The organism is Pseudomonas sp. VMV1, assembly GCF_056790235.1.
In genome coordinates this window covers 675,136-788,707 of the sequence record NZ_JBXGSE010000003.1, presented here as the reverse complement: position 1 = coordinate 788,707, position 113,572 = coordinate 675,136, and the positions used below count along the sequence as shown (strand labels likewise).

The following is a 113,572-nucleotide window of genomic DNA, read 5'->3' as shown; positions in this document are numbered from 1 at the left end:
CCTGCAGCGCGGTCAGGGCCGGCGTCAGGTCAGGCGCCTCGAAGGTGACTGGTCGCTCGGCCAGCTCCTGAAGACGCAGCTTGACTGCAAGGCTGTCAGGATTCTGGTTGTTGAAATGGGCGGCGAGGACGTCTTGCGCCTGCTCGATGGACAGCCGATAGACCTCCTGATTGCCGTTGAGCACGGCCCATTGCGCCTGCTCCAGCGCCAGACTCATGGCCAGGCGTACCTGGGCCAGGGATTCCTCGGCCAGCAGCGGTCGGATCGGCTGGTCGGCGGAGAAATCGATGCGGAAATAGCTGGAAATGCGCTGGCGGAAGTCCTGCCACCATTGCTGCAAGGCATTGCTCGGCGGTATCGCGGCCTTCTCGACGCCGGGCTGATCGGCCACGGTGGCGGAGAAGCGCGGCGGCAATGGCTCCAGGCTCTGTACCTGGTTGCGCAGCGAGGCCAGCTGGACGAACTGCCCGGTCCGGTCCAGATCGGGCAGCTGTCGCAGCGTCTGCTGGGCATTGGCCACCTGCTGGCGTGCGTTGAAGGCCGCCGGATCGTTCTGCGCCTTGAGGATGTCATCGACACCCTGCAGGAGATTCTGGGCGCTGGGCACGTCCTGCAGGGCAGTCATGCGCAGGGTCGCCATGCGCAGCAGATGCTCGGCCTCGGTCAGGCGCCAGGCCTGGCGACTCTGGCCGACCACCTCCTTGAACTGTTCGGCGAGGTGCTGTTGATCACCTTGCAGGGCACCGAGCTGACGACGGCGTTCTTCCAGCTCGTTGGCCGACGGCAGGCGTGCCAGATCGGCGCTCAGCGCCTGGTTGCGTACCTCCAGCTGCCGCAACTGGCTGCGCAGGTCCTCGGCCTGGGCCGTCTGAGCCTGTTCGTTCTGGTGTACCTGCTGCAGTTGCCAGACACTCCAGCCGCCCACTCCCAGGCCACCAGCGGCTACCAGCAGGGCCAGCAGCGCGAGACCGGACGCCTTGCCGGAGCCCTTGCGGCGCGCACCTACCGGAGGCGGTGCCGGTGGTGGCGAGGCGGGAGTCACGACAGGATCGGGAGAGACGTCATCGGCGCGGGAGGCTTGAGTTTCGCTCACGGGAATTCCTTGTAGGGTCAATCCGGATGGTGATGGGCTAGCGTGGCGATCAGGGCGCCGGCGCTGGCGCCCTGGCACTCGATCACGCGGGGGCAGCCACTGGCGCGAGCCAGTTCGGCCACTCGGGCGCTGGGTACCAGCAGGGGATAACGGCGCACCACGGGCCAATCCGCACCCGCACAGGCCTGCAGATGCGCGAAACCCTGCCCACTGCTGACCATGATGGCATTCAGGCGTTCCGCTGCCAGGGTCTCTAGGACCTGCCCTGCAGGGTACTGCGGACACTGGCGGCGATAGAGTTCGAGCACCTCGACACGGGCACCACGGGCGCTGAGGGTCTCGACCAGCAGATCGCGCCCCCCTTCGCCACGCAAGAGCAGCACCTGGGGCTCAGGACGCTGCAAGGCGTCGGCCAGGGCCGGCAGGGCCAGCAGCCCTTCGCTGTCCTCACGTGGGGGATAGTGCACGTGCAGACCATAGTCTTCGAGCACCGCCGCGGTGGCCGCGCCCACGGCGAACCAGGCCTGCAGCGGTGGTTGTGGCCAGTAGCGGTCCAGGGCGGCGAGCCCCAGGCGAGCGGCCGGCTTGCTCACCACCAACACGGCGGCATAGCGGTCCAGATCGAGCCAGAGGGTGCGCTGTTCGGGGGTTTCCGCCAGCGGCTGGAGTTCCAGCAGCGGCAGACTGGCACTGGCGATGTCCGCTGCGGCCAGGGCAGTGGCCAGCGGTGGATTCTCCTCCGCCGGCCGGGTCAGGAGCAGGCGCCAGCCGCTCATGATTCGCCGGAAATCCCGTAGACGGCGTCAAGGATGCCCTGGGCGCCCTGCGCTAGCAGGTCTTCGGCCACGGCCACGCCAAGACCGGCCGGATCATTGACGGGACCTCGGGCTTCGGCGCGCAGCAACAGAGCGCCATCAGGCTGTCCGACCAGACCGCGCAGCCAGAGCAATTCGCCCTCCTGTACCGCGTAGCAGGCGATGGGCACCTGGCAGCCACCGTTGAGGCGACGATTCAGGGCGCGTTCCGCAGCGACCCGGCGCTCGGTGTCGAAATGATGCAGGGGTTTGAGCAGGGCGTGGACCTCGGCATCGTCGGTCCGGCATTCGATGCCCACGGCGCCCTGGCCACCGGCAGGCAGGCTGTTTTCGACGGTCAGGGATTCGCGGATGCGCTCGGCGAAGCCCAGGCGGATCAGGCCGGCGGCGGCCAGGATGATGGCGTCGTAGTCGCCGGCGTCGAGCTTGGCCAGGCGCGTATTGACGTTACCGCGCAGGAAGCGGATCTCCAGGTCCGGTCGCAGGGCCAGCAACTGGGCCTGGCGTCTCAGGCTGGAGGTGCCAACCACGCTGCCCTGGGGCAGATCGGCGAGGCGCGCATAACGATTGGAGACGAAGGCGTCGCGCGGGTCTTCCCGCTCGCAGATGGCGTATAGCCCGAGGCCCGCGGGAAATTCCATGGGCACGTCCTTCATCGAATGCACGGCGATGTCGGCGCTGCCGTCGAGCAGGGCGTTTTCCAGCTCCTTGACGAACAGACCCTTGCCGCCAATCTTGGCCAGCGGTGCGTCGAGCAGCTTGTCACCGCGGCTGGTCATGGGCAGCAGGCTCACCCGCAATCCCGGATGCGCCGCTTCGAGGCGGGCTTTCACATAGTCGGCTTGCCACAGTGCCAGGGCACTCTGGCGCGTGGCGATACGAATTTCGCGGAGCATGGACATTACCGGCACGTCAGATTGCCGGCCATGATAGCAGGTCGACCAGCGCCCCTCCCCCGCTGCGCGCCGGTCACCGACCCGGAAGCGACGTCAGATGCTGTGCATCAGGCGACGCACACCGGCCACATGGCGGCGGCTGACGGTCAGCGCATCGCCATTCATGCCCTTGAGGAACAGCTGGAAGTGACCCAGAGGGGTACGCTGCAGGCGCTCGATGCGCTCGCGGGACACCAGGGCATTGCGATGGATACGTACGAAGCGCTCGCCGAATTCGTCTTCCAGGGCCTTGAGCGGTTCGTCCAGCAGGACCTCGCCACCCGAGTGTCTCAGGGTCACGTATTTGTGGTCGGCGATGAAGTAGACCACGTCGTCCAGCGGAATCAGCTCGATACCCTTGCGGGTCCGGGCGCTGATATGGCTGCGCGGCCCCGGACCACCGCTGGCCGGCGGCTTGGTCAGGGCGGCAAGCTGCATCCGGTTCGGACGCTGGGCCTTGCCCAAGGCGGCCGCCAGGTCTTCCTGGCGTACCGGCTTGACCAGATAGCCAACGGCACTCACCTGGAAGGCGTCGAGCGCGTATTCGTCGTGAGCGGTCACGAAGATCACCGCGGGCGGCGATTCGCGCTCGCAGAGTCGCGCGGCCACCTGCAAGCCGTCCAGACCCGGCATGCGGATGTCGAGCAGGACGATGTCAGGCTTGAGGTTTTCGACCAAAGCGAGGGCTTCCTCACCGTTGGTGGCTGTTGGCTCCAGGGCGGTGTAACCGTCCAGTTGCCCCACCAGACGGGCCAGACGCTCGCGCGCCAAGGGTTCGTCATCGACGATCAGGACATTCATAAGCTCAGGCTTCCCGCATGAGTCGCTCGCATGGATAGCGAAGAGACGTTGTATGCCGCTGGTCGCGGCGTTCGATTTTGAGACTCGCAGCTGGTCCGAAAAGTGCCGTTAATCGCGCCTCGATATTGCTCAAAGCTTGACGAGTACCCTTTGGCGGGCGTGGCTGCTGCTCCACCTCGGGGTCGTAGGGGTTACTGATCACCAGTTCGAACACCCCGTCTCGGTAGGTGGCGAAGATGGTCACCAAACCGCCTTCGATACGCGGCGCGACGCCGTAGATCAGGGCGTTTTCCAGCAGCGGCTGCAGGGTCAGCTGGGGAATCGGCAGATCCGCCGGCACCCCGTCCACGTCCCATTGCAGCTGCAGGCGATCACCCAGGCGCAGGCGCTCGATCTCCAGGTAGCGGCGTGACAGCTCCAGCTCCTGGGACCAGCGCACCTTGGTACCGGGCTGGGCCAGACTGGCACGGAACAGGGCCGAGAGGTCCAGCACCGCGCGCTCGGCCTTGTCCGCATCCAGGGCGATGAGACTGGCGATGCTGTTCAGGCTGTTGAACAGGAAGTGCGGACGGATGCGCGCTTGCAGGGACTCGATACGCGCGTGCAGCTCGGCCTGCTGCTGGCGGCGCCACTGGCTCTGCAGCCAGAAGTAGCGCAGCAGCAGCATGGACATGATCAGGGCGATCAGTGCATGGCGCATGTAGAGCCGCACCTCGCCGGTCCGCTGCAGCGGACCGGCCAGTTGCAGCCAGTCGGCTACCAGGGTGCAGAGCAGCGTCAGCGCCACCACGATGGCGCAACAGAAACCGCCGGCCACCACCGGTCGATGACGTGCGAGCCAGGGCCGCAGGCGACAGAGCAGCGCCGCCGACAGCAGCACGATCCATTGCACGAACAGCGACACCAGCGCCAGCCGGATCCAGTTGAACTGCAGGGTGAAGGGCTCCGCCAGGACGAGGACCAGCACCAGCAGCTCGGCCAGCACCACCAGCACGAGCAGGGCTTCCGGTTCGCAGAGCGCCGGGACGAAGAAGTCGTCGACCTTGACCGGTCGAGGGGTTTTGCGGCGTTCGAGTATCATGGAGCCAGTGTGGGTCAGATACCACTCGTCGGCAAGTCGGCTCCGTTGAATCAGGCCGGAACCCGCTCAGGACTGCTATCATCGGCCCCCTCTCACTTCCACCGACAAGCCCAGCAGCAGGCCGATTCATGAGCAGCGAAAAAACCAACCAGTCCTGGGGCGGACGCTTCAGCGAACCCGTCGACGCCTTCGTCGCCCGCTTCACCGCTTCGGTGGACTTCGACAAGCGCCTCTACCGCCACGACATCCTCGGCAGCCAGGCCCATGCGCGCATGCTGACCCAGGCCGGGGTGCTCAGCGAAGCCGAGCGCGACGCCATCGTCGCGGGGCTGGACGAGATCCGCCGCGAGATCGAGGCCGGCACCTTCGAGTGGCGGGTCGACCTGGAAGACGTGCACATGAACATCGAGGCACGCCTGACCGAGCGTCTGGGCGTGGTCGGCAAGAAGCTGCACACCGGCCGCAGCCGCAATGACCAGGTGGCCACCGACATCCGCCTCTGGCTGCGCGACGAGATCGACGCCATCCTCGCCGAGCTGAACCGCCTGCAACAGGGCCTGCTGCAACTGGCGGAGGCCGAGGCCGACACCATCATGCCCGGCTTCACCCACCTGCAGACCGCCCAGCCGGTGACCTTCGGTCATCACCTGCTGGCCTGGTTCGAGATGCTCTCCCGCGACCACGAGCGCCTGGTCGACTGCCGCAAGCGCGTCAATCGCATGCCCCTGGGCAGTGCGGCCCTGGCCGGCACCACCTACCCCATCCAGCGCCAGGTCACCTGCGAGTTGCTGGGCTTCGAAGCCATCGGCGGCAACTCCCTGGATGGCGTCTCGGATCGCGACTTCGCCATCGAATTCTGTGCCGCCGCCTCCCTGGCGATGATGCACCTGTCGCGCTTCTCCGAGGAGCTGGTGCTCTGGACCAGCGCCCAGTTCCAGTTCATCGACCTGCCCGACCGCTTCTGCACCGGTTCCTCGATCATGCCGCAAAAGAAGAATCCCGACGTTCCCGAACTGGTACGCGGCAAGACCGGCCGGGTGTTCGGCGCCCTGACCGGCCTGCTGACCCTGATGAAGGGCCAGCCGCTGGCCTACAACAAGGACAACCAGGAAGACAAGGAGCCCCTGTTCGACGCCGCCGATACCCTGCGTGACTCCCTGCGTGCCTTCGCCGACATGGTGCCGGCCATCAAGCCCCGGCGCGAGATCATGCGCGAGGCAGCGCGTCGCGGCTTCTCCACCGCCACCGACCTTGCCGACTACCTGGTGCGCAAGGGCCTGCCGTTCCGCGATTGCCACGAGATCGTCGGCCATGCGGTGAAGTATGGCGTGGATAGCGGCAAGGACCTGGCCGAGATGAGCCTGGACGAACTGCGTCGCTTCAGCGATCAGATCGAGCAGGACGTCTTCGCCGTCCTGACCCTGGAAGGCTCGGTCAATGCCCGTGACCACATCGGCGGCACCGCCCCGGCCCAGGTCCGCGCCGCCGTGAAGCGTGGTCTCGAGCTGCTGGCCAAGCGCTGAGGTCTGTCTTGCGCTCCCTCACCGCCTCTCAGTGGCGGCTGCCGGGGGCCGGCAGAGCCGTCCATCGGACGGCTCTGCCTGACGGAGAGCCAGGCCGTATGGCCTTGATGGCACTGTGCTCACCTGCAATCCGTCTACGACAGGGCTCTCTGGCTGAAGGCCCTGGCAGGTCGCTGAGCGGCCGCCGACCAGCCGTCGATAGGGGCGACCACCGGCACTCAGGACCGTGGCCAGGCGGCCGATACTGAAGACTTGACCAGCCGTTCGAGTCAAGTCTCATGCGCCTTTCAGCCTGCTCCATCCTGCTTTGTGGAATGTTCGCCGCTGCGTCCAGCCAGGCCGCCCTGCCCCCGCCGCTGCCCCAGACACTCACCTGGCATGTCCAGCTGAACGGCGTGTTGCAAAAGCCCAATCGCACCCTCTACGACATCGATCTCTATGACACCAGCAAGGCGGTGATCGCCAACCTGAAAGGCAATGGGAAGACGGTGATCTGCTATTTCAGCGCCGGTACCTGGGAAGACTGGCGACCCGATGCCGCCCTCTACCCCAAGGCGGCCCTGGGCAAGGCGCTGGACGCCTGGCCGGGCGAGCGCTGGCTGGACATCCGGCGCGCCGACGTCCGCGTGTTGCTGGCCAAGCGTCTGGACCTGGCCGTGCAGAAGGGCTGCCAGGGCGTGGACCCGGACAACGTCGACGGCTTCAGCAACCCCAATGGCCTCAAGCTGACCAAGGCCCAGCAGCTGGACTTCCTCAACTGGCTGGCCGACGAGGCGCACAAGCGCAGTCTGCTGGTGGGTCTGAAGAACGCCGTTGATCTGGTGCCGAGCCTCTACACCAAGTTCGACTTCGCGCTCAACGAGAGCTGCTACGACTACGCCGAGTGCAACGCCTACAGCTACTTCCGCACCCAGAAGAAGCCGGTGATGATCATCGACTACGGCCTCTACAGCACCAAGCGCTGCAGCCAGGCCAAGACCTCGGGCTACAACCTGCAGTTCTACCCGCTGTCGCTGGCGGCGCTGGGCACCGCCTGCAAGTAGGCAGGCGCTCAGTCGAGCCCGGCCTTCTTGTGCGACCTCTGTCCCAGCGCGATCCAGTCCAGATCGCCCTCGCCCTGGGCGACGGCCTCCAGCAGGTTGTCCCTCAGGACGCTGGCAAAGGGTAGCGGCACCGCCTTTTCCTGCCCGGCCGCCAGGGCCAGGCCGACGTCCTTGAGCCCCAAGCTGAGTTTGAAGGCCGCAGGCGAGAACTTTCGCTCGGTCAGCAGGCGACCGTAGTTCTGGTACACCGGGGCGGCGAACAGGGTGCTGGTGAGGATTTCCAGCAACGCCGCCGGTTCCACGCCATAGCTGCGCGCCAGGGCGGTACTCTCGCCCATGGTTTCGATGGCGCTGGCGATCATGAAGTTGCCAGCGATCTTCACTACGTTGGCCTGGCGCGGCTCCGCGCCCACCGGCCAGGTCTTGCGCCCCAGGACGTCGAGCAGCGGCTGAACGCGCTCGATCGCCGCCTGAGCACCCGCCACCACAATGTTGAGCTGGCCACTGGCAGCCACGTCGGTGCGACCGAACACCGGCGCCGCCACATAGCCCACGCCCGCTTCCGCATGACGCGCGACCAGTTCATCGACCAGGGCCACCGACAGGGTGGCCATGCTGACGTGGATCAGTCCGGCCCGCGCCTGCTGCAGGGCGCCGCTGTCGAGGACCACCTCGCGGGTGGCGGCGTCATTGGCCAGGATGCTGAAGACCACCTCCACGTCGAAAGCCTCCGCCGGCGTCGCCGCCGCACGGGCGCCCTGCTCGACCAACACCTGGACCGGCTCCTGGGAGCGATTCCAGACCACCACCTCATGACCCGCCTTGAGCAGATTGGCGGCCATGCCCTGGCCCATGCCACCCAGGCCTATGAATCCGATATGCATTGGTATGCCTCCTCGTAGTGAAAGGGATGATGCCGGAACAGGCCTCTAGAGCCAGCGGCGAAACTTGAACCAGGCATAGGGAATCAATGCCGAAACCACCATGGCGCCCAGCGCCAGTGGATAGCCGTAGTGCCAGTCCAGCTCCGGCATGACCTTGAAGTTCATGCCATAGACGGTGCCCACCAGCGTTGGCGGCAGGAACAGCACCGAGGCGATGGTGAACACCTTGACGATGTTGTTCTGCTCCACGCTGATCAACCCCAGGGTGGCGTCGAGCAGAAAGCCGATCTCGCCATTCATCTTGGTCTGGTAGTCGCTCAGCGAACGCACGTCGCGCTCCAGCGTCTTGAACCAGGTCTTGGCCGTACCGGAGATCCAGGTGGCGCCTGCCCGGCGCAGATAGGAGACGATGCGGTTGATGCCCAACAGGCTTTCGCTGAGCTGGGCCAGCAGCTGGTTGCTGCGCCCCAGCTGCTTGACGATGGATTGCAGGTCGGTCTTCGGCTGCTTGGCCTGTTGCGGATCCAGAGGTTCGCGAAACACCGCCTTGGCCAGGCGATTGAGATGCGCCTGCACCGATTCGAGGATGTCGGCCACCCGATCCACCAGGCTATCCAGCAGCGAGGCGAAGATGACATCGCTGCGACAGTGCTGGCTCGCCTGCTGCTGGGCCTTGCCGAGAAAGGTCTTGAAAGCGGCCAGTTCGGCGTAACGCACCGTTACCAGCCACTCGGGCGTCAGCACGAAATTGACCACCGAGGCCTGCGGCTGATGCTCGCTGAAGCCGCTGACCACGGTGGTGGTCAGGTGCAGGGCCTGGTCGGTCTGATAGAGTCGTGAGGATTCCTCGATCTCGGCGATTTCTTCCCGGGTGGGGATGTCCATCGCCAGTGCCTGCTCCAGATAGCGCTCTTCCGCCTCACTGGGATCGAGCAGATCGACCCAGAGCAAATCGTCCGGCAGAGCGTCTCCCGGCGACAGCGGCTGGGCCACCAGCTCGTTGGCGGACAGGCGATAGCAGGTGATCATCTAGAAGACTCCAGGCCAGAATCAGGGGTCGCACTGTAACAAAAGGTATCCAGACATGATTGACCACGCCGATGACGAAGAATCCTTCGTGTCCTCCCATCTGATCGAAGCGGTGGAGAACCAGCTCGCCGCCGGCGAGCCGGATTATGTCCAGGCCGTGCTCAACAAGCTGACCCTGGTCGGCTACGAGCGCGAGGAAGCGGTGCTGCTGATGGCCCAGGCGCTGTCCTTCGAGATCGAAGCCATGCTCGACACCGATCGCCCCTTCGATGGCGCCCACTACGAGCGCCTGCTAAGGGCCCTGCCGGACCTGCCCGAGGTCGCGGACGACTAGGCCTCGACCGGCTCCAGCGCCAACAACTCCACCTGCTGCTCCTTGCCGCCGGGCACCGGCCAGCTCAGGCGCTCGCCAGGCGTCGCCCCGAGCAGTGCGCTGCCGGCCGGCGCCAGCACCGACACCCGCCCTTCCACGCCGGCATCCTCGGGATAGACCAGCACTACCTGGTACTCCTTGCCGGTATCGGTCTCGCGGCAACGGACGCGGGAATTCATGGTGACCACGGCACCGACCTCGCCAGGCGCCACCACCCGGGCCTGGGCCAGCTCCTCGTCCAGAGCCTCGGCCACGGGGCCGAATTCAGACAGGTCATCGAGCAGCCGTTCGAGACGGGGCATATCGGCGGCGGAAACGGTGATGGGCGATGCATGGCGCATGGCGGACTCCTGGAGGACAAGACGACGCGGCCCCTGCCGCGAACAGCGGCGGACCAACGGGATGACGGGCAACAGACGCCCAGTGGGAAGCCGCGACACGGGCGGCAAAAGAAAACGGCGCTCGAAAGGCGCCGTCAGGTCACGCTAGCACAGGGCTCAAGGCTCGGGTCAAGCCGCACCGACCGCAGGTCGTCATAGCCCGGGTAGAGCCACGCTCTCGCCGGTCTGTTCCAGCGTCACCCGTACCAGCAGGGCGCCGAGGGTCTCGGACGAGGTGTCGCAGATCCAGCTCTGGCCATCCCAGTCGAAGTGATAGCCACCCGACCGCGCCGCCACCCAGAGCTGCACCAGTGGGGGCTGGCGGCTGAGAATGACCTGGCTGCCGTTGTCGAACTTGATCGTCAGCACGCCGCCCGCATTTTCCAGATCGAGGTCCAGCCCGCTGTCGTCATAGGCGTCTTCGACCTGGCGCTGGGTCTGGTCGACGAGGTGATGGAATTGCGCTTCGCTGAGCCGGCTCATGACGATCCTCGAAAGAAGGGAAACAATCGCCGCACGGTAGCGGGCTGCCCGGATGGCGTCCAGTCGAGGCGTTCGCCAGCGCATGCGCTTCAGCCATCCGGGCGTGTCAAAGAGTCGCTCAACCCCGTTATACTCCGGGCAATATTCGCCTGAATAAAGGTTTAGCGTCATGAAGCGCCTGTCTCTCCTCTTCATCGCCTGCGCCTGCCTGCTGGCCGGCTGCGGTCAGAAAGGCCCGCTGTACCTGCCCGACGACCAGAAAGCCGCCAAAGAACACCGCCACGACGTGTTCTAAGGAGCCCCCATGGAAGTCTTCGCTGTCCGTGCAGGTGAACTGCATGCGGAAGGGGTAGCCCTGAGCGCCGTGGCGCAGCAGTTCGGCACCCCCGCCTATGTCTACTCGCGAGCGCATATCGAGAATCAGTACCGCGCCTATACCGATGCGCTGGCCGGTCTGCCGCACCTGGTCTGCTTTGCCGTCAAGGCCAACTCCAACCTCGGCGTGCTCAACGTCCTGGCCCGCCTCGGCGCCGGCTTCGACATCGTCTCCCGGGGCGAGCTGGAGCGGGTGCTGGCCGCCGGTGGCGATCCGCACCGGGTGGTGTTCTCCGGGGTCGGCAAGACCCGCGACGATATGCGCCGGGCGCTGGAAGTGGGCGTGCACTGCTTCAACGTCGAATCCACCGACGAACTGGAGCGGCTGCAACAGGTGGCCGCCGAGCTGGGCGTGGTCGCGCCGATCTCGCTACGGGTCAATCCCGACGTCGACGCCGGCACCCACCCCTACATTTCCACCGGTCTCAAGGAAAACAAGTTCGGCATCGACATCGCCGACGCCGAGGCGGTCTATGCCCGCGCCGCCGAGCTGCCGAACCTGGAAATCCTCGGTGTGGACTGCCACATCGGCTCCCAGCTCACTACGCTGCCGCCCTTCCTCGATGCCCTCGACCGCCTCCTGGCGCTGATCGACCGCCTCGCCGAGCGCGGCATCCTGATTCGCCACCTGGACCTGGGTGGCGGCCTGGGCGTGCGCTATCGCGACGAGCAACCGCCGCTGGCCGGCGACTACATCCAGGCCATCCGCGAGCGCATCGCTGGTCGCAGCCTGACCCTGGTGTTCGAGCCGGGCCGCTTCATCGTGGCCAACGCGGGCGTCCTGCTGACCCGCGTGGAATACCTCAAGCACACCCCCCACAAGGATTTCGCCATCGTCGACGCGGCGATGAACGACCTCATCCGCCCGGCCCTCTACCAGGCCTGGATGGCGGTGGAGCCGGTGGTTGCACGCCAGGGCGAAGCCCGCCGCTACGACCTGGTCGGCCCCATCTGCGAGACGGGCGACTTCCTCGCCAAGGATCGCGAGCTGGTACTGGCCGAGGGCGATCTGCTGACCATCCGCTCCGCCGGAGCCTATGGCTTCACCATGAGTTCCAACTACAACACCCGCGGCCGTGCGGCGGAGGTGATGGTGGATGGCGACCAGGCCCACCTGGTACGCCGGCGCGAGACGGTGGACGAACTCTTCGCAGGCGAAAGCCGGCTGCCGGCCTGAGGGGAGTTCCATGCAACTGCGCTTCACCAAGATGCACGGCCTGGGCAACGACTTCATGGTCCTCGACCTGATCAGCCAGCACGCGCACATCCAACCCAAGCATGTCCGTCAGTGGGGGGATAGAAACACCGGCGTCGGCTTCGACCAGCTGCTGATCGTCGAGACCCCGACCAAGCCGGACGTGGACTTTCGCTATCGCATCTTCAATGCCGATGGCTCCGAGGTCGAACAGTGCGGTAATGGTGCCCGCTGCTTCGCCCGCTTCGTCTTTGACAAGCGCCTCACCGTCAAGAAGCAGATCCGCGTCGAAACCAAGGGCGGCATCATCGAATTGCATCTCAAGGGCGACGGCCAGGTCCGCGTCGACATGGGCGCCCCGCGCCTGCAGGCGACCGAGATCCCCTTCATCGCCGACGCGGAGGCCTTGAGCCACGCCGTGCAGGTGGAAGGCGAAACCGTCGAGCTGGCCGTGGTTTCCATGGGCAACCCCCATGGCGTGCTGCGGGTCACCGACGTCGATCAGGCGCCGGTTCTCACCCTCGGACCCAAGCTGGAGTGCCATCCGCGCTTTCCGCAAAAAGCCAACATTGGCTTCCTGCAGATCATCGACGCCCAGCGTGCCCGCCTGCGGGTCTGGGAACGCGGCGTCGGCGAGACCCGCGCCTGCGGCACCGGCGCCTGCGCCGCCGCGGTGGCCGGGATTCGCCAGGGCTGGCTGACATCTCCGGTCAGCATCGAATTGCCGGGCGGTCTGCTCAACATCGAGTGGGACGGCGTCGGCCAACCGGTGCTCATGACCGGTCCGGCCACCCGTGTCTATGAAGGCCAGGTAAGAGTATGAGCGAGACCCCCGAACTGAATCCGGATCTGGTCGCCGACTGGCTGCTGGATCACCCGCACTTCTTCGCCGACCGCGAAGAGCTGCTGGCGGAAATGCGCGTCCCCCACCAGCGGGGTACCGCCATTTCCCTGGTCGAGCGTCAGCTCGGCCTGCTGCGCGATCGCAACGGCGAGATGCGTCAGCGCCTGGCCCACCTCATGGACGTGGCGCGGGACAACGACCGGCTGTTCGACAAGACCCGCCGGTTGATCATCGGCCTGCTTGATGCCAACAGCCTCGAAGAGGTGATCAGCACGGTCGAAGACAGCCTGCGCCATGAATTCAAGGTGCCCTACGTCGGCCTCATCCTGTTCCACGAGCATCCCCTGCCGGTCGGCCGCAGCGTCACGCCGGGCGAGGCGCAAAAGGTCATCGGCGGCCTGCTGGGTGGCGAGAAAACCACCAGCGGCGTGTTGCGCGCCCATGAGCTGGCCTTTCTCTTCGGCGACTCCGCCAAGGAAGAGGTCGGCTCCGCCGCCGTTGCCGCGCTGTCCCACCAGGGCCTGCATGGCGTCCTGGCGATCGGCAGCCCGGATCCCCAGCACTATCGCAGCAGCCTGGGCACGCTGTTCCTGAGCCACGTGGCGGAAGTCCTGGCGCGGGTACTCCCACGCTTTCCCGTCCCCTTGCGTACGGTGCGCTGAGCCCGGGAGCGGAGCATGCAGGTCCAGCTCGACGCCTATCTCGATCATCTGCGCCTGGAACGCCAGGTTTCGCCCCATACCCTCGATGGCTACCGTCGCGACCTGCGCAAGCTGCTGGCCTTCGCCGAGGCGGAAGGCCTGGCGGACTGGGGCGGCCTAGACAGCCGCCGACTGCGGGCCCTGATCGCCCAGCTGCACCGGGCCGGTGCTTCCAGTCGCAGCCTGGCACGGCTGCTTTCCGCCTGTCGCGGCTTCTATCTCTACCTGATCCGCGAAGGCTTCTGCAGTCAGGATCCTGCCCATGGGCTATCGCCGCCCAAGGCGCAGAAGGCCCTGCCCAAGGTGCTCGACGTCGACCGCTCCATGCAACTGCTCGACGGCGCCGTGGAGGACGACTTCCTCGCCCTGCGCGATCAGGCCCTGCTGGAGCTCTTCTACAGTTCCGGGCTGCGCCTGTCCGAACTGGTGGGCCTGGACCTGAACGACCTGGATCTGGCCCAGGGGCTGGTTCAGGTCCGCGGCAAGGGCAACAAGGAGCGGGTGCTACCCATCGGCAGCAAGGCCCGCGACGCCCTGGAGACCTGGCTCAAGGTACGCCCCCAGGCCGCGCCGCGTGACGATGCCCTGTTCATTGGCCAGCGCGGCCTGCGTCTGACACCGCGAGCGGTACAGCTGCGCGTGCGCGAGGCGGGTGTCCGCGAGCTGGGCCAGCATCTGCATCCGCACATGCTCAGGCACAGCTTCGCCAGCCACATGCTCAGTGCCTCCGGTGACCTGCGCGCGGTGCAGGAGCTGCTTGGCCATGCCGACATCGCCACCACCCAGATCTACACCCACCTGGACTTCGGTCAGCTCGCCGAGGTCTATGACAAGGCGCATCCCCGCGCCAAGCGTAAGGCCAGCCGATGACGATTCGCCTCGTAACCTTCGACCTCGACGACACCCTCTGGGAAATCGCGCCCGTCATTCATTCCGCCGAAGCCCTGCTGCGCGACTGGTTCGCCACCTCCGCGCCGCGGCTGGGCAGCGTTCCGGTCGAGCACCTCTGGGCGATTCGCGATCACCTGCTGCAGCAGGATGCCGGCTTGAAGCATCGCGTCAGTGAACTGCGGCGTCGCGTCATCCACCAGGCGCTGCTCGATGCCGGCTACGTCGAACCCGAGGCCGGCCAATTGGGCGAGGCCGGGTTTGCGGTCTATCTTGCGGCGCGCCAGCAGGTCACCCTGTTCGAAGACGTCCACCCCACCCTGGAGCAGCTCGCCGACCGCTATACCCTCGGCGTGCTGACCAACGGCAATGCAGATGTGCAGACCATCGGTCTGGCCGATTACTTCCGCTTCGCCGTGAATGCCGAGCAGCTGGGTATCGGCAAACCCGACCCGGCCCCCTTCCGTGAAGCCCTGCGCCTCACCGGCATTCCGGCAGCCGCCACCGTGCACGTGGGCGACAACCCGGTGGACGACGTCGAAGGCGCGCAGCGCGCCGGCATTCGCGCCGTCTGGTTCAATCCCCTGCAAAAGCCCTGGCAAGGCCCCGGCAAACCGGATGCGGAAATCCGCACCTTGAGCGAGCTACCGGCCGTACTGGCGACCTGGTCGGCGGACATTCAGGATTAAGTCGGACCTTAGCCGCGAAGGGTGACCGTTCATACCCTTCCAGCCGTCTGCTTGATTCGGCGATTTCGTTAACCAATCGCCAAATTATTCGTCACACTTATTGCCAACAGGGGCCGGCGCTTTGCGATGCCCTTCACCAAATAAGGCTTGGCCTCGCGAAATTTTGCCAAGCACGCCTCATTTGCCTCTCGATTAGCTCAAGACAAAGGCTGCGATCACCGTCTCGCTGATCAATTTCCTTCACCGGCCCTCGCGTTGACAGTCCAAACCCTTTTGACAATCATTGCTCCTGGCTCGAAGTAGCGCTGGGATTGCGCGCTGAGCCTGATGCCGTAAAGGTCAGGGAAGACAGCATTACCTCCCCTCCTCTGCGCCTCGCCGATGGCTGCTCAAGTTCCTGTTTTCTGCGTTGTCAGGCCTTGATATCGGTAAACAAGCCCTCTGTTCATCCCGTCCAGGTGCAAACCCGTGCGGTAGCCATGTCAAAAAAGGACCGGCTGCCAATGAATACACGGCAACCTGTGCGGTAGCCATGCCCAGGCGATGAACAAAGGACGATGGCCGTGCAAGCAATTACCCGCAGGAATACATGGATGTCATCCGAACGCGTTTCAAACCCCTCAGTAACGCAACTTCAGCCGCACCCGAAACAGGCTGACGGGCACTTGCCTGCGCTTTTTCCGGGTCTCGGTAAAACCTTTGATCAGTTGCGGACAATAACTATAGCCGGTACCGACCGACGTTCATCAGACGGTCACTCAACCAATAAAGGTTGAAACTACCGCTTGCATCTTTTGATTACTGCCGGGCACTGCAAGATCCAGCGTTAACTACTTCAACCGCGCCCTGGTCGCGCACACAGAGGAAAGCCCGATGGCAAGGAATGATCTATCGGAATCGACATTAGGATGTCTAATTGGTGGCGCAGGTCCGGCTGGTCTTGGATTCCTGTTCAACGCCATCAAGCGCGGCGCGATAGAGCAGCTCGCCCGGGCAGGCACCATCATCGTCGATGCCGGAACCGAACTGGGTGCCGGCAAGCTAGGTGACTACCAGATCATCGCCAACTCGGTGAGCGACGTCTTTCTCGACTGTCTGCGCGATCCCCTGCTGGCCCCCATCCTGGCGCCGCTGCAGGCCTCACCGACCTTTCGCCATCTCAAGCTGAATGCCCAGGAAGCGCCTGCGCTGCCCATCGTCGGCCAGCTCTTCCAGCAGGCTGCCGGCCTGGTCCTGCCATGGCTCGAACGCCAATACGGCATTCCCACCTGGCGCCAGACCCGCATCACCGAAGTCACCTGCGAAGAATCGGGCTATGTGGTCTGGCTCGAGCAGGCGGGTGCCATCCGTCGCGTTCGCACCTCCAGCCTGGTGCTGAACCTGGGCGGCGAACAGACGCGGCGCAGCTTCGAAGAAAGCACCCAGGCCCTGGGCCTGCAACTGCCCCAGAGTGCCTCGATCGACAGCTCCGACAGCCTGCTGCGTCTGCAACCCGAGGCCCTGCGTCAGCGTTACCGCGCGCGTCTCAAGGACGGCGGCCCCATCTGCGTGGTCGGCGGCTCCCACAGTGCCTTTTCCGCCCTGGACAATCTCGCCAGTGCCCTGCACCACGACGGCCTGCGCGAATTGACCCTGATCCATCGTTCGCCGATCCGGCTGTTCTACGAGACTGCCGCCGAAGCGGTGGCCGCAGGCTACGACTTCGATCCGGTGCAGGACATCTGCCCCGTTTCCCAGCGAGTCAACCGCTCGGGTGGATTGCGCTACCGGGCCCACGAGATCGGCCGCCAGGTGCTTGCCGGACAGTCCATCGGCGGTACGCCGGTCAAGGTCAGGGCCCTGCAGCTCGATGGCAGCGCCAAACGCCTGGCCAGCGCCCAGTCGCTGTTCGACAGCGCCGCCCTGCTGGTACAGGGCATGGGCTATCAACCCATAGTGCCCGAGCTGCGTAGCCAGGACGGACGTCCCCTGACCCTGCGCACCCTGCGCGGTGGCCTGGATTCCGATGCGGCCGGCTGCCCGCTGGACCAGCACGGCCAGCGACTCAAGGGATTGCACCTCTTCGGTCTGGGCTCAGGTCTGGCGGTTGATCCCCGACTGGGTAGCGAGGCGTCCTTTTCCGGGCGCATCTACGGTGTCTGGCAGTTCCACAACGATGCCAGTCGCGAGGCGCTCGACTCGGTACTCAATCGTCTGGACAGGCCTGGCCTCTCGCGCCGGCAACCGGCCGACGCAGTCGCCGAACACGCTTGACCGAACCGACACGTATCAAGGACTCGATAAGCAGGTACCGGATCATGATCAATGTGACCAAGCCCTATCTGGGCGACAAGGAACGCTTCAAGGCGTATATCGACAAGATCTACGCCAACAACTGGATAACCAATCAAGGCCCTCTGCACGCCCAGCTCGAAGAGCGCCTGCGCGATTATCTAGGGGTCAGAAACATTATCCTGGTCAACAACGGTACCCTGGCCCTGCAGGTCGCCTACCGCGCCCTGGGCCTGTCCGGCAGCGCCATCACCACGCCCTTCAGCTTCGTCGCCACCACCAGTACCCTGCACTGGGAGGGGATCCGGCCGGTCTTCGCCGACATCCACCCGGAGACCTGGAACCTGGATCCGGCCAACGTCGAAGCGGCCATCGAGTCCGATACCTCGGCCATCGTCGCCACCCACGTGTTCGGCAACCCCTGCGATGTCCGTGGGCTGCAACAGGTCGCCAATCGCCACGGCCTGAAGGTCATCTATGACGGTGCCCATGCCTTTGGCACCCTCTACGAAGGTCGCTCCGTGCTGGAGTGGGGCGACATCTCCACCGTCAGCTTCCACGCCACCAAGCTGTTCCACACCATCGAAGGCGGGGCGATCATCACCGAAAACGACGAGCTCGCCGAGCGCGTCCGGCGCATGATCAACTTCGGCATCGTCGATGCCGAGCGCATCGAGGGCGTGGGTATCAACGCCAAGCTCAACGAGGTGTCCGCGGCCATGGGGCTGTGCATCCTGGACGAGCTGGAAGACATCCTGGCCCGGCGTGCCGTCATCGGCCAGCACTATGAGCGCCGCCTGCAAGGCGCGTTCGACCTGCAGCGCCCCACCTACGGCAGCCAGCTGAACTACAGCTACTTCCCGGTGGCCCTGCGCGACGAGCCGAGCCTGCTGGACACCAAGAAAGCCCTGAACGCCGTCGGCATCAATCCCCGGCGCTATTTCTATCCGTCCCTGGAAACCCTGGATTATCTGCAGCCCCAGGCGATCAAGCCGGTCTCGCGCAAGCTGAGCCAGCGCATCCTCTGCGTGCCCATCTATCCGGACCTGCCCCAGACGACTCAGGACCTGCTGCTCGAGACCCTGCTGTCGGCACAGCAGAAAAAGACCAGCCTGGAATCGCTGCGGGCACTCATTACACCGGCACAGCTGCTGCCGAGCTGGGATTTTCCCGGCGACTCCTCCCCTGTTCTAACTTGATCCTGGCCCGCTATCTCTCATGACCAGTCCCGCGAAAGTGTCGGTGTTGCGTAACACCCTGATCAACTATGCCGGCCAAGCCTATGCGCTGCTGATCGGCATCTTGATCCAGCCGATGTATCTCGGTCATCTGGGTGCCGAAACCTACGGTCTGATCGGCTTCTTCGCCGTGCTGCAGACCTGGCTACAATTGCTCGACGTTGGCATTTCCGCCTCGCTGGTCCGCGACGTCGCCCACGGCCGTGGCCAGACGGGCGCGGCGGGTACCCGCGGCCAGCTGCTGCGCTCGCTGGAATTCGTCTTCATTCCTCTGGCGACCCTGGCCTTCGTCGCCATCGAGCTGAATTCCAACTGGATGGCGGCCCATTGGCTCAATGTCCAGGGCCTGCCCACGGAAACCGTGGCCCACTGCATTGGCCTGATGGGGCTGATGATCGCCTTTCGCCTGCTGTCGACGCTGTACAAGAGCGGCGTCCAGGGTGTCGAGCTGCACGGCTGGCTGAATCTGGTCAACGTGCTGATCGCCACGGTGCGCTACTTCGGCGGCCTGATCCTGGTGATGTGGATTTCCCAGGAGCCCCTGGACTTCTTTGTGTTCCAGGCCTTCGTCGCCGTCTTTGAGATGCTGGTCTATGCGCTCAAAGCCTATCGCCTGCTGCCCAACCCCACCTGGTGGAGCGGTTTCGACTGGCAACGCGTGAAGCCCATCGTGCCCTTCGCGCTGAGCATGTCCTTCACCTCTATTCTGTGGATCGCCCTGACCCAGCTCGACAAGCTGGTGCTGTCCAAGGCCCTGCCGCTGTCCGAATACGGCTACTTCAGCCTGGTGGCGCTGATCTCCACCGGCATCGTCACCCTGACCAACCCGTTGGTGCAGGCGCTGCTGCCACGCATGACGGTACTGGTATCCCAGGAGAAACCGCTCGAACTGGAAAGGCTCTATCGCAACGCGGCACGCTTTGCCTTCGGCATCCTGCTGCCCCTGGCGGCCATGGTGGCCTTCCACGGCGAGGCGCTGGTCTTTGCCTGGACCGGTGACAAGGTCTCCGCCCACTGGAGCGAGCCGATCCTGTTCTGGTACGCCTTGGGCTCCGCCCTGCTCGCCCTCAGTCAGTTCCAGTTCTACCTGCAGTACGCCTACGGCAAGTTGCGCCTGCACGTCTGGTACAGCCTGGTCTCCGCGGCCATCTCCGTGCCCATCGTGATTCTGGTGGTCCTGCATTACGGCGCCTATGGCGCGGCGCTGGCCTGGTTCTTCATGCGCCTGATCCCCTTCGTGATCTGGCCGATGATCGTGCACGGTCGCTTCGCGCCGAATCTGCAGCGCTACTGGAACCAGGATCTGCTGGTAGCCGTGGTGGTGACCGCCATCGGCGTGGGCCTGAGCAAGCTGCTGTACCAACAGATTCAACCGCAGGAGCGGTTTTCCATCCTGGCCACCCTTGCCCTGGGCGGCGGACTGACCCTGGTGCTGATGGCGCTGAGCTACGTGCTCTGTTCCCCGAAACAGACCCGTACGCGCCTGTTTTCCCAACTCTACAAAGCAGGTATCTGACATGGACGCTCGGACCGAAGCAGAGATCATGAAGAACTGGCCTACCGACTCCAGTCGGCCAGTCGTCAGCGTCGTCTGCCTGACCTTCAACCATCGTGACTACATCGCCCAGGCCATCGATGGCTTCCTGCGGCAACAGACCAATTTCCCCTTCGAGATCATCATCAACGATGACGCCTCGACCGATGGTACCCGGGACGTTCTCAAGGACTACGAGAGCCGTTACCCCAAACTGATCCGCCTGATCCTGCAACAGGAAAACCAGTACAGCCTGGGCAAGCCCTACGGCATGCCGGTCTTCCAGCACGCCCGCGGCGACTACATCGCCTACTGCGAAGGCGACGACTACTGGAACGACCCGCGCAAGCTGCAGCTGCAGGTGGATTTCCTGGAAAACAATCGGGACTACGCCCTGACCTTCCATGCCTCCTATGCCTTCAACAGCAAGGGCATCGTCAATCCGCAGCGCTTCGATGGCCAGGATCACTACGACCGTAGCGAGACCGAGCTGAAGCAGGCCCTGCCGCTGTCCACCCTGACCGCCTGCTTCCGCAATGTCCTGCGGGGACTGCCGCCGGAACTGGAAACCGCCGCGCTCATGGACATCGTCTGGTGGTCGCTGCTGGGCGCCCATGGCAAGGGCAAGTTCATGGACGAGATCCGTCCGGCCGCCTACCGCGTGCACGAGGGTGGCATCTTCTCCATGCGCGCCAGCCAGAAGCGCCTGCAGATGGATCTCCACACCCAGTACTGCCTCGCCAACTACTACTACCGCCTCGGCGACAGAGACCTGCACATCTTCTTCCTGCGCCAGGTTCTGAGTCTTTCACTGTCCTCGATTCCGCCGACCCAGAAGGTCAAGGCGCTGCTTCGAGCGGTGTGCAACATCACTGTGAACATCGGGCGACGCTTCGCCCCCAAACGCGTCACCTACTGAACTTACCCATAGCAGTTTTCCGGCTGCGACGTATCCAGCTAAGAGGAAGGGATCCCCCATGACCGCCATGCAGCGCTCTTCGTTCGAACAACACGAAGAACAACATCTGGACCTCAAGACGATGGCCCTCACGCTTCTCGATCACAAGAAGCTGATCGCGGGCATCACCGCGGGCTTTCTGGCCGTGGGCATCACCTATGCCGTGCTGTCGACCCCGCAGTACATCGCCGGGGCGATGATCCAGATCGAACCCAAGAAGAATGCGCTCACGGCGGTTGCCGAGACCGTGGTGCGCCCCAACTCGGCCTCGCCGGCGGTAGCCGAGATCGAGCTGCTGAAGTCGCGCGCGGTGCTGACCAAGACCGTGGAGAACCTGCGCCTGGATATCGAAGCCAAGCCGCGCTTCTTCCCACTGATCGGCCACTACCTGTGGCGGACCTACGAAGCCGACAAGCCGGGTCAACTGGCGGACAGCTGGTCGCCGCTGCGCGGTTTCGCCTGGGGCGGCGAGCAGATCGACGTCTTTCAGTTCGACGTTCCGGACGACATGTACGGCGAGACCCTGACGGTCGTGGCCGGCAACAACGGTCGCTATCGCCTGCTGGACAAGGACAAGCAGCCGCTGCTGGATGGCCAGGTCGGCCAGATGGCCAGCGGTAACGGCTATCGCATGCAGATCAAGACGCTGACCGCGCGTCCTGGCACCGAATTCAAGGTGACCCGCAACCGCGTCATCACCACCGCCCAGCTCTATCAGAACCGCATCAAGACCAGCGAAGCGGGCAAGGAATCGGGCATCATCTACCTGTCCCTGGCGGACGAGAATCCCGAACTGGCCAAGAGCGTCCTGTCCGAGATCAGCCGCCTGTACGTGCTGCAAAACGTCGAGCGCAGCTCGGCGGAAGCGGCGCAGCGCCTGGACTTCCTGCGCGGCCAGCTGCCGGCGGTACGCAAGGACCTGGAAAGTGCCGAAGCGGCGCTGAACAGCTATCAGACCAACAGCCGCTCCGTGGACATCAGCCTGGAAACCAAGGCGGTCCTGGACAAGATCGTCACCCTCGACAGCTCCATCTCCCAGCTCAAGCTCAAGCAGGCTGAATACGATCGCCTCTATACCCGCGATCACCCCAGCTACAAGACCCTGCTGAACCAGCTCGCCCAGCTGGAAGTGGAAAAACGCAGCCTGCAGCGCAAGGTGGAAGCCCTGCCCAGCACCCAGCAGGAACTGCTGCGCCTGAACCGCGACATGAAGGTCACCAACCAGACCTATCAGCTGCTGCTCAACCAGGCTCAGGAACAGGACATCATCCGCGCCGGCACCATCGGCAACGTGCGCCTGGTCGACAACGCCGACGTCAACCTCGACGAACCGGCCACCAACCGCAAGATCGCGCTGATCCTGTCGCTGCTGCTGGGCCTGGTGACGTCCGTCGTGGTGGTCTTCGTGCGCCAGGCCTTCCAGAAGGGCATCGAGAATCCCGACACCGTCGAGCAGATCGGCCTGCCGGTCTACTCTACCCTGCCCTTCACCAAGGACCAGGAGCGCCTGAACCGTCGCCTGAAGAAGAAGACCCGCACCGGCGAGCCCAATCTGCTGAGCGTGGTGCAACCGGCCAACCTGGCGGTGGAATCCCTGCGCAGCCTGCGTTCGAGCCTGCACTTCGCCATGCTGGAAGCCAAGAACCGGGTGATCATGATTTCCAGCCCGACCCCGGGCGTCGGCAAATCCTTCGTCTCCAGCAACCTCGCCGTGGTAGTCGCCCAGTCGGGTCAGCGCGTACTGCTGATCGACGCCGACATGCGCAAGGGCTACCTGCACCGCGTGTTCGGCCTGCAGCCCCAGGCCGGCCTGTCCGAACTGCTGACCGGCCGCAGCAAGCTGCGCGAAACCATCGTGCCGAGCGGTGTCGCCCAGCTGGATGTCATCGGCTGCGGTCAGGCCGCGCCGAATCCCTCGGAGCTGCTGATGCATGCCAACTTCTCCCGCCTGCTGGACGAAGTGGGCAGCCTCTATGACCTGGTGATCGTCGATACCCCGCCGATCCTGGCGGTGACCGATGCCGCCCTGGTGGGTCGTCTGGCCGGTACCACGCTGCTGGTCACCCGTTTCGGCCAGAGCACCCTCAAGGCCGTGGAGAACTCCCGTCGTCGCTTCGCCCAGAACGGCATCACCATCAAGGGCGCCATCCTCAACGGGGTTCAGCGCAAGGCGTCGATGGCCATCGAGGACGATGGCGCCTATGGCTACTACGAATACGGCCCCCGTACCTGATCCGCCGCTCCGCCGCTCCGCCGCGACTGACTGCTTCCCAGAGAAGGAACTCACCCCATGACGCTCGCCCATCCCACCGGTCACTGGTATCTGGTGCAGACCAAGCCCAACCAGGAAGCCCGGGCTGAAGAAAACCTGAGCAGACAGGGCTATGTCTGCTTCAGGCCCCAGCGCGAGCGCAAGGCGTCGGGCAGAAGTCGCGCGGCAGGCAGCGAGTCGCTGTTCCCGGGTTATCTGTTCATTCAGCTCAACGATGTGAACGACAACTGGTATCCCATCCGCTCGACGCGCGGCGTCAATCGGATCGTCAGCTTCGGCACTCAGCCGACGGCCGTGAGCGAAGGCATCATCGACGACATCCGCCAGCGGCTCGCCACGCTGGCGGAGCCTGCTCCTACCCACCAGCCCGGCGAGACCGTGCGGGTGCAGTACAGCCAGGCGCTGGAAATGGACGCGGTTTTCCTGAGCGCCGACGGTAACGAGCGGGCAATCATCCTGCTCCGCATCCTGCAGCGCGAACAACGGGTCAGCGTTTCTCTTGATCAATTGTCGGCAGCGACTCCCGTCAACCAACGGTTGCGCGCCTGACCAAGAACTGTAAGACCCTTTGGAGGAGTCTCTTCATGCAATGCAAAACCACGGTCGTTACCGTCACCTACGGCAATCGCCTCGGCTATCTGGAGCAGCTGGTCACCCGCGCCCTGGCCGAACGCACCATTCACCAGGTCGTGGTGGTGAGCAACGCGGCGACGGTATCCCTGGATAGCCTCGAAGCCCGCTGGCCCGGCCAGGTCAAGGTGATCGCCCTGAGCGAAAACACCGGGTCCGCCAACGGTTACGCCGTGGCCCTGGAAGCCGCCCTGGCCACCGACACCACCCATATCTGGATGATGGACGACGACAACGCACCCCTGGGCGATGCCCTCGAGGTGCTGCATCGCCGTCTCGACGAACTCGGGGCCGTCCATGGCCGCGACAAGGTCGCCGTGCTCGGCTACCGGCCGACCCAGCAGGCCGACATCGCCCAGTGCATTCCCACCCGGATGATCACCCAGCCGCGTTCGAGCTACTTCGGCTTCCACGTGGCCCGCATCCCCTACAAGATCTGGCGCCGCCTGCCCTGGGGTCGTCCGCGCGGCGGCAAGCCGGAAGCCCTGGTCGAGCTGCCCTTCGCGCCCTATGGCGGCATGCTGGCCCACCGCAGCCTCTATGAGCGCATCGGCCTGCCGCTGCGCGAGCTGGTGCTCTACTCCGACGACACCGAGTACACCTACCGCATCACCCAGGCCGGCGGAAAGCTGTTCATGGTCACCGAGGCGGAGCTCGAAGAGCTGGAGCACTCGTGGAACATCAAGGAAGGCACCAGCAACGTCTACCAGAACTACCTGCAGGCCGGCTCGGACTTCCGCGCCTACTACGCCGCCCGTAACCAGGCCTGGTTCGACAAGAACGTCTGGGCCAGCTCCCGGCCGATGTACAGCCTCAACCGCTACGTCTTCCACACGCTGCTCAAGTGGTTCGCACGCGACGACAAGAGCCGCCAGCGTCTGGCCTTGATCCGGCAGGCGGTCCAGGACGGCGAAACCGGGGCCCTGGGTATAAACCGCAGCTATCCACTATGAAACTGCTCTTTCTCAACAGCTTCTATCCGCCCCATGTGGGCGGAGGCGCAGAGCTCATCCTGCAACGCAGCGTGGAAGGCTTCCAGCAGCGCGGCCACGAGGTCGCCGTGCTGGTGACCGGCCCCGAGCAGGGTGTGCACCAGGAGACGGTGAACGACGTTCGCGTCTATCGCGCCGGGCTGAAGAATTTCTACTGGCCCCTGACCCAGCAGCGCCCCGGTCCGCTGGCGCGCTTCGGCTGGCACTTTCGCGACCAGTACAACAGCGCGATGCGCGCGCCCCTGCGCGAGGTGCTGCAACGGGAAAAACCGGATCTGGTGGTGTGCCACAACCTGTCCGGCTGGTCGGTAGCGGCCTGGGACGAGATTCGCGACAGCGGTACCCCCATCGTCCAGGTGCTGCACGACATGTATCTGCTGTGCCCGAAGAACACCCTGTTCAAGAAGGGCCAGAGCTGCCAGAACCTCTGTGGCAGCTGTGCCGCCCTGCGCCGGCCCCACGCCGAGCATTCCGCCAAGGTGGATGCCGTCGTCGGTGTCAGCCGCTACCTGCTGGACACCATCCTGAACAAGGGGTACTTCCGCGGCGTGCCGAGCCAGGTCATCCACAACAGCAGCCTGATCGCCGGCAGCACCGCGGAGATCCCGGCAGCCAGGTCCGACGGCGCCGTCCGCTTCGGCTACATGGGCACGCTGTCGGAAAACAAGGGCGTGGGTTGGCTGATCGAGCAGTTCCAGCGCCTGTCGCTCAACGCGACCCTGACCATCGCCGGCAAGGGCCAACTGGATTACGAAGCCCAGCTCAAAGCCATGGCCGATCCCCAGAAGGTCAGCTTCGTCGGCTATCAGAAGCCCGCGGACTTCTATCGAGAGATCGACGTCTTCGTGGCGCCTTCGCTATGGGCCGAGCCCTTCGGCATGGTCGCCGTCGAGGCCTGCGCCTTCCAGAAGCCGGTCATCGCCAGCCGCATGGGCGGCCTGCCGGAGATCGTCAGGGATGGCGTGAACGGCCTGCTCTGCAATGCCGAGGACCGCGATTCCCTAGGACGTGCCCTGCAACGCCTGCATGACGATGCCGAGCTACGGCAGCGACTGAGTCTGCTGAGCCGGACCGCGGTGGCTGACCTGCTCAGCATGGACACCATGCTCGACAGTTACCAGAGCCTCTTCGAGCGCGTCCTGGGCGAGGCGCAGAATGGCTCGACCGCGGCGCGTCATGTTCCTCATACACAGCTTTCCAACTGATCCACCCAGGTCACGGCAACGGGCAGAATCATGATCATCGTCAATTCCCGCTTCATCACCCAGGATCTTCGCGGCGTTCAGCGCTTCGCGGAATGCATATCGCTGGAGCTGGCGAAGCTGCGATCCGACCTGCGCTTCGTGGCGCCGCCCGGCGTCGTCAGGCCCGACGTGGCCAAGCGACTGAACATCGAAATCATTGGCACTCGCCAGGGCCAGCGCTGGGAGCAATGGGACTTGCCGAACTGGTTGAAAAGCCAGGGCAGCCCCCTGCTGCTGTCGCTGTGCAGCACGGCGCCGCTGCTCTACACCAACCAGATCGCCACGCACCACGACATCAACTATGTGCGCTTTCCCGAAAGCTATTCGTGGAAATTTCGCACCTCGTATCGCTGCCTGATCCCCATGCTGCTCAAGCGGGCGAACTCCCTGATCACCGTCAGCGAATTCTCCCGGGACGAGATCTCGCGCTTCTATCGCTATCCGAGCAGCTCGATCACGGTCGTGCCCAACGCCGTGGCCGACGCCTTCACCCTGGCAGATCGGGTCGCTGGCGCAGAACGCCCCTATTTGCTGGCGGTGTCCTCGCCCAGCTACCACAAGAATTTCTCGCGGATGCTGGAAGCCTTCGCCGCGCTGCCTCGGGATCTGAACGTCGAATTGCGCATCGTGGGTGACAGCCACGCCGTGTTCGGCCAGAGCGATCTGGTGACCCTGGCCGCCCAGGATCCTCGGGTGAAGCTGCTCGGCCGCATCGACGACGCGGAACTGGCTCGCCAGTATCGCCAGGCCACCGCCTTCGTCTTCCCGTCGCTCTACGAGGGGTTCGGCATCCCGCCCCTCGAAGCCCAGGCGTGCGGCTGCCCGGTGATCTCCGCCAACACCGCCTCCATGCCGGAGGTGCTGCAGGACAGCGTGCTCTACTTCGATCCCCACGAGACCTCCAGCATCACCACGGCGATCTGGACCATCCTGCAGGACGAGCAACTCAGGAACACGCTGCGCACCAAGGGCCTGGCCAATATCCAGCGCTTCAACTGGCAGACCTCCGCGAGCAAGGTCTCCGCGCTGCTGGACAAGGCCCTGGCAACAGCACCCAAGACCACCGCCAAAGCCGCCTGAAAAGCACACCACGACACTAGATCAGTGACCAAGAGAACTCATGGAAGAGACATGCAAAGCCACGGAAGGCCAGAGTTGTTCCTCTGCCCCCCTGACTCTCGAGAACGCCTCATGCGAGTCCGGACACGTCGTGCAGGCCGCTGATCGCCACGTCCTGGAAGGTGGCTCGAACAACACTGCGGTCGCGGCCGCGGAGCACCTGGAAAACGCCTACTTTTTCGAAAAGTCTGCAACCGACGCCGTCTTTGCGAAAAGCCCAAACATCAAGTTGCACGAACTCGAAAGCGCCGTGGAAGGCATCGAGATTACTCGGCTGCCCTGGGGATATGCAGTGACCAGAAAAACCAGCACTCCATGAATCAGCACCAGCACTTGATTTCATTTCACGCTTAAGGAAGACGACATGAAAATCGCCATCGTTCACGACTGGTTGGTAACCTTTGCTGGCGCCGAACGCGTGCTTGCTGAACTGCTCGATATCTGGCCGGAGGCCGACCTGTTCAGCGTGATCGACTTTCTGTCGGACGAGGATCGGGCGCTCCTGCAAGGCAAGCAGGCGACCACGACCTTCATCCAGCGTCTGCCCCAGGCCAAGAAGCGCTATCAGACCTATCTGCCGCTCATGCCGCACGCCATCGAGCAACTCGACCTGTCCGGCTATGACCTGATCATTTCCAGCAGCCATGCAGTGGCCAAGGGCGTCCTGACCGGCCCGGACCAGCTGCACATCAGCTACGTCCACTCGCCCATCCGCTACGCCTGGGACCTGCAGCACCAGTACCTCAAGGAAGCCGGTCTGGACCGCGGCCTCAAGGGCAAGCTGGCGCGCGTCATCCTGCATTACATCCGCATCTGGGATCAGCGCACCGCCGCTGGCGTGGACGCCTTCGTGGCCAACTCCCACTTCATCGCCCGTCGCATCAGCAAGGCCTATCGCCGTGAAGCCAAGGTCATTTACCCGCCGGTCGACATCAGCCGCTTCACCCCGGCTGGCGACAAGGACGACTTCTACCTGACGGCCTCGCGCATGGTGCCCTACAAGCGCATGCCGATGATCGTCGAAGCCTTCAGCCAGATGCCCGACAAGAAGCTGGTGGTGATCGGCGCCGGCCCCGAGTTCGAAAAGGCCAAGGAAGTCGCCGGCCCCAACGTCACGCTGCTGGGTTACCAGGACTTCGACTGTCTGCTCGATCACATGCGCCGAGCACGGGCCTTCGTCTTCGCCGCCGAGGAAGACTTCGGCATCACCCCCATCGAAGCCCAGGCCTGCGGTACGCCCGTCATCGCCTATGGCCGGGGTGGCGTACTGGAAACCGTGCGGGGACTGGAAACTCAGCATCCCACCGGCGTCTTCTATCCGGAGCAGAGCGTAGCCTCACTCTGTGCCGCCGTGCGCCAGTTCGAAGCCCTGGAAACGCCGATCAGCCAGCAGGCGTGCCGACAGAACGCCGAACGCTTCGCGACCAAGCGTTTCCGTCAGGAAATGCGTGCCTTCGTCGAAGCCCGGGTTGCCGCGCTGCATCTGCCAACCGACCTGGATCTGGATATCGTGACGCCCTTTCCCAGCAAGGGCCTGCAGCCGAGTTCGCTGAACACGGCCTGATCGTTACTCCTTCACGTCCATGAATTCCCGCGCCCAGACTCGATATTCCTGCAATGTCGAGTACTTGGTGGACAGCTCGGAAGCGGACAGATCGGACGCCGTGATGTCGCGCTGCTCTCGCAGGCAATCGTAGGTCGCCTTGATCGCGGCGAAGTAGGCGGCATGACCATTCACCACCACCCGTACCCCGGCCTTGGCCAAGCGTGCGTTGTCGCGCAACTGGGGATTGCCGTAGGTCACCAGCATCACCGGGACGGTCAGGTGCTGGGTAATCTCTTCCAGATGATCGAAGTCGCGAATGCCGACCATGCAGATGCCGTCCGCGCCCGCCGCCTCGTAGGCCTTGGTGCGGGAGATGACTTCCGCGGTGCTCAGTTCGGTGGCATTGGTGCGGGCGAAGATGCTCAGGGCTTCGTCGATACGGGCTTCCAAGGCACCCTTGATCTTGCCGATGCCCTCTTCGACGCTCACCAGGTCGGTGGATTTGCGGCCATAGCCAGCCGGCAGCACGGTGTCCTCGATGGTCAGGGCCGCCACCCCGGCCCGTTCGAGTTCGGTGATGGTACGCATGACGTTCAGGGCATTGCCGTAGCCGTGATCGGCGTCGGCGATGATGGGCAGGCGTGCGACCCGGCCAATGCGCGTGGCCTGTTCGACGAACTCGCTCAGGGTGATCAAGGCGAAGTCCGGTGCCGCCAGGACCTGCAGGGAAGCCACCGACCCGCCGAGAATGCCCATTTCGAAACCGAGGTCGTTGGCGATGCGCGCCGACATGGGATCGAAGACGGACGCCGTGTGGTAGCAGCTGTCCGATTTCAGCAGGGCTCTGAACGCTAAACGCAGCTTGTGCGGGGAGGTTGGCTTCATAGGATTTTCCTTCTGGGAGTTACCGAACAGACAATGTTAGCGCGACAAGTAGTGGTCACACGACCAGATGTCTGGCTTTGAGATAAATCGATTCATCAATCTGACTCATGGTCGACACTCAGCCTCGCGTCCGCGATCGCCAGCAGCTAAGGACCCTCGCCGTATCCAGGACCAGGCCGATGGCCGCTCCTGTACCGGCGCCGAGAGCCGGAAATTTCGATACCCAAGGCGCCCGGGCGACGTGACAATAGCGGCCAGGTCCTGTCTCTCCTGCCCATTCTGTCATTGCCTACTGCCATCATGCTCGCCGATGCCTTTCTAGAACGCTTCACCGCCCTGGATCTCTTTCTGACCCGGCATCAGCATCTCTGGCGACCCAGACCCTTCGTCGAACGGGCGCTGGACTGGGAGGCGGGCTACCCGGAGCTGGCCAGCTGGTTGCGGGCCCGCAGTCTAGAAGAGGCCGAAGAGGCCCATAATACGCCGCAACTGCTGAAGGCGCCTGAACCCTTCCGCGGCCTGGCAGCGACGTCGTTGGCCCTCACCCAGGTCAGCGAACACCCAGACAGCCTGGGCGGCGACCTGCCTGGCAGGCAGGACGTCGACGTGCCGGGGCGCAAATGGCTGCAGATCGAAGCCTTCACCCGCAAGCTGGATTTCCAGCAGCCCGTGCAGCGCTGGGTCGACTGGTGCGCCGGCAAGGGACACCTGGCCAGGCACCTGACCCATCGAGGGGCACCGGCCATCTGCCTGGAGGTCGATACGGCGCTGGTCGCGGAGGGAGAAAGGCTCAGCCATCGGGCTCATGCGCCCGTGCACCATTATCAGGCCGATGTGCTCCAACCGCTGGCAACGGCTCAACTCGGCACCCGCGACACGCCCGTCGCCTTGCACGCCTGTGGCGACCTGCACGCACAGCTGCTCAAGGTAACGGCGGAACGCGGGTGTCAGCAGCTGGCCCTGGCGCCCTGCTGCTATGACCGGATCACCGCCGAGGTCTATTGCCCGCTGTCCACGGCAGCCAGGGAGTCGTCGCTTCGCCTGGACCGTGAAGCCCTGCGACTGGCCCTGTGTGAAACCGTCACCGGCGGACAGCGAGTGCGGCGTGACCGGGATCTGTCCATGGCCCGGCGGCTGGGATTCGATCTCTTGCAGCGCGAGCTCAGCGGATGCGATGTCTATCTCAACACCCCACCGCTGCCCAGCCATTGGCTACGCCAACCGTTCTCGGCCTTTGGCGCAGAGCTGGCACGGCGCAAGGCGCTGACCCTTCCCGCCGGTATCGACTGGTCGCTCTGGGAACGCCGGGGCTTCCAGCGACTGGCAGAAGTTCGTAATCTCGAACTGTTGCGTGGCCTGTTCCGCCGTCCGCTGGAGCTCTGGCTGGTACTGGATCAGGCGCTGTTCCTACAGGAACAAGGTTACAGCGTGAAGTTGGCAACCTTCTGTCCGGCCAGCCTGACACCGCGAAATCTGCTGCTGACCGCGGAAAAGCCTGTCTTGGCCTAGGCCACAGCCGCTCTATCCTGCACGTTTGTCGGAATCTGAGCAGGGAAATGTAAAAAATAGCTTTTGGTGATGGACTTCTCACAAAGTCTGCACAATAGTTAGATTGCAATCTCGCAAAAAGCAGGAATAACAAAAATGCGCTACTACCTGCCCGTTTGGACCGGCGTCGCCGGTTGCCTCGTCTTCGCCCAAGCCCAGCTGCCCTGGCTTGCGGTGGCCTCGCTCCTCGTCAGCTGGTCTTTCCTGTTGTTCTCTCCGGATAACTCCAGAAGCTCGGCCTGGCACTCCAAGATTTCCACCCTCCCCGTCAATTCCCCCTTGAGCTTTCAGTCCCACCATCGCCATTGAGGCGTTCCGCAGGCCAGGGACTGGCCTACATCCGATCTGAGCATTCAGCCTGTCTCAATGTTTAGTGAACAGGATCACAAATCCTACATCCCGCGCTCAAGTCCGACGGAACGTTTTCCCCTCTCGTGCTGCCCAGATAAACCACTCATCGCGCCTTGATGCGATAGAAGTGTGCCACCCGTCCGCCCGCACTGTGACGCACTCCCCCCTTCTTCACATCCCCTCTCCCGCCGCACCTCGTCTGGCGTGCTATTTGCCCTGATTTGGGCTAGCTCGACAGCGCCTCCCTGCCTTTCTACCGTGTGAACCTCTTAATCAGTGCCGAGTCCTAACGTCGCTACAGCCATCATGGCATTTAGCGATCGGTGGTCAGTCATCGGTCCTAGAGCGCCATAGTGAACATTTCATACGCTGGTAGCTGCCCCGCCCAGTTGAAAGTTCGTGCACGGTATACGCACAAGGATGGAACCATGAATTTGAAAGAACGCGGCATTTTGCATACGAATTCCTCGGCAATCTCGCTCGCACACCGCCTGCTCGACCTCGCCGTGATCACGCTGAGCGCCTATGTGGCAGGTACCTGGGCGTCGGAAACCGGCATGCGTCCCGAGCATTGGGTCGTCATCTTCCTGTCCTTGCTGATCTTCCATTTCCTCACCGAGCTGAACCATGTCTATGGTTCCTGGCGTGGTGAGCGCATCACCGATGAACTGCTCAAGATCGCCACCTACTGGGTGCTGACCTTTGCGACCGTATTCATGGTCGACTACTTCTTCTTCGACCAGTCCTACCTCTCGCCCGGCGTGATGCAGGGCTGGCTGGGCCTGACGCTGGGTACGCTCTGCGGCTATCGCGTGCTGTTGCGCTCGATCATGCACTCGCTGCGCAAGGCCGGCATCAATACCCGCCACGTCGCCATCGCCGGCAACGGCATGGTCGCGCAGCGTCTGGCGCACACCATCAGCACGGCGCCCTGGATGGGCCTGCGCATCGCCGGCTTCTATAGCGACAACCAGGACACCGGCGAAGAAGGCGTGCCCAGCCCCGCCCTGAACGGCGGCCTGGACCAGCTCATGCAGGACGTCCGCTCCGGCCAGGTCGACAAGGTCTACATCACCCTGGGCATGGCCGACCAGAGCAAGATCAACTGGCTGGTCCAGGAGCTGAGCGACACCACGGCGTCCGTCTACATCATTCCGGACATCTTCATGTTCCACCTGCTGCACGCCCGCAGCGAGAGCCTGGATGGCCTGCCCAGCATCAGCATCTTCGATACGCCGATGGATGGCGCCAGCCACATCGTCAAGCGTATCGAGGACATCGTGCTGTCCTCCATCATTCTGGCCATGATCTCCCTGCCCATGCTGGCCATCGCCATCGGCATCAAGATCACCTCGCCCGGCCCGATCTTCTTCAAGCAGAAGCGCTACGGCATGGACGGCAAGCCGATCGAGGTGTGGAAATTCCGCAGCATGAAGGTCATGGAAAACGGCGCCAAGGTTACACAGGCGACCAAGAATGACACCCGGATCACCCCGTTTGGTGCATTTTTAAGACGTACTTCTCTCGATGAATTGCCTCAATTCATTAATGTACTCCGCGGCGAGATGTCCATCGTCGGCCCGCGCCCCCACGCGGTCGCTCACAACGAGCAATACCGCAAGCTGGTGCAGGGCTACATGCTCCGCCACAAGATGAAGCCCGGCATTACCGGTTGGGCCCAAGTCAATGGCTGGCGCGGCGAAACCGACACCCTGGACAAGATGCAGAAACGGGTCGAGTTCGATCTGGACTATATCCACCACTGGTCTTTCTGGTGGGACGTCAAGATCATCTTCCTCACCCTGTTCAAAGGCTTCATCAATAAGAACGCATACTGAGATACGGCCGGGGCCACGGGCCCCGCTACTCAGCACGACGATCTGGAGCCTGGACTCCTGACTCTAATTACATCGGCAGCGAGCAACGCCTGAAGACAGGCCATTGCTGGGCTATCTGCCGTCGATACCTGTTGTCCGGACAACAGGAAGGTTTTGAAGAATGATCAAGTCAATATTGGTTGTATGCGAAGGGAACATCTGCCGCAGCCCGGTCGCAGAAGCACTACTGACCAAGGCACTGGAAGGCCGTGACGTCCAGGTCAGCTCTGCTGGTATCAGGGCGCTGGTTGGTCATGGCATTGAGAAGACTGCACAGGAGGTACTCCGGGAAAACGGTATCGATTCCACTACCCACAAAGCTCGCCAAGCGGATGCGGAAATGCTGCGCAAGGCGGATTTGATTTTGACCATGGAAGAGTTTCACTCACGCTCCGTCGAAAGTATTGCTCCTGAAGTCAGGGGTAAGGTTTTTCTGATCGGGAAATGGTTGAGCAATCAAGAAGTACCAGACCCTTATCGCCTTTCTAAAGAGATGTTTCAAAATGTGCACATACTTTTGACGCGCTGTGTAGACAGTTGGCTTCCATACATCAAATAGGGAAGAAGGAATTTCATGACTACGATGCCTCGCTTTACTCCCGAAGTTAAGAACGAGTCGGATATTAACTTTTCCGCACTCTTTGGTATGTTGATCGATTACAAATGGCAACTCCTGTCGGTAATCGGTATTTTCGCCGCGCTCGGTATTGGCTACGCCATATTGGCCACCCCGATGTATTCGTCCAACGCCATGATCCAGATCGAACTGGAAAAGAAGGGCGTTACCCGACTGACCGATACGTCCACCGGCATGCCGCCGCCCATGCCCGAGGCGGTGACCGAGATCGAGCTGCTCAAGTCGCGCTCGGTGATCGGCAAGGCGATCGAGAACCTCAAGCTGGATATCGAGGTCAAGCCGCGTTATTTCCCGATGATCGGCAACTTCGTCGCCCGTCGCTTCGAGCCGCAAAATGACACCGACGTCGCCTCCCCCCTGCTCGGCCTGAACAGCTTCGCCTGGGGCGGCGAGAAACTGGTCATCGATCAGCTGGAAGTACCTGACAGCAATCTCGACAAGCCGATGAAGCTCAAGGTAGAGGACAATCAGAACTTCACCGTCTTCAACGCCGATGACGAAGTGGTGCTGCACGGTGGCGTTGGTCAGCCCGTGAACAACGCCGGCTACCAGATCAAGGTCGCTACCCTGCAAGCGCGTCCGGGTACCGAGTTCACCATTACCAAGAAGCGCTTCTCCAAGACCATCCAGGAATACCAGGGCCGTATCGTGGCCGGTGAACGCGGCAAGATGTCGGGCATCATCGGTGTCGGCCTGCAGGATCCGGATCCGCTGAAGGCCCAGGCCATCGTCCAGGAAGTGGCGGACATCTATGTTCAGCAGAACATCGATCGCAACGCTGCCGAATCGACCCAGAGCCTTGAGTTCCTGCGCGCCCAGATCCCGGTGGTGAAATCCGACCTGGAAAAGGCCCAGTCCGCGCTGAACTACTACCAGACCAACAAGAAGTCGGTCGACATCGACAGCGAGACCAAGGGCGTCCTGGAACAGACCGTTTCCCTGGATAACCAGATCTCCGAGCTGAACCTCAAGCGTACCGAGATGGACCGCAAGTTCACTCGCCAGCACCCGGCCTACCAGGCGCTGATGAGCCAGTTGGGTCAGCTGCAAGCTGAGCGTGCCAAGCTGCAGAAGCGCGTCGAAGTGCTGCCGGAAACCCAGCAGGAACTGCTGCGCCTGAACCGCGACATCGAGGTGACTGGTCAGACCTACGCCTTGATGCTGAACAAGGCCCAGGAGCTGGAAGTCATTCGCGCCGGTACCGTGGGTAGCGTCCGCATCATCGACAATGCCAACGCCAACGTCGACGATCCTTCGGCCCCCAACAAGCCGCTGATCATCGCCGTCGCCATCATCCTGGGCGGCATCGTCGGCCTGGCCATCGTCTACACCCGCCACACCCTGCGTCGCGGTGTCGAGACCCCGGAAGCCATCGAACAGATCGGCCTGCCGGTATACGCCTCGATTCCCTACAGCAAGAACCAGGCGGATACCACCAAGGTACTGGGCACCAAGAAGCCGGGCGAATCCTCGCTGACCGCCCTTACCCATCCGACCGATCTGAGCACCGAGGCGCTGCGTAGCCTGCGTACCAGCCTGCACTTCGCCATGATCGAGGCCAAGAACAACATCCTGATGATCTCCGGTCCTAGCCCGGGCGTCGGTAAGTCCTTCGTGTCCTCGAACCTGGCTGCGGTAATCGCCGAGTCCGGCCAACGCGTGCTGCTGATCGACGGCGACATGCGCAAGGGCTACCTGCACAAGCTGATGAACACCAAGCAGCAGGACGGCCTGTCCGATCTGCTCAGTGGCCGTATCGCCCTGAACGATGCCATCAAGAAGACCGAAGTCGGCAGCCTGGATTTCGTCTCTTGCGGCCAGTTCCCGCCGAACCCGTCGGAACTGCTGATGAGCCTGAGATTCACCACCGTGCTGAAGAAATTCAGCGAGCTGTACGACATCGTGATCATCGACACCCCGCCGATCCTGGCAGTGACCGAGGCGGGCATCATCGGCAGCCACGCCGGTACCAGCCTGATCGTCGCACGTTTCGGCGTGAACAGTGTCAAGGAGCTGGAGGCGACCAAGCGCCGCTTCGACCTCAACGGCATTCCGCTCAAGGGTGTGATCTTCAACGCCGTGGAGCGCAAGGCCAGCAACTATGGCTCCTACGGCAACTACCACTACTCCTATGAGCAGGGTAGCCAGAGCTGATGCAGTACCCCGGCTGGGCGGCCTGACCGCCGTCCAGCCAATCCCTTCAGGGATCGCGGCAGTATTCGTACAGGCGCATCGAACGACAAGAAACTACCTAACACAGCGAATTCGAAGGGTTCGATCTGGAACCCGGCCACGCTTGGCAGCCTTGGATCTCGACGCTGTACCGGATTGATGATTCTGAAGAACAGGAACACGCCAATGAACGTAGTCATGGTGCTTAACTACAAGGCTCCCAACGAAACCATCAGTTGCGTGGAGAGCATCCTCAAGCACTGTCCGTCCATCGATCATGTGGTGGTAGTGGACAATGATTCCCAGGACGTCTCCATCGACGTCCTGCAGCGCTGGCAGGCCGACCATGGCTTGAGCCAGGTCACCGTGCTCGCCAGTCCGCGCAACGACGGCTACGCCGGCGGCAACAACTACGGCATGCGCTGGGCGCTGGACAACCTGCCGGTCAAGCACTTCTGGGTCGTCAACAACGACGCCTACGTCAAGGACGATGCCTTCGCTCCGCTGCTGGCCGAGCTGCAACGCGCACCCAGGACGATCGTCGGCTCGGTGATCCTGAGCTCCCAGACCGGTCGCCTGGAATGCTATGGCGGCGGCATCCTCTATCCGCTGCTGGGCAAGTCCAAGCTGCTGGGCAAGGACATCGCCGTCAGCGACATCTCCACGCTGGACCGTGAACCCGACTACATCATGGGGTGCAGCATGGCCTTCTGCGCCAGCCTGCTGACCGAGATCGGGTTCATGGACGAGGCGTACTTCATGTACTCCGAAGAAGTGGACTGGCAGCACCAGGCCAAGCGCAAGGGCGTCGTGCTCAAGGTTTCGCGCACGAGCCATCTTTTCCACTACGGCTCCATGAGCTCGGGCGGACGCAGCGCCTTCTATCACTATTTCCGCAATCGCGCGGCGACCCGGTTCAATCGCAAATTCCACGGCACCTCCTATGCACTGGTGTCCGCGGTGCTGCTGTCCGGCATCACCGTGCTCAAGGAATTCAAGCATCCGAAACTGGCCTGGTCCGGAGTCAAGGGCGCCTTCAAGGGAGCGACGATGCATGTCTAGCCTAAGCACCCAAGCGTTCGGTATCGAGTTCTTCACCGGTACCAAAGACGAGTTGATGAACGCCATCGACCAGGACATCCACCGGCCCTACAGCTACATCGTCACGCCGAACATCGACCATGTCGTGCAGCTGCAGAGCAATGCGGACATGCGCGAGTCCTATCAGCGGGCCGGCAAGCGCATCTGCGACAGCCGCATCCTGATGCCCATTCTCAAGTCGCTGGGCGTCGCCGTGCCCGAGGTCATCACCGGCAGTGACCTCACCCTGAGCATCCTGCGCAAGGCCAACGACGAGCACCTGTCGGTGGTGCTGATCGGTTCCAGCGAGAGTGACGTGGGCAAGCTGCGGCGGATGTATCCGCATATACAGCTGGCGCACTACAACCCGCCGATGGGTTTCATCAACGATCCGCTGGAAACGCAGAAATGCGTCGACTTCGTGATGCGCAACCCCTCCGAGTTCATCCTCTATGCCGTGGGTGCCCCGCGTCAGGAAAAGCTGGCCCGCCAGATCGACAGTAGCAAGCGCACCGGTGTCGGCCTGTGCATCGGGGCCTCCATCCTGTTCGCCGTCGGCACCGTCAAACGGGCGCCGCGCTGGATGCAGAAGGCCAGGCTGGAGTGGCTGCATCGGCTGTGTTCGGAGCCCAAGCGTCTGGCCAAGCGTTACGTGCACGATGCCCTGAGCATCCTGCCCATCTATCTCAAGGAACGCAGCAGTCGACGCACCTGAGAGGCTGCTCCGCAGTTTCTTGGCCGCAAGGAAGATGACCACCGGACCAACTGTCCGGTGGTCCCGTCTGGATGGGTAGGTCTATGAGCATTCTCCGTAAAAGTACCGTTTCCTTCGTTCTCCTGATCCCGTTGCTGATCCTGCATCTGGACGTGTTCGGCGAAAGCCCGCACAACCCGGTCGGCATTCTCTATCTGAACGAGCTGTATCTGGCCATCTGCATGGCCTTCACCTTCTTCTACCTGCTGACCAGCATTGGCACCCAGCAGCGTGAATTCAAGATCCTGATGACCTACGCCGTCTATTCGTCGGTGGTCTTCATCGGGCTGCCGGCGATCTTTTCCTTCCTGTTCTATGGCCAGCCATTGTTCTACGGCCTGATCGAAGAACGGCGGATCCTGTTCAGCTTCGGCTTCGCCACCCTGATGTTCCTGGGGCGCAACATGAGCGCCTCGCAATTCGAGAAGGCCCTGCTGATCACGGCACTGCTGGCCGCCGTCATGGCCTGGATGTTCAAGTTCGGAGTCCTGCCCGACCTGCGTGACAAGCAGTCGTCCTTCGACCGTCCGGATCGCTCTTCCATCGGGGCACCCGCCCTGTGCCTGGCCTATTTCTATTGCATCCAGACCTGGAACAAGGGCATCTCGCCGATCGATGGCTCGCCGCGCAGCAAGACCATCCACATCGTGCTGGCCATGGTCTTCCTGCTGACCCTGGTGTTCGGTACCCAGACCCGGCAGCTGATCGTGCTGGCGCTGTGCTTCACGGTGTTCTGCCTGAAGAGCAAGTCGATCGTCTGGATCTGTGTGTCGGCGTTGCTGCTGTCGCCCTTCTTCATCTTCCCCGACCTGATGAAGGTGCTGGGGCTGAATCTGGACTTCTATGCCCAGTCGGTAGAAGACGGCCCCACCGACGGCGTGCGCGAGCAGACCATCGGCTACATCTTCTCCCACCTCAGCCAGAATCACTGGCTGCCCAGCGGCTCGCTGTCGCTGATGTGGAACAACGGCTTCATCCCCTACTTCGGCGAGTACTTCTTCCTGTCCGACGTGGGCGTGTTCGGTACCCTGTTCCGCTTCGGCTTCCTGGCCTTCATCATCGTCCCGGTCTCGCTGTTCCTCTACTATCGCTGGGCGAAGATGCTGCACCCCGATACCGGCTTCGTGGTGACCGCCACCCTGGCCCAGCTGGTGATCTGGCCGCTGGCCGGCTTCTTCGAGTACCTGCAGGCCACCATCTGCTACCTGATGGTGATCCAGGCCCTGCGCGCGCTGCACCACTACAGCTCCGCTCCCGTCCAGGAGACCTACGTCAGTAGCCCCTACCCGCGCCCGAGCAGCCAGCTGGCCCGCCCGGTCTGATCCCTCGTGCCGCCCGGCGTCTGCCGGGCGGCCCCAAGGAGTTTTCACCCCCACGATGTCGATGATCAAAAACAGCACCTGGAACATCCTGGGTGTCATCATCCCCAGTGCCATCGCGCTGCCCACCATGGGCGTGCTGTCGCGCCTGCTGGGCGTCGAGCAGTTCGGTCTCTTCACCCTGGCCTTCGCCATCGTCGGCTATGCGACGCTGTTCGATGCCGGTCTGTCGCGCGCGGTGATTCGTGCCATCGCCATGCACCATGGCGACAAGCCGCTCAACCGGCTGGTCATGGGCACGGCTACCGGCGCCGTCATCGGCCTGAGTCTGCTGGCGACCCTGCTGCTGTGGTTCGGCGCGGGCAAGGTGGTGAGTCTGCTGCACGTCTCGCCCGAGCATTTCGACAACGCCGTCGCCGGCTTTCGCTGGCTGAGCCTGTGCGTGCCGCCCTTCCTACTGGCCACGGTCTGGTTCGCCTACCTGGAGGGCAACGAGCGCTTCGGCGAATTCAATATCCTGCGGACCTTCTCCAACAGCCTGCTGGCGATCGCGCCGCTGATCGCCGTGCTGATCGAGCCGAGCTTTTCCGCCACGGTGATCGGCCTGGTGCTGGCGCGGGTGGTGTCCATGGCGCTGGCCTACTGGCCGCTGCACAAGGATTTCCCCGAAGGCATCCGCACCTTCAAGGTCGAGGTATTCAAGGAACTGCTGAGATTCGGCAGCTGGATGACGGTGAGCAACATCATCAGTCCGCTGATGGTCTACTTCGATCGCTTCGTACTCTCGCACATGGTCGGTGCCAGCCGGGTGTCCTTCTACACCGCCCCGGCCGAGGCGGTCTCGCGGATGCTGATCATCCCCAACGCCGTGGCCCGGGTGGTGTTCCCGCTGCTGAGCAAGAGTGGTAGCGATGCCGCCCGCCAGGCCAACAAGGCCTTCTGGGGCCTGCTGCTAATCAGCCTGGCGATGGTGCTGCCGATCCTGCTTCTCGCGCCCTGGATCATGACCGTCTGGATGGGTCCCGAGTATGGCGGCGATGCGGCGCAGATCCTGCGCATCCTCGCGGTGGGCTTCATCTTCAACGCCCTGGCGCAGATTCCCTTCGCCAAGATCCAGGCCCGGGGTCATTCGCGCACCACGGCGATGATCCACCTGGCCGAACTGCTGCCCTATCTGGGCCTGCTGGTGGTCTGCATCCAGCACTTCTCCATCATGGGCGCCGCCATCGCCTGGACGGTGCGGGTGACCGTGGACTACCTGGCCCTGGAATATTTCGCCCGTCGCACCGCGCCCCTGGTGCAGACGCCGGTTTATCAACAGACCCCTTGAATGGATATAGAGGTGCTGTCCGTGTCACGAGTGAAACGTCGTATCGGTGGTGGCCTGCTGGCCACCGCATTACTGTCCGCGGCGCTTTATGGCAAGGCTCAGGCAGAGCCAGCGACAGCCAAGGTGGATCTCATCGGCATCAACATGTCGGCCGCCGGCTTCGCCGGTCAGGTTCTACCTGGCGTGGAAGGTACCAACTACTTCTATCCCACCGAGGATTACTTCCGCCGCTACAGCGCCAAGGGGATCCGCTTCATCCGCTTCCCCTTCCTCTGGGAGCGGGTGCAGCCCCAGCTCGGTGGCGAACTGGATCAGGCACAGGTCGCCCTGCTCAAGCGCACCCTGGATTTCGCCGACAAGTACGGCATCCGGGTGATCCTGGACATGCACAACTATGCGCGCTATCGCGGCCAGCTGATCGGTTCGCCGCAGGTGCCCTATAGCAGCTATGCCGACGCCTGGAAGCGCCTGGCCCAGACCTTCCAGAAGCATCCGGCGCTGTACGGCTACGACGTCATGAACGAGCCCCATGATACCCAGGGGCTCTGGCCACGGGCCGCGCAGACGGCGGTGGACAGCATTCGCAGCCTCGACATGCAGACCCCGATCTTCATCGCCGGCGACAGCTGGTCCAGCGCCCAGCGCTGGCCCCAGGTAAACGGCGACCTGCTGATCAAGGATCCGGCGGACAACCTCATCTATGAGGCCCATATCTATTTCGATGAAGATTCCAGCGGCAACTATGCCTCTGGTACCAAGGGCGTCCATCCCATGATCGGGGTGGAAAGGACCCGACCCTTCATCGAGTGGCTGAAACAGCACAATTTGCGCGGTTTCATTGGCGAATATGGGATACCTGCACACCCACAATGGCTCGAAGCCATGGACAATCTGCTGAGCTATCTGGGCGAACAATGCGTACCCAGTGCCTATTGGGCGGCCGGTCCGGGCTGGGGCGATTACCCCCTGGCCATTGAGCCCAAGAACGGTACGGAAAAGCCGCAGACCGCGCTGCTGGAAAAGCACCTGCACAAACATGACTGCCAAGTCATCGGACCTCGGTAGCGGAGAAGCGACAGATTTCGAATTGCGTCACCTTTTTCCGCCTCTGACGCGCTGAACTCGATGGCTAAAGGCCAGTCTCAGACCAGCAGACTCAGGTGCTCGTACAACTACAAGCTGGGACCCGAGCTCACTCGCACACTGGATAGGCCAGCCGCATGGAACCCGGTCCACTGTCGAAGACCGCCAAGTCTCGCGAAGGAACACCATGAATAACCGGCTCGTTGCTTCTACCTTCCGTTTTATTCCTCTTGCTCACACTCAATCAGCAATCAAGGACGAATGACATGAAAACCAAATTTACCGCTCTGGCCTTGCTGTCCGGCATCGTCCTGCAGGGTTGTGCCTACTCCCCGGGTCAGTACCTGGATCAGGATGACCTCAAGAGCGATCCGAGCATCCAGGGCACCAAGGTCCAGCTGATCCCGATCACCAGCTCCCTGCTGGTAAGCCAGGATTCCGCGGCCCTGTCCAAGGCTCCCGACCTCAAGCCCCTGCTGGACTACAAGCCGCAGGCTTACCGTGTCGGTGCGAGCGACCTGCTCTACATCACCGTCTGGGATCACCCCGAACTGACCGCTCCGTCCGGCGCCCAGCAGCAGCTGGAAGCCAACGGTCGTCTGGTCCGTCCGGACGGCACCCTGTTCTACCCCTACGTCGGCACCGTGCGCGCCGCCGGCAAGACCCTGGAAGAGATCCGTACCGACATCTCCCGTCGTCTGGCCACCTTCATCGACAATCCCCAGGTCGACGTCAGCGTGCTGAAGTTCGGCAGCCAGAAAGTCACCATCTCCGGTGCCGTGAACAAGGGCGACGCCATTCCGCTGACCACCAAGCCGATCACCCTGGTAGAAGCCCTGGGTCAGGCTGGCGTGGCCAACACCGGTGGTGCCGACCTGACCGGCGTGACCCTGGTCCGTGACGGCAAGGAATACCGCCTGGATACCGACAGCCTGAACCGCAAGGATTCCAAGCTGTACGGCATCTACCTGAAGGACGGCGACAGCCTCCACCTGCCCTACAACGACGCCCGCAAGGTCTACGTGGTCGGTGAAGTCCGCACGCCGTCTGCGGTCAGCTACAAGATCACCAACCTGAACCTGATGGAAGCCCTGAGCCAGGCCGGTGGCATCCAGCAGGAAACCGCCAACGCCGATGCCGTCTACGTCATCCGTGGCCCGGAAGACCTGAAGGCTCCGGGCGCCACTGCCCAGGTCTTCCACCTGGCGGCCAAGAACCCCACCGCCTACGTGCTGGCGCAGAATTTCCATCTGCAGCCGCAGGACGTGGTCTTCGTCGGCCCGGCCGGTATCACCCGTTGGAACCGCTTCGTCAGCCAACTGCTGGGTTCCACCAACGTCCTCTCCTCCAGCGCCAGCCTGAACAGCAGCTTCAAGTAATAGCGCTCGCTTGCCGTCATGCCGGTTACCGCCGCGCATGACGGCAATTTCTCTGACTTTTCGCTCCACCCCTCTCCTATCCCCGCCTCATACCCTCTTTATTCTTCCCGCCTGAAAACCTCTAGCTAGACGATTTTCCAGGCAAGGCATTACTTATCTCGATATCTATTTATCCCGGTTTTACTGCCACTCAGCTTGGCAGCGACAGTTTTTCGTCACGCTTTTGCGTAATGTAGCTACCCTGATAGCGAAGTCGGCTCGTGTAAGGACTGGGTGTGGCGTCAGGCAAGGCAACAAGGGCGGTGCCCCGCTTCGGTAGGTGGCGCAAGCTGACAATGTGGCTGTTGGGCTATCTGTCCTTCATGGGCACGGCCCTGGCTGCGCCAGCCAGCGTGGCTTTCTGGTACGCGGAAAAACCACCGATCTCCGAACTGGCCCAGTTCGACTGGGTAGTCCTGGAACCCGGGCACGCCGGCGCTGACGATGTCCGCACCCTGCGGGAAGCCGGCGCCCAGCCATTCGCCTACCTGTCCATCGGTGAGTTCGCCGGAGACGCCGCCGCGCTGCAAAAGGCTGGCCTCAGTGCCGGCGCCAGTCCGGTGGCCAACAAGGCCTGGGGGAGCCAGGTGATGGATCTGGCCTCTCCGGTCTGGCGGAATCATCTGCTCGGGCGGGCCGCCGAGCTGGCCAAGGCCGGCTATACCGGACTCTTTCTGGATACCCTCGACAGCTTTCAGCTGGTCGCGGAAGACCAGCGGGACGCTCAGCGGCTGGCGCTGAAAAGCCTGCTCGCCGAGCTGCATCGCCGCCAGCCCGCACTCAAGCTGTTCTTCAATCGCGGCTTCGAGGTGCAACCGGAACTGCCAGGCGTTGCCGCGGCCATGGCGGTGGAGTCCATCTATGCAGGCTGGGATGCGGGCAAGAAGGTCTATCGCCCGGTCAGCGCCCAGGATCGCGAGTGGCTCAAGCCGCGAATCGAGGCGGCCCGCAGCGCTGGCATTCCGGTCATCGCCATCGAGTACTTGCCACCGGAGCAGCGCGACGAGGCTCGGCAGCTGGCCAAACGGCTGCGCGACGAAGGGTACGTGCCCTACATCACCACCCCCGATCTCAATACCCTGGGTATCAGCTCGGTCGCCCTGCAGCCGCGGCGCCTGGCGCTGTTCTACGACGGTCGCGAAGGCGCCCTGCGGCAGTCGGCGGTGCACCGCTTCCTGGGCAGCGCTCTGGAATATCAGGGCTATCGACTGGACTATTTCGACGCCTCCAAGCCGCTACCGGCCACCTGGCCCAGTGCCATCTACGCTGGCGTGGTGGTCTGGATGACCAGTGGCCCGCCGCCCAACTCGCGGGCCTTTAGCGACTGGATCAGCCAGCGCCTGGACGAAAAGACGCCGCTGCTGATTCTTGGCGGGTTGCCGCTGGACAACGACGCCCTGCTCAAGCGGCTGGGCCTGGGTGTCAGTCGCAAGCCCCTGCCCGATAACCTGACGCTGAAGGTGGCGGACCCTGCCCTCGCCGGCAACTTCGAGGCGCCGGTCAAGTTGCGGACCCGTGGCCTGCCCGCCGTGCAGACGCTGCCGGGCGGACCGACCCCGGTCGTCACCCTCGCCGGCCAGGGTGAGAGCTTCGTGCCCATGGGGGTGGCCAGCTGGGGCGGTTTCGCCTTCACTCCCTACGTGATGGAAGATGGCCCCGAAGCCAGTCGCTGGATCATCGACCCCTTCGTCTTCACCGCCAAGGCGCTGCAGCTCCCCCCCCTGCCGGTGCCCGACCCGACCACGGAAAACGGCCGCCGGATCGCCACGGTGCATATCGACGGTGACGCCTTCCCGTCCAAGGCCGAAGTACCCGGCGCGCCCTATGCCGGTCAGATCGTGCTGGAGCGGTTCATCCAGCCGCATCCCTTTTTGACCTCGGCGTCAATCATCGAGGGCGAGGTCGGCCCCAAGGGCCGCTACCCGGAACTGACCGCACAGCTGGAGCCCATCGCCCGTCGACTGTTCGCCGATCCCAAGGTGGAGGTGGCCACCCATACCTTCAGCCACCCGTTCTTCTGGCAACCGGCGGTCTCCGAGCAAAGCGAGAACTTCGAAGCCCAGTACGGCTACATGATGCAGATCCCCGGCTACGACAAGATCGATTTCACCCGGGAGATCGTCGGTTCGACGCGCTACATCAACGAACGGCTGACTACGCCACAGAAGCCGGTGAAGATGGTGTTCTGGTCCGGTGATGCCCAGCCGGACGCCGCCACCCTCAAGCTCGCCTACGACAATGGCCTGCTCAACGTGAACGGCGGCAACTCGCACATCACCCGCGCCCAGCCTTCGGTGAGTGGACTCTATCCCTTCATCCGCCCCACACCGGGCGGCTTGCAGTTCTATGCGCCCATCATCAACGAGAACGTCTACACCAACCTCTGGCGCGGCCCCTATTACGGCTTTCGCGATCTGCTCTATACCTTCGAACGTACCGAACACCCGCGGCGGCTGCGCGGCCTGAACCTCTACTATCACTTCTACTCGGGTACCAAGCAGGCGTCGCTCAAGGTCATGGAAGAGATCTACCAGGGCATGGCCGCCGAGCGACCGCTGTCCCTGTGGATGAGCGACTACCTGAGCCGGCTGCATGGCTTCTATACCGCCAGTCTGGCCCGGGAGGTCGACGGCAGCTGGTCGATCAAGGCCCTCGACGGTCTGCGCACCCTGCGCCTGGATCCGCGCCTGGGCTGGCCGGATCTGCAGCGCTCCCAGGGCATCGCCGGCGTACGCGACCTGCCGCAGGGGCGCTATGTCCATCTGAGCGGCGATCAGGCGCGACTGGTGTTGCGCGACAGTCGCGACCCCACCCCCGCCCTCGAAGAGGCCAACATCCCGCTGCAGCGCTGGGACTACCTGTCGCCGACCCGGATCCGCTTCGCCTTCGCCGGGCAGTTCCCGCTGGAGCTGACGCTACGGGCAGCGTCGGCCTGCGAGGTCCGCGTCGGTCGCGAGCGCTACAAGGGCCAGCCGGGACAGGCCGGCCTCTGGACGTTCAAACTTCCGCTAACACGAGTGAGTGACGGTGAGATCGTCTGCGGCTAAGAAAACCCGACTCCTGAGTGGTTGGACACTGCTGGGGCTCGCGCTCATCACCGCGGTGGTGCTGGTGCTGACCTTTCATGGCAAGCAGGTGTTCCTGCCCGGCGAAGAACCGGCGGACCAGGTGTCCATCAGCTACGCCCAGGTGCTGCTCAAGGCGACCCCGGAGGACACCGGGCTGCGCATGAAACTGATCGACCAGCTGATCGCCCTGGGTCGCATCGACGAGGCGCGTCGCCAGCTGCAGCTGTTGCCGCAGCCCCTGGCCTCGACGCCCTTCTATGCGCTGGAACTGGACATTCTCCAGGCGGAATCCCAGCCGCAGGGTCTGGGCGAAGCCGATCGCGAGCGCCTGGCGCAACGGCTGAGCGCTCTGGATGTGGCGACCTTGAGCATGCCTCAGCTGCAACGGGTGGCCGAACGCGCCCTGCAGCTGGCCGACCCGGCTACGGCGGCGCAGCGTTACGTCGAACTGGCTCGCCGCGATCCGCCACGCCGCCAGCAGTGGCTGGAGCAGGCAGCGCGCTGGAGTCTGGCCGGTGGCCGTCAACAGGAAGCCGCACGGCTCTATCTGCGCCTGGCCGACCTGGCCACGTCGGCCGAGCAGCGCCAGGGCTATCGGCACCAGGCATTCGATGCCTGGCTCGCCGCCGGCCAGGGCGCCGAAGCCGCCGCCCTGCTGGAGCAGGAACTGCCGCGGCTGCAACCCGACGCCAGTGGCCTGGCCTGGCTGCAAGCCGGGGTCGCCGCCGCCCAGGGCAGCGGCCGCCTGGACCTGGCCCAGCGGCTCATCGACCGCTGGCGCGAGTGGCAACCGGACGATCCCGCCGCGCTGGAGGCCGCCTATCGACTGGCTCTGGCGCGCGGCGAAACCGAGCGCGCCTGGGAAGAGGGCCAGCAGCTGCTGGCCCTGCGTCCCGACGACGAAGAACTGCTCGCTCAGCTGGCCCAGCTGGGCGAATGGACCGGTCACGTGGACGAAGCCCTCGATCTCTGGTTGCGCCTGCTCGCTCGCCAGGACGACCCGGCCCGGCGCGACCATGCCTGGAAGCTGGCCGCCCGAGCCTTTCGTTTCGATGCCGTGGTCAAGCTGCTGGACGTAGCCTCCCAGGAGCGCCAGCTGGACAAGACCGAACTGGATGCCCTGATCTTCGCCTACGAATCCCTGGGCGATCCCGCGGCCGAGGAACACTGGCTGCGCGGCTACCTCAAGCGTCAGCCGAAACAGCGCCTGGCCTGGGAGCGGCTGCAGCAGTTGCTGGCCCGTACCGAACAGGGCGAGGCCGAGGTGGCGGCCTGGGCCGCCTTCGGCAAGCGCTTCCCGCTGACCAATGCGGAGTATCTCGCCTGGGCCGGCACCCTCTGGAAGTTGTTCAAGCCGGAGGAGGCCTGGACCGTCCTCGAACGCCTGCCGGCCAAGCAGCGGCAGGGCGACGACTACTGGCGCCTGCGGGCGGAGCTGGCCTGGGAACTGGAGCGCGATAGCGAAGCCCAGCTGGCCTTCGAGCGCCTGGCTGCGAGCAGCAAGGGACTTGCAGCGACCGACGAGGATCGGCTGCTGGAGATCTACCAGCGTACGGCACCGCGCAAGGCACTGGCGCTGCTGGAAAAGAGTTGGGAGAAGCACAGGAATCAGGAGCGCCTGACCCAGGCGCTGCAATGGGCCGAGCAACTCAAGGACACCGCGGCGCTGGAGCGCCTGTTGGCCAGTGCGGCGCGCGAGCCGGCTTCCGCCAACAATCCCGCGGTCTGGCTGGCGCGGTCGGGTCTCGACTTCCAGCGCGGCCGGATCAGTCAGGCCGAAGAAGGTTATCGGCAGGCGCTGCAACGTTTCCCGGACGACGACCGATTCCGCGAACGCCTGCTGTGGCTGCTCATCGACCAGAATCGCCAGACCGAGCTGGCGACGCTGCTGCGCGACTGGAAGGGCCGGGCCCGCGGCAGCGACGTGCTCTGGCTGCCCTTCGGCAGCGGCCTCGTGCTGCTGGGCCAGGCGGAAGAGGCGCTCGGCTGGTATCGCCGCTACCTGGACGCCCATCCCCAGGACTGGCTGGTCCAGGCGGCCTATGCCGACGCCCTGGACGCCGCCGGCCACCAGGATGCGGCGTTGCGTCTGCGCAAGGCGGTGACGCCGCACCTCGCCAACGACGAGGTGCCGGCCACTCCCGAGCGCTATGCCACCTACCTGCGGCTGCTGTCCAGCCTGCGTGGCCCCCAGGCGGCCCTGGCCCAGGCGCGCGCCTGGCAGGACGGCTCGCCGAGCATGCTGCAGCTGTGGTTCGACCAATGGCTCGACGCCCTCAGCCAGAACAACGACGACGGCCTCAAGGGCGAATGGCTGGCCTGGGCCAAGAGCCGTGGCCTGAAGGTCCGTCAGTACGAGCAGCTGCAAGAGGTGCTGCGCCGGCAGAATCGTGGCGAGCTGGAAAAATTGCTGGCGGCGGGTGATCTGGATCCGGCGCAACGCGTCGAGGTGCTGCAGCGTCTCGGCCACGCTGGCGATGCCCAGGCAGCGGCACTGACGGCCGCCGGCGACGAGCCGCCTGAGGTCATCCAGCGGCAGCTGCTGCGCCAGGCCACCGAACAGGCCGAGCGCACCCCCAATGGGGTCCAGGCCGGCTGGGAACGGCGCGACTATGGCGGCCTCGTCGAACAGGGCGCCGAGGTACGCGCGGCCCGCCGCCTCGCCGATGACGTCTATGCCGATGTCCAGCTCAAGCAGAATCGCCTGGAGGGCAATGGCCTCAAGTCCGACGCCCTGGGCAACGAGCACCAGATGCTGCTCAAGGTGCTGAAAGACCTGTCCGATGGCGGCCTGGAGACCACCGTGGACGCCAGCCAGCGTGCCGACAGCAATCGCCTGGGCGTGGGCGTCGCCCGCACCTGGCGTATCGATGGCAACACCGAGATCGAGGCGGCGCTGGACTGGCACCGGCAACCCGACGAGAGCGGCTATCTGCGCGCCCTGGGCCGGCGCGACAGCGTCAGCCTGGCCGGCCGCCACAACCTCACGCCGCGGGACCAGCTGAGCTGGCGGGCGGCGCACAACCGCTATTCCAGTCGCGACGGCGATGCCCTGGGCAGTGGCTTCGCCTTCAACCTGGAGCTGAGCCATATGATCTTCTTCGAAGGCCCGACCTGGCAGGTGCGCAGCGGCATCACCTACCAGCAAAACAAGGCGCGCAGCACCCTGCCCGACAGCGTCACCCGCTACCTGCAGCCCCTGGCCGGCAGCGGCGAGAACGGCGAGATCACCGTGGCCGACCTGGAGGCGCTGGGCGGCACCCAGCTGCTGCAGGATCGCTATGGTCAGCTCTATGTCGGCAGCAGCTGGCGGCGCGGTATTCCCGGTTCGCTCAACCGCACCCATCCCCAGTACACCTGGCTGGTGGATACCCTGGTCGGCTGGCAGTGGACCGAGCGCGAATTCAACTACGGTTTGAATGTCGGCCTGGGCATGGCAGTGCTCGGCGACGACGAACTGGCGTTCACCGCCGGCTACCAGTCCGCGCCCCAGGGCAGTGGCGGTCAGGCCGGCAGCACCCTGGGCATTCAATACAGCAATCGAATCGGCCGCTAGGTCGTTTCAAGGGAGAGACCTCATGAACATCACGCGTCTGCTCGCCGCCAGTGTCGCCACCGTGCTACTGGCCGGCTGCTCGAGCTTTACCCGCCCCAGTGGCGAGGCCCTGCCCAAGGATGCGCGCTGGGGCCTGGTGCCGCTGGCCAACTACGCCCAGGCGCCCATGGCCGGCGATCGCGCGGCACAGATCCTGGTCAGCGTGCTCGGCGAGCGTGGCATCCGCCCGCAGGTCTACGACGACAGTCAGGGTGGCAATCCCACCGATGACGAGAAGGCGCGCCAGCGCGCAGCCCTGGACTGGGCGCGCCAGCAGAATCTGCAATACGTGCTTACTGGCAGCGTGGACGAGTGGCAGTACAAGAACGGCCTGGACGGCGAACCGGCAGTGGGCGTGACCCTCCAGGTGGTCGAGCCGGCCAGCGGCCGGGTGGTCTGGAGCAACAGCGGCGCGCGCTCCGGCTGGTCGCGCGAGAGCCTGGCGGCCACCGCGCAGAAGGTCCTGCGCGGCACCGCGCAAGAGCTGCAGCTGCGCTGATGGCCCTGCAATCCGTCCACAAGGACTACACCCTGGCGCCTCGCGCCAGTGGCCGCCTGTCCTGGCTGGAAACCCTGCTGGTCACGGCGGCCGCCCTGGGCCTGGGCTTCTGGCTGGTGCCGGAAGACCCCTTGATGATCGGCCTGGCCTTTCCCTGGGTGGTGTTCGCGCCCATCCTCATGGGGGTGCGCTACGGCTTCATGCGCGGCCTGGTAAGCGCCGCGCTGCTGGTGGTGGCGCTGCTCTACCTGCACCGCCAGGGCTATCCGGCCTACGAAGAGATTCCACCGTCCTTTATCGTCGGCGTGCTGCTCAGTGCCATGCTGGTAGGCGAATTCCGCGATCTCTGGGACCGTCGCCTGGAGCGGCTGGACCTGGCCAACGACTATCGCCAGCTGCGCCTGGACGAATTCACCCGCGCCCACCACCTCTTGCGCATCTCCCATGATCGCCTGGAGCAACGCGTCGCCGGCAACGACCTCAGCCTGCGCAGTTCCCTGCTGGACCTGCGCCGCCAGCTGCGCGAGGTGCCGCGCGAGCAGGATGCGCTGCAGGCCCTGGCCGAGCCCATCGTCGGCCTGCTGGCCCAGTACGGTTCGTTGCGGGTAGCCGGGCTCTATCGGGTCGACGGCAACGGCCGAGTGGATCGCCGCGCCCTCGCCAGCCAGGGCGAGATGCCCGGCATCGATCCCGACGACCTGCTGGTGCGCCTGACCCTGGAGCGCGGCGAGACCCTGAGCATCCGCCAGGCGCTGCTGGAACGCGGCGAGACCCAGCATTCGGCGCTGCAGGCCTGCGTGCCGCTGCTGGATACCGAGGAGCGCTTGCTGGCGGTGCTGGCCATCGAGCAGATGCCGTTCTTTTCCTTCAACGAGCGCACCCTCAACCTACTGACCATCCTCGCCGGCCACATCGCCGACCTGCTGGGCAGCGATCCCCAGGCGCTGGCCCTGGCCGACGATGACGCCCAGCAATTCTCCCAGCACCTCAAGCGCTCGCTGCGCGATGCCCAGCAGCACGCCCTGCCCGCCTGCCTGTTCTGCTTCGAGATGACCGAGGCCGACGGTGGCGAGCGTGCCCTGGCGCTGCTGGAAGGCAGCCGCCGCGGCCTCGACCTGCAGCTGCGCCTGACCAACCAGGCTGGCCACCCCTGCCTGCTGGTGCTCCTGCCGCTGACCTCCTCCGATGGCCTGGAAGGCTATCGCCGCCGCCTGCGCCAGCTGCTGGCCGAGCGCCATGGTCAGGACAGCACCCTGGAAAGCCTGGGCGTGCGCAGCCATGAACACGAGCTGCTGCCCAAGACACGCGCCCAGGAGTTGCGCGTCTTCCTGTTCAACGAGTGTGGTCTGCATGAACAGCAAGTGGCTGTTTAGCGGCGCCTTCGCCTTCGAGGCCAGCAGCTGGGCGCTGCTGTTCGCCAACCTGCCGGTGGCGGCGGCCGCCCTGGCCTTCGCCACCGCCCATGCCGCCGGCAGCGCCCTGCTGGCAGGCGGCGCCTGGCTGCTGCTGCCCAAGCGCTACCAGCGACCGCTGCCCTGGAGTCCGCTGTTTCTCTTCGCCCTGGCCTTCTTCATTCCGCTGCTGGGCGCGGCCGGGGTGATCGCCGCGGTCTTCCCGGCGCTCTATCTGCCGCGCAAGCATCGCGAGATCGCCTGGGAGGCGCGTAGCGTGCCCAATCTGCCGTTCCGCCCGCTGGAGCGACGCGAGGAGATGCTGTTCAGCGACGGCGGTCTGCAGGACGTCCTGCGTCATGCGCCCAGTACCAACAAACGCCTGACCGCCCTCTTCGCCACCCGCCGCATGCCCGGACGCGATGCCATCCCCATCCTCAAGCTGGCCCTGCGCGATCCAGCCGACGACGTGCGGCTGCTCGCCTATTCGATGCTCGACCAGCAGGAAAGCCAGATCAACCAGCGCATCGAGACCCAACTCGGCGAACTGGCCACGACCCCGGCCGAGCGTCAGCCCGCCTTGCATGGCACCCTCGCCCGGGGCTACTGGGAGCTGGCCTATCTGGGCCTGGCCCAGGGCAGCGTCCTGCGCCACGTGCTGGGTCAGGCGCGCGAGCACATCGAGCTGGCCCTGGCCGGTGAAGAAAACGAAGAACTGCGCATCCTGGCCGGCCGCATCGCCCTGGAACAGGGCGAGCCCGAGCGTGCCCTGGAATTCTTCCAGGCGGCCGAGGCGGCCGGGGTACCGACCGCCCAGCTGGCGCCCTTCCGCGCCGAAATCGCCTTTTTGCGCCGCGATTACGCGGTCATCCCGGCGCTGCTCGACAGCCTGCCGGCAGATCTGAAGAAGCGGCCGCCGTTCGCCGCGCTGGTGAAGTACTGGTTATGAAAGACGCCCCCGCCGCGACCGTCACGCCCGATGTCTGCCTGCTGCTGGAGGGCACCTGGCCCTATGTCCGCGGCGGGGTGTCGAGCTGGGTCAACCAGTTGATCCTTGGCCTGCCGGAGCTGACCTTCTCGGTGTTCTTCATCGGCGGCCAGCGCGAGAACTACGAGAAGCGCCACTACGCCATTCCGCCCAACGTGGTGCATATCGAGGAGCACTTCCTGGCCGGCTCCTGGGTGCCCAAGGGCGCGCCCATAAGCCCGCGGCGCCAGGCGCCGGTGCAGCTGCTGCGCGATCTGCACGCCTTCCTGCACCACCCCGACGAGCCCAGCGCCGCCCAGGGCGATGCCCTGGTGGACGCCTTCGCCCAGGGCAGCGTGACTCTGGACGACTTCATGTACAGCCGCGCCAGCTGGGAAGCCATCACCGAGGGCTACGAGCGCTATTGCACCGACCCCTCCTTCGTCGACTACCTCTGGACCCTGCGCGCCATGCAGGCGCCCCTGCTGATGCTGGCCGAAGCCGCCCGCCGCTTGCCCCGGCCACGAATGATCCACTCCATTTCCACCGGTTATGCCGGCATGCTCGGCGCCATCCTCCAGCGCCGCTGGGGCTGCAACTTCCTGCTCAGCGAGCACGGCATCTACACCAAGGAACGCAAGATCGACCTGGCCCAGGCCAAGTGGATCGCCGAAGGGCCGGACGAAGCCCTGCGCACCGGGCTGGACGTGGATGTCAGCTACATCCGCCGACTGTGGATCCGCTTCTTCGAGCGTATCGGCCTGCTCACCTACAAGGCGGCCGATCCGATCATCTCGCTCTACGACGGCAACCGCCGCCGGCAGATCCAGGACGGCGCCGATCCCACGCGCTGCCGGGTGATTCCCAACGGTATCAGCCTCACCCAATGGCAAGACGCCCTGGAGCGGCGCCCCGAGGGCGTACCGCCGGTGGTCGGGCTGCTGGGCCGGGTGGTGCCGATCAAGGACGTCAAGACCTTCATCCGCGCCATGCGCGGGGTGATCAGTGCCATGCCCGAGGCCGAGGCCTGGGTGGTCGGCCCGGAAGACGAAGACGAGGAATACGCCGCCGAATGCCACAGCCTGGTCACCAGCCTGGGCCTGGAGGGCAAGGTGAAATTCCTCGGCTTCCAGAAGATCGGCGACATCCTGCCCAAGCTCGGCCTCATGGTGCTGACCTCCATCAGCGAGGCCCAGCCACTGGTGATCCTCGAAGGCTGGGCGGCTGGCGTGCCGGTGGTGAGCAGCGACGTGGGTTCCTGCCGCGAGCTGATCGAAGGCTCGATTCCCGAGGACCGGGCCCTGGGCACCGGTGGCAGCGTGGTCGCCATCGCCGATCCCCAGGCCACCGCCCGTGCCATCCTCGCCCTGCTGCGCAACCCCGGTCGCTGGCAGGCCGCGCAGCGCACGGGCCTAGCCCGGGTCAATCGCTACTACACCGAGCCGCTGATGCTGGAACGCTATCGCGAGCTCTACCAGGACGCCATCGGGAGGAGCCTCTGACATGGCCGGCATCGGCTTCGAACTGCGCAAGATCCTCGCGCGCGACTCCTACACCGCCACTCTGCGCGCCTATGTCTATGCCGGCCTGATCAGTTCCGGCCCCTGGGTGCTCTCGATCATCAGCGTCATGCTGATCGGCGTGCTGGCCACCGGCATCGTCACCCCCAGCGTGCTGATCCGCCAGTTCCTGGTCACCGTGACCTACCTCATGGCCAGCTCGCTGATCCTGACGGGCGGCCTGCAGCTGTATTTCACCCGCTTCGTCTCAGACCGGCTGTTCGAGGAGAAGCAGACCAGCATCCTGCCCAACCTGGTGGGCATCCTGCTGCTGGTGACCCTGGTCGCTGGCGGCCTGGGCTTCGTGCTGCTGGCCACCCTGTTCGACCAGCCCTTCGCCTACCGGCTGCTGGTGCTGGCCAACTTCGTCACCCTCTGCGACCTCTGGCTGGTGATCATCTTCCTGTCCGGGATGAAGGCCTACAACCGCATCCTGGTGGTGATGACCCTGGGTTACGCCATCATGATCGCCGCCGCCTTCGTGCTGCGCTTCCTGGGCATGGACGGCCTCTTGATGGCGCTGCTGCTGGGCCACGCCGCCCTGCTGTTCATGTTTCTCTACGACATCATCCGCGAGTACCCGGCCGATCGCCTGGTGGCCTTCGACTTCCTCGACCGCAAGCAGATCTTCCTCAGCCTGCTGGCGACCGGGCTGTTCTACAACCTGGGCATCTGGGTCGACAAATTCATCTTCTGGTTCAATCCGCTGACCTCCGATGCCGTCATCGGCCCCCTGCGCGCCTCCATCCTCTACGACCTGCCGATCTTTCTCGCCTACCTCGCCATCATCCCCGGCATGGCGGTGTTCCTGGTACGCATCGAGACCGATTTCGCCGAATGGTACGAGCGGGTATTCAACGCGGTGCGCGGCGGCGAGACCCTGCAGCACATCAGCCAGCTCAAGGAGCAGATGATCCTGGCCATCCGCCAGGGCCTGCTGGAGATCTGCAAGGTCCAGGGCCTGACCCTGGTCCTGGTGTTCCTGCTGGCGCCGCAGCTGCTGGCCTGGCTCGGCATGTCGCACTACTACCTGCCGCTGTTCTACATCGACGTGGTGGGCGTGAGCATCCAGGTGGTGTTCATGGCGCTGCTCAACGTCTTCTTCTACCTGGACCGGCGCGATACCGTGCTGATGCTCTGCACCCTCTTCCTGGGTCTCAACCTGGCGCTGACCCTGCTCAGCATCGAACTGGGTCCGAGCTTCTTCGGCTACGGTTTCACCGTCTCCCTGGCCTGCTGCGTGCTGCTCGGCCTGCACCGGCTGGATCGGGTACTGGACGACCTGGAATACGACACCTTCATGCTGCGGCATTGATGGCCGCTGGCACCGGACGAACGGTGTGACCCGCTAACCCTGGAGGCGTCCAACACAGCTCACCCCTGCAGGACCCTGCCATGAATACCGCCGCCTTGCGCCTCGTGATCCAGACCACCCAGGTGCGTGCTCGGGACAGTGGCGAGGCCAGCCGCACCTTCGCCGACCAGGCGGCGCGCACGGCCAGCGCCGATGCCACCCGCGGCGCGGCCCTGGAGCGCTTCGCCAGTGCCTATGTCGACAAGGTGCCCGACGCCCTCGAAGCCCTGCTGCTGCAGGCGCGGGCAGTGGCCTTCGAAGCACCGCTGGCCGGGGTCCTCGAACGTGCCCTGGCCGGTTTCGCCCCGGCCGCCCTGGCCCAGGCGCCCTCGGCCAGCCTGGCGCTGCTGGCCGCGGCCTACCGCGTCCATCGCCTGCTCGAAGGCATCCAGGAGCGCTTCGCCGCCTGGTGGGGCGCTGCCCGCGCGCCGGCCGCCCCCAGCCTGGGCAATCTCATCGCCCACCAGGTGCTGGGGCAGCTCACCGTCGCAGCCCTGGAAGATGCCGTCGATGGCTGGCTCGATGACCTGGACGCGACCGTCGAATCGCCGCTCACTCGCCAGTGCTTCCAGCCGCGGCAGCGCCGTGTCGCCCTGGCGACCGCCCGCCCAGCCTTGACCTTGAGTCGTCAGCGGCAGCGCAGCGTTCGATAAAACGCACGTTTCGACGCTCCAGCCGGCCAACTGTCAAATATATTGATAACCCTTCCGGGCCGGTTTAGGGTGGCTGCTCACCGCCATTAGCGAGGAGTCACCCATGAGCTTGCCCAGCCGCGCCGAGTGGGAGCAGCGCTTCCAAGGTCTCACCCTGGAAGGTCGCGCCTTCATCGACGGCGCCTATGTCGACGCCGCCTCCGGCGCCACCTTCGATTGCCTGAGCCCGGTGGATGGGCGCTTCCTCGCCAAGGTCGCCAGTTGCGACGCCGCCGACGCCGACCTGGCCGTGGCCGCCGCCCGCGCCGCCTTCCAGAAAGGCACCTGGGCGCACCTGGCGCCCGCCCAGCGCAAGCGTGTGCTGATCCGCTTCGCCGACCTGCTGCTGGCCAATGCCGAAGAGCTGGCGCTGCTGGAAACCCTGGACATGGGCAAGCCCATCGCCGACTCCCTGAAGATCGATGTGCCCGCCTCGGCCAACGCCATTCGCTGGAGCGCCGAGGCCATCGACAAGCTCTACGACGAGGTCGCTCCCACCCCCCACGATCAGCTCGGTCTGGTCACCCGCGAAGCCGTGGGCGTGGTCGCCGCCGTGGTGCCTTGGAACTTCCCGCTGATGATGGCCTGCTGGAAGCTCGGCCCGGCGCTGGCTACCGGCAACTCGGTGGTGCTCAAGCCCTCGGAGAAATCGCCGCTGACCGCCATCCGCGTCGCCCAGCTGGCGCAGCAGGCCGGCATCCCGGCCGGAGTGTTCAACGTGTTGCCGGGCTACGGCCATCAGGTCGGCAAGGCCCTGGGCCTGCACGCGGACGTCGACACCATCGTCTTCACCGGCTCCACCCGGGTCGCCAAGCAACTGCTGGCCTATTCCGGCGAATCCAACATGAAGCGGGTCTGGCTGGAGGCCGGTGGCAAGAGCCCCAACATCGTCTTCGCCGATGCCCCCGACCTCAAGGACGCCGCCGCGGCCGCCGCCAGCGGCATCGCCTTCAACCAGGGTGAGGTCTGCACCGCCGGCTCGCGCCTGCTGGTGGAGCGCTCCATCAAGGAAGAATTCCTGCCGCTGGTGATCGAGGCCCTCAAGGGCTGGAAGCCCGGCCACGCCCTGGATCCGGACACCAACGTCGGCGCCCTGGTGGACACCACCCAGCTGGAAACCGTGCTGCGCTACATCGAAGCCGGCCATGCCGAAGGCGCCACCCTGGTGGCCGGTGGCAAGCGCACCCTGGAAGAGACCGGTGGGGTCTATGTCGAGCCGACCATCTTCGACGGCGTGAGCAACGCCATGAAGATCGCCCGGGAAGAGATCTTCGGCCCGGTACTTTCGGTGATCACCTTCGACACCGCCGAGGAAGCCGTGCAGATCGCCAACGACACCCAATACGGCCTGGCCGCCGCGGTCTGGACCCGTGACATCTCCAAGGCGCACAAGACCGCCCGCGCCCTGCGCGCCGGCAGCGTCTGGGTCAACCAGTACGACGGCGGCGACATGACCGCGCCCTTCGGCGGCTTCAAGCAGTCCGGCAACGGCCGCGATAAATCCCTGCACGCCTTCGACAAGTACACCGAGCTCAAGGCGACCTGGATCAAGCTCTGATCGCAAACCGACCGGGTCGCAACGACCCGGTCGGTACCCAGCCTCCGCCTAGCGGTAGACGTGGTAGGTGGCGTAACGGCTGACCTCCAAGTTGCCGCTCCAATTGCCGATCACCCGCTTGGAATCCCACTCGTACCAGTGACGGCCTGCCGGTTGGCCTACGCCTACCGAACAGCTGCCATTCTGTACCCAGGCACCGCGGAACTGGCCACTCTTCCAACGGCGCTCGATCACCTGAATTGGCTGCACGCGATAACCCGGTTGCACCCTGACACTCCAGGTAAAGGAGGTGCTCATCGAGCGATCCTGTTTGTAGCTGCCATCGACGCCCAGAATGGTGAGGTATTTGCCGACGAAGGGCAGCTTGTCCGGGTTGATCTTGACCCCTACCGACCAGCCATAACTGGATGTCTTGGTCTCGCCCCAGGCGTAGGTACAGTCGACGGTGCCTCTGCTCGAACACACGAAAAGCGGCCCGCGCCAGATCCAGTCTTCCCACTTGTTGCGTGCCTGCTGGGTAGCGAAGGCGCGAGAGCCATCGCCTAGCATCGCCGGTTCCGTGTGATCGGTGAAGCATTCGCCAGCCTGGACCAGCCCGGTCGAAAGCACGAAGCCGAGCGCACCGCCCAGAGTCGATTTCACGATGGTGTTCATGGCTTCCACTCCCTAGATACCAAAGACATTTTCGATGGTGTTTTCCGTTTCCTGCTTCTTGTTGCTGGCGACTTTGCTTTCGGACAGCGCATCGGACTGCCGCGGACGATCGACGGGGGTCATCAGCAGCCCCGTCGCATCCTTGGGCTTGTGCACCATCAGGGCGTCCGCCTCAACGCTCATGCCGAGTGCCTTGGCCGCGTTCTCGGTGGCGACCTGCTGTCCAGGCTGGTTGTCAAAAAGTACCCGCTTACCTTGATCGAGAGCGTTGTTGATCTCCTTCTTGATGTTCTCATCGACAACCACGCCAGGGCCAACCACCAGGCAGTCATATTCACTGCCCGAGACGATCTTGGTATCTGCCACCCTCAATCTTTTCAGCACGAAGCCTTCATTACCCAACACCTTCAATCGCAAGTAAGGATCGCTATTCCCAGACTCCGTGGCCTGAACCGTGGACCCCAGCGCGGCGGACAACAGTAGAGCTGCCATAACTTTCAACTTCATGTCGAAATCTCCCTTTATTGCATTAGCGTGAGAACAGCACTTCTTTGGCACGGATGACGAACTGACCCGCTAAGCACGCGATTTAGAAGCCTTGATGGAAATCACGGGCAAGTGAATCCCTTATCACAAGGCTGCCCCCGCGAACCCTGTTCACGCTTCAAAACATCGCATGTCATTCGACCAGACGCTGGCAATATCGAAATGCCTTCATTCATGAAAGCAGTTTCGATGCAGTGCCACTAACAAGGCTAGCTGCACTTTTTTAAAACAAGTAGAAAAGATTATGACGGGTTAATCGCCATAGTTACGCCGAACTAACTACCTTCACGCAACAGCGCTTTATAAAGCTATATAAAACCCTGGGAAATACTTTATAGGCAGCGAAGCTAATCCACTAACGACGGAAAAGCTGCATATAAAATAAGATGAATCAATTGGATGCCAAAAAATCGACATGCGCCGATCAGGGTCCAAATCGCCGGACACAGATGTAACAAAATATCTCTAGACCCTTTGCAAAGGGTCCTGCAGACACAGGCGGGGTAACGGGAAACAAGGCGACCCGCGTTGATGGCGCGGGTCGAGGGACGGGCATCAGCCCAGCAGATCCACCAGCAGGTCGTCGTGGCGGCGCTGTTGGCGATCCAGGCGCAGCTGGCGGGTGCGGAAGATCGACTTGAGATCCTCCAGGGCGCTGGCGAAGTCGTCGTTGATGATCAGGTAGTCGTACTCGACATAGTGACTCATCTCGCTCACCGCCTCGCGCATACGGCGTTCGATGACCTCGGCGCTGTCCTGGCCACGATTGTCCAGGCGCTGGCGCAAGGCGGCCTGGCTGGGCGGCAGGATAAAGATCGACTGGGCGTGGGGCAGCTTGCGACGTACCTGCTCGGCGCCCTGCCAATCGATTTCCAGGATCAGGTCGTGGCCTTCGGCGAGGTCACGCTCCAGCGCGGCCTGGGAAGTGCCGTAATAGTTGCCGAACACCTCGGCGTGTTCGAGGAAATCGCCGTGTTCGAGCAGGTTGGTAAAGGTCGCGCAGTCAACGAAGTGATAGTTCACGCCGTCCGCCTCACCCGGGCGCATGGCGCGGGTGGTGTGGGAGACCGACAAGCGAATGTCGGGCAGGGCGTCCAGCAGGGCCTTGACCAGGCTGGTCTTGCCAGCACCGGAGGGCGCGGAAACGATGTAGAGGGTGCCGGGAAGGGCTGTCATGGAGGTCCGCCTATTCGATGTTCTGCACTTGCTCACGCATCTGTTCGATGAGCACCTTGAGATTGATGGCTGCCTGGGAGGCACGGGCGTCGATGGCCTTGGAGCCCAGGGTGTTGGCCTCGCGATTGAGTTCCTGCATGAGGAAGTCCAGGCGCCGCCCGGTCGCGCCGCTGCCGGCCAGGACCCGCCGCACCTCGGCCACATGGGTCTCCAGGCGGTCCAGCTCCTCGGCCACGTCGCTCTTTTGCGCCAGCAGCACCAGTTCCTGCTCCAGTCGCGCCGGCTCGAACTCGACGCCCGCCTCGGCGCAGCGCTCGAGGATACGCCGCCGTTGCAGGGCCAGCAGCTCGGGCAGCAGCGCCCTGAGTGTCGCTACCTCCGCGAGCAGCTGAACCAGTCGTTCTTCGATCAGCCGGCCCAGTTCATGGCCCTCGCGGAGCCGACCTTCGAGCAATTCGTCCAGCGCCGTCTCGAACAGCGCCAGGGTCTGGGCCTTGAGCTCGGCGCCATCCACCTCGGCACCCGCCAGCACGCCCGGCCAGGCCAGCACGGCCAGGGGATCGAGCTTGGCGGGGCGGGCGATCAGCGCCGCGACGTCCTCGGCGGCCGCCACCAGTTGCGCCGCCCGGCGGGCATCGACACGCAGGGCCGCGCTCTCGTCGCGCGCCTCGCGCAGCACGCATTCCACCTTGCCCCGCGACAGACGGCGCCGCAGCGCCTCGCGCACCCCGGATTCGAGGTCGCGAAAGGTCTCGGGCAGCCGCAGGTGCGGCTCCAGGTAACGGTGATTGACCGAGCGCAGCTCCCAACTCAGGGTGCCCTGGGGCCCCGGCTGCTCGACCCGGGCGAACGCCGTCATGCTGTGCACCATGGCAGGATCCTCGTCTGGCGATGCGCGGGATCCGGAGCGATCCGGACCTCCCACGCACGTAAAACGCACGATTCTAGCGCACCTGATCGGAGCGACCCAACGCATCCGTGTCGCATGAGCCGGACGCTCCCTATACTATGGACCTGATACCCATGCCTTACAGGAAGCCCGCAATGAAGCGTCCCAGTGGCCGCGCCGCCGATCAGCTGCGCCCCATCCGCATCACCCGTCAATACACCAAGCACGCCGAGGGTTCGGTCCTGGTGGAATTCGGCGACACCAAGGTGATCTGCACCGCCAGCGTCGAAGCCGGGGTGCCGCGCTTTCTCAAGGGCAAGGGCCAGGGCTGGCTCACCGCCGAATACGGCATGCTGCCCCGCGCCACCGGCGAGCGGAACCAGCGTGAAGCCGCCAAGGGCAAGCAGGGTGGTCGCACCCTGGAAATCCAGCGTCTGATCGGCCGTTCGCTGCGCGCCGCCGTGGACCTGTCCAAGCTGGGCGAGAACACCATCTACATCGACTGCGACGTGATCCAGGCCGATGGCGGTACCCGCACCGCCTCGGTGACCGGTGCCTGCGTCGCCCTGGTCGATGCCCTGGGCGCGCTCAAGCGCCGCGGCAACCTCAAGGGCAATCCGCTCAAGCAGATGGTGGCCGCCATCTCCGTGGGCATCTACCAGGGCACCCCGGTACTCGACCTGGACTACCTGGAAGACTCCGCCGCCGAGACCGATCTCAACGTGATCATGACCGATGCCGGTGGCTTCATCGAAGTCCAGGGCACCGCCGAAGGCGCGCCCTTCCAGCCAGCCGAACTCAACGCCATGCTCGAACTGGCCCAGGGTGGCCTGCGCGATCTGTTCGAGCTCCAGCAAGCCGCCCTGCGCGGCGAGTAAGGAAGTCCTCATGCACGATCTCGTCCCCGCCCCCAGCGCCGAAGCCCGGCGCTGGGCCATGCTCTGTCACTACGCCGCCTTCCTGGGCTTCGTCGTGCCCTTCATCGGCAACGTCATAGGCCCGCTGGTGGTCTGGCAGTTCAAGCGCGAGGACGACCCCTTCATCGACCGCCAGGGCAAGGAGGCGCTGAACTTCCAGCTCACCGTCACCCTGCTGCACATGATCTGCTGGCTGCTGGTGTGGGTGCTGATCGGCTTTCCGCTGATGCTGCTGGTGGCCTGCGTGGCCTTCGTGCTGACAGTGATCGCCGGCATCAAGGCCAATCAGGGCCGTGACTACCGCTATCCGCTGACCTGGCGGATGGTCAAATAGCGGGCTTTTTGTGGCCTGCTTCTGATATCCGCGTTGAGGATTTCCGGTCGGCCCGGCGCCGTTTGACAGGCGCTGCAAGCCCTCCGCTATCATCCCTTCGGCTTACGTCTCGCGCTGCTGCCGTGCCCGTTCTCGACGGTCGCTGGCGGTAGCGTGCCCGCCTTTGCACCTTTGCTTCTGCAGTCCGTCGGTAACGCCAAGGTGGCGTGCCCTGGCGGGCCTCGCTTTTACGTCAGGACTGGTGGCCCATTACGCCATCGGCATCAAGACAGGGATGATCATCATGTCGGTTGCAACCGCCACCCCCTCCCCCTTCCAGCGCGTGCTCGAATGGCGCTATTCCACCCTCATGGTGTGGACTGCCATCAGCCTGCTGGTCGTCGAGACCTTTTCCGGCTTTCTGCGCTATGCCCTGGACATGGTCGGCGCCTCGGCGCTGGTCTATCTGCCCAAGATCGCCTGTCTGGCGCTGTTCGCCCTGCAAGTGGCGACGGTCAAGCTGCCTAGGGTGATCTGGGTGGGCTTGTTCGCCGGCCTGGCCTACGCCGCCCTCGCCATGTTGCATGGCGGGACCCTCAACAACGTGCTGTTCTCGCTGTTCGTCTACAGCCCGCTGCTGTTCGGTCTGGTCTGCGGCCGCGAACTGCTCAAGCAGCGCAAGCTGCTGGGCCGGGCCATGTTCGTGCTGCTGATCGCCTGCCTGATCGGTATCGCCCTGGACAAGTTCACCTCGGTACCCTGGAAAGGCTACAGCTACAACCTGGGCGGCAACGACATCGCGGGCAATACCCAGTGGGTCGCCGGCGAAGAGGACCGCATCGCCGGCTTCGCCCGGGTATCCAACGTGCTGGCCGCGCTGATCGCGGTCTATTGCTTGTTCCTGGCGCAATTCGCCCGCTCCAAGACGCTCTGGCTGGTCGTCGCCCTGATCGGCTTCTTCGGCATCCTGCTCACCACCAGCAAGGCGCCGGCGGCGGCCTTCGCCTTCACCCTGGCGCTGATGATGACCCGCCGCTTCCAGTGGCCGACCTACATCCTGATCCTGCTCGCCGTGCTTGGCGGCATGCTGCTGCCGGTGCTGAGCCTGGTGCGCGACTTCGATCCGCTGGTGGTGATGAGCGACAGCGGTCTGGCGTCCTTCTATGATCGCCTGGTCAACACCTGGCCCAATGTGGTGGCGGAGATGACGCGCCATGGCTGGACCCTGGAGGGCGCCGGCTTCGGCCTGTTCGGCAGCTCCATGGCCGCCTTTCCGATTCCGGGGATCGATCTGTTCGTCACCAGTGACAGCAGCGTGGTCTATCTCTGGTGCGTGTTCGGTGTCGTCGGCATCCTCGGTTATGCCATGCAGTTGCCGGTATTCATCCGCCTGCACACCAACCCTGACCGCCTGAGCCACACCCTGCTGGCCATTGCCTTCTGCCTCTGCCTGATCGGCTGGACCACCGACCTGTTCGATATCGGCGTCGGCAACCTTTTCGTCGGCATCATCCTTGGCTACGTGCTGATGCGCGATCCGGAAGACGACGGCCAGCAGCACCTGCGGCCAGTCAGCGGTCGAGCCCTGGGCGACTAGGGGCGCCGCGACGATCACGTCGCCGCTACCGAACCGACGTGAAGTCACCGCATAAAAAAAGGCCGATCCCAAGGGGATCGGCCTTTTTTATTGCCGCACCTATCAGGTCACCGGGGCCGGATTGAACAGCGCCAGGTCGTTATGCAGGCGATGGCGCTCGGCCCAGGTCTGGCGGCGACCGCTGGCCACGTCCAGGTAGCACTGGAAGATCTCCCAGCCCATCTCCTCCAGCGACAACCGCCCACTCACCACCCGCCCGGCATCGATGTCGATCAGGTCCGGCCAGCGCTCGGCCAGCTGGGTGCGGGTCGAGACCTTGATCACCGGCACCATGGACAGGCCATAGGGGGTGCCGCGACCGGTGGTGAAGATGTGCAGGTTCATTCCGGCCGCCAATTGCAGGGTGCCGCAGATGAAGTCGCTGGCCGGAGTGGCGGCGAAGTACAGGCCCTTACCTCTGATCTTCTCCCCGGGCGCGATGACCCCGGCGATGGGGCTGGTGCCCGACTTGGCGATCGACCCCATGGCCTTTTCGACAATGTTGTTCAGCCCGCCCTTCTTGTTGCCAGGGGTGGTATTGGCACTACGATCAGCCATGCCCCGCTCCAGGTAGCGGTCGTACCAGTCCATCTCGCGGATCAGGGCGTCGGCCACCTCGGGGGTGGCGGCGCGCGGAGTCAGCAGGTGGATGCCGTCGCGCACTTCGGTGTTCTCGGAAAACATTACGGTGGCACCGGCCCGCACCAGCAGGTCGGCCGCCACGCCCAGGGCCGGGTTGGCCGTGATGCCGGAGAAGGCGTCGCTGCCACCGCACTGCATGCCTACCACCAGCTCGGACGCCGGCACCGTCTCGCGGCGACGTTGGTCGAGCACCTCCAGGCGCGCCTCGATCAGACCCATGATCTGCTCGACCATGCCGGTGAAGCCATTGGCCGAATCCTGCAGGCGGAACAGCCACTCCTCTTCGTTCTGCCCGGCGGTGAGATCATCACCGGGCATCAGCTGGCTGGCCTGCAGCTTTTCGCAGCCCAGGCCGATGACCAGCGCCTGGCCACCGAAGTTGGGATTGCGGCTGATGTTGTGCAGGGTGCGGATCGGGATCACCGCATCGGGTGCGTTGATGGCCACGCCGCAGCCATAGCTGTGGGACAGGGGCACCACGTCGTCGACGTTGGGATAGCGCGGCAGGAGCTCCTTGCGTACCCGCTCGACACAGTGGTCCAGCACCCCCACCACGCACTGCACGGTGGTGGTCACCGCCAGGATGTTGCGGGTGCCGACGCTGCCGTCCGGATTACGGAAGCCCTCGAAGGTATAGCCCTCCAGGGGTTCGCCGACCTGGCCGGGCGCCGTGGCCTTGGGCAGGTTGTCCAGCGCAGGCGGCTCCGGCATGCGCAGCAGCGCCTCGGTGATCCAGCTGCCGGCCGGAATGTCCTGCAGGGCATAGCCGATGACCTCGCCGTAGCGCACCACCTCGGCGCCTTCGACCAGGTCCACCAGGGAGACCTTGTGGCTCTGGGGGATGGCTTCGACGGTGGTCAGGCCATCGCCGAAGGCGGTGCCGGCGGCCACGCCCGGTTCGTTGACCACCACCCCGACATTGTCCTGGGGATGGAGCTTGATGTAGCGCGGCGAATCACGGTGATCGATCAGTTGCATCTTCTTATCCTCCGCTCGGGATCAGGCCCGGGCCGGGTCAGGCTGGGTCGTGCCCAGGATCTCGCCGTCGGCGGTACGCAGCTCGACGCGCTGGATACGGCCGACGATGAACAGGTAGCTGAACACGGCCACCAGGGCATTGGCGCCGACATAGACCAGCGCCCACTTGAAGGAGCCGGTGGCGGCGATGATGTAGCCGATGACGATGGGCGTGGTGATGGAGGCCAGGTTGCCGAAGGTGTTGAACAGGCCGCCGGACAGCCCGGCGATCTGCTTGGGCGAGGTGTCCGCGACCACTGCCCAGCCCAGGGCGCCGATACCCTTGCCGAAGAAGGCCAGGGTCATGAAGCCGACCACCATCCAGTCCGCATCGACGTAGTTGCAGAAGATCATGGTGGTGGAGAGCAGCAGGCCGCAGACGATGGGCAGCTTGCGGGCGAAGGTCAGGGAATGGCCGCGGCGCAGCAGGTAGTCGGAGATCACCCCGCCCAGCACCCCACCGATGAAGCCGCAGATCGCCGGCAGCGAGGCGATGAAGCCGGCCTTGAGGATGGTCATGCCGCGCTCCTGCACCAGGTACACCGGGAACCAGGTCAGGAAGAAATAGGTGATGGCATTGATGCAGTACTGGCCCAGGTAGACGCCCAGCATCATGCGGTTGGTCAGCAGTTGGGCGATGTAGTGCCACTTGGGCCCGCCATCCCGCTGGCGCGCGCTGTTGTCCATGTCCACCAGCCCGCCGTTGTCACGGATGTGCGCCAGCTCCGCGGCATTGATGCGCGGATGCTCCTTGGGATTGTGGATGTATTTCAGCCACGCCAGGGAGAACAGGATGCCCAGGGCACCCATGATGACGAAGACATGCTCCCAGCCGAAGTGGAAGACGATGCCGCCCATGATCGGCGCGAACAGGGCGGTGGCGAAGTACTGCGCCGAGTTGAAGATCGCCGAGGCGGTACCGCGTTCGGCGGTGGGGAACCAGGCGGCGACGATGCGCGCATTGCCCGGGAAGGACGGCGCCTCGGCCAGGCCGACCAGGAATCTCAGCAGGAACAGGGTGGTCACCGCCCAGGCCACCGGCAGGCCGCCGACCAGGCCCTGCAGCAGGGTGAAGAAGGACCAGAAGAAGATGCTGCCGGCATAGACCTTCTTCGAACCGAAGCGATCCAGCAGCCAGCCGCCGGGAATCTGCCCGGCCACATAGGCCCAGCCGAAGGCGGAGAAGATGTAGCCCAGGGTCACGGCGCTGATGCCGAGGTCTTTCTGCAGGCTGGAGCCGGCGATGGCGATGGTGGCGCGATCGGCGTAGTTGATGGTGGTCACCACGAACAGCATCAACAGGATCAGGTACCGCACTCGGGTCGGTCTTGTGGCATCCATGGGGATCCCTCTTGCGTGATTGTTTTTATTGAAGACGCGGCCGGAGAAATGATTGCGCAATCATAGAAAGATGCGACAAGGTGTCTCAGGCCTTACGGTAGGCCAAGACTAAGCCATGATTGCGCAACCATACAAGTATGACGTCTAACGACGTGAATGCCGGCGGTCAGGTCGTCGCGCGGTCGATGATGTGAAAACCGGTGTCGATCCGCACGGCCTCGCGAGGGCAGCCACCCTCGCTGAACCGCTGCAGCAGAGCCTCCGCCGCCAGGGTGCCCATGCGGTCACCCTCGACGCTCACCGACGACAGCGCCGGATGCATCTGGGCCGCGCTGGAAAGATTGCCGAAACCCAGCACCGCCAGGTCTTCGGGCAGGCGCAGACCGCGACTCGCGGCTTCCGCCATTACGCCCTGGGCGACGGTATCCGAGCTGCACACCACCACGTCGAAGGTTTCTCCACGGGCGAGCAGCTGCCGTAATCCGGCCCGGCCGGACTCCACCAGGGCAGGGGCCGGCAGGATTTCCACCGGCGGTGTTGGCAACCCCAGCTCGGCCAGGCGCGCCACCAGACTGCGACAGCGGCGCAGCGCGCGCGGATCGTCCACCGACACCACGGCGAAGCGGCGATAGCCACGCGCCTGCAGGTGCTCGGCCTGGGCACGGCCCACCGCCTCGTGGGAAAAGCCCACCTGCATGTCCAGCGGCGCTTCACCCAGGTCCCAGGACTCCACCACCGGAATGCCAGCCGTGGCCAGGCGCTGGCGACTGGCCACGGTATGCAGGGTACCGGTGAGCACGATGCCATCGGGCTTGCGCCCCAGCACCGCGGCCAGCAGCTGTTCTTCCTGCTCGGCACTGTAGCCGGTCAGGCCCAGCAGGGTCTGGTAGCCGGCCTGGGACAGGCGCGCCATCAGTGCCTGCACGGTCTCGGCGAAGATGGAGTGGACGATGGTCGGCACGAACAGCGCCACCAGGCGACTGCGGTTCGAAGCCAGGCCGCCGGCCAGCAGATTGGGCACATAGCCGGTGGCCTGCACCGCCGCCAGCACCTTGGTGCGCGCCGCTTCGCTGACGATCTCCGGGCGATTCAGCGCCCGGGACACGGTGATCGGCGACACCCCGGCGACCCGGGCCACGTCGATGAGCGTGGGGGCGCCGGGATTGACCGCGGCAGTGAGGGTTTTACCGGACTTCTTGGCCATGGATCGCCAGGGATGGTGAAGAGAGAGGCCATGGTAACGGCTGACGGGGATGGCGTCCCCGGTGAACACCGTAGCGTGGAAAACCGCGCAGCGTTTTCCACATGGGAATGGGTACCGATGGATGAGAGAAGCGAATCCCGTAGGAGCGGCCCATGGCCGCGATACACCCTATGCCAGGTGTGATCGCGGCCATAGCGGTCCGCCGATGCCGCCGCCCCTACGAGCTGCCGTAGGTTGGGTTGAGCGCAGCGAAGCCCAATAGTGCCCCGGGAGCCGACAATGTTGGGCTTCGACGATAGAGCCGTCTCAACCCAACCTACGATCTATCGCCACTCTGGCTACGATACGCCCTAACCCCCCATCGCCAGGCGGATGTCCGCGGCCAGTTCCAGTACCCGCGCCTCTTCGGTGTCCCAGGAGCACATGAAGCGGGCGCCGCCGCTGCCGATGAAGGTGTAGAAGCGCCAGCCGCGGCTGCGCAGGAATTCCAGTGCCGGCTCGGACAGTTGCAGGAACACCGAGTTGGCTTCCACCGGGAACATGAAGTCCACCCCGGGCACCCGGCGCACCCGCTCGGCCAGCAATTGGGCCATGGCGTTGGCATGGCGGGCGTGGCGCAGCCAGGTGTCGTTCTCCAGAACGCCAAGCCAGGGCGCGGAGAGGAATCTCATCTTGGAGGCCAGCTGGCCAGCCTGTTTGCAGCGGTACTCGAAGTCTTCGGCCAGGTCGCGGTTGAAGAAAAGGATCGCCTCCCCCACCGCCATGCCGCTCTTGGTACCGCCAAAGCAGAGCACGTCGACGCCGGCCTTCCAGGTCACCTCGGCCGGCGTGCAGCCCAGGCCAGCCACGGCGTTGGCAAAGCGTGAGCCATCCATGTGCAGGTGCAGGCCGAGATCGCGGCAGGTGGCGCTGATCGCCTGCAGTTCGTTGAGGCCGTAGAGGGTGCCTACCTCGGTGGCCTGGGTGACGGTCACAGCGCGTGGCTTGGGAAAGTGGATGTCGGCGCGCTTGGTGGCGATCTGCTGGATGGCGCCTGGCGTCAGCTTGCCCTGGTACGCCGGTGCCAGCAGCAGCTTGGAGCCGTTGGAAAAGAACTCGGGCGCGCCGCATTCGTCGGTCTCGACGTGGGCGGTGTCGGAGCAGATCACGCTGTGGTAGCTCTGGCACAGCGCCGCCAGGGCCAGAGAGTTGGCCGCGGTGCCGTTGAAGGCAAAGAACACCTCGCAGTCGGTCTCGAACAGCTGGCGAAAGCGATCGGCGGCGCGCGCCGTCCAGGTGTCGTTGCCATAGGCGGTCTCGTGACCGACGTTGGCCGCCGCCATGGCCGCCCAGGCTTCCGGGCAGATGCCGGAATAGTTGTCACTGGCGAATTGCTGGGCGTTGCTGCTCATGCGGCAGTCCTCGCGACGGGTTCGGTACGCGCCAGCAGCCAGTCGCGGGCGGCGCCCTCTACCAGCGGCAGCACGCGGCGGCGGACCTCGGCGTGATAGCTGTCCAGCCAGTCCAGCTCGTCGGCACGCAGCAGGGCGAGATCCAGGCAGCGGGTATCCAGCGGGCAGAGGGTCAGGGTCTCGAAGGCCAGGAAGTCGCCGAATTCGGTACTTTCCGCCCGGGTGCACAGCAGCAGGTTCTCCAGCCGCACGCCCCACTGGCCGGGGCGATAGATGCCCGGTTCGTTGGAGGTGATCATGCCCTCGCGCAAGACGTGATGCGGGGTGACCGTGGCATAGAAGGAAATGGTCTGGGGACCTTCGTGCACATTCAGGAAGTAGCCCACGCCATGGCCGGTACCATGGCCGTAGTCGATGCCGGCGGCCCAGATCGGCTCGCGCGCCAGGGCATCGAGCATGGGCGCGGCGACACCGGCCGGAAAGCGCACCCGCGACAGTGCCAGCATGCCCTTGAGCACCAGGGTGAAATCTCGGCGCTGGGCAGCGCTGGGCGTACCGATGGGCACTACCCGGGTGATGTCGGTGGTGCCACCCAGGTATTGGCCGCCGCTGTCGATCAGCAGCAGGCCGTCGCCCTGGAGTTCGGCATGGGCCTCTTCGGTCGCCCGGTAATGCGGCAGGGCCCCGCCGGCATTGAAGCCGGCGATGGTGGCGAAGCTCAGGGAGACGAAGTTGGGTCGCGCCGCGCGTGCCTCGATCAGCCACTCGTCCACGGTCAGCTCGGTGAGCCGCTCGCCACGGGCCAGGGCTGCTTCGAAGCGGGCGAAGAAGACGCACAGGGCCGCACCATCCTCTTCCATGGCCGTGCGCACCTGGGCCGCCTCCTCGGCGGTCTTGCACGCCTTGAGCAGGGTCGAAGGATTGATCTGCTCGCGCCGCTCGACGCCCTGGGGCGCGGCCTCGACCAGCCCCAGGGTGACCCGCGCGGGGTCCACCAGCAGGCGGCTACCGACCGGCAGCCGGGCCAGTTCGGCGGCGGCCTGGCGGTAGTCGGTCAGGGCCACGCCATCCGCCACCAGGGCCGCGCGGATCTCGGCCGGCACCTTGGCCGGGTCGATGAACAGCTGGCAGCTGTCCTGACCCAGCAGCAGATGAGCGAGGAACACCGGGTTGTAGGGCACGTCCGCGCCACGCAGGTTGAGCAGCCAGGCGATGTCGTCCAGGGAGGAGATGAAATGCCAGGCGGTGCCAGCGTCGGCCATGGCCTGGCGCACCTGGGCAAGCTTGGCGCTGCGCGGCTGGGGCGCATGGGGTGCGGCGTGGGCATAGATTGGCGCCACCGGCAGCACGGGGCGCTCGCTCCAGATCGTTGCCAACGGATCGCGGTCGGTGCGCAGCTGGATGCCCTTGGGCTCCAGGGCCCGGCGCAAGGCGGCGGCGGAACCGAGGGACAGCACCTGGCCGTCCACCAGCACCGTGCCACCCTCGGGCACCTGGTCGGCCAGCCACTGCAGGTGGGCCTGGGGCTGGCTGGCGACCTGCTTCATCAGGTCGATGCCGCTGCCCGCCAGCTCCTGGGTGGCCTGCTCCCAGTAGCGGCTGTCGGTCCAGACGCCAGCGGCATGCCGGGTCACCAGCAGCAGGCCGGCCGAGCCGGTGAAGCCGGACAGCCAGGCACGGCCCTGCCAGTGTTCGGGCAGGTATTCGGACAGGTGGGGATCGGCGCTGGGGATCAGGCAGGCATCGGCGCCCTGTTCGGCCAGGAAGGCACGCAGGCGGGCAAGTCGTTGAGCGGGAGTGGCGGTCATGAGCACCTCGACAAGGTCAGAGACTCAGTGTGCCGCAGATATAAAAAAGCCGCACCCAGAGGGTGCGGCTGAGAAAGACCAAAGGAGCAAAGAGGGGTGGTCTTTCGAAAACGGAGCGGCTCAGCGACGCAGGTTGGCGGCCGGAGCGGCCTGATCGCCGTAGTGCTGCATGGCGGCGTGGTTCTGGTCGATCAGCTTGTATCTCAGGCTGGGATTGTCATCGGCAGCGGCGAACTGGGCGGAGGTCAGGGCGGCAAGGGTCAGCAACAGGGCGGACAGAGGGCGTTTCATGGCGAACTCCTCAAAGGAATGTGTTCATTGGGGTACAGGACCATTCTAGGCAATGAACGCAGCCTAATAAATAGTATGCTAACTAAATCACTGTTACAGAACCTGCAACAAGCTTTGGGTTAGTCCTTGGCCCAGTACCGCTGATCTTCCAGCACCAGGTTCTCCACCTGCAGGCGCTCGGGCAGTTCTTCCTTGAGGAAGTCGATCCAGGTCTTGATCTTGGCGTCGAGAAAGCGCCGCGAGGGGTAGAGCGCATGGATATTGCGCTCGCGCAGGCGGAAGTTGGGCAGCAGCCGCACCAGGCTGCCGTCGCGCAGGTAGTTGACCGCGATATAGCTGGGCAGCAGGCAGATGCCCATGCCCTGCCGCGCCACGCTGGCCAGTGCCTCGGCCACATTGACCTGGAAGACATAGCGCGGCGCCACCTGCAGTTCGCCTTCGGGACCGGCGAAGACCCAGCGCTCGGAAAAATTCGGATCCATCAGGCGCAGGCAGTCGTGCTCGGCGAGCTCGGCCGGCACCTTGGGCGCCGGGCGTTGCGCCAGGTAGCTGGGCGCCGCGCAGACGACGCTGTAGACCCCACCCAGGCGCTGGGCGACGAAATCCGAATCGGCCAGTTCGGTGTCCAGGGTGATGGCGATGTCATGCCCATCCTCCAGCAGCGCCGGATGGTTCTGCGAGAGCGTCATGACGATCTCCACGTGCGGATAGCGGGCGCAGAAGCGTGACACCAGCGGTGCCAGCAACTGGGTACCCAGGCCGGTCATGGAGTGCAGGCGCAGATGGCCATGGGGTTTGAGATGCGCCCCGCTGGCTTCGGCTTCGGCCTCGCCGACATCCTGCAGGATGCGCCGGCAGCGCTCGAGGTAGCGCTCACCGGCCTCGGTCAGCGCCAGCCGCCGGGTGGTGCGGTGCAGCAGGCGCGTCTGCAGATGGCTTTCCAGTTCCGCCAACAGGCGCGACACCTGGGCCGTGGACAGGTCGAGGGTATGGGCGGCGGCCGTGAGGCTACCCAGATCCACGACCCGGACGAAGATGCGCATGCCTTGGAAGATATCCATTATTGCCTTTTTCGCAATGGAGTTTCGTCAAGCCGTCACTTTATTGAAAAAGTCACACGCACGATAGTGGTGCGGCGAGCTGCTGTGGATTCGACATTCTGTCCGCGCGAATCCTTCCCTCCGGCAGCGGCTCCTTGGATAGCTCCTTGCGGCCTTGTGGCAGATGTCTTCCGTAGAGACCTCCGCCAGAAGGCCGTTTTTTTTGCCTCCCGATCAGCCCTGACGCTCTGGCTCGCGAATGCGATAGCTGGCGATGTACAGCGCCGGCAGGAACAGCAGGGTGAGCAGCGTCGCCGCGACGATACCGCCGATCATGGCATAGGCCATAGGCCCCCAGAAGACCTCGCGGGCGATGGGAATCATGCCCAGGCTGGCGGCCGCCGCGGTCAGCAGAATGGGACGCCGCCGGTGCCGGGTGGCTTCCACCACGGCATCCCAGGGCGAGCGCCCGGCCTGCTCGAAGGCATCGATCTGCGTCACCAGGATTACCGAGTTGCGGATGATGATGCCGATCAGCGCCAGTACCCCGAGGATGGCGACGAAACCCAGCGGCTGGCCGAAGGGGATCAGCCCCAGCACCACGCCGATGAGGCCGAGGGGGGCCACGCTCGCCACCAGGAACAGCTTGCGGATGCTGTGCAGCTGGATCATCAGGAAGGTGGCCATGAGAAACAGCATCAGCGGCACCACCTCGGCGATGGGACCCTGGGCCTTGCTGCTCTCCTCCACCGTGCCGCCCACGGCCACGTCATAGCGTGGCGGCAGCTTGGCGATGAAGGCATCGACGTCCGGCTGCAGCTGCTTGACCAGGTCGGGCGCCTGGGTGTCGCTGAGAATCGAGGCCTTGAGGGTAATGGTGGGCAGGCGATCACGCCGCCACACGAGCGGCTGCTCCAGGGCGTAGTCGATGCGCGCGAAGGCCTTGAGCGGCACCGCGACACCCTGGGGGGTCATGATCTGCAGATTTTCCAGGGTCTCCACCGAGCGCCGCTCGGCTTCGCTGGCGCGGGCCACGACGTTGACCAGATAGATGTCGTCGCGCACCTGGGTCACCGGGGTGCCGGTCACCACGCCGTTGAGGATCTGCGCCACGTCCTGGGAGGAGAAGCCCAGCTGCCGCGCCTTGTCCTGGTTGACCTCGACCTTGAGCATCCGCGCCGGCTCGTTCCAGTCGTAGAGGAAGTCGCCCAGCTGGGGGCTCTTGCCCAGCACGCTGGCCAGGGCCAGGGCCTGGCGACGTACCTCGGCGACCTCAGGGCCACTGATGCGGTACTGGATCGGCCGCCCCACCGGCGGGCCCATTTCCAGCGGCTGGACGTAGCCGGACAGGCCGACGAAGTCCTGGCGCAGCCGCTGCTTGAGCTTGGGCAGGAGCCGGTTGCGCGCCTCCAGGTCCTTGGCCACCAGGATGACCTGACCATAGAAGGGGTTCTCCAGCTGCTGGTCCAGCGGCAGATAGAAGCGCACCGCGCCCTGGCCGACATAGGAACTCCAGTGGGCGACATCCGGATCGTCGGCGAGGGTCTTCTCGAATCTGTCCATCTGCGCCCGCGTGGCGTCGAGGGAGGCATTCTGCGGCAGATTGAAGTCGATCAGCAGCTCGGGACGATCCGAGGACGGGAAGAACTGGTTCTGCACGAACTTCATGGCGAACAGCGCCGCGGCGAACAGCAGCACCGTCAGGATGATGGTCAGCCAGCGATGGCGCATGGCGCCCAGCAGCAGGCCGTCGGACCAGCGCGCCAGGCGCCCGGGTTGGTCGTGATCCTTCTGCTTCACCTTTTTCGGCAGGATGTGCACGCCGATCACTGGCGAAAAGAACACCGCTACGATCCAGGACAGCAGCAGCGCCACGGCGATCACCGCGAACAGGGTGAAGGTGTATTGGCCGGCACTGCTGGAGTTGAGGCCGATGGGCACGAAGCCGGCCACCGTCACGAGGGTGCCGGTGAGCATGGGGAAGGCGGTCGACTCGTAGGCGAAGGTCGCCGAGCGGTGCAGCGACTCGCCCTCCTCCCGCTTGGTCACCATCATCTCCACGGTGATCATGGCGTCGTCTACCAGCAGGCCCAGGGCGATGATCAGCGCGCCGAGGGAAATCCGCTGCATGGTGATGCCGCTGTATTCCATGAAGACGAACACCAGCGCCAGGGTCAGGGGGATCGACAGCGCCACCACTAGGCCGGCGCGCACGCCGAGGCTGATGAAGCTCACCACCAGCACGATGATGACCGCCTCGAACAGCGCCTGGGTAAAGCCGCCCACGGCCTTTTCCACTACCTGCGCCTGATTGGAGACCACGTGCACACCGATGCCCACCGGCAGCTCGCCGGTCAGCTCACGCATCTTCTCGGTCAGGGCCGCGCCAAAGGTCTGGATGTTGCCGCCGCTGCTCATGGCGATGGCCAGGCCAATGGCCGGCTGGCCGTTGTAGCGAAACAGCGAACTGGGCGGATCGGCGTAGCCGCTGCGGATGTCGGCCAGGTCGGTGAGGCGATAGAAGCGGTCGTCGATGCGCAGATTGACCGCGGCGAGATCGGCGGTGGAACGGAATTCGCCACTGGTGCGCACGCTGATGCGCTCGGCCCCGGACTCGATGGTTCCCGAGGGCGTCACCGCGTTCTGCTGCTGCAGACTCTGCATCACCTGGCGCTGGTCCAGCCCCAGGGCGGCCAGTTTGCGGGTGGAGAAGTCCAGGTAGATGACCTCGTTTTCCGCGCCGATCAGCTGCACCTTGCCGATGCCCGGCACGCTGCGGATCTCGCGGCGCACCTGCTCCACCTGGTCGCGCAGCTGGCGCATGCTGAAGCCGTCGCCGGTGAAGGCATAGATGCTGCCGAAGACATCGCCGAATTCATCGTTGAAGGCCGGCCCCTGGATGCCCTGGGGAAAGTCGCCCTGGATGTCCGAGACCTTCTTGCGTACCTGGTACCAGATGTCGGGAATCGCCTTGGCCGGCGTGGTGTCGCGCAGATAGACGAACACGGTCGACTGGCCCGGCCGGGTGAAGCTCTTGGTGTAGTCGAGGGAGTCCAGCTCTTCGAGCTTCTTCTCCACCCGCTCGGTGACCTGGCGCAGGGTCTCCTCGGTGGTCGCCCCCGGCCAGCGGGTCTGGATGACCATGGTCTTGATGGCGAAGGACGGGTCTTCCTCCCGGCCCAGCTTCATATAGGAGAAGACGCCCATCAGCAGGGCGACGAACATCAGGTACCAGACGAAGGATTGGTGGCGTAGCGCCCAGTCCGACAGGTTGAAGCCTTTCATGGCCGTGCGTCCTCTTGATCCTTCACCCGCTGCCCCTCCTCGAGACTGTTGACGCCCGCGATCACTACCCGCTCACCGGCGCTCAGCCCCTTGCCGATCCAGGCCAGGCCCTCGGCCTCGCGTACGACCTCAACCGGACGCTGACGCACCCGCGCCTGCTCGCCTTTGCCCTCCACCACCCAGACCAGGGTCTGACCGTCCTGGCGGCGTAGCGCCTTCGCCGGCAGCGGTAGGCCGGCGATCGGCGGCGCTTCCAGCTCACCCTGTACCAGGCTGCCGATGCGCAGCGCGGCGGGTGGATTATCCAGGGTCAGGCGTACCCGCCGGGTGCGGGTGGTGGCATCGGCCTGGGGCTCGATCTCGCGGACCCGCCCCGTCACCGCGACGTCCGGGTCCAGCGCCATGCGCACCGTCAGCGGCTGCTCGGGCCTGAGGTGGTCGATGGCCGGCGCTGGGAGATCCAGCACCGCCTCGCGAATGTCCGGGCGGGCGACGCGTACCACCGGCTGACCGGCGGACACCACCTGACCAACCTCGGCCTGCCAGGCGGTGATCACACCGTCGAAATCGCTGTAGAGCTCGGCATAGTTGCGCTGGTCGCGAGCCTGGCGCTCGGCGCTCCGGGCCTGTTCGCGCGCGGCCTCCAGGGTATGCAGCCGGGTCAGTGCCTGGTCCAGCTGGGAGCGCGAGCCGACGCCCTGGTCGAACAACTGTTGCTGACGCCTGGCATCGTTGCGGGCATCGCGCCACTGGGCGTCGGCGTCGGCCGTCTGGCCCTGGCGACTGCGCAGGGCATTGTCCTGGTCGGTGGGGTCCAGCGCCGCCAGCAGCTGGCCGCGCCGAACCGACTGGCCCACGTCCAGCAGGCGCCGGGTCATGCGGCCGCCGACGCGAAAGCCCAGCACGCTCTCGTAGCGTGCCTGGATACTGCCGGCGAAAACCTCACGCTGGGGCGGCGGTGCGCTCAGGGTCAGGGTCGCTACCGGCCTGATCGGCGGTGGCGGGGCCTCGTCGTCGGAACAGCCGGCCAGGACCAGCAGCAGGCAGAGCGGCAGCCAAGGCTTCATGGCCGCACCTCGTTGAAGGTGGACCGCTCGGCGACCTCGACCTTCTGGCCAGGGCTCAGCGCCTGGCCACCGGCGACCACGATGCGGTCGCCGGCCTTGAGGCCGTCGCTGACGATGATGCTGTCGCGGGTATAACGCTCGATGCGCAGCGGTTGCAGGCTGACCCGGCCATTTTCATCGAGACGCCAGACGGCGGGCTGATCGGTGGTGCCGTTCAGCGCCGTCCAGGGCAAGGCGAAACCCTGTCCGGCCACGCCCTCCACCTGCGCATTGACCACCGCGCCGAGGGTCATGGCGGCGGGCGGCCGGTCAAGCTGCACCTTGATGCGCACCGTACCGCTGCTGGCCACCGTTGGGGCGATCTCGCGCAGGGTGCCCTGGGTAGCGACCGCGGGCTGTGCCTGCAAGGCGATGGGCAAGGTCTGGCCGACCTTGAGTTCGCGGGCAAGGGATTCGTAGAGATCGAAGACGGCATCGAGTTCGCCGCTCACCGCCAGGTCGAAGATCGCCGCCCCGGCCTGCACCACCTGGCCGGCCTCGGCGTGGCGAGCGGTGAGCACGCCCGCGGCGCTGGCGCGCAATTCGGTATAGCCAAGCTGCTTGCGCGCATCGTCGCGCTGGGCCACGGCGGTCTGCAGGGCGCTGCGAGCGCCTTCGAGCGTGGCCTGGGCCTGGTCATACTGGCTGCGACTGGTATAGCCCTTGGGCAGGAGCGCCGCCTGACGCTCGAAATCGATACGTGCCAGGCGCGCACGAGCCTCCTGGGCTTCCACCTGTGCCTGGGCGGCGGCCAGGTTGTTGCGCAGATCCTGGGGATCTAGCCGCGCCAGCACCTGGCCTGCGTGCACCCGGTCACCCACGTCCGCCAGACGCTCGCTGATCTTGCCACTCACCCGGAAACCGAGCGGCGCCTGTACCCGCGCCTGGATATCGCCCGTGAAGGGGATGCGCTGGGTATCGTTCACGGGACTCAACTGCGCCACCACCACCCGCGCCAGTTCCTCGGTGGGAGGTTGTTCCTGGGAGCAGCCCGGTAACAGCGTCACCAGGGTCAGAGCAACCGTTACCTGGCAGAGGGAAGCAAGGCGGAGAGCCCTCATGATTGTCCTTATCGGTGGAAGAGGCGCGATCTGCGAACTGACCACGCGCGCCGCAGGGGGTTCGTCTCACGAATTGTCCGGCGCAGGGCGACGCTTGGGAAGCGTCATGGCCAGCGTCCTGCGCAGACTACCGGCTTCCGAGCGGCAACTTGCCCACAAATGTTCACAAATGCCCTGGAACCCGGCATTCCGCACCGTAGTCAACTGCAACGTGCGCTGTGGACCTATGAGGCCGCAGCTGATGCCCGCCTCCCTTCCGGACCGGGCCCCATCAGATTCACAGGTTTATTTCGACGAGGCCGTTACTCATGAAAAAGCTGCTGATCACCTCTACCGCTGCTGTGATGCTGTCGATGGCCACGGGTGTCTTCGCGGCCGAAACCTCCAAGAGCGCCACCGCGGTCAATGGCTCTGCCACCGAAGCCGTGCCGGGCAAGACCACTGTCAAGGGTGGTGCCGACGGCGGTGCCGAAGTGCCGTTCAAGACCGAAAAGCCCAACAAGGTCGACGCGCGCAACCAGAACAACATGCAGTAACCCCAGCGCCAGGCTGGCGGTAACGAAAAAGCCCCGGCATGCCGGGGCTTTTTGCTGCCTGCTATCAACGGCAGACAAAACAAACCCCGCCGAGGCGGGGTTCGTGAAACTGTGCAGCAGCCGGGCTTAGCGCCAGAACGGCTTGTGCATTTCCTGGTAGCGCTGAGCCTCGGTGATACCGGCATCGGCCAGCATACGGGCATCCAGGCGAGCCAGTTCATTACGGCTGGCGATGCGGCGCTGCCAGGTGGACAGGGTGGAGATAACGCGCAGGGCAGCGGGCACACGGTTGCTGGGCTGGGCGTTGTACAGCGAGGAACTGAAGGTGCGTTCCATGGTGGCTTTCCTTCCCGCTTGTGACGGGTACTGGTCATCGAATGGCGCCATTGTCTCGCCAGGCGAGTGCTACCACCAGTAACAGTACAAAGAAAGGTTCGCGGATCACCAGGCACACAATTGCAACTGTACTGCTGCAATTTGGGTCACTCTGTAACGCCATGCACCATTGCAGTGCAAAATGTAGTTACCAGAGGGAACATCGAGAAGATTCGAGCTGTACAGTTGGGCTGCGACCAACGAAACAGGAGTGCTGTTCTACCTGTTACCGCGCCTGCTGTCCAGTCAGGACGATGGTGCGCCTCATAAAGAAGCGACTCCGGCACGCCAGGCACCGGAGCCGCCTGTAACTCAACGCGCGGCAGCAGCCAGGGTCGGGGTACCGGGCTGGCGGCGGCCTACCCAGGTACCGATGGCCACGACCACCAGGGCCAGCAGACCGGTTGCCAGAATCTCGAAGCGGTGAGCGTCGCTGAACAGCATCACGGTCAGGGCGCCGACGATGAAGACGATCACCGCCCAGGTCAGCCAGGGGAACAGCCACATGCGAAATTCCAGACGCTCACCACGGGCCATCAGCTTGCGTCTCAGGCGCAGCTGGGTCACGGCGATCACCAGGTAGACCAACAGGGCGACGGCACCGGAGGTGGACAGCAGGAAGCTGAACACCGCCTCGGGCATGGTGTAGTTGGCGATGGTGGTCAGGAAGCCGACGGCGGTACTGGCCAACACGGCAGTGCGTGGCACACCGGCACTGGACGCACGACCCATCTTGGCCGGGGCATCGCCGCGGCGAGCCAGGGAATAGAGCATGCGCGACGCGGTGTACAGCGCCGAGTTCAGGCAGCTGGCGACGGCGACCAGGACCACGCAATCGACGATCAGCTTGGCGTTGGGAATGGACAGCACTTCCAGGGCGCGCTGGTAGGAACCCACCAGCGGCAGCTGGGCGTCGTTCCAGGGCACCATGGACACCACCAGGAAGATGGAGACCAGATAGAACAGCGCGATCCGCCAGATCACCGAGTTGGTGGCTTTGCTGATCTGCCGGGACGGATCCTTGGATTCGGCCGCGGCGATGGTGACGATCTCGGTGCCCATGAAGCTGAACATGGTGGTCAGCAGGGCGCCCAGTACAGCGCCAAAGCCATTGGGCATGAAGCCGCCGGTATGGGCCATCAGATTGCTCAGGCCACTCACCTCGCGACCTGGCAGGGCACCGACCAGCGCAGCCGCGCCCAGGGCGATGAAGGCGACGATGGCAATGACCTTGAGCAGGGCGAACCAGAATTCGAACTCGCCGTACTTGGCAACGCTGAACAGGTTGGTCACGGTCAGGATGCCCGTGATGATCAGGGCGAACTGCCAGGTGGCAATGGCCGGGAACCAGGCATTGAGGATGGCAGCGGCGGCCACGGCTTCCAGCGGAATCACCAGTACCCAGAACCACCAGTACAGCCAGCCGATGGTAAAGCCGGCCCAGCGACCGATGCCCTGTTGGGCATAGGACGAGAAGGAGCCGGTATCGGGCGAGGCGACCGCCATTTCACCCAGCATGCGCATGACCAGTACCACCAGAGTACCGGCCAGGGCGTAGGCCAGCAGCACGGCGGGACCGGCAGCGGCGATGGCATGACCGGAACCGACGAACAGACCGGCACCGATCACTCCAGCGATGGACAACATGGTCACATGGCGCGGTTTGAGCGCCGGAGAGAGGTTGCATTCTACGTTGGACATAAGGTGTTACCTGACAACGGAAAGCCTCCCAAGTGCAACTTGCGCGCCACCCCCGCTGAAATCGGCACAAAATGAACTCAAAGGGTGCAACGCTTCGCGCAAAGCCGCGAAAAAGCGGCACTTTGCCTAGCTATTGCACTAACCATTTGATGTGCAAAACGATTTCTTTCGTGTGCCGCTGCGCTTCTACCTTGCTTCGTTAGGTATCACTTTGTGCAACTTGCACCATCATGGTGCCGACAAAGGTGGAACCTCAGGTAACCGCATGTGACGAGGATGCTGCTGCCTCCACGCGGCGAGGCAGCAGGGAGGCCTGGCTCTCCTCAAGAAATATCCTTTCCACGGTAAAGGTCCATCGCAGCTGCTCGGACTGACGAAATCAGGACTTTAAAGGCCGACAAAGGGGCTTTTGCGCATCGCCGCACGGGTAAAGGGAACTTGAATGGCTGCCAAGCCTCTGCACAGCTGCGACAAAATGTAACTGCAGTGGCCATATATTGGTAATATTCCAACATATTAGCTAGCTAACCATAAGCCCTGCGGATCACGTCGGGCACCTGATGAGACCCTGATCATGTCCGCAGACGATTCCGTCCCGGCCCGTCGCGACTTCCTGCGCAAGTCCCTGAGCCTGATTCCCGTGGTCGCCCTGGCGGGCGGTGCAACCTCAGGCCTGGCACTCGCCGCGCCCACACCGGAAAACAAGCCCGGCAGCAGTCCACGCGCCGACCACTATCAGCCGGTGTTCTTCACCGCCGAGGAGTGGGCCTTCGTACAGGCGGCTGTGGCCCGGCTGATTCCAGCGGACGAACTAGGCCCGGGTGCCCTGGAAGCCGGCGCGCCGGAGTTCATCGATCGGCAGATGCAGACCGCCTATGCCCGCGGTGGCCTCTGGTACATGCAGGGCCCCTTCGCCGCCGATGCCGCGCCGGAAATGGGCTATCAGAGTCGCCTGGTGCCGCAGGATCTCTATCGCCTGGGGATCGCCGCAGTGGACCGCTGGACCCGTCAGCAACACGGCAAGGTATTCGCCGAGCTTGCACCCGCCGAGCAGGACGCAACTCTCAAGGCCCTGGAAGGCGGTGACGCCGCCCTGGACGGCGTACCGGCCAAGTTGTTCTTCGCCCAGCTGCTGCAGAACACCAAGGAAGGTTTCTATTGCGATCCGCTGCACGGCGGCAACAAGGAACTGGTCGGCTGGAAACTGGTGAATTTCCCCGGAGCCCGCGCCGACTTCATGGACTGGGTGGAGCGTGACGAACGCTATCCGCTGCCCCCGGTCTCCATTCGCGGGGAGCGCGGTTGATGGCCAAGGTACTGCCCAGCAAGAACGTGGTGATCGTCGGCTTCGGCTGGACGGGGGCCATCATGGCCAAGGAACTGACCGAGGCCGGCCTGGACGTGGTGGCCCTGGAGCGCGGCAGCTACCGTGACACCTATCCCGACGGCTCCTATCCCCAGGTGATCGACGAACTCACCTACAGCATCCGCAAGAAGCTGTTCGTCGATGTGTCCAAGGAAACCGTCACCATCCGCCACAGCGTCAACGACGTCGCCCTGCCCAACCGCCAGCTGGGCGTCTTCCTGCCCGGCGATGGCGTGGGTGGCGCGGGCCTGCACTGGTCGGGCGTGCACTTCCGGGTCGATCCAGTGGAGCTGCGCCTGCGCAGCCACTATGAAGAACGCTACGGCAAGAAATTCATCCCCGACGGCATGACCATCCAGGACTTCGGCGTCAGCTACGCCGAGCTGGAGCCCTACTTCGACTTCGCCGAAAAGGTGTTCGGCACCTCGGGCACCGCCTGGAGCGTCAAGGGCCAGGTGGTAGGCGATGGCAAGGGCGGCAATCCCTATGCCCCGGATCGCTCCAGCGACTTCCCGCTGCCGGCGCAGAAAAACACCGTCTCGGCGCAGCTGTTCGAGAAGGCCGCGCGCGAGGTGGGCTATCACCCCTACAACCTGCCGTCGGCCAACACCTCGGGGCCGTACACCAACCCCTACGGTTGCCAAATGGGCCCCTGCAACTTCTGCGGCTACTGCAGCGGCTACGTCTGCTACATGTATTCCAAGGCCTCGCCGAATCTCAACATCCTGCCAGCGCTCAAGCAGGAGCCGCGCTTCGAGCTGCGCAGCCAGGCCCATGTGCTGCGGGTGAACCTGGACAGCACCGGCAAGAAGGCCACCGGGGTGACCTACCTGGACGCCCAGGGCCAGGAGCTGGAACAGCCAGCCGACATCGTCATCCTCGCCGCCTTCCAGTTCAACAACGTGCGCCTCATGCTGCTGTCGGGCATCGGCCAGCCCTATGATCCCAAGACCGGCGAGGGCGTGGTCGGGCGCAACTTCGCCTATCAGAACATGGCCACCATCAAGGCCTTCTTCCGCAAGGATCAGCACCACACCAATCCCTTCATCGGCGCCGGTGGCAATGGCGTGGCGGTGGACGACTTCAATGCCGACAACTTCGACCACGGCCCCCACGGCTTCGTCGGCGGCTCGCCCATGTGGGTCAACCAGGCCGGCACCCGGCCCATCGCCGGGGCGGCCAATCCGCCCGGCACACCCCAATGGGGCAGTGCCTGGAAAAAGGCCCAGGCCGGCTACTACAACCACCAGCTGTCGATGGACGCCCATGGCGCGCACCAGTCCTATCGCGACAACTACCTGGACCTGGATCCCACCTACCGCGACGCCTACGGCCAGCCGCTGCTGCGCATGACCTTCGACTGGAAGGACAACGACATCCGCATGACCCGCTTCATGGCGGCCAAGATGAAGAAGATCGCCGAGGCCATGAATCCCGAGCACATCAGCGTCTCGGTCAAGGATTTCGGCGGGCACTTCAACACCGCCAGCTACCAGACCACCCACCTCAACGGTGGCGCCATCATGGGCACCGATCCCAAGACCAGCGCGGTCAATCGCTACCTGCAGAGCTGGGACGTGCACAACGTCTTCGCGCCGGGCGCCTCGGCCTTTCCCCAGGGCCTGGGCTACAACCCCACCGGCCTGGTGGCGGCCCTGACCTACTGGGCGGCGCGCGCCATCCGTGAGCAATACCTGAAGAACCCCGGCCCCCTGGTGCAGGCATGAGAGGCGCGCCCATGATCCTCCGTACCCTCGCGACCCTGCTGCTGGGCGCCGGTCTGGCCATGACGGCCCAGGCCGCCGAAGACCCTGATCCGGCGCTGGTCAAGAAAGGCGAATACCTGGCCCGGGCTGGCGACTGCGTGGCCTGCCACACGGCGCCGGGCGGTCAGCCCTTCGCCGGCGGCCTGCCCATGCAGACGCCCATCGGTACTCTCTACTCGACCAACATCACCCCGGATCGGCAGACCGGCATCGGCGACTACAGCTTCGCCGACTTCGACGCCGCCATCCGCCAGGGCATCGCCAAGGAGGGACACACCCTCTACCCGGCCATGCCCTACCCCTCCTATTCCCGGGTGACCGAGGGGGACATGCGCGCCCTCTATGCCTACTTCATGCACGGGGTCACACCGGTCGCCCAGGCCAACCGCGACAGCGACATCCCCTGGCCGCTGTCCATGCGCTGGCCCCTGGCGATCTGGCGTCAGCTGTTCGCGCCCGAGGTGGTGCAATTCCAGCCGGCCCCGGACCAGGATCCGGTGGTGGCTCGCGGCGCCTATCTGGTGGAAGGCCTCGGCCACTGTGGCGCCTGCCACACACCACGCGCCTTCACCATGCAGGAAAAGGCCCTCTCGCCTGCCGATGGCAAGGACTTCCTGGCCGGCAGCGCACCCCTGGAAGGCTGGATCGCCAAGAATCTGCGTGGCGATCATCGCGATGGCCTGGGCAACTGGAGCGAAGACCAGCTGGTGCAGTTCCTCAAGACCGGTCGCTCCGCCGACAGCGCCGTGTTCGGTGGCATGACCGAGGTGGTGCAGCACAGTCTGCAATACCTGAGCGACGCCGACCTGCGTGCCATCGTCCGCTATCTCAAGGCCTTGCCGCCCAAGGATCCGCACGATGCGCCCTTCCAGCCCGATGGCCGCGCCGCCGCGGCGCTCTGGAAGGGTGACGACAGCGCCCGCGGGGCCCAGGTCTATGTGGACAACTGCGCCGCCTGCCACCGCACCGATGGCCAGGGCTACGACCGGGTGTTCCCGGCACTGGCCGGCAATCCGGTCCTGCGCACGGCCGACGCCAGTTCGCTGATCAACATCGTGCTCAAGGGCGGCACCCTCCCCGGCCTACATACGGCACCCTCGATGATCGTCATGCCGCCCTTCGGCTGGCGGCTGAACGACGCCCAGGTGGCCGATGTGGTCAGCTTCATCCGCGCCAGCTGGGGCAACGACGCCGCCCCGGTCAGCGCCGCCGACGTCGCCAAGTGGCGCACCGATGACACCCGCACCACCTCGGGCGATGACCTGGGCCAGGCCTTTGGTCACGGTCAGCCAGAGCCCCGCGAAGCGGGCAAGTAGCGAACGAAGGGGCGCGACCTCGTCTATAAAGACAGGCCGCCCCGGAGATGCCTGGATGTCCTGCGTATTACACCTGCTCAACGCCAGCGGTCGCCTGGACCCCTGGCGCGCCATCTTGGAAGAGACCTTCACCGATGCCCTGACCCGTATCGCTGCGCACTTGCCCGAGCAACGGGTAGACGTGGTGGTGCAGGCGGCCGCCTGGGTGATCCCGGAGTTGGGTCTGAATGGCTACAGCCCGGACGCCGAGCGGGTCTTTCTGACCCTGGACCCAGACAGCCCGCACCTGCAGCAAGCCTTCCCTGACCGCTTCACCGCCCTGCTCGGCCACGAATTGCACCATTGCCTGCGACATGCCGGTCCCGGTTATGGCAGCACCCTGGGTGAGGCCCTGGTCAGCGAAGGCCTGGCCTGCCAATTCGAGCGCGAGCTGATTGGCCGGCTGCCGTTCTATGCCCAGGCCGCCCCCCAGGACATGGCGGCACATTGGGAAGCCCTAGGTGCTGAACTGGACCAGCCGTACGATCACGCCCGCTGGTTCTTTGGCAGCGGCGACCTGCCTCGCCACCTCGGTTATGCCCTGGGCAGCTGGCGAGTCGGTCGGTACCTGCAGCGTCACGGCCTGACGGCTGCCACCAGCGGGCAACGCCCTGCTGATACCTTCCTCGCAGAATGATCTCAACGCCGCAGCCAAGCCGGATCGACCCCGGCGAATACCTCCGTTAGCCACTCGACCAGGCACGTAGTCGCGGCGAGGTCTGGCCACTGATGTCATTGCGCCGTCTGGTCCTCGCTCAGCGACCTTTCGTACAGGCCTGGAGACCATCAAGCCGATCGCCGACCGGCGGGCTTGCGTGGCTGGCATCGATCCTGCTAGCTTGATCGGGTTAGTACCAAGCTGACCCCAATCGCTGGACGCCTTTCCGCTCGTTGTAGCAGCGCGAAATCAGCGTCATCCGGATCGAATCGATCCCTCGATTGCTCAGGATCTGCCGCCCTGGCCTCTGAATCTCGTGCCCGGCCGGTTGCCTGCCTTCCCAAGTACTTACCTGCATGCCTGGGCATCTTGCCCACACGCTGCCTTCCTCCAGCCAGAGATTCAGCCGTCGGCCGTTATGGGTACGAGGTTGCTGGAGTTATTTCACCGCGCCGACTGAGCGTGGGTCCCAAGGATAGACAGATGAACATTCAAAATCAGGCCATCGCGGCCATGCAACACCTTCAAGCGGCCTTTGCACCGTTCCAATGCATCACCACCCCGGCTTCGCGCAAGGGCGGTTTCAGCTTTACCGTGGTCGACGAGCGCGGTGTCGCCTGCCGCAGCGAGCGTCTCTACCCCGAGCAGTACAACGCTGCGGCCGGGCTGGAACGCGTCATCGAACGCACCCGTCGCGCCCTGGTGGCCTGACACCCGACGCGAGTGCCGGACGCATCACGGTTTCCGTGATGCCCATGCCGGAAACCTCCATCTGCGGTATGTTTGGCACAGCTTCGCGTAGGCGTGAGCCAAACAATGAATCCCAAGATGGAGGTCGCATGTCGCAAGTCGTATTCATCCGCCATGGCCAGTCGGCGTGGAACCTGGAAAACCGCTTCAGTGGCTGGGCGGACGTGGATCTGACCGAACAGGGGATCCGCGAGGCCCACGAGGGCGGTCAGGCGCTCAAGGACGCCGGCTTCCTCTTCGACGTGGCCCATGTGTCGGTGCTCAAGCGCGCCGTGCGTACCCTGTGGCATGTGCAGGAAGGCATGGACCAGATGTGGCTGCCGGTCGTGAGCGACTGGCGCCTCAACGAGCGTCACTATGGTGGCCTGACCGGCCTGAACAAGTCCGAGACCGCCGCCAAGTATGGTGAGGAGCAGGTGCTGGTCTGGCGTCGCAGCTATGACGTACCGCCACCCGAGCAGAGTGTCGAGGAACAGCAGGCCCTGGCCGCCGATCCGCGCTATGCCGGTCTGTCGCTGGATCAGGTGCCGCGCACCGAGTGCCTCAAGGATTGCGTCGAACGCGTCCTGCCCTACTGGAACGAAGTCCTGGCACCGGCCATCCGCAGTGGCCAGCGCGTGCTGGTGGTCGCCCATGGCAACTCCATGCGCGCCCTGATCAAGTACTTGGACAACATCTCCGACAGCGACATCGTCAGCCTCAACATTCCCAACGGCGTGCCGCTGGTGTACGAGTTCGACGAGAACCTCAAGCCCACCAAGCACTACTACCTGGCCGACCCGGACGAGGTGGCTGCCAAGATGGCTGCAGTGGCCAATCAGGGCAAGGCGAAGTAAGGCGCTTGTTCGGGGCCATGGGCCGCTCCTACAGACCCCAAGGCAACCGTAGGAGCGGCCGCATCAGCGGACCACCATGGCCGCGATGAGCGATAAGCCCAGACCCACAGCGTGGAAAACCGCCTGGCGTTTTCCACAATCAGGGTCGCTGGTGAACGGTGGATAAGGCGGGCGCCGTTATCCACCCTACGGTCTGCTGACTTATCGCGGTCACGGGTCGCCGTAGGTTGGGTTGAGCGCAGCGAAGCCCAACAGGTCTCGCCTCACGGTGCTGGCCCTGTTGGGCTTCGACGGTGAAGCAGTCTCAGCCCAACGATCATGGCTGCGATTGGCTCGCGTGAACACAGCTATTCCTGCTAGCGCTTCACTACCCGTGCCTCACCCACCACGCCTTCTTCCTGGTTAGCCTGAATCTCTTCGTCGGCTTCCACCCCACCATCGCCCGGCGTCTTCTCGCCCTTTTCCTTGCCTTCGTCACTGTGGTGCTCGATCACCGCATTGATTTCCGCGCCGAACAGCAGCACTGCTGAAGAAAGATAGAAGTACAGCAGCAGCACGATGATGGCGCCGATGCTGCCGTAGGTGGCGTTGTAGTTGGCGAAATTCTGCACGTAGTAGCCAAAGCCCAGGGATGCCAGGATCCAGACCACCACCGCCAGCACCGAGCCGGGGGTGATGAAGCGAAAGCTCTGCTTCACGTCCGGGGTGACGTAGTAGAGCGCCGCCACGGCGATCATCAGCAGGAACACCGCCAGCGGCCAGCGAATCAGCGCCCAGAGTGTCACCATATAGTCTTCCAGCCCCACATAGGCGGCCAGCCAGTTCATCACCTGGGGCCCCAGCACCATCAACGCCGCGGCGCTGAGCAGCAGGCCAGCGAGGCCGATGGTGTGCAGCACCGACAGCGGGATGCGCTTCCAGGACGGGCGGCTTTCCACCACGTCGTAGGCACTGTTCATGGCGGTCATCAGCGAGCGGAAACCGCCCGAAGCGGACCAGAGCGCAATGATGATACTGAAGGACAGCAGGCCGCCCTGCTGCGTCTGCAGCTGGTCGATGATGGGATTGACCGTGTCCAGCGCGGTGGGCGGCAGCAGGTAGGCAGCCTGTTCGCGCAGGAAGGTGAAGAAATCCGGCAGGTGCAGGAAGCCGATCAGGGCGATCAGGAACAGCAGGAAGGGAAACAGCGAAAACAGCATCTGGTAGGCCAGGGCTGCCGCATAGGTGGGCATGTCGTCAGCAACGAACTCCTGGACGGCACGCTTGATGAGGGTGAACGGCGCAATGCCGCGCAGGTTGAAGGCAAACAAGGACATAACGGCTCCTGACGAACGCTCCCCGGAACGGATTTCTGAGGGCTGTCCGCTAGGGCCTGCGCCCGGCGGCTTTTCAGACCAGCCCTACCTTCAGAGTGGCAGCGGCCGGGTTGGTTGCGCCCAGGTGTCAGAAGCCGGAGCCAGAGGCGTCCCGGCAAGCAGCGACCTCAGCGGCACTGGGCGCCCTGACCATCTCTATTCCGCGGCTTTCATCGAAGTCGATATAGCCGGCGGCGGCGAATTCGCGTAGCCAGCCATCCATGGGCCAGAGCCCCCAGCGTGCCCGAAACCGTCGCGCATTCTCCAGGATGCTGGCGAAGTGATTGAGCGGCGGATGGTAGGTGGGATGATACTGGTGGAAGGCCCGCGCCTCGGTTTGATAGACGGGCACCTCGGCTTCGCGGGCACGAAAGGCGAAGTCGGTGTCTTCACCACCATAGCCTCGATAGCCCTCGTCGAAACCACCGATGCGGTTGAAGGTGGCACGGGTGCAGGCGAAATTCAGCGACCAGAACAGTGGATGGGGAATCGCTTCCCCGCTCGGACGATCCCGGTGCAGCGGATGGACGACGCCGGTGGCGAGCAACTCGCCGGGTGTCCAATCGCCATCCGCGATGCCGGCCGGCAGGTAGTGGACGAACCCCTGGTGCAGCGCCTCGGGGCGCACTGTCAGCGCCTGACGATAGGCATCGAGCAATGCCGGTGCGGGGATGCAGTCCACATCGAGAAACACCAGCTCTTCCCCCGGCGCGGCCGCCACGGCCGCATTGCGGGCGGCAGCCAGGGGCAGGATGCCGTCGCCCTCGACGTGGAGCACCTGGATTGGAAAGCCTGGGCTGTGCAGTGCCCGCGGTGGCTCGTTCATCTGCACCACCACCAGGGCGGCAGGCGGCGTTGGAGCCAACTCCAGACCCCGGATGAGATTGGCCAGTTGTCGTTCGCGGCCATGGACCAGGGTCAGGACGATCATGCCAGCACCTCCCGGGCGACTGCCTGGATGCAGGCCGCCGCGCGCTGGGCGCCTTCGCCGTCGCTTACCAGAGTCCAGCGCCCGGGATCGAGCTGACGCGCCCTGGCCAGCAGTCCCGGCCAGGCGTCGGCAACGGGCCAGGACTCGCAGGTCACCGCCAGCCCCTGCTCGGCCAGACGGCGACCGGTGGACAGCTGTTCATCGAACGGCCGGGCTTCCGGCAGGCAGACGAAGCGGCAACGCAGATCGGCCAGCTCCGCCACCAGACTGTCGCCAGCGGAGCCGACCACCACTTCGGCAGTGGTCAGCCAGGGGCCGGGATAGGCGACGCTGCCAAGGAAGCGCAGATTGGCCGGCGCTGGCGTGGCGTCGTCTCCCACCGGGCCCAGCACCGTCCAGTGCCACTCGGGACAGGCCTGGGCCGCCGCGGCCAGTCGCGCGCGGCTGAAGGCGGTGCCGCCATGGCCGGCGATGACGGTAACCGTGCCGGGTTCGCGCACGCTGTCGAGCCGTTGCCCGGCATAGCGCGACAGGCTGCCGGCATAGCAGGTCTTGGCCCGCCAGGCGGCCGGGGTAGCGGGCTCTTCCAGGAGATCCGGATAGGGCGCCAGCAGGCGGCTGGCGCTGGCATAGGCCAGTTCGTGGGCCGCATCGAAGCGACTGCCGCGTTGGCGCAGATAGATCGTCGGTACGCCGCACAGCCGCGCCAGCAGCGCCACCTCCACCGAGACATCGACCACCAGCAGGCAGGGCCAGGCCTGGCGGAACCAGTCCACCAGCAGGCCCATGCGCTCGCGCAGTCCTTCCACGCCCAACGGCGCGTAGTGCAGGCAGGTGAAGGCTTCGCCCTCGACACCAGGGGCCACGTCGGGCGGCAGCGGGCAGAGCTGGACGTTGGGCAGTTCCACCCGCTCGGGCAGGCGACTGCCGAACAAGGTCAGGGCGCCATCGAAGGCGGCGGCGATGGCCAGGGCACGGGTCACGTGACCGGCGCCGTGATGGTGGGCGTAGTAGCCGATGCTCAGTTCAGCCACGGACCACCCGGCCAGCGGCGACATCGGCGAGCAGGCGCTCATAGCGATCGATCATCAGGCGATGGCTCCATTGAGCCTCGGCCCTTGCCCGACAGGCCTCGCGGGACAGCGACAGGGCCTCGCGCAGGGCCGCGGCCAGGGCCGGAACATCGCCCGGCGGGGCCAGGGCGCCAGTTTCGGCAGTGAGCAACTCGGGCAGGGCGCCGCGCGCGAAGGCCGCTACCGGTGTGCCGCAGGCCAGGGCCTCGGCGACGATCAGGCCGAAGGGCTCATCCCAGCAGGGAGTGACCAGGCAGGCGCGCGCCTGAGCCACCTCGGCCGACAGCGCGGTCCGATTCAGATGGCCCAGGTAGACCGCCTGCTCCCCCAGGCGTGGCTCGATCTCCTGGCGGAAGTAGCGCTCGTCGGTGACCTGCCCGGCCAGGCGCAGTGGCACACCGGCCTCCCGCGCGGCATCCAGCGCCAGGTGGGGGCCCTTGTCCGGCACCAGGCGACCGAACCAGAGCGCATGGTCGCCAATCGGGGCGCTGCCCGGTCGCCAGGCGTCGAGATCGATCCCGTTGGGGATCACATGACAGGCCGTCGCCAGGTGCGCCCAACTGTGGGCATTGGCCTGGGACACGGTGCAGTAATGACCGCCCCCGCGCCGATGCAGCTCGCCGATGGCATTGATCAGCTCGAAGAAGGGCGGGGTGTGCAGCACGGTGAGCATGGGCGTACGGATCAGCCCGGACATGGTCACCGGCACATAGTGCAGGGAGTTGTTGAAGATGACGTCGAAGCCATGGCTGTCGATGCGCTGCAGGCAGTCGAGATAGCCATGGTGCTCGTCGAGGTATTCGGAGCTGAGCACGCCACGCTTGCGCCGGCAGCCGTCCGCGCCGTAATTGCCATCGTCGAGGATGGGCACTACCTCCAGCTCGGGCGCTGAGGCGGAGCTGGCGAACAGGGTCACCGCATGGCCACGCTCGCGCAGCTGCAGGGTGATGTCATAGGTAAAGGCTTCGAGACCACCGGCGAAGGGCTGGCGTACCGGGTGCTTCACGTGGGTGAGAATGCCTATGCGCATGGAACCGTCCGCCTGCTGTTGCCCGTCATCCCACCGTCCTCATCGCTAGCCGCTGGTTGATAGGAGTCTCAGCGATGGGAATTGGTTGTGCGCTTCGTCGTGAAAGGCGCACGACAGGCAAACCTTCGAACCGACCCGACGGTCACGACTCCTGGATCCGTAAATCTGGCAGACGACGGAGGTTCCCATGCGTTACGAACTGCACTACTGGCCCAGCATCCAGGGCCGCGGCGAATTCGTCCGACTGGCGCTCGAAGAAGCCGGCGCGGACTATCTCGATGTCGGCAATGCGCCGGAAGACAAGGGACTGGGCGTGCCGGCCATGAAGCCCTATCTGGAGGGAGACCAGACCCGGCGTCCGCCCTTCGCGCCACCCTTTCTCAAGGCAGGCGACGAGGTCATTTCCCATGTCGCCAATATCCTCCAGTACCTGGGACCACGGCTGGACCTGGTGCCAACCGACGAGCAATCCCAGTTCTGGGTGCATGGCTTGCAGCTGACCATCACCGACCTCACCGCCGAGGCCCATGACGTCCATCATCCGGTGGCCATTTCCCTGACCTATGAAGAACAGAAGGAAGAAGCCCGGCGTCGAGCCAAGGCCTTTGCCGGTGAGCGAATCCGTACCTACCTGAGCTATTTCGAACGCGTGCTGGGTTACAACCCGGCCGGTGATACCTGGCTGGTAGGCGAGCGTCGCTCCTATGTCGACCTATCGCTGTTCCAGGTGGTGGCCGGCCTGACCTATGCCTTCCCCAATGCCATGCGCCGTCTCGCCCCGGAGATTCCGCGGGTCCTGGCGGTGGCCGAGCGGGTCGCGGCCCTGCCCAACATCGCCGCCTACCTCGCCTCGTCGCGCCGTCTGCCGTTCAACGAGAACGGTATTTTCCGCCATTATCCGGAGCTGGATCCGGTCTGACGGGCAATAAAAAGGCCGCCCTCAGGCGGCCTTTTCATACTGGCTGGACTCAGGCGCGATCGATGGTGTCTTTGACCGCTTCCTTGCCCTTGCCGACATTCTTCTGCAGTTTGCCTTCGGCTTCCTGGGTACGACCCTCGCCTTTCATGCGCGAGTTGTCGGTAGCGTCGCCAACACTCTGCTTGACCTTGCCGGTCACTTCTTTGGCGGTACCCTTGATCTTGTCGCTGGTGCTGCTCATATCAGTCTCCTTGGGGTCGCACAGGCAGTGCGCTTGTAAAATCCGACTGCGGTTCTGGCCGCCTGGTTTCGACCACTCGTCGTACAGCGCTGCGGTGACAGGGCCAGGAAGCTTTGGGCAGCCGCGCCGGAAGCCTTTAGACTGCCCGCCCTTTTTCGTGAGCGACTGCCCAGGCGCCACCCGTTATGGGAACGTTGCGCCGAGGCCGTCTCTCCAATTGCCACACCCTCACAGGAGAATCCTGATGTCGCTGAGCCAATTCGACAACCTGCCGGGCGTGACCGCCCAGCCCGACGCCGCCACCCGTGAGTTCGTCTTCAACCACACCATGCTGCGGGTCAAGAACCTGGAGACCTCGCTGGACTTCTACACCCGCGTGCTGGGTTTCACCGTGGTTGACCACAAGGACTTCCCGGATGCCAAGTTCAGCCTGACCTTCCTTGCCCTGGTCGACCGCAATCAGGTGCCGGCAGACCCGGAGGGCCGTCAGCGCTGGCGCAAGTCCACCCCGGGCATCCTCGAACTGACCCATAACCATGGCACCGAGAACGATGCCGCCTTCAGCTACCACAACGGCAACAGCGATCCGCGCGGCTTCGGCCACACCTGCGTGGCGGTCCCAGACATCCGGGCGGCCTGCGAGCGTTTCGAGCAACTGGGCGTGGCCTTCCAGAAGCGCCTGACCGATGGCAGCATGAAGGAAATCGCCTTCATCAAGGACCCCGACGGCTACTGGGTCGAAGTCATCCAGTTCACCCCGCTGTCCTGATTCCTCCGGGCCCGGCATCCGTCGGGCCCGCCCCTTTTCCGCTAGAACAATCGCTGACAATCCAGGGCTCGACCGCTACCGGCTGGCTACCCGCCCTTGCGGCCCTGGGCCGCACCGAACCGGGTATGGCTTTACCTATCTTTACGCTTTCCTGGCATGACGTCGCCGCTGTCACAGGGGAAAATTGACCCTGGGCGCCTCCCGTGGCGCCGGTTCTCGTTCTCGGAGCTACCTGACGTCATGACGACCTGTCCTACCCCGCGCCGCCCTCGCCTTGGATCCCTACTGCTGTCCTTTCTCGCCTCGCCCCTGGGCCTGCTGGTGGTGCTGACCGGCGTGCTGCAACTGCTCAGTCCCGACTAGCCCTGAAGCGCCCAGCCACCGAGGCGGCTGGGCGCGCCAGCATTACAGGCGGAAGCGGGCTACCAGGCCGTTGAGATCGATGGCCAGGCGCGACAGCTCGGCGCTCGCCGCGCTGGACTGCTCGGCACCCGCGGCGGTCTGGATCGACAGCTCGCGGATGTTCACCAGGTTGCGATCCACTTCGCGGGCCACCTGGGCCTGCTCTTCCGCCGCGCTGGCGATGACCAGGTTGCGCTCGTTGATGCCGCCGATGGCGCCATGGATGCGCTCCAGGGCACTGCCGGCGCCCCGTGCCACTTCCAGGGTGGACTGGGCGCGCTCGGTGCTGCTGCGCATGGCCGCCACCGCCTGGCCGGTGCCCTGCTGAATGGTGCCGATGGAGGTCTCGATCTCGCGGGTCGATTCCTGGGTGCGATGGGCCAGTGCCCGTACCTCGTCGGCCACCACGGCGAATCCACGACCGGCCTCGCCGGCGCGTGCGGCCTCGATGGCGGCGTTGAGCGCCAGCAGGTTGGTCTGCTCGGCCACATTGCGGATCACATCCAGTACCTTGCCGATGTCGTTGACCTGCACCGCCAGGTCGCCCACCAGGGTGGCGCCATGCTGGACGTCGTCGCTCATCGTGGCGATGGCGCCCACGGTTTCCTGGACCAGATCGCGGCCGTCACGGGCCACAGTGGCGGATTCCTGGGAGGCCTGGGAGGTGTTGACGGCATTGCGCGCCACCTCCTCTACCGCCGAAGACATCTGGGTCACGGCCGTGGCGGCCTGCTCGATCTCGGCGTTCTGGCGCTGCAGACCGCGGCTCGATTCCTCGGTCACGGCATTGAGCTCTTCGGCCGCCGAGGCGAGCTGGGTGGCGGAGCCAAGGATGCCCTGCAGCGTCTGGCGCAGCTGGCCCTGCATGGTCTTCATGGCCTGCAACAGGCGCGCGGCCTCGTCGCGACCCTCGCTGTGGATCTCCTCGGAGAGGTCCCCGGTCGCGATCACCTCGGCTGCCCGGACGGCCCGGGCGATGGGCTGGGTGATGCTACGGATCAGCAGCCAGGCGAAGACCACGGTGAGAACGGCGGTGGCCGCCAGCAGCAGCACCAGCCACTGGATGGCATGGCGATAGTCGCTGGCGGCCTGGGCGTTGGCCGCACCGGTCTGCTGATCCACCAGGTCGGTGAGTTGCTTGAGCACCGTGTTGACCGCGTCGGAGTTGGCCAGCAGGTCTTCGTTGAGCAGGCGCCGCAGGGGCTCCAGCTGATCGGCGGCGGAAAATGCCAGCATGCGCTGCTGCAGGCTGTCGTACTGGGTGATCAGTTGGCCATAGCGGCCATAGGCGGTGCGCTCCTCGTCGGACTGGATCAGCGCCTCGTAGCGCTGCTGAGCGGCGCGCATCTGGCCGTTACGTTGTTGGAACAGCGCCTGGGTCTTGGCGATGATCTCCGGCTCGCGATTGAGCAGCAGGCGATAGGACAGCACCCGCAGGCGCAGGGTCAGGGCGGTCAGTTCGTCGAGCGCGGCCACGCGGGGCATTGCGCGGTCTTCGATGGCCAGGCCCGAGGTGCGGATGTCGTTCATCTTGACCAGGGCGGTGCCGCCGAGCAGTAGCAGCAGCAGACCGATAAAGGTGAAACCGAGCGTGGCACGCCGCGCGATGGAGAGGTTGCGAAAGGACATGGAAAGTTTCCGTTGAGCCTGGAAAGCTCCTCCTATCGACCAGCAGGCGCCAATCCTGAGACCGGCTATCGGCCTGAATCCGGACAACCTGCAGGTGCAACGCCTGAGCAAAGCCGCCAAACCCTTGTCCGATAGGGCATTGGAGCTATTGAAAGGCTGGCGAAAGGTCTAGGCTGCGGCACTGTGCCGCAGATCACAGGCTGAAAGGAAACGTCGTCCGAGCCGGGCAATATCCGCCAGCGGCATTGCGTTCACATTTTTGCACATCTCTCGCAAGCCCCTGATCGCCAAGGAAATCTCTTCAGCTATCGCGATTCACGTTTTCTTCACGGGGAAAAGCGCGATCCGGTGGCGAAATGTCGAGTTCGTGCAGATAAAAGGTCTAAATGCACTGATCGTGTTGCGATAATGGCGGTATGATCTCAGTAGTAGTTTGAAATATCTTCTGCGTTGTCGGTCACGAGCGATTGTTTCAGCGTGGATTAAGGTTGTGTTCACCAAGATGCGACACCGGGTGCCGGGACGCTGCCCGAATACGCGATGGATCGCCAGACAATGAAGCCACCAGAGCCCGAGAGGCCGGGGCGTATCGAGGCGATGCCAGGGGGCGTCTAGCCACTAACCAGCGCTTGCCGCTGCCATTGCGTACTTGAGAGAGGTCAGAAACAGATGAGCGACAACACGGATACCCCCTTCGGCGCACCCGACGAGGCCCTCCTGCAGCTGGTCGATGGTTTCAAGCGTTTCCGCCAGGATGTCTTTCCCGAACAGGAAGCGCTGTTCAAGAAACTCGCCAGTGCGCAGTCGCCCAAGGCCATGTTCATCACCTGTGCCGACTCGCGGATCGTCCCGGAACTGATCACCCAGAGTTCGCCGGGCGACCTGTTCGTGACCCGTAACGTCGGCAACGTGGTGCCTCCCTACGGCCAGATGAACGGCGGCGTCTCCACCGCCATTGAATACGCGGTCGTGGCCCTGGGCGTGAAGCACATCATCATCTGCGGCCATTCCGACTGTGGCGCCATGAAGGCGGTGCTCAATCCCGATCCGCTGGAAAAGATGCCGACGGTAAAGGTCTGGCTGCGCCATGCCGAGGTCGCCCGTACCGTGGTCGAGGACCACAGCCATTGCGACTGCGGCCACGGCGGCACCCTGGGTTTCCTGACCGAGGAAAACGTGGTGGCCCAGCTGGTGCACCTGCGCACCCACCCCTCGGTGGCGTCGCGTCTGGCCAGCGGTCAGCTGCAGATCCACGGCTGGGTCTATTCCATCGAGACCAGCGAGATCAAGGCGTACGACGCCCAACAGGAGCGCTTCCTGCCCCTGGACGGCGAAAACATGCCGGTCGCCACCCCGCGTCCGCGCTTGCAACAGGCCTGATCTACCGCGGCCACCCGGTTCGCCGGCTGGCCGCCTTGAGACGGATCAACCGATCCGCCCCTATAACAGCGCACCGCGCAGGGCGATCCACTCTTGGGGCTCCACGGGGACCGTCCACCCTTCCGCTAGCCGCTTGAATCCCGAACCGTGTCATATGACGTGATATGACGCGCGGGCACCCTTTTCCCTAGTCGCTGGAGGACCAGGACCATGCTTGGCAATCAACAGACCCCGGGGCGCAACCTGTCGCGCGATGCCCTGGCTTCACTCGTGGTGTTTCTGGTCGCCCTGCCGCTGTGCATGGGGATCGCCATCGCCTCCGGCATGCCGCCGGCCAAGGGCATCATCACCGGCATCATCGGTGGCCTGGTGGTCGGCTTTCTCGCCGGCTCGCCGTTGCAGGTCAGTGGTCCCGCCGCCGGCCTGGTGGTGCTGGTGTTCGACCTGATCAACCGGCACGGCATCGAGGCCCTGGGCCCGGTACTGCTGCTGGCCGGTCTCCTGCAGCTCGTCGCCGGTCTCACCCGGCTGGGCGCCTGGTTCCGCGTCACCTCGCCGGCGGTGGTCTACGGCATGCTGGCCGGCATCGGTATCCTGATCGTGCTCTCGCAATTGCACGTGATGCTGGACGCCAAACCGGCGGCGTCGGGTCTTTCCAACCTGCTGGCCTTCCCGGGTGCCGCCATCACCGCGGCCGGCCAGTGGAACGGCAGTGGTAGCGGCGCCCAGGCGGCGCTGATCGGCCTGCTGACCATCGCCAGCATGTGGCTATGGGAGAAATTCCGCCCGCAGACGCTGCGCTTCCTGCCGGGCGCCCTGATCGGCGTGACCCTGGCTACCCTGGCCAGCCTCTGGCTGGCGCTGGACATCCGCCGCGTGGAAGTGCCAAACAATCTGGCCGATGCCATCGATTGGGTGACCTTCGCCGATCTCGGCATGCTGGCCAACGCCGAACTGGTGGTGGCCGCCCTGGCGCTGGCCTTCATCGCCAGTGCCGAGACCCTACTCTCGGCCGCCGCGGTGGATCGCATGCACAACGGGCCGCGCTCGCACTTCGACCGCGAACTGGGCGCTCAGGGCATCGGCAATCTGCTGTGTGGTGCCGTTGGCGCCCTGCCGATGACCGGGGTCATCGTACGCAGCTCGGCCAACGTCCAGGCCGGTGCCACCAGTCGCGCCTCCACCATCTTTCACGGCCTTTGGCTGCTGGCCTTCGTCGCCGCCCTGCCCTTCGTGCTCAAGCTGGTGCCGGTAGCGAGTCTGGCGGGGGTGCTGGTGTTCACCGGCATCAAACTGGCCGATCCCAAGTCGCTGACCGGTCTCAAGCGCTACGGCCGGGCGCCCATGGCCATCTATGCCCTGACCGCACTGATGATCGTCGCCACCGACCTGCTCACCGGGGTGCTGGTGGGCTTCGGCCTGTCGATCGCCTTCCTCGCCGTCAAGGCGGCGCAGCTCAAGGTCAGCCTGACCTATCGTGAGGACGAACCCACGCAGGCTGAACTGCGCCTGGTGGGCGCCGCGACCTTCCTACGCGTGCCTCAGCTGACCAAGGTACTGGACCAGGTCAAGCCGGGCACCACCCTGCATGTGCCGCTGGATCGCGTGTCCTACATCGACCATGCCTGCATGGAGCTCCTGGAGGACTGGGGGCGGACCCAGGCAAGCAATGGCATGCGACTGGTGATCGAGCCCAAGGCGCTGGAGCGGCGCCTGGAAGGTCAGGCGCCAGCCGGGCAATCGGTGATGTCGACTCAGGTTCCGGCCTGATCCAGGGTGGCGGAGCGTCCGGACGACGCTCCGCCACCTTTGTCTATCCATCGCAAATCGTTGCAAGACGTTACTACCCGAAAGCGCCCGCCCCTGCCGCTACAGTGGCTTGCCAGAGCCCCTCGCCGTCATCCCTGCCACTCTCGCCCCAGCCATATCGCGGACATTCTGTCCACAAATAACGGCCAAAATCCCCGTTGAACACCAAAGTTGGTGTCGGTCATCCTACCAACGGCTAATAGTCTGCTAATTAACTTTCGCTCTTCTCAGCTTTGCCTTATAACGCTATCTGGTTCGACTTTTGTCGCACCAATGATCTTTGTGTCGGGCCACCCTCTATCTCGGGGGTAATCGCTTTGCCAGGAAAGCCATGCGACGCCCACACGGCTAAAAATGACTCCACGAGAGGTAGCTATGCGCAAGCCTGAATTGGCGACTGTGATCGCTGAAAAAGTCGGACTTCCAAAGGAACAGGCCAACGTCGTGCTCAACACGCTGTTGGACGAGATTGCGAATGCGCTGCACCGCAAGGACAGTGTGACGCTGGTCGGCTTCGGTACCTTCTTGCCGCGTCATCGCGGTGCCCGCATGGGGAAGAATCCCCAGACCGGCGAGCCGGTCAAGATTCGTGCGAGCAACACGGTGGCGTTCAAGCCCGGCAAGGCGCTGAAGGACAGCATCGAAGGCTGATAATCAGACGGCACGGATGGCCGCTACAGCCAAAAGGCATCGCATCGTGCGATGCCTTTTTTGTTTCCGCAGGAAGCGGCGACGATCAGCCGATGGCGATCATCTCGAAATCGCCCTTGCCCACGCCGCAATCCGGGCACAGCCAGTCTTCGGGCACATCTTCCCAACGCGTCCCCGGCGCGATGCCGTCATCCGGCCAGCCCAGGGCTTCGTCATAGATATAGCCGCACACGATGCACTGCCATTTCCGCATGTTCTGTTATCTCTCAACCGGCTTCAGGTAGCGCGCACGCTACGCGAAAGCCCGGCAAAGGCCAACCGTGCCGGAACCCGTACGGGTGTCGCCGTCGCCGCGACCCACGCTCCGCGACTATCCGCGATCCGCTTTCATCAGATAGGCTGAATCCATGAATTCCCCGTCTTCCTCCATGCCCTGGGCCATCTATTTCGCCGTGCTGGGTAGCGTCATCAGTGTCGGCCTGGCCATCGGCCTGTCGATGCCGCTGGTCTCGCTGCGGCTGGAGAGCTGGGGCTATGGCAGCTTCGCCATTGGCGTCATGGCCGCATCGCCGGCCCTCGGCATCCTCACCGGCGCCAGCCTGGCGGGCCGCCTGGCCGCGCGAGTCGGCACGCCACGACTGATGCAGCTGTGCCTGGTGACGGGCGCCGCCTCGCTGATCCTGCTCTCGCTGCTGCCCAGCTATCTGCTGTGGCTGCTGCTGCGCCTGGCCCTGGGCGCCATCCTCACCCTGGTCTTCGTGCTGGGCGAAAGCTGGATGAACCAGGTCATCACCGATCGCTGGCGCGGTCGCCTGGTGGCCCTCTATGGCAGCAGCTATGCCCTGAGCCAGCTGGCCGGACCGCTGCTGCTGGGGGTACTGGGCACCGAGGGCGACCAGGGCTTCTGGCTAGGTGCGCTGCTGATGCTCGGTGGCGCCACCCTGCTGCTCGGTCGCCAAGGCGCCCCGGCGGCCGGCGGCCACACCGCCGCCTGGCAGGCGCTGCTCGACTTCTGCCGTGGCGCCCCGGCCATCGCCTGGGCGGTAGCGCTGTTCGCCTGCTTCGAGGCGATGATCCTTACCCTGCTGCCGGTCTATGCCCTCAACCAGGGCTTCGGCCAGCAACTGGCGCTGTACATGGTCAGCGCCGTGGTGGTGGGCGATGCTCTGCTGCAGCTACCCCTGGGCCTGCTCGCCGACCGCCTCTCCCGGCAGGGACTGTTTCTCGGCTGCACCCTGGGCCTGCTGGCGGTCAGCCTGGCCCTGCCACTGCTGCTGCATACCCCGGGCGTCTGGCCGCTACTGGTGCTGTTCGGCGCCACCGCGGGCGGGCTCTTCACCCTGGCGCTGATCCTGGTGGGCGAGCGCTACCGCGACGCCCAGCTGGTCAGCGCCAATGCCTGCATCGCCCAGCTCTGGGGTCTCGGCTGCCTGGTTGGCCCCCTGGTCACCGGTGCCGCCAGCCAGTGGCTCACCGGTCATGCCCTGCCGCTCCTGATGGCAGCGGGTGCGGCCGTGCTGCTGGTGATCATCGGGCGCAGGGGCAGCGTGCCGGCCACCGCCGAGCCAGCGGCCTGACGAGCACCATGAAAAACGCCGGCACAAGGCCGGCGTTTTTCATTTGGGCAACGCTTAGAACGCCGGGACCACGGCGCCCTTGTACTTCTCTTCGATGAATTGCTTCACCGCCGGAGTGTTCAGCGCCTTGGCCAGCTTCTGCATGGCATCGCTGTCCTTGTTGTCCGGACGGGCGACCAGGATGTTGGCGTAGGGCGATTCCTTGCCTTCCAGCAGCAGGGCGTCCTGGGTCGGATTGAGCTTGGCTTCCAGGGCGTAGTTGGTGTTGATCAGCGCCAGGTCGACCTGATTCAGCACCCGCGGCAGGGTCGCGGCTTCCAGCTCCTTGAACTTGAGCTTCTTGGGATTCTCGGCGATGTCCTTGGGCGTGGCCAGGATGTTGGCGCTGTCCTTGAGCTTGATCAGGCCGGCTTTTTCCAGCAGCAGCAGGGCACGACCGCCGTTGGTGGCGTCGCTGGGGATGGCCACGATGGCGCCCTCGCGGACTTCATCGAGCTTCTTGATCTTCTGCGAGTAGATGCCGAAAGGCTCGACGTGCACCTGGGCCACGGTCACCAGGTCCGTGCCACGGCTCTTGTTGAACTCGTCCAGGTAGGGCTGGTGTTGGAAGAAGTTGGCATCCAGACGCTTCTGGGCCACCTGCAGGTTGGGCTGCACGTAGTCGGTGAAGACCTTGATCTGCAGGTCCACCCCTTCCTTGGCCAGCTGGGGTTTGACGAACTCGAGGATCTCCGCGTGAGGCACCGGGGTGGCGGCGACGCTGAGGGTCTCGGCGGCGTGGGCGGTCAGGCTGGCAGCCAGCAGGGCGGCGGTGGCGAGCAGTTTCTTCATGACAGTTTCCTAAGGCGGGGTGGAACCGCCGGCGCCTCTAGCGAGCGCCGGCGGCAGCTGGAGCGAGGTTCTTAGAACGCGGGCACGACCGCGCCCTGATACTTCTTCTCGATGAATTGCTTCACCTCGGGAGTGGTCAGGGCCTTGGCCAGCTTCTGGATGGCCGGATCGTTGGCCTTGTCGGCGCGGGTGTAGAGCAGGTTGGCGTAGGGCGACTCGCCGCTCTCGATGAAGAGGGCGTCCTTGGTCGGCACCAGCTTGGCTTCCAGCGCGTAGTTGGCGTTGATCAGTGCCAGGTCGACCTGGTTCAGCACGCGCGGCAGGGTCGCGGCTTCCAGCTCCTTGAACTTCAGGTGCTTGGGATTCTCGACGACGTCACGCGGGGTAGCGGTGACGTTGCTCGGATCCTTGAGGGTGATCAGGCCCTGCTTGGCGATCAGCAAGAGCGCACGACCGGAGTTGCTCGGATCGTTGGGGATGGCCACGGTGGCGCCGTCCTTGAGCTCCTTGATGTCCTTGATCTTCTGCGAGTAGGCACCGAAGGGCTCGACGTGCACCGCCACCACCGGCACCTGGTCGCTGCTCGGGTTGCTCTTCTGGTAGCTGGCGTAATAGGGCTTGGTCTGGAAGTAGTTGGCATCCACCTGCTTCTGATCGGTCTGGCGATCAGGCTGGATGTAGTCGGTGAAGACCTTGATCTTCAGGTCCACGCCTTCCTTGGCCAGCTGCGGCTTGATGAATTCCAGGATTTCAGCATGGGGAACCGGATTGACCGCGACGGTCAGGGTCTCGGCCTGGGCGGCGGTGGCAACACTCAGGCCGAAGGCCAGGGACAGCAGGGTACGTTTCAGCGACATCTGGATTTTCCTTTTAAGAAACCGCGAGTGGATGAAGCCTTGGGCTCCGCGGAAAGGGGCCCGCGCTCGGCCGGCGACCTTTCCAGCAAAGCCCGCGATCAACGACGACTGAAATGGGCGACGAGGCGATCGCCGACCATCTGCAGTACCTGGACCAGCACCAGCAGCAAGAGCACCGTGACCACCATGACGTCGGTCTGGAAGCGCTGGTAGCCGAAACGGATGGCCAGATCGCCCAGGCCGCCGCCGCCGATTACCCCGGCCATGGCGGTGTAGGACACCAGGGCGATGGCGGTGACGGTGGTGGCCGCGATCAGCCCCGGCAGGGCCTCGGGCAGCAGGGTGCGGGTGACGATCTGCCAGAGACTGGCACCCATGGCCTGGGTGGCCTCGATGATGCCGCGGTCGACCTCGCGCAGGGCGGTTTCCACCAGCCGGGCAAAGAAGGGTGCGGCGCCCACCACCAGCGGCGGGATGGCGCCCTCGACGCCCAGCGAGGTGCCGATCAGCCAGACCGTGATGGGGATCATCAGGATCAGCAGGATGATGAAGGGCACCGAGCGCAGCACGTTGACCACGAAGGACAGGATGCCGTAGACCAGCGGCTGCTCCAGCAACTGGCGGCGGCTGGTGAGAAACAGCAGCACGCCCAGCGGCAGGCCGAGGATCAGGGTGAAGAGCATGGACCAGCCGAGCATGGCCAGGGTGTCCTGGGTCGCCTGCCAGATCTCGGCCCAGTCGATGTTGCTGAAGAGTTCGTCCATCAGCGCAGGACCTCCACGGTGACGTCGGCGGCCTGGAAGCGAGCCAGGGCGGCGTCCAGATCACCGCCCACCAGGGCGATGGTCAGCTGGCCATAGGGCTCGTCCCGGATGCGGTCGATGCGACCGCCGAGAATGCTGTAGTCCACACCGGTCTCCCGGGCGACGTGGCCCAGCAGCGGTGCATAGGTGGCTTCGCCGCGGAAGGTCAGGCGCAGGATGCGCCCCTCGACGTGGGCATAGGCCTCGGCCAGGTCGGCCTCGTCCTGGTGCTCGGCCTCGAACACGAAGCGGCGGGTGGTGGGATGTTGCGGATGCAGGAAGACATCGGCCACGGTGCCCTGCTCCACCACGGCGCCGCCGTCGAGCACGGCGACCCGGTCGCAGACGCGACGGATCACGTCCATCTCGTGGGTGATCAGCACGATGGTCAGGCCCAGTTCGCGATTGAGCTCGGCGAGCAGTTGCAGCACCTGGGCGGTGGTCTGGGGATCGAGGGCACTGGTGGCCTCGTCGCAGAGCAGGATCTTCGGCTCGGTAGCCAGGGCGCGGGCGATGCCGACGCGCTGTTTCTGGCCACCGGAGAGCTGCGCCGGATACTTGCGTGCCTGGTCGGACAACCCGACCCGCGCCAGCAGCTCCTCGACCCGCTGGGCGATCTGCGCCCGCGAACGGCCACCCGCCAGCTCCAGCGGCAGGGCCACGTTGGCCGCCACGGTCTTGGACGAGAGCAGATTGAAGTGCTGGAAGATCATGCCGATGCGGCGACGGAAATCGCGCAGCTCGCTCGATCCCAGTGCGGTGACCTCGGCACCATCGACCAGCAGGCGACCGCCACTGGGGGCTTCGAGGCGGTTGATCAGGCGCAAGAGGGTACTCTTGCCCGCACCGGAGTGGCCGATCAGGCCGAAGATCTCGCCGGCGTCGATCCTCAGGTCGACCGGCTGGAGCGCCGCGACCTCGCGACCGCGCGTGCGGTACGTCTTGTGGACAGCGTGGAATTCAATCAATGGAAAAACCTTGAGTGTTTCGTAAGACGGCAGGATGGAGATCCAGCCGCGCAGTTTAACGCGAGCGCTTATATCTGCTTAGCACTTGTTGTCGGGTATTAAGCCAATAAAGGCATATGGCCAGCCCAGGCCGGGCACATTTGGCAGCACACAGCCCGTCGCTCCGTATCACCCAAGCGGAACACCGGCTCTAAACCGCGAGTCACTAGAGGACTGCCTGAATTCGCCCCACATTCCGTAGGGGACGCAAAGAGCGCCTGACAGGCGCCTGATGAGGACCTTCCATGGCTACGCCCCCCAAGAGTGAACTCGCCGGTACCGATACCCTGGATCGCCAGAACACCTCGAAGAAACTCGAACAGCTGGAACAATTCCGCTCCGATGCCACCGGCCAGGCACTGCGCACCAATCATGGCGTGAAGATCGCCGACAACCAGAATTCGCTGCGCGCCGGTACCCGCGGGCCCTCCCTGCTCGAAGACTTCATCATGCGGGAGAAGATCACCCACTTCGACCACGAGCGCATCCCGGAGCGCATCGTCCATGCCCGCGGCACCGGTGCCTATGGCTATTTCCAGCCCTACCAGGACTGGTCCGACCTGACCAAGGCCGCCCTCTTCCGCGACCCCAACCACCAGACCCCGGTGTTCGTGCGCTTCTCCACCGTGCAGGGCCCGCGTGGTTCGGGCGACACCGTGCGCGACGTGCGCGGCTTCGCCATCAAGTTCTACACCGAGGAAGGCAACTGGGACATGGTCGGCAACAACATGCCGGTCTTCTTCATCCAGGACGCCATCAAGTTCCCGGACTTCGTCCATGCGGTGAAGCCCGAGCCGCACAACGAGATCCCCACCGGCGGCAGCGCCCACGATACCTTCTGGGACTTCGTCTCCCTGGTGCCCGAGTCGGCGCACATGGTGCTCTGGACCATGACCGACCGCGCCATCCCGGTGAACCTGCGCAGCATGCAGGGCTTCGGCATCCACACCTTCCGCATGATCAACACCGCGGGCAAGGGGGTCTTCGTCAAGATCCACCTAAAACCCGCCGGTGGCGTGCGTTCCTTGGTGTGGGACGAAGCCCAGAAGCTGGCGGGCAAGGACACCGATGCCCACCGCCGCGACCTCTGGGAAGCCATCGAATCCGGTGACTATCCCGAGTGGGAATTCGGCGTGCAGATCATCCCCGAGGAAGACGAGCACAAGTTCGACTGGGACATCCTCGACGCCACCAAGATCATCCCCGAGGAGCTGGTGCCCATCACGCCCCTGGGCAAGCTGGTGCTCAACCGCAACCCGGACAACTACTTCGCCGAAACCGAGCAGGTCGCCTTCTGCCCAGGCCACGTCGTCCCCGGCATCGACTTCACCAACGATCCCCTGCTGCAGGGCCGGCTGTTCTCCTACACCGATACCCAGATCAGCCGCCTCGGTGGCCCGAACTTCCATGAGCTGCCGGTCAACCGCCCGGTGGTGCCGAACCACAATGGCCAGCGTGACGCCAAGTACCGCATGACCATCGACAAGGGTCGCGCCTCCTACGAGCCCAACTCCATCGATGGTGGCTGGCCCAAGGAAACCCCGCCAGCGCCCCAGGATGGTGGCTTCGAGAGCTACTACGAGCGCATCGACGGCCACAAGGTACGGGAGCGTAGCGAGTCCTTCGGCGACCACTTCTCCCAGGCCACGCTGTTCTACAACAGCCTGTCGGAAGCCGAGCAGGCCCACGTCGCCGATGCCTACAGCTTCGAGCTGGGCAAGGTCGAGCGGATGTGGATCCGTGAACGTCAAGTCAACGAGATCCTCGCCAACATCGATCTGGACCTCGCGCAGAAGGTGGCCAAGAAGATCGGCGTGACGCCGCCCACCGCACCCACCGTGCAACCGCGCCAGATCTCCATCGACAAGTCGCCGGCGCTGAGCCAGCTCAACCTGCTGTCCGGCAACATCAAGGGCTTCAAGGTGGCGGTACTGGTGGGTGACGGCGTCATCGCCAGCGAAGTGGACGCCATCAAGCAGGCACTCAAGGCCGAAGGCGCCCATGTGAAGGTACTCGGCCCGACCGCCGGCCCGGTCAAGGCCGCCGACGGCAGCGAAGTGGCCGTGGACGGTTCGGCCGAGGGCATGCCATCGGTAGCATTGGACGCGGTCTATGTGCCGGGCGGCGCCGAAAGCGTCAAGGCCATGCTCGACGACGGCGTCATCAAGCACTACCTGCTGGAAGCCTACAAGCACCTCAAGGCCATCGCCCTCACCGGCGAAGCCGAGCAGTTGCTCAAGGCGGTCTACCTGAACCCCGACGAGGCGCTGCTCACCGGTAGCGACTTCAAGGCGGTACAGCAGGACTTCTTCGCCGCCATCGCCAAGCATCGCTGCTGGGCGCGGATGCCGAAGATCAAGTCCATCCCGGCCTAAACAGGCAGGCATGAAAAAGCCGACCGTCGCGAGATGGTCGGCTTTTTTGTTTTTTGCCATCGGCCTGTTCGGCCCCATTGCCACGATGCATCCGTAGGTTGGGCTGAGACGGCTCCATCGTCGAAGCCCAACAAAACGGGGCTGACAGCTTGCTTTGTTGTTGGGCTTCGCTGCGCTCAACCCAACCTACGGGTTCTGCGTTGGGATCGGCTCCGTAGGTTGGGCTGAGACGGCTTTATCGTCGAAGCCCAACAACGCGGAGCTGACAGCGTGCTCCGTTGTTGGGCTTCGCTGCACTCAGCCCAACCTACGGGTTCTGCGTTGGGATCGGCTCCGTAGGTTGGGCTGAGACGGCCTTATCGTCGAAGCCCAACAACGCGGGGCAGACAGCGTGCTCCGTTGTTGGGCTTCGCTGCGCTCAGCCCAACCTACGGGTTCTGTGCCGGGATCAACCCAGCACCAACACCCCGTCCATTTCCACTTGCGAACCCTTGGGCAGCGCGGCCACGCCGATGGCGGCGCGGGCGGGATAGGGCTGCTGGAAGTAGCGGCCCATGATCTCGTTGACGGTGGCGAAGTGCGCAAGGTCGATCAGGAAGATGTTCAGCTTGACGATGTCGGCCAGCGAACCACCGGCGGCCTCGGCCACGGCCTTGAGGTTTTCGAACACCTGGACCACCTGGGCCTCGAAGCCGTCTACCAGCTCCATGCTGGTGGGATTGAGCGGGATCTGCCCGGAGAGATAGACGGTGTCACCGACCTTGATCGCCTGGGAATAGGTACCAATGGCGGCAGGCGCCTTGTCGGTGTGGATCACTTGCTTGCTCATGGGTCGCTCCTGTGCGGGAAAGGCTCGATTCTGCAAGCCCGTGGCGACCCACTGCAACCTCAGCTGCGAACCCGAGTGATACCAGCCACGCCCTTGAGCGTGCGCAGCTTCTTGATCACCCGCGCCAGATGGACACGGTCATGCACACTGACCACCAGCTGGACCACGCTGATCCGGCCATCGCGTTCGTTCATGCCGATCTTCTCAACGTTGGCGTCCGCAGCGGTGACGTTGTTGGCCAGCATGGCGATCAGGCCGCGCTGATGTTCCAGCTGGACGCGCAACTCGACGCTGAATTCGCCGGTGACGTCCTTGGCCCAGTTGAGCACGATGCACTTTTCGCTGTTGTGCCGGAATTCGGCGATGTTCCGGCAGTTTTCCAGGTGGATCACCATGCCCTTGCCGGCCGACAGGTGGCCGACGATGGGATCGCCCGGAATCGGCGTGCAGCACTTGGCGTAGCTGATCACCAGGCCTTCGGAGCCGCGGATGGCCAGCGGTCCCTGCGGCGTTGTGCCGGGCTGCGGCTCCAGCGGCTCTTCCTGCTCGCTGCCGGACACCAGGCGCCGCGCTACCACGTAGGCCATGCGATTGCCCAGGCCGATCTCCTCGAGCAGGTCCTCCAGTACCACACCCTTGTATTCGCCGAGCACCGAGAGGATGCGCATCGGCGAGATCTTCGACAGCTGGGTGCCAAAGCCGGACAACGCCTTGTTCAACAGCCGCTCGCCGAGGCTGATGGACTCGGAGCGACGCTGCTGCTTGAGCGCATGGCGGATATTGGTACGGGCCTTGCCGGTGACCACGAAGTTGAGCCAGGCCGGATTGGGCCGGGCGCCAGGCGCGGTGACGATCTCCACCGTTTCACCACTGCCCAGCGGCTGCGACAGCGGCGCCAGGCGGCGGTTGATGCGGCAGGCGATGCAGCTGTTGCCCACGTCGGTGTGCACCGCGTAGGCGAAGTCCACGGCCGTGGAGCCCTTGGGCAGCTCCATGATGCGGCCCTTGGGGGTGAAGACATAGACCTCGTCGGGGAAGAGGTCGATCTTCACGTTCTCGATGAATTCCAGGGAGTTGCCCGCACGTTGCTGCAACTCGAGGATGCCCTTCACCCACTGGCGGGCGCGCAAATGGCTGGCGCGCGGCTCGTCGCCCCCGGCCTTGTACAGGCCATGGGCGGCGATGCCGTTGTTGGCCATCTCTTCCATTTCGCGGGTGCGGATCTGGATCTCGATGGGCACGCCGTGCATGCCGAACAGGGTGGTGTGCAGGGACTGGTAGCCGTTGGCCTTGGGGATGGCGATGTAGTCCTTGAAGCGCCCCGGGAACGGCTTGTAGAGATTGTGCACCGCGCCGAGCACGCGGTAGCAGGTGTCGACCTTGTCGACGATGATGCGGAAACCGTAGACGTCCATGATCTCGTTGAACGACTTCCGCTTGCCGCGCATCTTCTGGTAGATGCTGTGCAGGTGCTTCTCACGGCCAACCACCTCGCCATCCAGGCCTTCGCGGGCCAGGCAGTTGGCCAGAGACTCTTGGATCTTGCCGAGGATCTCGCGGCGATTGCCACGGGCCGTCTTGACCGCCCGCTGGATGCGCTCGGCGCGCATCGGGTGCATGGCGCGAAAGCCCAGGTCCTCGAATTCCACATAGAAATCGTGCATGCCCAGCCGGTTGGCGATGGGCGCGTAGATTTCCAGGGTTTCCTTGGCGATGCGCCGGCTCTTATCCGGCGGCATGGCGTCCAGGGTGCGCATGTTGTGCAGCCGGTCGGCCAGCTTGACCAGGATGACGCGGATGTCCTTGGACATCGCCATGGTCATCTTCTGGAAGTTCTCCGCCTGGGCCTCGGCCTTGGTCTCGAACTTCATCTGGGTCAGCTTGCTGACCCCGTCCACCAGCTCCGCCACGGTCTCGCCGAACTGGCCGACCAGGGCTTCCTTGGCGATGCCGGTGTCCTCGATCACGTCGTGCAGCATGGCCGCCATCAGGCTCTGATGGTCCATGTGCATGTCGGCGAGGATGTTGGCGACCGCCAGTGGATGGGTGACATAGGGCTCGCCGCTGCGGCGGCGCTGCCCATCGTGAGCCTGCTCGGCGTAGTAGTAGGCCCGCCGGACCAGATTGACCTGGTCGGGGGTCAGGTAGCTCGCCAGACGCTCGGCCAGCAGGTCGATGCCGGTCGGGCGGACGTCACCATACGCAGGCTCGGCGGCCATGGCTTAGAGCGCCTCGCCGTCCGCTTCTTCGTTGACTTCGAAGGCGGCGAACAGCGGCTCTTCTTCGACGATGTCGTCAAGACGGATGACTTCCTCGTCGACCAGGCCTTCGGCGATCTCGCGCAGGGCGACGACGGTGGGCTTGTCGTTGTCCCACGGTACCTTGGGCTCCTTGCCGCCGGTGGCCAGCTGGCGCGAGCGCTTGGTGGCGAGCATGACCAGCTCGAATCGGTTGTCTACGTTGTCCAGGCAGTCTTCGACAGTAACGCGGGCCATGGTCTTCCTCGTGGCGATGATGATCCCGGGAACGGGGGACCTGATAGTATAAAAATTCGCCAGTGGCAAGGGAAGAGGCGGTGGTCGGAGGACCACCGGCACCGCTCCGTGCAAAAGTGGCTCCCGCCCGCGCCGGACGGGAGCCTTGGCCGGGTCAGGCCCCCGCTTTCTTCTTCAGGCGCCAGGCGTGCAGCAGCGGCTCGGTGTAGCCGCTGGGCTGCTCGCGGCCCTTGAAGATGAGATCGCGGGCGGCGCGATAGGCATAGGAGCTGTCGAAGTGGCCGGCCATGGGCTCGTAGAGCGCATCCCCGGCGTTCTGGCCGTCCACCACCTTGGCCATGCGCTGCAGCGTCTCGTCCACCTGTTCGGCGCTGACCACGCCGTGGTGCAACCAGTTGGCGATGTGCTGGCTGGAGATGCGCAGGGTGGCGCGGTCCTCCATCAGGCCGACATCGTGGATGTCGGGCACCTTGGAGCAGCCCACGCCCTGGTCGACCCAGCGCACCACGTAGCCGAGGATGCCCTGGCAGTTGTTGTCCAGTTCCTGCTGGATGGCCTCGGCGGACCAGTCCGGCGACTCGGCCACCGGCACGCTGAGCAGGCCGGCGAGCAGTTCGCCACGGGCGGCGTCGACATCGGTGCGCTCCAGCTCCTGCTGGACCTGCTGGACGTTGACCTGGTGGTAATGCAGGGCATGCAGCACGGCAGCGGTGGGCGACGGTACCCAGGCGGTGTTGGCGCCGGCCTTGGGATGGCCGATCTTCTGCTCCAGCATGGCGGCCATCAGGTCGGGCATGGCCCACATGCCCTTGCCGATCTGCGCCTTGCCGCGCAGTCCGCAGGCCAGGCCCACTAGCACGTTGTTGCGCTCATAGGCGGTGATCCACTTGGAGGTTTTCATGTCGCCCTTGCGCAACATGGGCCCGGCCAGCATGGCGGTGTGCATCTCGTCGCCCGTGCGGTCGAGGAAGCCGGTGTTGATGAAGGCCACCCGCGCCGAAGCGGCGGCGATGCAGGCCTTGAGGTTGACGCTGGTGCGGCGTTCCTCGTCCATGATGCCCAGCTTGACGGTGTTGGCCGGCAGCCCCAGCAGGGCCTCGACGCGGTCGAACAGCTCGACGGCGAAGGCCACTTCGGCCGGGCCGTGCATCTTGGGTTTGACGATGTACACCGAGCCGCTACGGGAATTGCCCTGCCGCTTGAGGTCGTGCAGGGCGCAGGTGACGGTCACCACGGCGTCGAGGATGCCCTCGGGAATCTCGCGACCCTCTTCCAGCAACACCGCCGGGTTGGTCATCAGGTGGCCGACATTGCGGATGAACAGCAGCGAGCGACCATGCAGGGTCAGCGGCTGGCCGTCGGCGCCCTGGTACTCGCGGTCGGAGTTGAGGCGACGGGTAAAGGTCTCGCCACCCTTGCTGACCTCTTCGGCCAGGTCGCCCTTCATCAGGCCCAGCCAGTTGCGATAGGCCAGGACCTTGTCGGCGGCGTCCACCGCGGCGATGGAGTCTTCCAGGTCCATGATGGTGCTGACCGCGGCTTCCAGCAGCAGGTCCTTGACCCCGGCGGCGTCGGTCTTGCCGATGGCGCTGTCGCGGTCGATCTGGATCTCCAGGTGCAGGCCGTTATGACGCAAGAGCACCGCAGACGGCGCGGCGGCATCGCCGTGGTAGCCGACGAAGGCGGCCGGATCGGCCAGTTCGCTGGTGCCGCTCTTGAGGTCCACCACCAGACGACCATCCTGCACGCGGTAGGCGGTGGCGTCCTTGTGCGAGCCACCGGCCAGGGGGGCCACGCCGTCCAGCACCTGGCGGGCGAAGGCCACCACCTTGGCACCGCGGGTGGGGTTGTAGCCCTTGCCGCGTTCGGCGCCGTCGCTTTCCGGCAGGGCGTCGGTGCCATAGAGGGCGTCGTACAGCGAGCCCCAGCGGGCATTGGCGGCGTTCAGGGCGTAGCGGGCGTTGAGCACCGGTACCACCAGCTGCGGACCGGCCTGCTCGGCGATCTCGCGGTCGACGCCGGCAGTGCTGGCCTGGACCTGGGCGGGCACGGGCTGAAGATAGCCGATGCCTTCGAGAAAGGCCTGGTAGGCAGGCAGGTCGGTAACCGGGCCGGGGTGGGCACCGTGCCAGTTGTCGAGCTCCACCTGCAGGCGATCACGCTCGGCCAGAAGCTCGCGATTACGGGGTGCCAACTCGTGCACCAGGGTATCCACCCCCGACCAGAAGGCGGCGGTGTCGAGACCGGTGCCGGGCAGCACCTCTTCGTCGATGAAGCGCTGCAGTTCGGTGGCCACCTGCAGGCGGCCCAGGGTAATGCGGTCGGTCATGATGGCTTTCCTTGATAACGAGAATGTCGAGAGAGGGTTAACCCAGTGCCGCGATGGCCGCCTTGGCGACCTGGGCATCTTCCGGGGCCTTGACGCCGGAGACGCCGACCGCGCCCACCACCTGGCCATCCACCAGGATGGGTACCCCGCCTTCGAGCATGCCCTGCATCAGCGGCGCGCTGAGAAAGGCGGTACGCCCGTTGTTGATCATCTCTTCCAGCACCTTGGACTCCTTGCGCGCCAGGGCGGCGCTACGGGCCTTTTCCGGAGCGATGTAGGCACTGTTGGGCGCGGCGCCGTCGAGGCGCAGCAGGGCCAGCGGATGGCCGCCGTCATCGGCCACGGCGATGCACACCGCCCAGCCCTGGCGTTCGGCTTCGGCGCGACCGGCGGCCAGCAGGGTGTCGATCTCGGCAAGGGTGAGTACGGCTTTGGTCTTCATGGGGCCTCCAGGGTTCAGGGTTGGGTCGGGGCGGCCAGGGCCGCGTCGAGGATTTCGATCCAGTGGCGCACGGGAGTTCTCCCGGCGCCGTCGAGATGGCTCTGG

At 64.7% G+C, this 113,572-nt stretch carries 100 protein-coding genes and 2 pseudogenes (2 of these 102 running past the window's edge); 57 read left to right on the top strand and 45 right to left on the bottom strand.

Going from position 1 to position 113,572, the window contains the following annotated elements; translation table 11 throughout:
- The 5 genes from ACUCV0_RS13710 to ACUCV0_RS13690 all read right to left on the bottom strand — a co-directional run.
- Positions 1-1,093, bottom strand: partial view of a uroporphyrinogen-III C-methyltransferase gene (locus ACUCV0_RS13710; RefSeq protein ID WP_482212923.1) — the 5' portion only. Its footprint begins 71 nt before the window's first position; only the first 1,093 of its 1,164 coding nucleotides appear in the window; the start codon lies at positions 1,091-1,093; the stop codon falls past the left edge of the window.
- Positions 1,094-1,110: 17 nt separating this feature from the next.
- Positions 1,111-1,869, bottom strand: coding sequence for a uroporphyrinogen-III synthase (locus ACUCV0_RS13705; RefSeq protein ID WP_271653326.1), 759 nt, complete (start codon positions 1,867-1,869; stop codon positions 1,111-1,113).
- A complete protein-coding gene (hemC, locus tag ACUCV0_RS13700; protein WP_482212922.1) occupies positions 1,866-2,804 on the bottom strand; it encodes a hydroxymethylbilane synthase in 939 nt (312 codons plus the stop codon). Before hemC ends, ACUCV0_RS13705 begins: the two co-directional genes overlap by 4 nt.
- Positions 2,805-2,897: 93 nt before the next feature.
- On the bottom strand, positions 2,898-3,644 hold the full coding sequence (locus ACUCV0_RS13695; protein WP_017639394.1) for a LytR/AlgR family response regulator transcription factor: 747 nt from the start codon (positions 3,642-3,644) through the stop codon (positions 2,898-2,900).
- Positions 3,645-3,648: 4 nt separating this feature from the next.
- Positions 3,649-4,725 carry a sensor histidine kinase gene (locus ACUCV0_RS13690; RefSeq protein ID WP_059316570.1) on the bottom strand — a complete coding sequence of 359 codons (1,077 nt, stop codon included), beginning with the start codon at positions 4,723-4,725 and terminating at the stop codon, positions 3,649-3,651.
- A gap of 128 nt (positions 4,726-4,853) precedes the next feature.
- Here ACUCV0_RS13690 and argH point away from each other — a divergent pair, with 128 nt between their 5' ends.
- Both argH and ACUCV0_RS13680 read left to right on the top strand, forming a co-directional pair.
- The gene (gene argH, locus ACUCV0_RS13685) at positions 4,854-6,248 is read left to right on the top strand and encodes an argininosuccinate lyase (protein WP_271653328.1); all 1,395 of its coding nucleotides are present in this window, start codon (positions 4,854-4,856) and stop codon (positions 6,246-6,248) included.
- Between the two features lie 278 nt (positions 6,249-6,526).
- Positions 6,527-7,291, top strand: a complete 765-nt coding sequence (locus ACUCV0_RS13680; RefSeq protein WP_323156155.1) for an endo alpha-1,4 polygalactosaminidase — start codon at positions 6,527-6,529, stop codon at positions 7,289-7,291.
- Between the two features lie 8 nt (positions 7,292-7,299).
- Here ACUCV0_RS13680 and ACUCV0_RS13675 read toward each other — a convergent pair whose 3' ends face one another.
- Entirely contained in the window at positions 7,300-8,175 is an 876-nt protein-coding gene (locus tag ACUCV0_RS13675; protein WP_482212921.1) for an NAD(P)-dependent oxidoreductase, read from the bottom strand.
- Positions 8,176-8,220: 45 nt separating this feature from the next.
- The gene (locus tag ACUCV0_RS13670) at positions 8,221-9,204 is read right to left on the bottom strand and encodes a magnesium transporter CorA family protein (protein ID WP_271653331.1); all 984 of its coding nucleotides are present in this window, start codon (positions 9,202-9,204) and stop codon (positions 8,221-8,223) included.
- Positions 9,205-9,259: 55 nt separating this feature from the next.
- Between ACUCV0_RS13670 and ACUCV0_RS13665 the strand changes: the two genes are divergently transcribed.
- Positions 9,260-9,538 (top strand): hypothetical protein, encoded by a 279-nt coding sequence (locus tag ACUCV0_RS13665; protein WP_482212920.1) that lies wholly within the window; start codon positions 9,260-9,262, stop codon positions 9,536-9,538.
- On the opposite strand, the gene rnk is transcribed toward ACUCV0_RS13665, so the two are convergent.
- On the bottom strand, positions 9,535-9,918 hold the full coding sequence (gene rnk, locus ACUCV0_RS13660) for a nucleoside diphosphate kinase regulator (RefSeq protein WP_313648285.1): 384 nt from the start codon (positions 9,916-9,918) through the stop codon (positions 9,535-9,537). The two genes, ACUCV0_RS13665 and rnk, sit on opposite strands and share 4 nt — an antisense overlap.
- A gap of 192 nt (positions 9,919-10,110) precedes the next feature.
- Positions 10,111-10,440 (bottom strand): iron donor protein CyaY, encoded by a 330-nt coding sequence (gene cyaY / locus ACUCV0_RS13655; protein WP_059316577.1) that lies wholly within the window; start codon positions 10,438-10,440, stop codon positions 10,111-10,113.
- A 169-nt stretch (positions 10,441-10,609) separates the two neighbouring features.
- Here cyaY and lptM point away from each other — a divergent pair, with 169 nt between their 5' ends.
- The 15 genes from lptM to ACUCV0_RS13580 all read left to right on the top strand — a co-directional run bounded on the left by lptM (position 10,610) and on the right by ACUCV0_RS13580 (position 27,351).
- Positions 10,610-10,735, top strand: coding sequence for an LPS translocon maturation chaperone LptM (gene lptM / locus ACUCV0_RS13650; RefSeq protein WP_007161378.1), 126 nt, complete (start codon positions 10,610-10,612; stop codon positions 10,733-10,735).
- A gap of 9 nt (positions 10,736-10,744) precedes the next feature.
- Positions 10,745-11,992: a diaminopimelate decarboxylase gene (lysA, locus tag ACUCV0_RS13645; RefSeq protein WP_482212919.1), complete on the top strand. Its 1,248-nt coding sequence runs from the start codon at positions 10,745-10,747 to the stop codon at positions 11,990-11,992.
- 10 nt (positions 11,993-12,002) lie between these two features.
- Positions 12,003-12,833, top strand: coding sequence for a diaminopimelate epimerase (gene dapF, locus ACUCV0_RS13640; RefSeq protein ID WP_482212918.1), 831 nt, complete (start codon positions 12,003-12,005; stop codon positions 12,831-12,833).
- Entirely contained in the window at positions 12,830-13,516 is a 687-nt protein-coding gene (locus ACUCV0_RS13635) for a DUF484 family protein (RefSeq protein ID WP_059316580.1), read from the top strand. Before dapF ends, ACUCV0_RS13635 begins: the two co-directional genes overlap by 4 nt.
- Before the next feature lie 15 nt (positions 13,517-13,531).
- Positions 13,532-14,425 carry a tyrosine recombinase XerC gene (xerC, locus tag ACUCV0_RS13630; protein WP_271653337.1) on the top strand — a complete coding sequence of 298 codons (894 nt, stop codon included), beginning with the start codon at positions 13,532-13,534 and terminating at the stop codon, positions 14,423-14,425.
- Entirely contained in the window at positions 14,422-15,132 is a 711-nt protein-coding gene (locus ACUCV0_RS13625; RefSeq protein WP_271653338.1) for an HAD family hydrolase, read from the top strand. The genes xerC and ACUCV0_RS13625 overlap by 4 nt, the downstream gene beginning before the upstream one ends.
- A gap of 873 nt (positions 15,133-16,005) precedes the next feature.
- Positions 16,006-17,385, top strand: coding sequence for a pyridine nucleotide-disulfide oxidoreductase (locus tag ACUCV0_RS13620; protein ID WP_323148935.1), 1,380 nt, complete (start codon positions 16,006-16,008; stop codon positions 17,383-17,385).
- Between the two features lie 44 nt (positions 17,386-17,429).
- Positions 17,430-18,602 (top strand): DegT/DnrJ/EryC1/StrS family aminotransferase, encoded by a 1,173-nt coding sequence (locus tag ACUCV0_RS13615; protein ID WP_059316584.1) that lies wholly within the window; start codon positions 17,430-17,432, stop codon positions 18,600-18,602.
- 19 nt (positions 18,603-18,621) lie between these two features.
- Positions 18,622-20,157 carry a lipopolysaccharide biosynthesis protein gene (locus ACUCV0_RS13610; RefSeq protein ID WP_323148934.1) on the top strand — a complete coding sequence of 512 codons (1,536 nt, stop codon included), beginning with the start codon at positions 18,622-18,624 and terminating at the stop codon, positions 20,155-20,157.
- A gap of 1 nt (position 20,158) precedes the next feature.
- Positions 20,159-21,094, top strand: coding sequence for a glycosyltransferase family 2 protein (locus ACUCV0_RS13605; protein WP_313648280.1), 936 nt, complete (start codon positions 20,159-20,161; stop codon positions 21,092-21,094).
- A 58-nt stretch (positions 21,095-21,152) separates the two neighbouring features.
- The gene (locus tag ACUCV0_RS13600) at positions 21,153-23,366 is read left to right on the top strand and encodes a polysaccharide biosynthesis tyrosine autokinase (RefSeq protein ID WP_323148933.1); all 2,214 of its coding nucleotides are present in this window, start codon (positions 21,153-21,155) and stop codon (positions 23,364-23,366) included.
- A 57-nt stretch (positions 23,367-23,423) separates the two neighbouring features.
- Complete coding sequence (gene rfaH / locus ACUCV0_RS13595; RefSeq protein WP_059316588.1) at positions 23,424-23,954, top strand: transcription/translation regulatory transformer protein RfaH; 531 nt, start codon at positions 23,424-23,426, stop codon at positions 23,952-23,954.
- A 35-nt stretch (positions 23,955-23,989) separates the two neighbouring features.
- Positions 23,990-24,988 carry a glycosyltransferase gene (locus ACUCV0_RS13590; protein ID WP_059316589.1) on the top strand — a complete coding sequence of 333 codons (999 nt, stop codon included), beginning with the start codon at positions 23,990-23,992 and terminating at the stop codon, positions 24,986-24,988.
- Positions 24,985-26,232 (top strand): glycosyltransferase family 4 protein, encoded by a 1,248-nt coding sequence (locus ACUCV0_RS13585; protein ID WP_482212917.1) that lies wholly within the window; start codon positions 24,985-24,987, stop codon positions 26,230-26,232. The genes ACUCV0_RS13590 and ACUCV0_RS13585 overlap by 4 nt, the downstream gene beginning before the upstream one ends.
- Before the next feature lie 30 nt (positions 26,233-26,262).
- Positions 26,263-27,351: a glycosyltransferase family 4 protein gene (locus tag ACUCV0_RS13580; RefSeq protein WP_482212916.1), complete on the top strand. Its 1,089-nt coding sequence runs from the start codon at positions 26,263-26,265 to the stop codon at positions 27,349-27,351.
- Between the two features lie 109 nt (positions 27,352-27,460).
- Here the strand turns inward: ACUCV0_RS13580 and ACUCV0_RS13575 are convergent, their stop codons facing one another.
- A complete protein-coding gene (locus tag ACUCV0_RS13575; protein WP_156428978.1) occupies positions 27,461-27,775 on the bottom strand; it encodes a hypothetical protein in 315 nt (104 codons plus the stop codon).
- On the opposite strand from ACUCV0_RS13575, the gene ACUCV0_RS13570 reads away from it, so the two are divergent.
- Positions 27,755-28,954 carry a glycosyltransferase family 4 protein gene (locus ACUCV0_RS13570; protein WP_271653345.1) on the top strand — a complete coding sequence of 400 codons (1,200 nt, stop codon included), beginning with the start codon at positions 27,755-27,757 and terminating at the stop codon, positions 28,952-28,954. The genes ACUCV0_RS13575 and ACUCV0_RS13570 overlap by 21 nt on opposite strands.
- 3 nt (positions 28,955-28,957) lie before the next feature.
- Here ACUCV0_RS13570 and ACUCV0_RS13565 read toward each other — a convergent pair whose 3' ends face one another.
- Positions 28,958-29,821, bottom strand: a complete 864-nt coding sequence (locus ACUCV0_RS13565; protein WP_059316594.1) for an isocitrate lyase/PEP mutase family protein — start codon at positions 29,819-29,821, stop codon at positions 28,958-28,960.
- 270 nt (positions 29,822-30,091) lie between these two features.
- Here ACUCV0_RS13565 and ACUCV0_RS13560 point away from each other — a divergent pair, with 270 nt between their 5' ends.
- The 20 genes from ACUCV0_RS13560 (at position 30,092) to ACUCV0_RS13465 (ending at position 58,073) form a co-directional block, all read left to right on the top strand.
- Positions 30,092-31,330, top strand: coding sequence for a methyltransferase (locus ACUCV0_RS13560; protein ID WP_482212979.1), 1,239 nt, complete (start codon positions 30,092-30,094; stop codon positions 31,328-31,330).
- A 135-nt stretch (positions 31,331-31,465) separates the two neighbouring features.
- A complete protein-coding gene (locus ACUCV0_RS13555; protein WP_059316596.1) occupies positions 31,466-31,678 on the top strand; it encodes a hypothetical protein in 213 nt (70 codons plus the stop codon).
- Between the two features lie 470 nt (positions 31,679-32,148).
- Complete coding sequence (locus ACUCV0_RS13550; protein ID WP_059316597.1) at positions 32,149-33,558, top strand: undecaprenyl-phosphate glucose phosphotransferase; 1,410 nt, start codon at positions 32,149-32,151, stop codon at positions 33,556-33,558.
- Between the two features lie 160 nt (positions 33,559-33,718).
- Positions 33,719-34,156, top strand: a complete 438-nt coding sequence (locus ACUCV0_RS13545) for a low molecular weight protein-tyrosine-phosphatase (protein ID WP_482212915.1) — start codon at positions 33,719-33,721, stop codon at positions 34,154-34,156.
- A gap of 15 nt (positions 34,157-34,171) precedes the next feature.
- The gene (locus tag ACUCV0_RS13540; RefSeq protein ID WP_059316599.1) at positions 34,172-36,388 is read left to right on the top strand and encodes a polysaccharide biosynthesis tyrosine autokinase; all 2,217 of its coding nucleotides are present in this window, start codon (positions 34,172-34,174) and stop codon (positions 36,386-36,388) included.
- A gap of 204 nt (positions 36,389-36,592) precedes the next feature.
- A complete protein-coding gene (locus tag ACUCV0_RS13535; RefSeq protein WP_059316600.1) occupies positions 36,593-37,468 on the top strand; it encodes a glycosyltransferase family 2 protein in 876 nt (291 codons plus the stop codon).
- A complete protein-coding gene (locus ACUCV0_RS13530; protein WP_059316601.1) occupies positions 37,461-38,201 on the top strand; it encodes a WecB/TagA/CpsF family glycosyltransferase in 741 nt (246 codons plus the stop codon). Before ACUCV0_RS13535 ends, ACUCV0_RS13530 begins: the two co-directional genes overlap by 8 nt.
- Positions 38,202-38,284: 83 nt before the next feature.
- Positions 38,285-39,562 (top strand): hypothetical protein, encoded by a 1,278-nt coding sequence (locus tag ACUCV0_RS13525; protein WP_059316602.1) that lies wholly within the window; start codon positions 38,285-38,287, stop codon positions 39,560-39,562.
- 55 nt (positions 39,563-39,617) lie between these two features.
- The gene (locus ACUCV0_RS13520) at positions 39,618-40,889 is read left to right on the top strand and encodes a flippase (protein ID WP_237140548.1); all 1,272 of its coding nucleotides are present in this window, start codon (positions 39,618-39,620) and stop codon (positions 40,887-40,889) included.
- Positions 40,890-40,919: 30 nt separating this feature from the next.
- Positions 40,920-41,954, top strand: a complete 1,035-nt coding sequence (locus ACUCV0_RS13515) for a glycoside hydrolase family 5 protein (protein ID WP_323148936.1) — start codon at positions 40,920-40,922, stop codon at positions 41,952-41,954.
- A gap of 284 nt (positions 41,955-42,238) precedes the next feature.
- The gene (locus ACUCV0_RS13510; RefSeq protein WP_482212914.1) at positions 42,239-43,351 is read left to right on the top strand and encodes a polysaccharide biosynthesis/export family protein; all 1,113 of its coding nucleotides are present in this window, start codon (positions 42,239-42,241) and stop codon (positions 43,349-43,351) included.
- A gap of 335 nt (positions 43,352-43,686) precedes the next feature.
- Positions 43,687-46,437 carry a bifunctional glycoside hydrolase/polysaccharide deacetylase family protein gene (locus ACUCV0_RS13505; RefSeq protein ID WP_482212913.1) on the top strand — a complete coding sequence of 917 codons (2,751 nt, stop codon included), beginning with the start codon at positions 43,687-43,689 and terminating at the stop codon, positions 46,435-46,437.
- The gene (locus ACUCV0_RS13500) at positions 46,418-50,014 is read left to right on the top strand and encodes a tetratricopeptide repeat protein (RefSeq protein WP_482212912.1); all 3,597 of its coding nucleotides are present in this window, start codon (positions 46,418-46,420) and stop codon (positions 50,012-50,014) included. Before ACUCV0_RS13505 ends, ACUCV0_RS13500 begins: the two co-directional genes overlap by 20 nt.
- Before the next feature lie 22 nt (positions 50,015-50,036).
- Positions 50,037-50,552, top strand: coding sequence for a hypothetical protein (locus ACUCV0_RS13495; protein WP_059316607.1), 516 nt, complete (start codon positions 50,037-50,039; stop codon positions 50,550-50,552).
- A complete protein-coding gene (locus ACUCV0_RS13490; protein WP_482212911.1) occupies positions 50,552-51,925 on the top strand; it encodes a PelD GGDEF domain-containing protein in 1,374 nt (457 codons plus the stop codon). Before ACUCV0_RS13495 ends, ACUCV0_RS13490 begins: the two co-directional genes overlap by 1 nt.
- Positions 51,903-52,892 (top strand): tetratricopeptide repeat protein, encoded by a 990-nt coding sequence (locus tag ACUCV0_RS13485; RefSeq protein ID WP_482212910.1) that lies wholly within the window; start codon positions 51,903-51,905, stop codon positions 52,890-52,892. The genes ACUCV0_RS13490 and ACUCV0_RS13485 overlap by 23 nt, the downstream gene beginning before the upstream one ends.
- Complete coding sequence (gene pelF, locus ACUCV0_RS13480; protein ID WP_271653351.1) at positions 52,889-54,412, top strand: GT4 family glycosyltransferase PelF; 1,524 nt, start codon at positions 52,889-52,891, stop codon at positions 54,410-54,412. The genes ACUCV0_RS13485 and pelF overlap by 4 nt, the downstream gene beginning before the upstream one ends.
- Before the next feature lies 1 nt (position 54,413).
- Positions 54,414-55,784 (top strand): exopolysaccharide Pel transporter PelG, encoded by a 1,371-nt coding sequence (gene pelG / locus ACUCV0_RS13475; protein ID WP_271653352.1) that lies wholly within the window; start codon positions 54,414-54,416, stop codon positions 55,782-55,784.
- Positions 55,785-55,864: 80 nt separating this feature from the next.
- Positions 55,865-56,476 carry a hypothetical protein gene (locus ACUCV0_RS13470; protein WP_059316612.1) on the top strand — a complete coding sequence of 204 codons (612 nt, stop codon included), beginning with the start codon at positions 55,865-55,867 and terminating at the stop codon, positions 56,474-56,476.
- Between the two features lie 103 nt (positions 56,477-56,579).
- Positions 56,580-58,073 carry an aldehyde dehydrogenase gene (locus ACUCV0_RS13465; RefSeq protein WP_323150173.1) on the top strand — a complete coding sequence of 498 codons (1,494 nt, stop codon included), beginning with the start codon at positions 56,580-56,582 and terminating at the stop codon, positions 58,071-58,073.
- A gap of 48 nt (positions 58,074-58,121) precedes the next feature.
- Here ACUCV0_RS13465 and ACUCV0_RS13460 read toward each other — a convergent pair whose 3' ends face one another.
- The 4 genes from ACUCV0_RS13460 to ACUCV0_RS13445 all read right to left on the bottom strand — a co-directional run bounded on the left by ACUCV0_RS13460 (position 58,122) and on the right by ACUCV0_RS13445 (position 61,320).
- Complete coding sequence (locus tag ACUCV0_RS13460; RefSeq protein ID WP_482212909.1) at positions 58,122-58,727, bottom strand: hypothetical protein; 606 nt, start codon at positions 58,725-58,727, stop codon at positions 58,122-58,124.
- A 12-nt stretch (positions 58,728-58,739) separates the two neighbouring features.
- Positions 58,740-59,234, bottom strand: coding sequence for a hypothetical protein (locus tag ACUCV0_RS13455; RefSeq protein ID WP_482212908.1), 495 nt, complete (start codon positions 59,232-59,234; stop codon positions 58,740-58,742).
- Positions 59,235-59,828: 594 nt separating this feature from the next.
- On the bottom strand, positions 59,829-60,449 hold the full coding sequence (gmk, locus tag ACUCV0_RS13450; RefSeq protein WP_271653356.1) for a guanylate kinase: 621 nt from the start codon (positions 60,447-60,449) through the stop codon (positions 59,829-59,831).
- Positions 60,450-60,459: 10 nt separating this feature from the next.
- The gene (locus tag ACUCV0_RS13445) at positions 60,460-61,320 is read right to left on the bottom strand and encodes a YicC/YloC family endoribonuclease (RefSeq protein WP_482212907.1); all 861 of its coding nucleotides are present in this window, start codon (positions 61,318-61,320) and stop codon (positions 60,460-60,462) included.
- A gap of 173 nt (positions 61,321-61,493) precedes the next feature.
- Between ACUCV0_RS13445 and rph the strand changes: the two genes are divergently transcribed.
- The 3 genes from rph (at position 61,494) to ACUCV0_RS13430 (ending at position 64,165) form a co-directional block, all read left to right on the top strand.
- Positions 61,494-62,216 carry a ribonuclease PH gene (gene rph, locus ACUCV0_RS13440; protein ID WP_017639344.1) on the top strand — a complete coding sequence of 241 codons (723 nt, stop codon included), beginning with the start codon at positions 61,494-61,496 and terminating at the stop codon, positions 62,214-62,216.
- 10 nt (positions 62,217-62,226) lie between these two features.
- On the top strand, positions 62,227-62,589 hold the full coding sequence (locus ACUCV0_RS13435; RefSeq protein ID WP_007161419.1) for a DUF4870 domain-containing protein: 363 nt from the start codon (positions 62,227-62,229) through the stop codon (positions 62,587-62,589).
- Between the two features lie 283 nt (positions 62,590-62,872).
- Positions 62,873-64,165 carry a hypothetical protein gene (locus tag ACUCV0_RS13430; RefSeq protein WP_482212906.1) on the top strand — a complete coding sequence of 431 codons (1,293 nt, stop codon included), beginning with the start codon at positions 62,873-62,875 and terminating at the stop codon, positions 64,163-64,165.
- 102 nt (positions 64,166-64,267) lie between these two features.
- Here ACUCV0_RS13430 and garD read toward each other — a convergent pair whose 3' ends face one another.
- The 10 genes from garD to ACUCV0_RS13380 form a co-directional block, all read right to left on the bottom strand.
- Entirely contained in the window at positions 64,268-65,824 is a 1,557-nt protein-coding gene (gene garD, locus ACUCV0_RS13425; protein WP_059316618.1) for a galactarate dehydratase, read from the bottom strand.
- Between the two features lie 21 nt (positions 65,825-65,845).
- Positions 65,846-67,204 (bottom strand): MFS transporter, encoded by a 1,359-nt coding sequence (locus ACUCV0_RS13420; RefSeq protein ID WP_059316619.1) that lies wholly within the window; start codon positions 67,202-67,204, stop codon positions 65,846-65,848.
- Positions 67,205-67,370: 166 nt separating this feature from the next.
- Positions 67,371-68,408, bottom strand: coding sequence for a LacI family DNA-binding transcriptional regulator (locus tag ACUCV0_RS13415; RefSeq protein ID WP_059316620.1), 1,038 nt, complete (start codon positions 68,406-68,408; stop codon positions 67,371-67,373).
- 350 nt (positions 68,409-68,758) lie between these two features.
- Complete coding sequence (locus tag ACUCV0_RS13410; protein WP_482212905.1) at positions 68,759-69,799, bottom strand: threonine aldolase family protein; 1,041 nt, start codon at positions 69,797-69,799, stop codon at positions 68,759-68,761.
- On the bottom strand, positions 69,796-71,607 hold the full coding sequence (locus ACUCV0_RS13405) for an aminopeptidase P family protein (protein WP_482212904.1): 1,812 nt from the start codon (positions 71,605-71,607) through the stop codon (positions 69,796-69,798). The genes ACUCV0_RS13410 and ACUCV0_RS13405 overlap by 4 nt, the downstream gene beginning before the upstream one ends.
- A 120-nt stretch (positions 71,608-71,727) precedes the next feature.
- Positions 71,728-71,898 (bottom strand): hypothetical protein, encoded by a 171-nt coding sequence (locus ACUCV0_RS13400; RefSeq protein ID WP_167348573.1) that lies wholly within the window; start codon positions 71,896-71,898, stop codon positions 71,728-71,730.
- Positions 71,899-72,017: 119 nt separating this feature from the next.
- Entirely contained in the window at positions 72,018-72,959 is a 942-nt protein-coding gene (locus ACUCV0_RS13395) for a LysR family transcriptional regulator (protein WP_059316623.1), read from the bottom strand.
- 213 nt (positions 72,960-73,172) lie between these two features.
- Complete coding sequence (locus tag ACUCV0_RS13390) at positions 73,173-76,223, bottom strand: efflux RND transporter permease subunit (RefSeq protein ID WP_059316624.1); 3,051 nt, start codon at positions 76,221-76,223, stop codon at positions 73,173-73,175.
- On the bottom strand, positions 76,220-77,290 hold the full coding sequence (locus ACUCV0_RS13385) for an efflux RND transporter periplasmic adaptor subunit (protein ID WP_482212903.1): 1,071 nt from the start codon (positions 77,288-77,290) through the stop codon (positions 76,220-76,222). Before ACUCV0_RS13385 ends, ACUCV0_RS13390 begins: the two co-directional genes overlap by 4 nt.
- Positions 77,287-78,390, bottom strand: a complete 1,104-nt coding sequence (locus ACUCV0_RS13380; RefSeq protein ID WP_482212902.1) for an efflux RND transporter periplasmic adaptor subunit — start codon at positions 78,388-78,390, stop codon at positions 77,287-77,289. Before ACUCV0_RS13380 ends, ACUCV0_RS13385 begins: the two co-directional genes overlap by 4 nt.
- Before the next feature lie 308 nt (positions 78,391-78,698).
- Here ACUCV0_RS13380 and ACUCV0_RS13375 point away from each other — a divergent pair, with 308 nt between their 5' ends.
- On the top strand, positions 78,699-78,926 hold the full coding sequence (locus tag ACUCV0_RS13375; protein ID WP_059316627.1) for a hypothetical protein: 228 nt from the start codon (positions 78,699-78,701) through the stop codon (positions 78,924-78,926).
- Between the two features lie 126 nt (positions 78,927-79,052).
- Here the strand turns inward: ACUCV0_RS13375 and ACUCV0_RS13370 are convergent, their stop codons facing one another.
- A complete protein-coding gene (locus ACUCV0_RS13370) occupies positions 79,053-79,262 on the bottom strand; it encodes a DUF1127 domain-containing protein (RefSeq protein WP_059316628.1) in 210 nt (69 codons plus the stop codon).
- Positions 79,263-79,613: 351 nt separating this feature from the next.
- On the bottom strand, positions 79,614-81,002 hold the full coding sequence (gene gabP, locus ACUCV0_RS13365) for a GABA permease (RefSeq protein ID WP_059316629.1): 1,389 nt from the start codon (positions 81,000-81,002) through the stop codon (positions 79,614-79,616).
- Positions 81,003-81,576: 574 nt separating this feature from the next.
- Between gabP and ACUCV0_RS13360 the strand changes: the two genes are divergently transcribed.
- From ACUCV0_RS13360 to gpmA, 6 genes are all read left to right on the top strand, one after another.
- Complete coding sequence (locus tag ACUCV0_RS13360) at positions 81,577-82,308, top strand: gluconate 2-dehydrogenase subunit 3 family protein (protein ID WP_271653364.1); 732 nt, start codon at positions 81,577-81,579, stop codon at positions 82,306-82,308.
- Positions 82,308-84,095 carry a GMC family oxidoreductase gene (locus ACUCV0_RS13355; RefSeq protein WP_482212901.1) on the top strand — a complete coding sequence of 596 codons (1,788 nt, stop codon included), beginning with the start codon at positions 82,308-82,310 and terminating at the stop codon, positions 84,093-84,095. The genes ACUCV0_RS13360 and ACUCV0_RS13355 overlap by 1 nt, the downstream gene beginning before the upstream one ends.
- Before the next feature lie 11 nt (positions 84,096-84,106).
- The gene (locus tag ACUCV0_RS13350) at positions 84,107-85,450 is read left to right on the top strand and encodes a c-type cytochrome (protein WP_482212900.1); all 1,344 of its coding nucleotides are present in this window, start codon (positions 84,107-84,109) and stop codon (positions 85,448-85,450) included.
- A 55-nt stretch (positions 85,451-85,505) separates the two neighbouring features.
- A complete protein-coding gene (locus ACUCV0_RS13345; RefSeq protein WP_482212899.1) occupies positions 85,506-86,126 on the top strand; it encodes a DUF2268 domain-containing putative Zn-dependent protease in 621 nt (206 codons plus the stop codon).
- A 504-nt stretch (positions 86,127-86,630) separates the two neighbouring features.
- Positions 86,631-86,858, top strand: coding sequence for a hypothetical protein (locus ACUCV0_RS13340; protein WP_059316634.1), 228 nt, complete (start codon positions 86,631-86,633; stop codon positions 86,856-86,858).
- Between the two features lie 128 nt (positions 86,859-86,986).
- Positions 86,987-87,733 carry a 2,3-diphosphoglycerate-dependent phosphoglycerate mutase gene (gene gpmA, locus ACUCV0_RS13335; RefSeq protein WP_044341142.1) on the top strand — a complete coding sequence of 249 codons (747 nt, stop codon included), beginning with the start codon at positions 86,987-86,989 and terminating at the stop codon, positions 87,731-87,733.
- A gap of 356 nt (positions 87,734-88,089) precedes the next feature.
- Here gpmA and ACUCV0_RS13330 read toward each other — a convergent pair whose 3' ends face one another.
- From ACUCV0_RS13330 to ACUCV0_RS13315, 4 genes are all read right to left on the bottom strand, one after another.
- Entirely contained in the window at positions 88,090-89,049 is a 960-nt protein-coding gene (locus ACUCV0_RS13330; RefSeq protein WP_482212898.1) for a YihY/virulence factor BrkB family protein, read from the bottom strand.
- Positions 89,050-89,176: 127 nt separating this feature from the next.
- Complete coding sequence (locus tag ACUCV0_RS13325; RefSeq protein ID WP_482212897.1) at positions 89,177-90,019, bottom strand: glycosyltransferase family 2 protein; 843 nt, start codon at positions 90,017-90,019, stop codon at positions 89,177-89,179.
- Entirely contained in the window at positions 90,016-91,053 is a 1,038-nt protein-coding gene (locus ACUCV0_RS13320) for a hypothetical protein (protein WP_482212896.1), read from the bottom strand. Before ACUCV0_RS13320 ends, ACUCV0_RS13325 begins: the two co-directional genes overlap by 4 nt.
- A complete protein-coding gene (locus ACUCV0_RS13315; protein ID WP_313649188.1) occupies positions 91,046-92,122 on the bottom strand; it encodes a glycosyltransferase in 1,077 nt (358 codons plus the stop codon). Before ACUCV0_RS13315 ends, ACUCV0_RS13320 begins: the two co-directional genes overlap by 8 nt.
- A 187-nt stretch (positions 92,123-92,309) precedes the next feature.
- Between ACUCV0_RS13315 and ACUCV0_RS13310 the strand changes: the two genes are divergently transcribed.
- Positions 92,310-93,041: a glutathione S-transferase gene (locus ACUCV0_RS13310; protein WP_271653372.1), complete on the top strand. Its 732-nt coding sequence runs from the start codon at positions 92,310-92,312 to the stop codon at positions 93,039-93,041.
- 49 nt (positions 93,042-93,090) lie between these two features.
- Here the strand turns inward: ACUCV0_RS13310 and ACUCV0_RS13305 are convergent, their stop codons facing one another.
- Positions 93,091-93,282 carry a CsbD family protein gene (locus ACUCV0_RS13305; RefSeq protein WP_271653373.1) on the bottom strand — a complete coding sequence of 64 codons (192 nt, stop codon included), beginning with the start codon at positions 93,280-93,282 and terminating at the stop codon, positions 93,091-93,093.
- A 244-nt stretch (positions 93,283-93,526) separates the two neighbouring features.
- Here ACUCV0_RS13305 and gloA point away from each other — a divergent pair, with 244 nt between their 5' ends.
- Together gloA and ACUCV0_RS13295 are read left to right on the top strand one after the other, a co-directional pair.
- Positions 93,527-94,051, top strand: a complete 525-nt coding sequence (gene gloA, locus ACUCV0_RS13300; protein ID WP_482212895.1) for a lactoylglutathione lyase — start codon at positions 93,527-93,529, stop codon at positions 94,049-94,051.
- 240 nt (positions 94,052-94,291) lie between these two features.
- On the top strand, positions 94,292-94,414 hold the full coding sequence (locus ACUCV0_RS13295; protein WP_257721103.1) for a hypothetical protein: 123 nt from the start codon (positions 94,292-94,294) through the stop codon (positions 94,412-94,414).
- A 42-nt stretch (positions 94,415-94,456) separates the two neighbouring features.
- On the opposite strand, the pseudogene ACUCV0_RS13290 reads toward ACUCV0_RS13295, so the two are convergent.
- Both ACUCV0_RS13290 and ACUCV0_RS13285 read right to left on the bottom strand, forming a co-directional pair.
- Positions 94,457-95,053 (bottom strand): annotated as a pseudogene (locus tag ACUCV0_RS13290) (methyl-accepting chemotaxis protein); the annotation flags it as partial.
- 306 nt (positions 95,054-95,359) lie between these two features.
- Positions 95,360-96,082, bottom strand: a pseudogene (locus tag ACUCV0_RS13285) (MCP four helix bundle domain-containing protein); the annotation flags it as partial.
- Positions 96,083-96,751: 669 nt separating this feature from the next.
- Between ACUCV0_RS13285 and ACUCV0_RS13280 the strand changes: the two are divergent.
- The 3 genes from ACUCV0_RS13280 to ACUCV0_RS13270 all read left to right on the top strand — a co-directional run bounded on the left by ACUCV0_RS13280 (position 96,752) and on the right by ACUCV0_RS13270 (position 99,922).
- The gene (locus tag ACUCV0_RS13280) at positions 96,752-97,462 is read left to right on the top strand and encodes a carbonic anhydrase (protein WP_059316642.1); all 711 of its coding nucleotides are present in this window, start codon (positions 96,752-96,754) and stop codon (positions 97,460-97,462) included.
- Between the two features lie 210 nt (positions 97,463-97,672).
- Positions 97,673-99,232 (top strand): SulP family inorganic anion transporter, encoded by a 1,560-nt coding sequence (locus ACUCV0_RS13275; protein WP_482212894.1) that lies wholly within the window; start codon positions 97,673-97,675, stop codon positions 99,230-99,232.
- Positions 99,233-99,646: 414 nt separating this feature from the next.
- Positions 99,647-99,922, top strand: a complete 276-nt coding sequence (locus ACUCV0_RS13270) for an HU family DNA-binding protein (protein WP_017639309.1) — start codon at positions 99,647-99,649, stop codon at positions 99,920-99,922.
- A gap of 85 nt (positions 99,923-100,007) precedes the next feature.
- On the opposite strand, the gene ACUCV0_RS13265 is transcribed toward ACUCV0_RS13270, so the two are convergent.
- Positions 100,008-100,175, bottom strand: coding sequence for a rubredoxin (locus ACUCV0_RS13265; RefSeq protein WP_007161456.1), 168 nt, complete (start codon positions 100,173-100,175; stop codon positions 100,008-100,010).
- A gap of 175 nt (positions 100,176-100,350) precedes the next feature.
- Here ACUCV0_RS13265 and ACUCV0_RS13260 point away from each other — a divergent pair, with 175 nt between their 5' ends.
- Positions 100,351-101,499 (top strand): MFS transporter, encoded by a 1,149-nt coding sequence (locus ACUCV0_RS13260; protein WP_313649192.1) that lies wholly within the window; start codon positions 100,351-100,353, stop codon positions 101,497-101,499.
- Between the two features lie 54 nt (positions 101,500-101,553).
- Here the strand turns inward: ACUCV0_RS13260 and ACUCV0_RS13255 are convergent, their stop codons facing one another.
- From ACUCV0_RS13255 to ACUCV0_RS13240, 4 genes are all read right to left on the bottom strand, one after another.
- Positions 101,554-102,330, bottom strand: a complete 777-nt coding sequence (locus ACUCV0_RS13255; protein ID WP_313649184.1) for a MetQ/NlpA family ABC transporter substrate-binding protein — start codon at positions 102,328-102,330, stop codon at positions 101,554-101,556.
- A gap of 71 nt (positions 102,331-102,401) precedes the next feature.
- Positions 102,402-103,181: a MetQ/NlpA family ABC transporter substrate-binding protein gene (locus ACUCV0_RS13250; RefSeq protein ID WP_271655878.1), complete on the bottom strand. Its 780-nt coding sequence runs from the start codon at positions 103,179-103,181 to the stop codon at positions 102,402-102,404.
- Positions 103,182-103,285: 104 nt separating this feature from the next.
- Positions 103,286-103,951: a methionine ABC transporter permease gene (locus tag ACUCV0_RS13245; protein ID WP_017639302.1), complete on the bottom strand. Its 666-nt coding sequence runs from the start codon at positions 103,949-103,951 to the stop codon at positions 103,286-103,288.
- Entirely contained in the window at positions 103,951-104,958 is a 1,008-nt protein-coding gene (locus ACUCV0_RS13240) for an ATP-binding cassette domain-containing protein (RefSeq protein WP_313649183.1), read from the bottom strand. The genes ACUCV0_RS13245 and ACUCV0_RS13240 overlap by 1 nt, the downstream gene beginning before the upstream one ends.
- Positions 104,959-105,242: 284 nt before the next feature.
- On the opposite strand from ACUCV0_RS13240, the gene katE reads away from it, so the two are divergent.
- A complete protein-coding gene (gene katE / locus ACUCV0_RS13235; protein WP_482212893.1) occupies positions 105,243-107,372 on the top strand; it encodes a catalase HPII in 2,130 nt (709 codons plus the stop codon).
- 448 nt (positions 107,373-107,820) lie between these two features.
- Here katE and ACUCV0_RS13230 read toward each other — a convergent pair whose 3' ends face one another.
- The 6 genes from ACUCV0_RS13230 to glcF form a co-directional block, all read right to left on the bottom strand.
- Positions 107,821-108,201, bottom strand: coding sequence for a RidA family protein (locus ACUCV0_RS13230; protein ID WP_271653379.1), 381 nt, complete (start codon positions 108,199-108,201; stop codon positions 107,821-107,823).
- 59 nt (positions 108,202-108,260) lie between these two features.
- Positions 108,261-110,420: a bifunctional GTP diphosphokinase/guanosine-3',5'-bis pyrophosphate 3'-pyrophosphohydrolase gene (gene spoT / locus ACUCV0_RS13225; RefSeq protein WP_059316649.1), complete on the bottom strand. Its 2,160-nt coding sequence runs from the start codon at positions 110,418-110,420 to the stop codon at positions 108,261-108,263.
- Between the two features lie 3 nt (positions 110,421-110,423).
- A complete protein-coding gene (rpoZ, locus tag ACUCV0_RS13220) occupies positions 110,424-110,696 on the bottom strand; it encodes a DNA-directed RNA polymerase subunit omega (protein WP_007161465.1) in 273 nt (90 codons plus the stop codon).
- A gap of 154 nt (positions 110,697-110,850) precedes the next feature.
- A complete protein-coding gene (locus tag ACUCV0_RS13215) occupies positions 110,851-113,025 on the bottom strand; it encodes a malate synthase G (protein ID WP_482212892.1) in 2,175 nt (724 codons plus the stop codon).
- Positions 113,026-113,062: 37 nt separating this feature from the next.
- On the bottom strand, positions 113,063-113,467 hold the full coding sequence (locus ACUCV0_RS13210) for a heme-binding protein (RefSeq protein ID WP_017639294.1): 405 nt from the start codon (positions 113,465-113,467) through the stop codon (positions 113,063-113,065).
- A 14-nt stretch (positions 113,468-113,481) separates the two neighbouring features.
- A protein-coding gene (gene glcF / locus ACUCV0_RS13205; protein ID WP_482212891.1) for a glycolate oxidase subunit GlcF crosses the window boundary here: on the bottom strand, positions 113,482-113,572 show its 3' end. The gene runs 1,142 nt beyond the window's last position; only the last 91 of its 1,233 coding nucleotides appear in the window; its start codon lies off the right edge, out of view — the gene reads right to left on this strand; the stop codon is at positions 113,482-113,484.

Excerpts from the sequence above, each read along its gene's own strand:
- spoT (WP_059316649.1), bottom strand. The coding sequence starts at position 110,420 with ATGGCCGCCGAGCCTGCGTATGGTGACGTCCGCCCGACCGGCATCGAC.
- ACUCV0_RS13545 (WP_482212915.1), top strand. The coding sequence starts at position 33,719 with ATGATCAAGTCAATATTGGTTGTATGCGAAGGGAACATCTGCCGCAGC.
- ACUCV0_RS13465 (WP_323150173.1), top strand. The coding sequence starts at position 56,580 with ATGAGCTTGCCCAGCCGCGCCGAGTGGGAGCAGCGCTTCCAAGGTCTC.
- dapF (WP_482212918.1), top strand. The coding sequence starts at position 12,003 with ATGCAACTGCGCTTCACCAAGATGCACGGCCTGGGCAACGACTTCATG.
- ACUCV0_RS13490 (WP_482212911.1), top strand. The coding sequence starts at position 50,552 with ATGGCCCTGCAATCCGTCCACAAGGACTACACCCTGGCGCCTCGCGCC.
- ACUCV0_RS13260 (WP_313649192.1), top strand. The coding sequence starts at position 100,351 with ATGCCCTGGGCCATCTATTTCGCCGTGCTGGGTAGCGTCATCAGTGTC.
- ACUCV0_RS13345 (WP_482212899.1), top strand. The coding sequence starts at position 85,506 with ATGTCCTGCGTATTACACCTGCTCAACGCCAGCGGTCGCCTGGACCCC.
- ACUCV0_RS13245 (WP_017639302.1), bottom strand. The coding sequence starts at position 103,951 with ATGGACGAACTCTTCAGCAACATCGACTGGGCCGAGATCTGGCAGGCG.
- pelF (WP_271653351.1), top strand. The coding sequence starts at position 52,889 with ATGAAAGACGCCCCCGCCGCGACCGTCACGCCCGATGTCTGCCTGCTG.
- ACUCV0_RS13295 (WP_257721103.1), top strand. The coding sequence starts at position 94,292 with ATGACGACCTGTCCTACCCCGCGCCGCCCTCGCCTTGGATCCCTACTG.
- ACUCV0_RS13230 (WP_271653379.1), bottom strand. The coding sequence starts at position 108,201 with ATGAGCAAGCAAGTGATCCACACCGACAAGGCGCCTGCCGCCATTGGT.
- ACUCV0_RS13585 (WP_482212917.1), top strand. The coding sequence starts at position 24,985 with ATGAAACTGCTCTTTCTCAACAGCTTCTATCCGCCCCATGTGGGCGGA.
- ACUCV0_RS13215 (WP_482212892.1), bottom strand. The coding sequence starts at position 113,025 with ATGACCGACCGCATTACCCTGGGCCGCCTGCAGGTGGCCACCGAACTG.
- ACUCV0_RS13435 (WP_007161419.1), top strand. The coding sequence starts at position 62,227 with ATGCACGATCTCGTCCCCGCCCCCAGCGCCGAAGCCCGGCGCTGGGCC.
- argH (WP_271653328.1), top strand. The coding sequence starts at position 4,854 with ATGAGCAGCGAAAAAACCAACCAGTCCTGGGGCGGACGCTTCAGCGAA.
- ACUCV0_RS13355 (WP_482212901.1), top strand. The coding sequence starts at position 82,308 with ATGGCCAAGGTACTGCCCAGCAAGAACGTGGTGATCGTCGGCTTCGGC.
- ACUCV0_RS13535 (WP_059316600.1), top strand. The coding sequence starts at position 36,593 with ATGAACGTAGTCATGGTGCTTAACTACAAGGCTCCCAACGAAACCATC.
- rpoZ (WP_007161465.1), bottom strand. The coding sequence starts at position 110,696 with ATGGCCCGCGTTACTGTCGAAGACTGCCTGGACAACGTAGACAACCGA.
- ACUCV0_RS13400 (WP_167348573.1), bottom strand. The coding sequence starts at position 71,898 with ATGAAACGCCCTCTGTCCGCCCTGTTGCTGACCCTTGCCGCCCTGACC.
- ACUCV0_RS13665 (WP_482212920.1), top strand. The coding sequence starts at position 9,260 with ATGATTGACCACGCCGATGACGAAGAATCCTTCGTGTCCTCCCATCTG.
- ACUCV0_RS13670 (WP_271653331.1), bottom strand. The coding sequence starts at position 9,204 with ATGATCACCTGCTATCGCCTGTCCGCCAACGAGCTGGTGGCCCAGCCG.
- ACUCV0_RS13380 (WP_482212902.1), bottom strand. The coding sequence starts at position 78,390 with ATGAGGGCTCTCCGCCTTGCTTCCCTCTGCCAGGTAACGGTTGCTCTG.
- ACUCV0_RS13505 (WP_482212913.1), top strand. The coding sequence starts at position 43,687 with ATGTGGCTGTTGGGCTATCTGTCCTTCATGGGCACGGCCCTGGCTGCG.
- ACUCV0_RS13330 (WP_482212898.1), bottom strand. The coding sequence starts at position 89,049 with ATGTCCTTGTTTGCCTTCAACCTGCGCGGCATTGCGCCGTTCACCCTC.
- ACUCV0_RS13610 (WP_323148934.1), top strand. The coding sequence starts at position 18,622 with ATGACCAGTCCCGCGAAAGTGTCGGTGTTGCGTAACACCCTGATCAAC.
- ACUCV0_RS13430 (WP_482212906.1), top strand. The coding sequence starts at position 62,873 with ATGTCGGTTGCAACCGCCACCCCCTCCCCCTTCCAGCGCGTGCTCGAA.
- ACUCV0_RS13305 (WP_271653373.1), bottom strand. The coding sequence starts at position 93,282 with ATGAGCAGCACCAGCGACAAGATCAAGGGTACCGCCAAAGAAGTGACC.
- gpmA (WP_044341142.1), top strand. The coding sequence starts at position 86,987 with ATGTCGCAAGTCGTATTCATCCGCCATGGCCAGTCGGCGTGGAACCTG.
- rfaH (WP_059316588.1), top strand. The coding sequence starts at position 23,424 with ATGACGCTCGCCCATCCCACCGGTCACTGGTATCTGGTGCAGACCAAG.
- ACUCV0_RS13565 (WP_059316594.1), bottom strand. The coding sequence starts at position 29,821 with ATGAAGCCAACCTCCCCGCACAAGCTGCGTTTAGCGTTCAGAGCCCTG.
- ACUCV0_RS13210 (WP_017639294.1), bottom strand. The coding sequence starts at position 113,467 with ATGAAGACCAAAGCCGTACTCACCCTTGCCGAGATCGACACCCTGCTG.
- ACUCV0_RS13395 (WP_059316623.1), bottom strand. The coding sequence starts at position 72,959 with ATGGATATCTTCCAAGGCATGCGCATCTTCGTCCGGGTCGTGGATCTG.
- ACUCV0_RS13265 (WP_007161456.1), bottom strand. The coding sequence starts at position 100,175 with ATGCGGAAATGGCAGTGCATCGTGTGCGGCTATATCTATGACGAAGCC.
- ACUCV0_RS13550 (WP_059316597.1), top strand. The coding sequence starts at position 32,149 with ATGAATTTGAAAGAACGCGGCATTTTGCATACGAATTCCTCGGCAATC.
- ACUCV0_RS13420 (WP_059316619.1), bottom strand. The coding sequence starts at position 67,204 with ATGGATGCCACAAGACCGACCCGAGTGCGGTACCTGATCCTGTTGATG.
- ACUCV0_RS13455 (WP_482212908.1), bottom strand. The coding sequence starts at position 59,234 with ATGAAGTTGAAAGTTATGGCAGCTCTACTGTTGTCCGCCGCGCTGGGG.
- ACUCV0_RS13310 (WP_271653372.1), top strand. The coding sequence starts at position 92,310 with ATGCGTTACGAACTGCACTACTGGCCCAGCATCCAGGGCCGCGGCGAA.
- cyaY (WP_059316577.1), bottom strand. The coding sequence starts at position 10,440 with ATGAGCCGGCTCAGCGAAGCGCAATTCCATCACCTCGTCGACCAGACC.
- xerC (WP_271653337.1), top strand. The coding sequence starts at position 13,532 with ATGCAGGTCCAGCTCGACGCCTATCTCGATCATCTGCGCCTGGAACGC.
- ACUCV0_RS13370 (WP_059316628.1), bottom strand. The coding sequence starts at position 79,262 with ATGGAACGCACCTTCAGTTCCTCGCTGTACAACGCCCAGCCCAGCAAC.
- ACUCV0_RS13705 (WP_271653326.1), bottom strand. The coding sequence starts at position 1,869 with ATGAGCGGCTGGCGCCTGCTCCTGACCCGGCCGGCGGAGGAGAATCCA.
- ACUCV0_RS13460 (WP_482212909.1), bottom strand. The coding sequence starts at position 58,727 with ATGAACACCATCGTGAAATCGACTCTGGGCGGTGCGCTCGGCTTCGTG.
- ACUCV0_RS13695 (WP_017639394.1), bottom strand. The coding sequence starts at position 3,644 with ATGAATGTCCTGATCGTCGATGACGAACCCTTGGCGCGCGAGCGTCTG.
- ACUCV0_RS13485 (WP_482212910.1), top strand. The coding sequence starts at position 51,903 with ATGAACAGCAAGTGGCTGTTTAGCGGCGCCTTCGCCTTCGAGGCCAGC.
- ACUCV0_RS13405 (WP_482212904.1), bottom strand. The coding sequence starts at position 71,607 with ATGACCGCCACTCCCGCTCAACGACTTGCCCGCCTGCGTGCCTTCCTG.
- ACUCV0_RS13590 (WP_059316589.1), top strand. The coding sequence starts at position 23,990 with ATGCAATGCAAAACCACGGTCGTTACCGTCACCTACGGCAATCGCCTC.
- ACUCV0_RS13445 (WP_482212907.1), bottom strand. The coding sequence starts at position 61,320 with ATGGTGCACAGCATGACGGCGTTCGCCCGGGTCGAGCAGCCGGGGCCC.
- ACUCV0_RS13415 (WP_059316620.1), bottom strand. The coding sequence starts at position 68,408 with ATGGCCAAGAAGTCCGGTAAAACCCTCACTGCCGCGGTCAATCCCGGC.
- ACUCV0_RS13570 (WP_271653345.1), top strand. The coding sequence starts at position 27,755 with ATGAAAATCGCCATCGTTCACGACTGGTTGGTAACCTTTGCTGGCGCC.
- ACUCV0_RS13525 (WP_059316602.1), top strand. The coding sequence starts at position 38,285 with ATGAGCATTCTCCGTAAAAGTACCGTTTCCTTCGTTCTCCTGATCCCG.
- ACUCV0_RS13690 (WP_059316570.1), bottom strand. The coding sequence starts at position 4,725 with ATGATACTCGAACGCCGCAAAACCCCTCGACCGGTCAAGGTCGACGAC.
- ACUCV0_RS13385 (WP_482212903.1), bottom strand. The coding sequence starts at position 77,290 with ATGAAGCCTTGGCTGCCGCTCTGCCTGCTGCTGGTCCTGGCCGGCTGT.
- ACUCV0_RS13325 (WP_482212897.1), bottom strand. The coding sequence starts at position 90,019 with ATGATCGTCCTGACCCTGGTCCATGGCCGCGAACGACAACTGGCCAAT.
- hemC (WP_482212922.1), bottom strand. The coding sequence starts at position 2,804 with ATGCTCCGCGAAATTCGTATCGCCACGCGCCAGAGTGCCCTGGCACTG.
- ACUCV0_RS13315 (WP_313649188.1), bottom strand. The coding sequence starts at position 92,122 with ATGCGCATAGGCATTCTCACCCACGTGAAGCACCCGGTACGCCAGCCC.
- pelG (WP_271653352.1), top strand. The coding sequence starts at position 54,414 with ATGGCCGGCATCGGCTTCGAACTGCGCAAGATCCTCGCGCGCGACTCC.
- ACUCV0_RS13470 (WP_059316612.1), top strand. The coding sequence starts at position 55,865 with ATGAATACCGCCGCCTTGCGCCTCGTGATCCAGACCACCCAGGTGCGT.
- garD (WP_059316618.1), bottom strand. The coding sequence starts at position 65,824 with ATGCAACTGATCGATCACCGTGATTCGCCGCGCTACATCAAGCTCCAT.
- ACUCV0_RS13360 (WP_271653364.1), top strand. The coding sequence starts at position 81,577 with ATGTCCGCAGACGATTCCGTCCCGGCCCGTCGCGACTTCCTGCGCAAG.
- ACUCV0_RS13520 (WP_237140548.1), top strand. The coding sequence starts at position 39,618 with ATGTCGATGATCAAAAACAGCACCTGGAACATCCTGGGTGTCATCATC.
- ACUCV0_RS13620 (WP_323148935.1), top strand. The coding sequence starts at position 16,006 with ATGGCAAGGAATGATCTATCGGAATCGACATTAGGATGTCTAATTGGT.
- ACUCV0_RS13625 (WP_271653338.1), top strand. The coding sequence starts at position 14,422 with ATGACGATTCGCCTCGTAACCTTCGACCTCGACGACACCCTCTGGGAA.
- lptM (WP_007161378.1), top strand. The coding sequence starts at position 10,610 with ATGAAGCGCCTGTCTCTCCTCTTCATCGCCTGCGCCTGCCTGCTGGCC.
- ACUCV0_RS13580 (WP_482212916.1), top strand. The coding sequence starts at position 26,263 with ATGATCATCGTCAATTCCCGCTTCATCACCCAGGATCTTCGCGGCGTT.
- ACUCV0_RS13555 (WP_059316596.1), top strand. The coding sequence starts at position 31,466 with ATGCGCTACTACCTGCCCGTTTGGACCGGCGTCGCCGGTTGCCTCGTC.
- ACUCV0_RS13350 (WP_482212900.1), top strand. The coding sequence starts at position 84,107 with ATGATCCTCCGTACCCTCGCGACCCTGCTGCTGGGCGCCGGTCTGGCC.
- rph (WP_017639344.1), top strand. The coding sequence starts at position 61,494 with ATGAAGCGTCCCAGTGGCCGCGCCGCCGATCAGCTGCGCCCCATCCGC.
- ACUCV0_RS13375 (WP_059316627.1), top strand. The coding sequence starts at position 78,699 with ATGAAAAAGCTGCTGATCACCTCTACCGCTGCTGTGATGCTGTCGATG.
- lysA (WP_482212919.1), top strand. The coding sequence starts at position 10,745 with ATGGAAGTCTTCGCTGTCCGTGCAGGTGAACTGCATGCGGAAGGGGTA.
- ACUCV0_RS13615 (WP_059316584.1), top strand. The coding sequence starts at position 17,430 with ATGATCAATGTGACCAAGCCCTATCTGGGCGACAAGGAACGCTTCAAG.
- ACUCV0_RS13635 (WP_059316580.1), top strand. The coding sequence starts at position 12,830 with ATGAGCGAGACCCCCGAACTGAATCCGGATCTGGTCGCCGACTGGCTG.
- ACUCV0_RS13675 (WP_482212921.1), bottom strand. The coding sequence starts at position 8,175 with ATGCATATCGGATTCATAGGCCTGGGTGGCATGGGCCAGGGCATGGCC.
- ACUCV0_RS13680 (WP_323156155.1), top strand. The coding sequence starts at position 6,527 with ATGCGCCTTTCAGCCTGCTCCATCCTGCTTTGTGGAATGTTCGCCGCT.
- ACUCV0_RS13510 (WP_482212914.1), top strand. The coding sequence starts at position 42,239 with ATGAAAACCAAATTTACCGCTCTGGCCTTGCTGTCCGGCATCGTCCTG.
- gloA (WP_482212895.1), top strand. The coding sequence starts at position 93,527 with ATGTCGCTGAGCCAATTCGACAACCTGCCGGGCGTGACCGCCCAGCCC.
- ACUCV0_RS13600 (WP_323148933.1), top strand. The coding sequence starts at position 21,153 with ATGACCGCCATGCAGCGCTCTTCGTTCGAACAACACGAAGAACAACAT.
- ACUCV0_RS13605 (WP_313648280.1), top strand. The coding sequence starts at position 20,159 with ATGGACGCTCGGACCGAAGCAGAGATCATGAAGAACTGGCCTACCGAC.
- ACUCV0_RS13390 (WP_059316624.1), bottom strand. The coding sequence starts at position 76,223 with ATGAAAGGCTTCAACCTGTCGGACTGGGCGCTACGCCACCAATCCTTC.
- ACUCV0_RS13270 (WP_017639309.1), top strand. The coding sequence starts at position 99,647 with ATGCGCAAGCCTGAATTGGCGACTGTGATCGCTGAAAAAGTCGGACTT.
- ACUCV0_RS13275 (WP_482212894.1), top strand. The coding sequence starts at position 97,673 with ATGCTTGGCAATCAACAGACCCCGGGGCGCAACCTGTCGCGCGATGCC.
- ACUCV0_RS13540 (WP_059316599.1), top strand. The coding sequence starts at position 34,172 with ATGACTACGATGCCTCGCTTTACTCCCGAAGTTAAGAACGAGTCGGAT.
- ACUCV0_RS13410 (WP_482212905.1), bottom strand. The coding sequence starts at position 69,799 with ATGAGCAGCAACGCCCAGCAATTCGCCAGTGACAACTATTCCGGCATC.
- ACUCV0_RS13495 (WP_059316607.1), top strand. The coding sequence starts at position 50,037 with ATGAACATCACGCGTCTGCTCGCCGCCAGTGTCGCCACCGTGCTACTG.
- gmk (WP_271653356.1), bottom strand. The coding sequence starts at position 60,449 with ATGACAGCCCTTCCCGGCACCCTCTACATCGTTTCCGCGCCCTCCGGT.
- ACUCV0_RS13340 (WP_059316634.1), top strand. The coding sequence starts at position 86,631 with ATGAACATTCAAAATCAGGCCATCGCGGCCATGCAACACCTTCAAGCG.
- ACUCV0_RS13530 (WP_059316601.1), top strand. The coding sequence starts at position 37,461 with ATGTCTAGCCTAAGCACCCAAGCGTTCGGTATCGAGTTCTTCACCGGT.
- ACUCV0_RS13280 (WP_059316642.1), top strand. The coding sequence starts at position 96,752 with ATGAGCGACAACACGGATACCCCCTTCGGCGCACCCGACGAGGCCCTC.
- katE (WP_482212893.1), top strand. The coding sequence starts at position 105,243 with ATGGCTACGCCCCCCAAGAGTGAACTCGCCGGTACCGATACCCTGGAT.
- ACUCV0_RS13255 (WP_313649184.1), bottom strand. The coding sequence starts at position 102,330 with ATGAAGAAACTGCTCGCCACCGCCGCCCTGCTGGCTGCCAGCCTGACC.
- rnk (WP_313648285.1), bottom strand. The coding sequence starts at position 9,918 with ATGCGCCATGCATCGCCCATCACCGTTTCCGCCGCCGATATGCCCCGT.
- gabP (WP_059316629.1), bottom strand. The coding sequence starts at position 81,002 with ATGTCCAACGTAGAATGCAACCTCTCTCCGGCGCTCAAACCGCGCCAT.